Genomic DNA, 115,343 nt, shown 5'->3' on the forward strand with positions numbered 1-115,343 from the left:
AGCCGCCTCCGCGGTGGACGCCCTCATCGACGCCATCGGCACGGTGGAGCTGACCGAGGCCTGCAAGGCTGCCATCGGCGCGGCCCGCGCCGCCTACGACGCCCTGACCGACGTGCAGAAGCCGCTGGTGGAGAAGTTGGACGTGCTGGAAGCGGCCGAGCAGTCCTACGCCGACCTGGAGGCGGGCGCCGGCACGGCCGAGGGCGCCACGGTTTCCGGTCTTGCGGTGGCCCGGGGCGTTGCCCAGGTGGCCGCGATGGCTGCGGCCCTGGCCGAGGGCGACCTCGACCCGGCCGACCCGGCGCTGCCCGCCGAGCCCACCGAGGCCGACCGGGCCGTCGCCTCTGCGGTGGACGCCGTCATCGGCGCCATCGGCACGGTGGAGCTGACCGAGGGCTGCAGGGCTCGCATCGACGCGGCCCAGGCTGCTTACGCGTCGCTCACCGAGGTGCAGAAGGGCCTGGTGACCAAGCTGGCCGACCTGACGGCCGCCGAGCAGCAGTACCGTGCGCTGGAAGAGGAGGCGAAGAATCCCAAGCCCGAAGACCCCAAGCTTCCCAAGCCCGAGCAGTGGCAGGACGTGACCGATACCGTGACCGACGGCAACGGTTACTACCGCTTCGACAACCTGCCGGTGGTGGACGAGAAGGGCAAGCCCTACGAGTACCGCATCCGCATGGTGAATCCTGCCGGCGCCGAGTACATTGCTGCCGTGAACGTGGGCGGCGACGACAATGCCGACAACGACCTGCATCCGGCCGACGGCACCGCCGACAGCGCCGGCATGGGCTACACCGATCCGCTGGAGGTTCTGCTGAAGCGCGGCTCGATGCAGGCGGCCAGTTCGCGGGCTGCGGCCGACGTCAACGGCACCGAGGACGGCAATCCTGACCAGCCGCAGGCTCCGGGCGACGCGGGCGGTTCGCAGCGCCCCGGCACCTCGGTGTGGGTGTACGCGCCCACTGCCTACGGCCATGCGTTCCAGATGCTCAACGCCAACCAGTGGACCCGCGAGGCCGGCCAGGCTGTCGATCCGGCATTCTACCTGGAGCCGCCTAAGGAAGACCCCGAGCCGCCCGAGCCGGTGGTGCCCGATCCCGAAGTGCCCGAGCCTCCCGTGCCCGACGACCCGAAGAAGCCGGCCACTCCGCTGCCGAAGCCCCCACTGTCGTTCTTCCCGCAGACCGGCGACAGCATTGCGATGGTGCTGGCCATGGCCCTGGTAGCCGCAGCGGCCCTGGCGCTGCTGCTGGTAGCCTGGCGCCGCCGCAAGAAGGAGGAAGAGGAGTAGGGGGTAACCCTGGCAAAGAGAAGCGGATCCAAGCGGGTCCGCTTCTCTTTTAGTGCGATAGCGGAGTGTGCGAAGGCGATGTGAGGCGACGCGGCGGCAGGCGAAAAGGCCGCATAACGGGCTTTTCTGTCATCGGCTCTGACCTGGGGTTATGTAATGTTTTACCAGGTCATAAGCTTGCTTGATTATTAATCGAGTTGCTAGTTGTACGACGCACAACCGTCATTCTTGTCAGCTTCCGAACCCGCCTTGGGCCTTGTCTGCTTTGGGCTCTTGCCCGTTTCGGGACGGGTGGAAGGGTCCCTCGCTCGTCCTCGCTCCGCGCGCCCTCGGGGTTTCGGCCTTTCGCCGCTGCGGAATAGCTCGGGACCCTTCCGCCGGTCCCTCCGCTGCTCCGTGGCGCCCTGCCGCTGCGCTTCGCGTGCCGCTGGCCATCGCCCTCCATTGTCGCTTGCCCTGCCGCTGCCGCGATGTGGCCTCCCTACGCTGGCGTTTTTGCTTGTCCTGCTACTGGTCCGCTCCTTAAGGTTTCCTAAGCAATGTGGGGCGGAGGTGGGTCTTCGCTTGGGATGCCTGCCGGTTGTTGGCGAGGGTATAATGGCCACACGGTATCTGCGCGGGTGGTTTCGCGCGGATCGGGGAGAAGCGGAGGAACTCATGGGGACGGCAATCGGCGGTTGGTCTGTCGGTGGGGCATCGAGCGGTGACGTTGGGCGCTTCGGGCATGCGGGGCTGCGGGCGACGGCTATGGCGGCTGCGCTGGCGTTGGCCCTTGCGGGCTGCGCGAGCGACGAGCCTTCCGCCGAGGCGCAGACCGACGCTATGCCAAACGATGCGGCCATGACTCCCGCCTACAGTGCCTTCGCGGGCGTGGTTTCCACCGCAGGTGACGTGGAGGTTAACAAAAAGGCTGACGTGGCCGTGGGCGAGGTGAAGGTGTCGGCCGGCGACGTGGTTCACGCGGGCGACGTGCTGTTCACCTACGACGTGGAGTCCGCCGGCCTCGACTTGGAGAAGGCGCAGCTGGAACTCGCTCAGATGGAGAGCGAGCTTTCCATGACCCGCGCCAACAAGGAGGCCCTCGAGAAGGAGAAGGCCAAGGCCGAGGAGAGCCTGCAGCTGTCCTATTCCCTGGAGATTCAGGAGAAGGAGACGGCCATCATGGAGCAGGAGTACCGCATCCAGACGAAGCAGCGCGAGATCGAGCAGCTGGAAGCGCTGGTGGCCGACGCCGACGTGGTGAGCCCCGTCGACGGAACCGTGCGCTCCGTGAGCGACGGCAGCTCCGATTCCTCGGGCGCCTACGGCTACGACGGCAGCTCCGGCGCATCGGGCAGCGGCTCCGATGCCTTCATCGTCATCTCGAAGACCACCGACATCCTGGTCATGGGCAGCGTGGACGAGGCGAACCTGGCGGAAGTCTACGAGGGCATGGAGGTGGCCGTGCGCGCCCGGGCCGGCAGCGGCGAGTGGAGCGGCACCGTCACCTCGATCGAAACCGACAAGCCCCTGCAGCAGAACAGCTACTACTACGACCCGTCCCAGTCCAGCAAGTACCCCTTCTACGTGGCCTTGGATTCCACCGAAGGCCTGGTGGTGGGCCAGCACGTCTACATCGTGGCGGAGTGGGGCGCCTCGGGGATGATGGGCGGCGCGCCAGGCGTCGACGGGATGGGCGGCATGGAGGGCCTAGGCGACCTGGGCGGTTCCGTCGATTCCGAAATCGGCGCGGTGGACGGAGAGGGCTTCGCGGACGCGACGGATGATTCCCTGCCTGCCTCTTCGGAAGGCTCCGTCCGGGCGCTCGACACCGACGCGCTGTCCTCGGCGGGCCCTGGCCCCGCGGCCAGCGCCACGATAAACGTGCGTTAGGGGGCGCCATGCTGCTTGAGATGCACGACATCCGCAAGGAGGTGCAGCGCGGTCCCGAGCGCATCCTCATCCTGCGCGGCATCAACCTGTCCGTGGAGGAAGGCGACTACGTGGCCATCATGGGGCCTTCGGGGTCGGGGAAGACCACGCTGCTGAACCTTGTCGGCTGCCTGGACGTTCCCACCTCCGGCTCCTACACCTTCGCCGGCCGCGACATCACCGCCTGCTCGGCCAAGGAGCTCTCGCGCCTGCGCAATCGCGACATCGGCTTCGTGTTCCAGACGTTTCACCTGCTGCCGAAGCTGACCGCCCTAGACAACGTGGCCCTGCCGCTGCTCTACGGCGGCGTGCGCAAGGCCGAGCGCCGGGCGCGGGCCCAGGAGGCATTGGAGCGCGTGGGCCTGGCGGACCGGATGAGCCATCGGCCCGACCAGCTCTCCGGCGGCCAGAGCCAGCGTGTGGCCATCGCCCGGGCAGTGGCCACCAACCCCCGTCTCATCTTGGCCGACGAGCCCACTGGCGCCCTTGATTCAGCCAGCGGCCAGGCCATCATGGAACTGTTCGACGATCTGCACCGCGACGGGGCCACCATCGTCATGATCACCCACGACGCCGACGTGGCCCGCTGCGCCGATTCCGTCATCCACCTGCGTGACGGAGTGTTCGTGGACGAGCCGGCGACAAGCGCGCGGGGGCGTCGGGCGCACCATGGCACGAGCGCCCCCGGCTACGGGCACGACCCCGCAAGGAGACATCATGAGTAGGCGCCTGTCCGCGGGACGCATTTGCCTGGTGGCCGCCGTGGTGGCCGCAGCCGTGGTGGCTCTGGTGGGGGGCTTGGGCCTGGCACGCCAGCTATCGGTGAAGCCGGTGCCCGTCTACCCGGTGTCCCAGGTGTCCCAGAGCGACTTCTACTTCGGCGGCGACACGCTTATGGGCGATGTGCGCGCCGACCGCATGCAGAAGGTGTTCCTGTCCGACACCCAGATCATCGCCGAGCTGCATGTGGCCGAGGGCGACATGGTGCAGGCCGGCGACGTACTGGCCACCTTCGACACGTCGCTCACCAAGATCGACGTGGAAAAGGCGCGCATCGCCGCGGAGAAGCGCAAGCTGGAGCTGGCCGACGCGCAGCGCGAGCTGGAGCGACTGCGTAAGGCCTCGGCCAGCGAGGGGCTGGAAGGCGAGCTGGCCGCTCTGGAGGCGCGCCGCGACGAGCTGCTGGGCGCCGACGGCGAGCTGGCGGCGGAATACCCCCGGCTTCCCCTGGGCGACTTCACCCAGGAAAGCCCCCGCTACGTGGCCCTTGGCCAGGACGACGTCTCTGCGCTCGACCTGCTCGAGCAGGCCGGTGCCGATGAGGCCTACGTGGTGTTCGTCGATCAGGTCGACGGCGTGCCGCTGGCCTACACCGGCATGCGCATCGTGTGCGGCAACGACGATGCGATTGGCCGGGGAGAGCCCGATGACGGTACCGAGGCAGCCGGCAACCCGGATGGCGGCAGCGCCGAAGCGGAAGCAACTGGCGATGAGGCCGGTTCCGGATTGGCGGCCCAGGCGGACGGGGCGGCTCCCGACATCCGCTGGTCGTTCTTCGAGCCGGCGCCCCTGGAGCCAGCCGACCCCGACGAGGCGCAGCTGGCCGACGCCCAGGCTCGGGCCGAGTCCCTGGAAGCCGTGGAGCGCGATATCGCCCGCGTGCAGGAGCTGCTGGCGGCGGCCTACCCGAAGGCCCAGCTGGTGGTTATGATCGCCGACGAGGAGCGCCGCATCCAGAAGCTGCAGGCCGACGTCAACCTGGCCGATTTGGACTACCGCCGCAAGGAAGCCGAGCTGGGGGACGGCACCATCGTGGCCACGGAATCGGGTCGGGTGGTGACGGCCCAGCAGTATCCTTCGGCCGGCAACCCCGCCTTGGTGGTGTCGGCTGGCGGCGGCATGCTGGTGAACGCTTCGGTCTCCGAATTCGACCGCGACAGCCTCGCCCCCGGCGACACCGTGTCGGTCATGTCGTGGAACACGGGCCTCACCTGCGAGGGCACCGTTCAGTCCGTGGGCACCCAGCCTTCCGGCACGGAATCCTACGGTTTCGGCACCACGGAGACCTCGCTCTACACCGCGCTCATCGCGCTGCCCGACGACGCCGGCTTCCCCGAAGGCGACTTCGTGGAGGTGACGCTGAGTGCTTCCAACAGCGAAGGCGGACGCTACCTGCCCAACATGTTCATCCGCTACCAGGACGGCCAGCCCTTCGTCTACGTCGCCGACGAGAACGGCCTGCTGCAGCAGCGCTTCCTTACCATCGGCAACGATTTGTGGGGCGAGCTGACCGAGGTGAAAGCCGGCCTCGACGATAACGAGCAGATCGCGTTTCCCTACGGTTCCGACGTCTTCGAAGGCGCCCAGACGACTCCGGGCTCCTACGAGGACCTGATGACGTACTAAGGAGGCGGCACCGCTATGCTTGAGAGCATCTCGCTTGCGCTTCAGGGCCTGTGGACCCACAAGATGCGCTCGTTTCTCACCATGCTGGGCGTGATCATCGGCATCGCCTCCATCATCACCATCGTGTCCACCATCAACGGCACGAATCAGCAGATCAAGGACAATCTGGTGGGTGCCGGCAACAACGTGGTCAGCGTGCGCGTTACCCAGGACGGCAACCCGGTGGAGTTCTCCTACATGGCCATCCCCGCCTCGGTGCGCCCGTTGGATGCCGACGTTGCGGACTACCTGGGCACGCTGCCGGGGGTCGATTCGGTGGCGCTGTTCCGGTCGAACAGCGGAGGTGATGCGGTGTCCTTCGGGCGCACTCAGTTCACGGGCAACCTGTACGGCATCGACGAGCGCTACTTGGATGTGGTGGGATCGTCGGTCGCCCGCGGACGCGCCTTCACCGAAGAGGACCGGGTGAACAATCGCAAGGTGGCCCTGGTGGACCAGAAGACGGCATCCACCCTGTTCGGTGGCGAGGATGCCCTGGGCAGCATCATCGAGGTGAAGGGCGAGCCGTTCGTGGTGGTGGGCATCACGGCTAAGGACGTTACCACCGAGCCGGTCATCAACAGCGTGGAGGAGTACCGGCTCTACAGCGCCTCGGCCGCCGGCGCCATCTACATCCCGCTGGAAAGCTGGGAGGTGGCCTTCCGCTACGACGAGCCCCATTCCCTCGCGGTGCGCGCCTCGAGCGTGGACGAGATGACGGTGGCGGGCAACGGGGTGGCCGAAGCGGTGAACGCCTATGCGGTGACTTCCGACGACTACGCCTACGCCGCCGACAACCTGCTGGACAAGGCCGCCAGCCTGCAGAACCTCTCGAAGTCGGCCAACGACCAGCTGCTGTGGATCGCCGGCATCTCGCTTCTGGTGGGCGGTATAGGCGTCATGAATATCATGCTGGTGTCCGTGACCGAGCGCACCCGCGAGATCGGCCTGAAGCTGGCCATCGGCGCCAGCCGCTCCCGTATCCGCCTGCAGTTTCTTACCGAAGCGTCCGTGCTCACGCTCATCGGCGGCGTGCTGGGCGTGGCGGGCGGAATCGGCCTTGCCTACCTGCTGTCGTCGGTGATGGGCATCCCCGTGTTCGTGAGCGTGCCCGCCTGCCTGGTGGCTGTTGTGTTCTCCATGGTCATCGGCCTGGTGTTCGGTTTGGCCCCCGCCCTGAAGGCGTCGCGCCTGAACCCCATCGAGGCCCTGCGCCACGAATAGGCTGCCCGCCCCGCTGCTTCCCTCGTCCCGCGCGCACCCTCGGAGCCAGGGCCCTCCGCTGCTCTGTGGCGCCTGCCTGTTCCGTGCCGGGCCGAAGGGCTCCTCGCTTGTCCTCGCCCCGAGGGCGCCCTCGGGGCTGCGGCCCCTCGCCGCTGCGGAATCGCTCGGGACCCTTCGGCCCGGCACTCCGCTGCTCGCCTCTGTCCGCCCGCTCCGTGTCGGGCCGAAGGGCCCCTCGCTTGTCCTCGCCCCGCGTGCGCCCCGGGGCTGCGGTCCCTCGCCGCTGCGGAATCGCTCGGGACCCTTCCGCCCGACACTCCGCTGCTTTGTGGTGCTTCCTTCCCACCCGCAGGCCCGCTGCAGGTCGGTCGAATCGTGCATTTCAGGCAGGTTGGGGCGATTTTCTGCTTGAACCTGGCTGTAATGCACGATTTGGGTCGCCGCTTCGGGGGCGCAGGTGGCGTCACTGCGGTTTGCGGGGTGGTGGCGCTGCAGCTCGTGGAGTTGAGCGGGGTGGAACAGTTTGGCTGCCTAGCGGGGAATGTCCAGGTCGGCGTATTTGTCGGGGTTGCCGCTTTCGCCGATTTCGGTGGGCTCGCCATGGGCGGTGAAATCGCTGTAGCCTACGGGCATTTCGCCACCGTCGCCTTCGCCGGCATGGGCGATCTCGTCCTCGATCTCGGTCAGCGACAGCGGCTCGTCGCCCTTGAACACCGATACGTTCAGCATGCCGGCCAGCTTGCCGATGCAGGTGGTCACCACGGCGTCGCCGGTGACGTTGATGGCGGTGCGGCCCATGTCGAGGATGCGGTCGACGCCCATGATCATGGCCACGCCCTCGGCCGGCAGCCCCACGCTCTCGAACACCATGGCCAGCATGATGGTGCCCACGCCCGGAACGCCCGCCGTGCCGATGGAGGCCGACACCGCGGTCAGCACCACGGTGGCCAGCGCTGCGAACGACAGGTCGATGCCGAAGGCCTGGGCGATGAAGATGACCGCCACGCCCTGCATGATGGCGGTGCCGTCCATGTTGATGGTGGCGCCCAGGGGGATGGTGAACGACGTGATGCGCTGGTCGACGCCCACCTTTTTCTCCAGGGTGTCCATGTTCAGCGGGATGGTGGCGTTGCTGGAGCTGGTGGAGAACGCGAACAGCATCACCGGCACCATCTTCTTCAGGAAATGGAACGGGTTCAGGCGCGTGAACAGGAACAGCAGCAGCATGTACACCACCAGCAGCTGGATGAACAGGCCTAGGTACACCGTGGCGATAAACTTCACCATGGGCATGATACCGTCGAGGCCCAAGTTGCAGAACGTGCGCGCGATCAGACAGAAGATGCCGATGGGCGCCACCTTCAGGATGAGGCCGATCATGTACATCATCACGGCGTTGAACTGGGTGAAGAAGCGGTTCACGGTGGCTACCTTGCTGCCCAGGCGTCCCAGGATGAAGCCCAGCACCAGCGCGAAGAAGATGATCTGCAGCATGGTGCCGCCGTTCATGGCGGCCACGATGTTGGTGGGGACGATGTTGATGAGCATCTGGGCGATGGTCTGGTCGGTGGTGGTCGCTGTTGGGTCGACGCGCACGATCGACGCCATGTCCAGCCCCACGCCCGGCTGCATCACCTGGGCAAGGGCGATGGCGATGATGACGGCCAAAGCGGTGGTGCACAGGTACATGACGATGGTGCCGGCCCCCACCTTTCCCAGCAGCTTCGGGTTGCTCATGCTGGCGGCGCCGCAGACGATGGAGCAGAACACCAGCGGCACCACGATCATCTGCATCAGGCGGATGAACCATTGCCCCAGCACGTAGAACACGTTCTCCACCAGGATGTCGTTTACAGCCGATCCGGCGGGCGCGATGAAGCTGAGCCCCAGGCCCACCACGATGCCGGCGACCAGGGAGGCGAGGATCCAGGTGGTGAGGCCAGCGCTTTTGCGCGGCTCGTTCTTGCTGCTGCGGGACGGGGATGGTGCGGTGGTGGCTGTCATGGCGAACCTTTCGCGATGCGGTGCTGATTGCGCTGCAGCCCGGGAGCGGGGCAGCGGTTGCGTGCGTTGGGTACAGGGTAGCAGATTGCCGGCGAGGATGTCGCCTGGCTGCAGGTGCGTTGGGCGTTTGTGCGCGGTCATGCGTCTTTTCTGCGCGGTCCACCTGCGGTTCCGAATGACAGACGGCCTTGGTTCGCATGCTTGCCGTCCAACTTACGCGCGCGTCCTCCGGCTTGCCGGCACGCTTCTCGGCTTGCTGGCGCGTTTTCGGTTCGCATGCGCGTCCTCTGGTTCGCATGCGCGCCCCCTCGGCTTGCTAGCGCACCCCTTGGTTTACGTGCTAGCACCTCAGCTTAAGTCTTCGGTTCGCGCCGCCCTTCCGCATCAACCCCTCCTTTTTCAGAGATGGGTTAGTAGGGAGTTCGCGGGGGGGGCGCGGGGAACCCGCGGGGGCTCGCAGGGGGCTCGCAGGGAGTTCGCGGCCGTAATGAACGGTTTTGGCACTTGCGGCCGTCCCCGGCAGGCGGTTTCGGGCCGTAATGAACGGTTTTGGACACGTTGCCCATGGCTAACAGTACCAAAACCGTGCAATCCGGACGCGAATCGCTGGCGGGAGCCGGCTGGAGGTCCCAAAACCGTGCAATCCAGACGCAAACTGCCCACTTGGGGCGGCTAGCAGTACCAAAACCGTGCAATCCGGACGCAAACTGCCCACTTGGGGCGGCTAACAGTACCAAAACCGTGCAATCCGGCCCCGAATCGCTGGCGGGAGTCGGCTGGAGGTCCCAAAATCGTGCGATTTGGCCGCAAATTGTCGGCGGCGACTGCCGGGGTGCGAACTGCCGGTGTTGGCTGTTGAGACGCGAGCAGCGGGCTGCTCATCTTACGGTTCGGTAAGCTGGGCGATGCTGTCGGGGCCAGGCGGGTGGGGTATACTTGCGCTTACGGGAACCGGGCTGGCAACGATGCGGCGAAAGGGGGCGGCTGGTGAAGCTGCTGCTGGTTGAGGATGACGGGCTGCTGGTGGGCGCGCTTCGCGATTTGCTTGAGAGCGAAGGGTACGCCACCCGCAACGTGTCTCGGCAGGACGAGGCGCTGGCGCTGCTGGAATCGGAGCGCTTCGACCTCATGCTTCTGGACGTTTCCCTGGCCCAGGGCAACGGGTTTGCCGTCTGCCAGGGCGCCCGCACGCTGGCTCCCGATATGCCGGTCATCTTTCTCACCGCCTCCGACGATGAGTTCTCCACGGTGGCCGGGCTGGACCTGGGCGCCGCCGACTACATCGCCAAGCCGTTCCGCGCCCGCGAGCTGCTCTCCCGCATCCGCGCCGCGCTGCGCACCCGCGCTTCGGGCGTGCAGGAGCTCGTTGCCGGAAACCTGAGCTTGAACCCGTCGAGCGGGCAGGTGAGGAAAGCTGGCCGCGAGCTGTATCTTTCGGCTTTGGAATACCGCCTGCTGCTGTTTCTGCTGCAGAACAAGGGGCGCATCATCACCCGCGATCAGCTTGGCGACGCCTTGTGGGAGGCGGCGGGGGAGTACGTGAGCGACAACGCGCTCAACGTCTACATTCGCCGGCTGCGCGAGAAGATCGAAGACGACCCGGCCAACCCCGTCATCGTGACCACGGTGCGCGGCGTCGGCTACAAGGTGGCGGAGTAGGCTGCGGCATCGACTCCGCAACGGTCTGCCGGCGCAGCATCGGCAGCACGTTGCCAAGGCGAACTTGGTGGTTGTCGCCATGGTTTGTGATTCAAGCAAGGAGGAGCGCTCTCATGGGGTCGGTTGATTCCGCGGTTCGGCAGGGACTGGTCTTTTTCGCCGTCGCCCTCTGTATGGCAGCGGGCGCGTTTGTGCTGGCAGGGCGGGAGGCGGCGCTGTGCTGCCTAGCCGTGGCCTTGGCCGCCATGGTGTACTACCACGCCATCCTGTGGCTGCGTCACCGCCAGGTGCAGAAGCTTGCCCTGCGCATCGACGAGGTGCTGCACGGCTCCCGCGACGTCAGCTTCGTGAACTGTCGGGAAAGCGACATCGCCATGCTGGGCAACGAGCTTGGCAAGATGGTGGCCCGCTTGCAGCGCACGAGCAGCGACTTGGAGTGTCAGCGCCAATCACTAAGCGAGGCCCTGGCCGACGTGTCCCATCAGATCCGCACGCCGCTCACCACCATGGCGCTCATGCTGCCCGTTCTGGAAGGCGAGGCCGACCAGCGCGCCCGCAGGCGTTCCGTCCGTCAGCTGGAAGACATGCTCGAGCGGGTGTCGTGGCTGGTCACCACGTTGCTCAAGATTGCGAAGGCCGATGCGGGCGCCATCCGCATCACCAAGCGCGATACTACGCCCGCCGCTATCGCCCAGCGGGCCGTCCAGCCGCTTCTGGCCCAGCTCGACCTGCACGACGTGTCCCTGGAGATGGACTGCGATGAAGGTACGGTGCAGCTTGACGAGCTGTGGACCGCCGAGGCCCTGGAGAACATCGTGAAGAACTGCATGGAACACACGCCCGCCGGCGGCCGCATCCGGCTTGCCGCGGAAAACGATGCACTCACCTGCAGGTTCGTGATCACCGACACCGGATGCGGCATTGCGGAGGGCGAGCGGGAGCGCATCTTCGACCGCTTCTACAGCGACGGGTCCAAGCAGCCTTCCTCGGCGCTGACGGACGATGCGGCGGATGCTGGTTCGGCACGGGCTGCTCGCGGCGTGCGCGACGACGGTCGGCCGAGCGGGTTTGGCATCGGGCTTTCCCTGGCCATGTCGCTGGTGTCCATGCAGGAGGGCACCATCCGCGCCGACAACACCTCCGAAGGGGGCGCTCGGTTCACCATCACGTTCCCGAAGCTTGTCGTGTAGCTGCGAGGATGATGCTGCGGCGACCGGCTGGCGGGGGAGTGCGGCCGGCGCCGCTGCGAATCGGTGCGCTGCGAATCGTGCATGACGGGCAGGTTCTGCAGGAAAACCGTCCGAACCTGGCTGTCGTGCGTTGTTTCAGTGGCTGACTGGCGGGGGAGTGCGGCTAGAGGGGGGCGAGGCCGTGCGGGTTGGTGGAGGGGCGGGGCCGGGAGGGGGCGCCCGTGCTCAGACAGTCCTCGCTTCGCTGCGGAACTGCGCGCGGGACCCCCTCCCGGTCCCGCCCTGTGCGTTTTCCTTCGGGCCTCGCTCCGCTGGGCGTGCTGGTCGTGGGGACATTACGGTTCGGTAAGGGGGCGCGTAAGCTTTCGGTGATGCTGCTTTTCTAGACTGAGTGCAGAAGGGTAACTCTGCGCGAGAAGGAGGAAGTTGTGGATATCCTTTCCGTCAGCCATCTGACCAAGGTCTATGGGGAAGGGGAGCAGCGCACGCGGGCTTTGGACGATGTGTCGCTTTCCATTGCCGAAGGAGACTTCGTGGCCATCATCGGTGCTTCGGGGTCGGGGAAGTCGACGCTTTTGCACCTGATGGGAGGGGTTGACCGGCCCACTTCGGGGACGGTGCTCATGAACGGGCAGGACGTGTATGCCCGAAGCGACGAGGCGCTGGCGGTGTTTCGCCGTCGCGAGGTGGGGTTGATCTATCAGTTCTACAACCTGGTGCCGGTGCTCAACGTGGAGGAGAACATGACGCTGCCCGTGGCCCTTGACGGGCGGGTGGTCAACGACGAGCGCCTGCATGACCTGCTGAACCGGCTGGGGCTTGCGGGCAAGCGCGGCTGTTTGCCCAACCAGCTTTCCGGCGGTCAGCAGCAGCGCGTAGCCATCGGGCGGGCGCTCATGAACGCGCCGGCCATCGTGCTGGCCGACGAGCCCACGGGCAACCTGGACACGAAGAACAGCCGCGAGATCATGGAGCTGCTGGTGCAGTCGAACCGCGACTTCGGCCAAACGCTGGTGGTCATCACCCACGACGAGGACATCGCGCTCATGGCCGACCGCGTCATTTCCATGGAAGATGGTCGTATCGTGTCCGACGAGAGGATCCGCCGATGAGCGTGATGGGGCGCTTCACTACGCGCTCCCTGAAGAAAAACCTGGTCAGAACTATAGTTACCGTTCTGGGCGTGGCGCTTTCCGCACTGCTGGTGACGGCGGTGCTGTCCACGTTCGTCAGCTTGAACCGCTTCCTCTACGACATGGAGCTGGCGGAAAGCGGCAGCTGGGAGGCGTGCGTCGAGCTGGCCGACGGCGCGCAGGCGGCGCTTGCCCAGGAGGACGGCTCGCTGTCCGCCGCCGGTGCGCAGCTGGCGGCTACGCTGAGCGACATCGGCTTTTGCAGCTACGACGATTTGGGCGAGACCGGCGGCAACAACGACATGAGTTACCTGGCCCTCAAGGGCTTCACCGGCGACGTGTCGTCGGTGCTGGGGCTTCGCTGCACGGACGGGCGCCTGCCGCAGAGCGCTGACGAGGTGCTGCTGCCGTACAACCTTTCCGACGAGAACACCGGCTACGACAACGGCTACCGGCTGGGCGCCACCGTCACCTTGACGTTCGGTCAGCGCCAGGTCCCGGAGGGCCAGCCGAACGCGGAAGGGCGGCTGAACTCGTCTCAGGGCTTCTACGTGGTCGACGCCAACGGCGTGACGAGCGCCAACGGTGCCCGGCCGGAAGAGGTGGTCAGTGAGACGTTGGTGGACAAGCAGACCCGCAGCTTCACCGTGGTGGGCTTCTACTCCCGCTGGAACCAGGCGGTGGTTACCGGCGTGGGCTGGACTGCCTTCACCGCCGAGCCTCCCGCCCCCGGCGCCTTTACCGAAGCCTATCTGGAAGTGCCGGGCGCCCAGACGTCCGCCGAGGTGGAATCGGCCGCTACGCAGGCCTTCCCCGATGCCGAAGCGGTGCAGTTGCACAACTCTTTGCTGCGGGCGCGCGGCGTGACGTCGCAGTCGCCTTTGTGGGAGTCCTTCGGCGCCATCGTGGTGATTCTGGCCGTGGTGGTGATCGTCGCCTGCATCTCGCTGATCTACAACGCCTTCAACATCTCCGTGGTGCAGCGCATGCGCCAGTTCGGCCTGCTGGCCTCCATCGGCGCCACCAAGCGCCAGCTGCGGCGAAGTGTTGCCCTGGAAGGCGCCATTATCGCCGGCATTGGCGTGCCGCTGGGTATTTTGGCGGGTCTGGGCGCCACCGCGGCGGCTCTGGCCTGGGCAAACCCGTTGTTCATGGAGTCGATGGTGGGCGACGTCGGCCCCGGCGGGAACTATCTGGACGGGTTGTCCCTGGGACTGCACATCGACGGCGGCATCATCGCCTTCGCAGCAGTGCTTACCGTGTTCACGGTGTTCGCGAGCCTGCTCGTCCCCATGCTGCGGGCGGGCAAGGCAAGCCCCATCGAGTCAATCCGCGATACGCGTAGCGTGCGCATCGGCCGACGCGGCATGCGCAAGGCGGCTGCGGCAGCCCGCAGCAAGCGGGCCATCTGGACGCCGCGCGGCTTTGCCGGGCGCGTTATGGGCGTGGGGGGCACCATAGCTTCGCTGAACCGCTCCCGCGAGAAGTCGAAGGGCCGCACGGCCTCGGCGGCGCTGGCGGTGGCGGTGACGCTTATGATGACGGCGGGCCAGCTGGATGTGACCTTGAGCACCCTCACCCGTACCGCCGACGTCATCCCCTACGATTTCATGGTGTTCTCCTACGTCGACATCAATCGGCCGAGTGGGGACGGCGGGGAGCAGGCTGTCTCCGACGACGGCGACGCGCCCGCGACCGCCGACGACGGGGGCGCTGCGGACGCCGGCCCCTCCTACGACGAAGTCATCGACGCTTACGGTAATCTGTACCGCGACCTTTCCCAGGTTGAGGCCGTCCAGCCCCGCGGCTGGCAGGTGTCGTACGATACGGCCGGCATCGTGCCCGCTTCGGTTACAGGGGATGCGGTCGGCATGGTGAAGGCCGAGCTTCCCGACGGCGACTGCATGCCCTTGCTCACGGTGTGCCTGATGGACGACCAGCTGTTCGACGAGCTGTGCAGCCGCGTCGGCATCGATCCGCAGGAGATAACCGAGAGCGAAACGCCGAAGGCCATCGGCGCCGGCACCACCTACAGCCGCAATCCGGAAACGGGCACGTTCTCCGAGCAGAGCCTGTTCGCTTCCACGGGCGCCATCCGGGTGCTCCAGGGAAGCTCTGTGAACGGCGCGCCTCTGACCTCGTTCTACTTCGATTACGGCGATGACGGCAGCGGCGAAATCTGGGGATGCTCACGCCCCGACGCCGAGGGCAACCAGGAGCTTTCGCCGCTTGCGGAGGCGGACAACGTGCTGGCGGATGTGGACGTGGTCGCCATCGCCGGCAAGGACGCGTTCTTCAGCAGCTCCAACGAGATGACCATCGCCATGCCCCTGTCGAAGGGTGTCGAGTGGGGGTTCGGACGTTCGTTCATGAACTCCATGAGCTTCTCCGCGATGCTCGACTGCGACCACGACCGCATGATGGACACTGAGGAGGACCTGTACGCGGCGACGAACGGCTTCTCCTCCTCCTTCGTCAAAGCCTATCCGGGCACTTATGTGCACACCGGCGTGTCGAACCTGTACTCCTCCCAGGTGTCCATGACGAACCTGGTGTCTATCGTGCGCCTGTTCAGCTTGCTGTTCAGCGTCATCCTGGTGCTCATCGCCATGGCCAACGTGTTCAACACGCTCACGAACAGCCTGGCTTTGCGCCGTCGCGAGTTCGCCGTCATGCAATCCATCGGCATGGGCCGCCGCACGTTCCGCTCCATGATCGCGGCCGAGTGCGTGGGCTACGGCGCTTGGGGGCTCGTCTTCGGCGTGCTGGCGTCGCTGGTGGTGGGTTTGGCGCTGAACATGGCGCTCGGCTCGACCATCGAGAACGCCGCCTTCACCGTGCCATGGGCTTACCTGGGCCTGTCCCTTGCGCTGGTAGTGGTGGCCATGGGCCTGTCGGTGGCGTGGGGCCTGCACCTGTGTCGCAGCCGCAACATAGTGGAAGCCCTGCGCATGGAGTAGCTAAGCGCCGTCGTACCTCTGGCGTATCGGCGCGGTGATGCAGGCAGGGCCTCCTTCCGAGTTGCTTGGAAGGAGGCCCTGCTGGTTTTCGCAGTGCGCTTGGGCTTCGTCCGCCCGCCCGCGCCGGCGCTTAGCTCAGGTGCGCCTCGTAGGAGCCGCTTTGGCCGGTCACCGTGTAGGCGCGGGCCTGGCCGTCAACCTCCACGGTGACTTCGGCGTGGCCGTCGGCCATATCCTCGGTGATGTCCACCGGGTCGGCGTCGCCCACCACCAGGTGCACGGAGCCGTCATCGCCTTCCACAACCATGGCGCCACCGTCGCCGGTGCTTACGCTGAAGCTCGTGGTCTTCTCCGAAGCCACGGCCGCGTCTCCGTTCACCTCGGCTGTCGCCCCGGACGTGCTGTCGTACAGCACGACGTCGCCGTTATCGCTGTTAGCCGTCACCACAACCTCGCCGGCGTTGCCGTCCATGGTTTCCTGGCCCGTCACGGTGATGTCCACCTGCTGCCCGTCGATGGTCGTCGTGAAATGCTCGATCCACGTTTCGCCCGTCGCGGCGTAGCAGACGCCGTTGGTGACGGCGAACACGCTCAGAAGCGATGCGACGGCAACGGTGGCGTACCTGAGCGCCAGGGGTGCGCGTTTCGTTTTCTCCATGGTGATGTCCTTGGCCTTTCCCAGCACGCGCTCCGGAGCACGGACCTCGTTCATCATGGCGTGGTAGCTCGCCCGGTTACTCATCTTCCCATGCCTCCTTCAGCTGCTGTTTCAAGATTTTCCGTGCCCGCACAAGGCGGGTTCGCACCGTCGGTTCGCGAATCTGCAGAATCTCGGCGATCTGGGCGGTGCTGTAGTCTTCGAAGTAGAACAGGTGCACCACGATGCGGCATTTCTCCGGTAGGGCGGCCAGGGCGTCGTAGAGCCGCTGGTGGTTCGCGTCGCCGAAGAGGCTCGCTTCCGCGCTCGGCTCCGTCCGGGGCGCCGTGGCATCGGTGACCTCGCCCAGCGTCACGCGGCGTTTCCACAGCGTTCGCCATAGTCCCGCGCACTCGTTGACGGTCACGCGGATGAGCCAGGGTTTCACCCGCTCCGGCGAGGTGTCCTCGGGCGGCTTCGCGTACAGCTTCAGGAACGCAGTCTGCACGATGTCCTCGGCGTCGGTCAGACTGCGAGCCTGGTTGAGCGCTATGCGGTACACCATGTCGCCGTACTCGTCGACGATGCTGCGAAACTCCCGGTTGTCCACCTGTATGCCCCATGCCCTTTTCTCGTTGGTTGCGCCGGCTGCCGCGGGAGTGCGGGCCGCTCGGGCGCCTCTGCTCTGCTTCCGTTCTCGTTGAAGGCCTTCGACGGTAATACGCCCGAGCCTAGCGAAATGTGCGGTCGTATGCGAAAAAAATCGAGAAAAGCGCGGCAGGTTCGCCGCCGGCGGCCAAGGGCGCCCGAAGCGCGGGTTGCCCCCGGAGCCTTTCAGCACGGACTTCGCTGCTTCACGAACGCTTCAGTGTTGTCGGGGTTTTGCCAAGGCGGCCGACCTGCGCGGGCGCAGTGCTACAATGGCCGGATGCGATGCCCTGAAATGGGCTGATGCGGCAACAGTGCGGGGCGTGCGTGCACACGGGCATGCAGACGCGCTCGCGCCGGGATGCGCCGAAGCGTGCCTCCCGGGCGCGCAGGCGAGCCGAGAGCGTGCGGCCTCCGACATGCTGGCGCAGGCCGCTCTTGCCGTGCCGCCGCCATTGCCGCCGACACCGCAACGCGTCGGCTCTGTTCGATCGAAAGGAATTGCTGCTTATGCAGGAAAGACTGTCCGGCTTCATGACTGAGCGCCTTATCGCCCGCCACGACTGGGTGGCGGTGACCGTGCTCCTGGCCATCGGCTTCGTCACCGGTTCCTTCGTGGACTACGACCTCTCCCTTGCCCTGTACGACCCGGCAAACCTCTACGGCCAGGTGTTCGCCATGTACGGCATGTTGCCTCTGGCCATGACCTTCGCCATGGCCGGCGCCCTGTACTTCCGCTGCATCGACCGCACGCTCGGCGGCGCGCGGGTTGCGCTGCTGGCGGCCATGGGCGTCATCATGAACGTGGGGGCGCTCTACGCCTGCGCCCACGAGCCGGTGCTGGAGAGCGCCGATCCGCAGTGGGCGGCGTTTCTGGTGCACGTGGTGGCGGCCGCGGTGACCGACCTGGTGGTGCTGCGGGCGGTGCGCGGTGCGTCACGTTCGGCCATCCTGCGCTACGCCTGCCTGTGCACCTTCGTGCTGGCGTTGGAGATTCTGCTGGTCAACGTGATACTGAAGAACCTGTGGGGCCGTCCGCGCATGCGCATGATATCGGTGACCCCCGATGCCGCCTTCCAGCCGTGGTGGGTGGTAGGGTCGGACATGAAGCAGACGCTTATGGCCGCCGGCGTTGACAAGGAGGAGTTCCGGTCGTTTCCCAGCGGGCACTCCGCGTCGGCCGCCTGTGCCATGCTGTTCGCCGCGCTGCCTGCGGTGAAGTCCTGCTGGTTGGCCCGTCGCGAGCTGTTCTTCTGGATCCCCGCGGCCTTCATGCTGGTGGTATGCTTCTCGCGCATCTTCGCCGGGGCACACTTCCTCACCGACGTATGCGCCGGCGCCGGCATCACCTTCGGTAGCTTCATGTTGGGAGTGTGGTTGTTCTATCGCAACCAGGTGTCCATGGGGCAACGGGTACCCGAAGAGCGTCCGCGCGGTGCCCACGCCCGGGCTCCCAGGGGCTAGACTGGCCGAGGCTCGCGAAGCCGCGGCCGTACGGGCTGGTAGCGCGCGGGGCTGCAGCCGTGTCTGAGCCGGCCGCGGTCCACGAAGCCGTGGCTGCTGCCCCTGCGGGCGCAAGGGCAGCCGACTGCAGCGGCGCGGGCGGCTTGCTGCTTGCAGCTTGATGCGGCTTGCGGAGATTTGAATGTTTTAGGTAGGAGGCACGATGGTTGCTCTGCGGGATGAGGTTGGTCTGGGCCCGAATCGGTTTCAGGCGGTGGTGTTCGACCTGGACGGGACGCTGCTCGATACGCTGCCCGACCTGGTGCTGCTGACGAACTCTACCTTGGAGGAGTTCGGATTCCCGCCGCGCACGGCCGACGAGATTCACTCCTTCGTGGGCAATGGTGTGCGGCCCCTTGTCACGCAAGCGGTGCCCGAGGGTACGTCGGACGAGACGATCGAGGCTATCCTAGGGCGGTGGAAGTCGCTCTATTCCGTGCTGGGCAACAAGCTGACCAGGCCCTATCCCGGTGTCGTCGAGCTTGCCACCGAGCTTCGCGCTCGCCAGGTTGTCACGGGCGTGCTGTCGAACAAGTTCGAGCAGGGCGTGATCGATTGCGTGGGGGAGTACCTGCCGGGGCTGTTCGAGGTGGTCCACGGCGAGAGGGACGGCATTCCTCGCAAGCCCGATCCCGAGGGGCTGCGGCTTGTGCTCGCGGAACTGGGCTGCGATGCGTCGAAGAGCGCTTACGTGGGCGATTCTCCTACCGATATCGCCTGTGCCCATCGTGCCGGCTGCTTCGCCATCGGTGTGAGCTGGGGTTATCACGACGCCTCTGAGCTGCGCGAAGCCGGTGCTGACGCCGTAGTGGAGCACCCGCTGGACATTCTGGTGCTGAACGACTCCGCCGCCTAGCCGCCAGGGCATGCCTCCCGCGCATCCACCGTCGGCCCCCGCTTCTAGCTCTCCCCCAGCCCCCGCCCCGGCTCGCGCACGGCTTCGGCGATGCCCGCACAATCGGAAGCTTCGCGACGATTTCCTGACGAAACTGCCGATTTTGCGGGGTGCGGACAGCCCTCGGCGACCCGTTCGGCTTGTGCCCGCCCCGGCTCGCCCGCGCCCTCCGGCTCGCCCCCGCCCCGGCTCGCCCGCGGCTTCGGCTTGCGTCCGGCCTTCGGCCGCTTGGGGGCTTCCGGTTCGGAGCGGCCAAGCCCATTTTCCGTGGAGCGCGCTATTTGATGCTACAATAGGCGCCGCTGTGCGGGGGCGCGTGTCGACCGGTGCGACGCGAAGCCACGAGGCCCCCCGATTGCAGCAGTTGCCAGCGTGCCTCCGTAGCTCAGGGGATAGAGCACCGCTCTCCTAAAGCGGGTGTCGACGGTTCGAATCCGCCCGGGGGCACCATTTGGCGTCTTACCAGGTTGCATGTTGTCGCGCTTAGCAGGAAGCGCGCAGTGCGAGCGTTCTGCGGAAAGCGTCTTGTGGCGTAAGTCCCGCCATCCGGCCGCAGATTCGGGTTCGGTTGCGAGCCTGCGGCCAGGTGGCGGGGCTTACGGACTTGCGTGCGGCTGCCCGGCCCCTAGCTGGCGTACAGGGCGGCGTAGGGGCGGCTGGAGGCGGGGCGCAGGGCGACGAAGGCCTCAAGGGGAGCGGCTGCGGCTACGGTGCCGTCGGGGCGCACCTCGCCGGCGAAGCAGCGGTCGTAGCGTGCAAGCAAGCCGCCCAGCACCTTGGCGTCCTCCGCATCCAAATCGCACGCCACCAGGCCTTGGGGCAGGTTGGAGGGCACGTGCGTCCGCTGCAGGTAGACGACCCCACCGTGCATGCCGCTGGCCAGGTGCGATCCCGGGCGGCCCATGAGCACCACCACGCCGCCGGCCATGTACTCGCCCAAGAAGTCGCCGGCATCTCCGCCTATCACCACCACGGGCCTGCGGTCGCCGTACTGCTTCATGTTGATGGCTGCGCGCCAGCCGGCGTCGTCGCGGATAAGCAGCTCGCCGCCGCGCATGGCGTAGCCGGTGGCGTCGCCCGAGCGCCCGTGCACCACCACGCTGCCTGCGTTCATGGTGTTGGCCGTCTGGTCCTGGGCGCTGCCGAACACCTCCACCGAACCGCCATCCATGTAGCAGGCCAGGTCGTTGCCGGGGGTGCCGTGAATCTCAAGGCGCTTGCCCGCCTTCATGGCGCATCCCAGGTAGCGTTGGGCGAACACCTCGGTTAGCACCACGGTGTCGGCTTGCTCGAGTGCGGCGCGCACCGCGGCGTTTGCCTCGCGGAAATGCGAGGTGCCAAGCTCAACGGTGACGCTGGCAACCGACGTGGTTTCCACCGCCACCGCGCCTTCGGCTACAGCTTGTGCGGCCGCATTCTGCTCTACGGTCACGGCGGTCACTTCGGGCGCGCTCGGCAGGGGGTGTTCGGGAAGGCCGGCGCCCCCTTCACGTTCGAAGGTCGTCTGATCGCTCATGCTCATCACTCTCCCGCGTACTTCACGCCGAGGATTTCCAGTTCCTTTTCATTCAGGCCCACGCCCCGCAGCATCAGCCGGTTGCCGCGCAGGCTGTCGATGGCGTTGATGCCCATGCCGCCCATCATCTCCTGGATCTCGCGGTTCCAGCCGCGCACCAGGTTCACCACGCGTTCGGCCGCCTGGTCGGGGTTAAGGCGCGCCGTCAGGTCGGGCCGCTGGGTGGCGATACCCCAGTTGCAGCGCCCCGACGAGCAGTCGCCGCACTGGTGGCAGCCCATGGCCACCAGCGCCGCCGAGCCGATGGAAACCGCGTCGGCGCCCAGGGCTACGGCGCGCACCACGTCGGCGGAGTTGCGGATGGTGCCGCTGGCCACCAGGCTTACCGTGGAGCGGATGCCCTCCTGGCGCAGCCGCTCGTCCACGGCGGCCAAGGCCAGCTCTATAGGGATGCCCACGTTGTCGCGGATGCGCTTGGGGGCGGCGCCCGTGCCCCCGCGGAAGCCGTCGATGACGATGATGTCGGCGCCGGCCCGGGCCATGCCGCTGGCAATGGCGGCCACGTTATGCACGGCGGCCACTTTCACGGCCACGGGCTTGCGGTAGCCGGTGGCCTCCTTCAGCGAGAACACCAGCTGGCGCAGGTCCTCGATGGAGTAGATGTCGTGATGGGGCGCCGGCGAGATGGCGTCGGTGCCTTCGGGGATCATGCGGGTGCGCGACACTTCGGCGTTTATCTTCTCGCCGGGCAGGTGACCGCCGATGCCGGGCTTGGCTCCCTGGCCGATCTTGATCTCGATGGCGGCTCCGGCGTTCAGGTAGTGCGGGTCCACGCCGAAGCGGCCGCTGGCCACCTGCACGATGGCATGTTCGCCGAAGGGCTCAAGGTCGCGGTGCAGGCCGCCTTCTCCGCAGTTGAAGTAGGTGCCCAGCTCGCGCGCGGCCAGGGCCAGGGCCTTCTGGGTGTTAAGCGACACCGAGCCGAAGCTCATGGCGGCGAACAGGATGGGCACGTCCAGCTTCAGCTGGGGCGGCAGCGGCTCGGCCAGGGTGCGGGCGCGCTCGTTCACGCGCAGATGAGCCGGGCGGCTTCCCAGCAGCACGCGGGTTTCCATGGGCTCACGCAGCGGGTCGATGGAGGGGTTCGTCACCTGGCTGGCGTTCAGCAGCAGATGCTCCCAGTAGATATGGTAGGGCTTGGGGTTGCCCATGGACGCCAGCAGCACGCCGCCGGTCTGCGACTGCGTGGCGATGTCGGCCATGGTGGGCAGGTTCCACGCGGCCGACCCGCAGTCAACCTGGGGCCAGTTCCCTATGGCCAGCGCCCGGGCGGGGCACAGGACGGTGCAGCGCTGGCAGTTCACGCACTTCATGGAGTCGGCCTTCAGCGCGCCGGTCTTCTTGCTCAGGTAATGAACCTCGTTGGCGCATTCGCGGACGCACAGGTTGCAGTGGATGCACTCGTCGGCGTCGCGCAGCACTTTGTAGCGGGGGATTCGGCAGTCCAGCATGACGCTTAGGCCTCCTTCCGAAGCAGATGGCGGTCGGGCAGTACGCCCACCTCGTGGCGAAGAGGGGCGTTGCGGGGCTCGTTGACCTGGCCCGCCGCCGTAGCCTTGGCCTTCGCGACGGAATCAAGCTGCACGACGAAGGGCTCTCCGCCGCCCACGGCCCGCATGCGCTCGGCGTCGGGGCACACCACCTCGATGGCCGCCTGCTCGCTGGCCAGGTACACCATGCTGCCCTTCTCCGCCGCCATGAGCGCCCGCAGCTTCAGCCGGTCGTTGAGGGCAAGCAGCCCCTCCTCGGACCCGACGATGATGGAGAACGGCCCGTTGACGAGCGCGCTTCCGTAGGTAGCGCGCAGGGCGGTCTCGAAGGCGGCGTCGCGCGGGTCCATGGCGTCGATGGCCTCCCACGACGGCGCGGTCATGATGTGGGCCGCCAGCTCCTGGGAAAGCCCGTGGCGGCGGGCCAGCAGGTCTACAAGGTAGGTGATGACCTCGGTGTCGGTCTGCAGGGTGCAGTCGTAGCCGAACTGCTCCACGTAGCGGCGGTTCGCGTCGTAGCTGGATATCTCGCCGTTGTGGACCACCGACCAGTTCAGCAGCGTGAACGGATGGGCGCCGCCCCACCAGCCAGGGGTGTTGGTGGGGAAGCGGCCGTGGGCGGTCCAGGCCCAGCCCGCATAGTCGGTGATGCGGTAGAACTCGCCGATGTCCTCCGGGTAGCCCACGCCCTTGAACACGCCCATATTCTTGCCCGACGACGCCACGAAGGCCCCGTCGATGGCGCTGTTGATGTGGAAGACGTGCTCCATGGCGTACTCGGCCTCGTCAAGCCCGCTGGCCGCCAGGCGCATGGGGTGGGGTGCTGCGAAGTAGCGCCAGATGTCCGGCGGGTTCTTGATGGATGCCACCGGCTGGGTGGGGATGCGCTCCTGCTTCTCGCTCATGAAGAAGGTGTCCAGGTAGGCTTCCGTTTCGCGGCGGGCCTGGTCGTGCTCGTACATGATGTGGAAGGCGTAGAGGCTTGCGTACTCCGGGTAGATGCCGTAGGCGGCGAAACCCCCGCCCAGACCGTTGGAGCGGTCGTGCATGAGCGCGATGGACCTCAGAATGTCGCTGCCGTCGTGGCGTTTGCCGCTTCGGTCCATGATGGCGGCGATAGCGCAACCGGAGGGGATGCGCACGTCCCCCTCGCGAGGTGCGCGCGGGTGTTGCCCGGTGCTTCGGCGCGACGCGATGTGGGGCCGGGAGCTTGCTCCTCGGTGCGCGCATGCGTGGCCGGGCGTGCAATTCGGGATGCCCCCGGTGTTGCTCGGCGATGGGTCGGGATGGTTCATGGCGGGTCCTCTGCTCGTGCTGGCACATTGAAGCTTGCGAGCTTGCACAAACTCAACCCTAAGATAGCCCGTCAATGTTTCGCACGACGCACGGGCATGTTTCCGCCGCGTTTCGCAGGGGCTGCCCCGGCGCGCAAGGCTTTACAACTGGTCGGTGTCGAGCACGATGGTGAAGGGCCCGTCGTTGACCAAGGCCACGTCCATGTAGGCGCCGAAGCGGCCGGTCTGCACTACCGGCACGTCCGCGCGGGCCCGGTTGACGAACCATTCGTACAGGCGGTTGGCTTCGTCGGGGGTGCCGGCGTCGGTGAAGGAGGGGCGGTTGCCCTTCTTGCAGGAGGCGTACAGCGTGAACTGCGACACCACCAGCAGCTGACCGCCCACGTCGGCCAAGGACAGGTTCGTCTTGCCCGCCTCGTCCTCGAAGATGCGCAGGCGGGCAAGCTTCGACCAGAGCTTCTCGGCGGTCTGCTCGCTGTCGCCGTGACCTACCCCCAGCAGCACCAGCAGTCCTTGGCCGATGGCGCCCACCACCTGGCCGTCGACAGTCACCGAAGCCTCCGAAACCCGCTGAATCACCGCTCGCATAATCGCATCCTTCCTCGTAAGGCCACGTCGCCCGCATCCCCGGGGCCACCCACCGGCTTTCGGGCCGTCCATCAGCTTGCAGGTCGCCCTTGTTCCCAGGCTCGCCTGCGCCCCGCCGCGTCGTTCGCATCCCCGGGGCTGCCACGGCCACGCCGCCTGCATCTCTAGGGCCGTCCGCGCCCCGTCGCGTCGTCCGCGTCCCATCGCGTCGTCCGCGTCCCTCGCCCGCTCCGAGCGCGCGCAGACCTCGTTTGGTTTCCCCGGAACGCCTGCATTCTCCGGCCGGCGGAGTCGCTCGTTCGTATCTTCAGCCGCTTCCACCTTCTGTCAATCGGCTGCTCCGATGCAATTATGGCTGAAAACTCCGCTTTTGCATGCGACCGGAGCCTGTCGCCTATGCAAAACCGGAATAATAAGCCAAAAGGGCATGTAAAACCGCTTTTTTCAGCCATGCCGAATGCAAAGCCGGAGATTTCAGCCATTTTTTGCCGCCGCCAGTGCCTTCGCGCGCCGCCTGCGCCCACTCTCGCTGCTGGCTCCTAGGCGGGCGGGAAGCGTAGGACCAGGTAGGCGCCGGCAATCAGTACGGTGAGCAGCATGAGGGGAAAGCCGCGCTTGAGGTAAGCGGCGAAGGTGAGCTCGTGGCCGTTCTTGCGCGAGATATCGGAGAGCACCACGTTGGCGCTGGCGCCGATGATGGTGCCGTTGCCGCCCAGGCAGGCGCCCAGCGACACGGCCCACCACAGCGGCGTGACGTCCATGCCGTCGGCCTGCATGACCAGCAGGATGGGGATCATCGTGGCCACGAAGGGGATGTTGTCCAGGAAGCTGGATACGATGGCCGATCCGAACAGTAGCACCAGCATGGTGACGAACACGTTGCCGCCCGTGGCGTTCACCAGGGTGTTCGCCAGCATGGCGATGACGCCGGTCTCGGCCATGGCCCCCACCACCACGAACAGCCCCGCAAAGAACGTGAGCGTGGTCCACTCCACGCCGGCCAGCGCATCGTCGATGTTGGCGCGAGAGAGCACTAAGATCAGCGCAGCGGCAGCCAGGGCGATCACGCACGATTCCACGCCCAGCACGCCGTGCAGCATGAACCCTGCCACCACCAGCGCGATCATGACCACGCTCAGGCGCATGAGCGAGCGGCTCTTGATGTAGGAGCGCTCGTCGAGGGCCATCACGCTTTGGCGGTGCGCCTGGTCGGCGGGCATCTTCCGGCCGTACATCAGGTAGAACACGCCCAGCAGCACCACCAAGATTACCAGAACTGCGGGCGTGTCCACCGCCACGAAATCCAAGAACGAGAAGCTCGCGGCCGAGCCGATCATGATGTTGGGCGGGTCGCCGATGAGGGTGGCCGTGCCCCCGATGTTCGAGGCCATGATCTCGGTGAAGAAGAACGGCACTGGGTCTACGTCCAGCATGCGGCAGACGGTGATGGTCATGGGCCCCACCAGAAGCACCGTGGTCACGTTGTCCAGGAAGGCGGAAAGGCCCGCGGTCAGCAGCACGAACAGCAGCATGATGCGCCATGGGTCGCCTTTGGCCAGACGGGCGCACTTCACTGCCAGGTACTCGAACAGCCCCGACAGCTTCACCACCGACACGAACAGCATCATGCCGAACAGCACGCCCAGGGTGTTGAAGTCTACATGGGTCATGGCGGCATTAAGGGGCATCACTCCCAGCGCCAGCACCAGCACCGCCCCCAGGATGGCGGCCAGGGATCGGTGCATCTTCTCGGTCACCACGGCAAGCATCACCGCTGCGAAGATGCAGATAGACAGGATCTGGGGGGCGGTCATGGCTTCCCACCGCCTTTCCTCTTGCGCCGCCCGCGGCGGGCGGCATCGCGGTCTCCGTCGTTTCTTGGCCGACTCCGTGAAGCAGCTGCGAAGTGGCCCGATATTGTACTAGAATAGGCGCAGCCTATGGCAGTTGGTGCATACAATGGCGTAAAAGATGAGGTCATGCGGAATAAATTGGACATCCGTCAACGGATTGCAACCCCCCTGCACGGTTTGGGGGTAGTGCTGCTGTCCATCATCTGCTTGCTGCTGCTTCTGTGGGCGCTCATCATCGTGGTACGCGTGGTTCTCGGGTAGCGGGCGGCTATGTGGCAGCGCTTCACGCTCTACGATCTGCGGGTTATCGGCCATTACCTGGGCGTTTTGGTGCTTTTCTCGTCTCTGGCGCTGCTGGTGCCCTTCATCACCGGCGTTCTGTGCGGCGAATGGGTGCCTGCTAGCCACTACCTGCTCACTATCGGCATCTCGCTGTGCCTGGGCTCGCTGCTGCGCTTCCTGTGCATCGACCCGGCGGGGCTCAACCGCCAGCAGGCCATGGTGGTCACCGGCTTCGCCTGGATCGTGCTCGCCTTCGTGGCCAGCATCCCGCTGTACCTGTCCGGCCAGTACGTAAGCTACCTCGACGCGCTGTTCGACGGCGTTTCCGGCATCACCACCACCGGCGCCAGCATCATCACCGACCTTGACCACCTCTCCAATGCCGACAACATGTGGCGCTTCATGATGCACCTGGTGGGAGGCTTGGGACTGATCGTGGTGGCGCTGTCCTTCGGTCTGTTCGGGAAGCGCTCGGGAGCCAGCCTGTACATGTCCGAAGGCCGCAGCGAGCACATCGTGCCCAACATCGTGCAGACCACCCAGTTCATCGCGAAGCTGTCCGTGGGCATCATCTTCGTGGCCACCTTCGTGCTCACGCTGCTGTGCCTGTTCGCCGGCATGGAACTGCCGCGCGCCGGGCTGCAGTCGCTGTGGCTAGCTATCTCCGGCTTTATGACCGGCGGTTTCACCCCTATGAGCACGAGCGTTCTGTACTACCATTCGTTCGCTATCGAGGCTGTGCTCATGGTGCTCATGATCGGCGGCTCGGTGAACTTCGTGCTGTACGCCGAGATCTGGCGCGGGCGGCTGGATTCGTTCTTCCGGGATATTGAGATTCGCACCATGCTCATCTGGCTTGCCATCATGACTATCGTGTTCGCGGCGTCGCTGACGGCCACCGCCGAGTTCGACAGCCTGCCCGCCATGATGCGACGCGGCTTGTTCATGCTTATTTCCGCGTTCTCCACCACGGGGTTTCAGAACATCACGTCGAACCAGTTGGTGACGGCGTTTTCGTCGGGCGCCTTCCTGGTGGTGGCGCTGCTCATGGCCGTTGGCGGCAGCGCTGGGTCCACCACCGGCGGCATCAAGTTCGCGCGTATCGGGTTCATTTTCAAGTCCATCGCGGCCACTATCAAGGAGAATATTGCGCCGGATTCGGCCCGCGTGGTGGTGGATTACAATCATGTGGGCCGGCGCGTGCTCACGCCCGAGACCGTGAAGGCCGCCACCACCATCTTCGTGCTGTACGTGGTCACCTACCTGATCGGGGCCGTGGTGGGCATCGCGCACGGCTACGACGCCATTCAGTCCATCTTCGAATCGGTGGCTATGGCCAGCAACGGCGGCCTGTCCGCTGGGCTTACGGCTCCGGGTATGCCGCCTACCTTGGAGGTGTTCTACATCTTCGAGATGTGGGCAGGCCGTCTGGAATTCGTGACGTTTCTGGCCCTGATCGTGCAGATCGCGGTGTCGCTTGATCCGCGGCGCTGGAGGAGGCGCTGATGGCTGCGCGATGCGACGGGACGAGTTTGGCGCGGGCGGCTTGCGCACCGCGGGCAGGCATCGGACGCGCGATACCGGCGTCGGCGCCGTGCGACGGTGCGCTGGCGGGTGCGCGGGATCGTGCGCTTGCGGGACGTGCCGCCGCGCGTTTCGTTGCGGTGCTGGTGCTGGCCTGCTTGTTGGCATGCGCTGGCGGTCTCGCCCTTACGTATCCTGAGCCCGCGCTGGCCGTCGCGCCGTCTGCTGCTGATGACCTGCCGCTTCGCGACGACGGCGCGGCGGCGGAGGGCGATGCCGGCGGGGAAAGCGGGCAGGCTGAGGGCGCTGACGGCGCGGATGCGCCCGGCGACGGCGAACCCTCGCCCCAGGACGAGGACACCGAAGGCGCGGGTAGCACGGGCGATGCGGCTGATGGCGCAGCCGAGGGAGCCGGTGGCGAAGCGGGCGGGGAGAGCACCCAGGGCGAGGGCGGCATTGAGGCGGACCCGGTCCAGAGCCCGTCGGCGGACATTCTGGAGCTCGACCCCGAACTGGCCGAAGACAACCGCGTGAACCCCCAGCAGCTGCCGGACAGCTCGTTTATCTACGACACTTCCATCGCTGACCTGAGCACGGCCGACGCCTACATCGACGGCCAGACGGTGCAGGTGGTGGGCGAGGCCATCGGCGACAACCTGCGTGCTACCTTCGGCGGCCGCCAGCGCTGGATCACCCTTTCCTCCAGCGACGACTCCTCCACCATCGCGGTGATCATGAGCGCCGAATCCGCATCGCGCATCGACACCTTCGGGGCTTACAACGTGCGCGGCACCATCGTGCAGGTGCGTGGCATCTTCCATCTGGTGTGCGCCGAGCACGAGGGCGTGTCCGACCTGCATGCCGAAGTGGTGAACATCGTGGAGAAGGGCGTGCGTACCGAAGACCCCTTCGACCTGGAGAGCTTCCTGCCGGGCGCTGCAGCGGTGGCGGTAGGTCTGCTGATGATGGGCCTGTTCTACTTTCTTCGCGAAAGGCGGCGCTAGATGGGCAAGGCGCAGGAGGCCCAGGCGGCCGAGAAGCGCGCGGGGCGGCAGGAGCCCAGGGTAGCGCAGGGGGAAGGTGCCGCCGATGGGCGCAAGATGTCTGGCTTGGTAGGCGAGTCGGCTTCGTTTGTGGCTGACGACGCTGTGCTGCCGGCGTCTTCCGAATGCGACGGTGCCGAAGAGGGCGAGCGCTTCGTCGGGCAGGTGATTAAGCTCGACCGCGGGTTTCCCCTGGTGCGCCTTCTGGGGGCGGGCGCCGACCGGGCGCCGTTGCGTTGCGAGCATGCCATTTCGCTGGTCAAGGGCAAGGACTACCGCGCCGTGGTGGGCGATTTCGTGGATGTGCTCGTTCCCTTCGGACATGACAAAGGCATCATTGAATCGGTGCGCCCGCGCACGCGCGCCTTCGTGCGCAAGGACCCCACCGAGCGGGCCATCCCCCAGGTACTGGCCGCGAACTTCGACCGGGTGATCGTGGCCCAGCCGCTTTCCGACGTGAACGTGCGCCGGCTTGAGCGCGAGCTGGTGCTGGCCTACGAGACCGGCGCCGAAGTGACCGTGGTGCTGACCAAGGCCGACTTGGCCGAAAGCGAACGGCAGGTGCAGCAGGTGCGCCAGCGGGTGCAGCAGCTGGCGGGTCCCGACGTGCGCACGCTGGTGGTGTCGTCCCATGACCCCGAAAGCGTGCAGGCCGTGCGCGAGCTTGTGGGGGAGGGAACCACTGCCGTGCTGATCGGCAAGAGCGGGGTGGGCAAGTCGAGCCTGGTGAACATGCTGGTGGGCAGCAACATTCAGGAGACCACCCCCGTGCGCGAAGACGGCAAGGGGCGCCATACCACGGTAAGCCGCGAGATGGTGCGCGTGCCCGGCGGCGGCTACGTGGTGGACATGCCCGGCGTGCGGGGGCTGGGGCTGTGGAACGCCGACGAGGGCATCGGCGCTGCGTTCGCCGACGTGGAGGCCCTGGCCGAGCAGTGCCGGTTCCGCGACTGCAAGCACGAGAACGAACCTGGGTGCACTGTGCGGGCTGCTGTGGAATCCGGCGAGCTTTCGGCGGAGCGGTTCGCTTCCTACCGGGCGCTTCGCCAGGAAACCGCTGCCTTGGCCAATCGTCGCGAACAGGCGCGGCGCGCCCGCGGCGAAAAAGTGAGCGACAAGAAGACCAACGCCGCCGCCCGAACCAGTCGCAAGCGCCGCCGCTAAGGCCCTTGCTCCCTTGGGCCGCTGGTGGCGTGGCGGTTGGCTGATACTCCCTTAGGCCGCAGACGGCGGGTCGACAGGGCTTTCGCTTGTCCTCGCCTCGCGCTTTCTTCGCGGCTGCGAAACGATGCTGCTGCGGAATCGCTCAAGCCCCGCCGACCCGCCGCCTGCGGCGTGCGCGTCTCCTTGACACCTCGCTGCGGGAAGGCGAAATCGCGCATAATGGGCTCTTCGCCCTGTGCTTTCTTCGCGCTTTCTCCGCGCCTGCGGAACGATGCTGCTGCGGAATCGCTCAAGCCCCGCCGCTCCGCCGCCAGCGGCGTGCGCCCCCTAACACATCCTCGGCACCCCTGGCGCACCCGGCATGGAGAGCCCGCAAAATCGGCAGCTTCGCTACCGAAAGCTGCCGAAGCTGTCGATTTTGCGGGGTTCCCGCTTGCCGTGCGCCGGGGGCGCGCCCCTGCTGCCACCCTTGCGGCTTCGTGCCCTTTGCCTGGCTTCCGGAGCAATTTGCGGAAAGGGGCTGCCTTTTCTTCCGGGATGGGGTATTATCCTGAAGCACATACCTTCCAAGCATGACGGGGGCGGCATACGAGGAAGATAAACGTTTCCTAGGGAAAGGGACTTCAATGACGTTTATCATCGTATTGGCGGTCACCACCGTCGTTTGCTTCGCGCTCCGCAATCCGCTTCACAAATGGCCGCTTGCGTTCTACGGACTTGCTATCGCCGTGGACGTGCTGTTCGCGTGCGGCTCGTTCGGCATGCTGCCGCGTAGCATCTGGATGCCGCTTCTGGTGCTGGTGCAGAAATGCATGGTGGCGCTGGCCATGTTCGTGGTGGTCATGTTCATCGGTTGCTTCAGCACCGAGTCGAAAGTGGGGCGCTGGCTGCGCCCGGTGCGCGCCGAGCTTTCCATTGTCGCGTGCATTCTGGCGTGCGGCCATATGGCGGTTTACCTGGCATCTTACATTCCGCGTCTGCTTGGCGGCGGCCTGAGCGGCAACGTGCTGGCGTCGCTGACGCTGGCGCTGGTGCTGCTGGTGCTGCTGCTGGTGCTGGGCGTGACGTCGTTCCAGACGGTGAAGAAGCGCATGCGCACCGACTCGTGGAAGCGCCTGCAGAAGTTGGCCTACCTGTTTTTCGGCTTGGTGTACGTGCACCTGATTCTGATGCTGCTGCCTTCGGCGCTGGCCGGCGGCGCGGCGGCCCAGACCACGGTGGGCGTGTACACGGTGCTGTTCGGCGTGTATGCGGTGGCCCGCGTGGCTCGCGCCGTGGTCGACAGGCGCGCGGCGACGGCGACCGAGGGCGCTCCGGTGGCGGCTTTCGACGAAGAGACGGCCGTTTCCGCGTAGGGGGGTGATGGCCGCTGGTTCACAGGGCGTCGCCTTGCAAGTTGGCGTCGGCGTCCTGCCGCGTCTCCGGCAGCAGTTTGCGGCGTGCCCTTGGCGCCGTCGCCGCGTGCTGCTCATTGCGCCTCTGCGTGTCGCCAGCATTGTGTTCTGGCGGATGCCCCTGCCTGTTGCTTGCAGCATCCGCGCCGATGCCCCGTCTGTCGCTTGCAGCGCGCCCCTGCCCGCCACTTTCGTCGGCCACTTGCCTGCATCCTTTGCGGGCAACCTTCTACTCGGAGATTAAACGCCCTTCGCGGGCAAAGGCCGTCCGGAGTTTCGGTCCCAAATGCACGGTTTTGGGACTTCCTGACCCCTTTATCGGTCCCGATTGAACGGTTTTGGGACTTATTTCGCGTTGCAAGGTCCCAAAACCGTGCATTTGGGACCGAAACTATCCCGAGCGACGTCTAGCGCTGCTTCACCACCAGCACGTCGCAGTCCATGGTGCGGATGAGGAACGTCGACACGCTTCCCACGAACGCGTACTTGATGTTGGACAGGCCGCGCTCGCCGCAGACGATGAGGTCGGGGCTTGCCGGCTCGATGAGCTGGGACGCAAGGGTTTCGGTGATGCGTCCGGCTGCTACCCGGAAATCCACCGAGGGTATGTTGGGGTTGTTGCGGGCTTCGTTGAACACGCCCGCCAGCTCCTCCTCGATGCGTCGCTTGCAGTCGCTGCACAGCGCTTCGAAGTTCACGCCGGAAGCTTCGTAAGGGACGGAGTCGACCACATGGCCGAACACCAGGTTGGCGCGGTTGTTGGCCGCAATGGCGACGGCGCGCTGGGCCACGGCCTTCTGGGCGGACGTGCCGTCAAGGGCGGCGAAGACGGTGCGGTAGCGTTGGGCCATAGTCGTTCCTTTCCTCGGACGATGCTGGGGCTATTGTAGCACTGCGCTTGCGGGCCGATGCAGTCTGCTGTTCGCGTCGTTGCCGAAGCGATTGGCGAAGAAGGGGCGGCGGATTGAGGGCTTGTCGGGCGGCCTGGTGCTGCGGATGCTTCGGTTCTGTCGCGCTGAGCGCATTCGCTAACAGCGCGTTTTCTTCCGGGTGCTCGGATTTCCGCCGACGGGCGCGGGCGTCTGCGCTACCATGGACGGACCCGCGTCGGTCGCAAGCGTCGGCGCGAAGAACCGCCGACGAGCAAGGAGCCGCACCATGGTCAATGAGCGCATGTACAACCTGGGCAACGAGCCGAGCGCCATTCGCGAGCTGTTCGCCTACGGCTTGGCGCGCAAGGCCGAAATCGGCGACGACAAGGTGTTCGATTTCAGCATCGGGAACCCCAGTGTGCCCGCTCCGCCCCAGGTGAAGGAGTCGGTTCTGCGCTGGATGGAAGCCGACCCGGTGGCTCTGCACGGCTACACTCCCGCCGCAGGCGACCCGTCCGTGCGCCAGGCGGTGGCCGACCATATCGCGCGCGCCCACGGCGTGCCGGCCACGGCGGCCAACGTGTACGTGACGGCTGGAGCTGCGGCGGCTCTGGCCATTGCCATCTCCGCGGTGACCGAGCCGGGCGACGAGGTCATCGTGGTCAGCCCCTACTTCCCCGAATACGCCGTGTGGGTGGCTACGGCGGGCTGCACTCTGGTGGAGGTTCCCGCAACCCAGCCCGACTTCCAGCTGGACCTGGATGCCCTCGCTGCGGCCATCACGCCGCGCACGAGCGCCATCATCATCAACTCGCCGAACAACCCCACGGGCTCGGTGTACAGCCGGCAACGCCTTGAGGCCCTGGCCGCCCTGCTGGCCGAGAAGGAGGCCGAGCTGGGACGCAAGATCTACCTGATCGCCGACGAGCCCTACCGCCTGATCACCTACGGCGCCGACGTGCCCTACGTGCCCGCTCTCTGGCCGCGCACCATCGTGTGCTACTCCTTCAGCAAGTGCCTGAGCCTGCCCGGCGAGCGCATCGGCTACGTGTACGTGTCCGACCTTGCCGACGACGCCGCAGAGGTGTCCACGGCTGTGGCCGGCGCGGGCCGCGCCCTGGGGTTCGTCTGCGCCCCTGCGCTGTTCCAGCACGTGATGGCCGACTGCCTTGATGTGCCGGCCGACGTGCGCGCCTACGCCGAGAACCGCGCGCTCTTGACCGCGGGCCTTTCCGAGCTGGGTTACGAGTTCGTTGAGCCCGAAGGGGCCTTCTACCTGTGGGTTCGCGCTTTGGAAGAGGATGCCCAGGCGTTCAGCGAGCGCGCCAAGGGGTTCGAGCTGCTGCTGGTTCCGTCGAACAGCTTCGGCGTGGACGGCTGGGTGCGGGTGAGCTACTGCGTCGGGCGCGACGTTATCGAGAACGCTATGCCGGCGTTTGCGGCCCTGAAGGGGAGTTACGCATGATGCGGGGCGCGCTGTCGGCGCGGGGCGTGGGATGCGGCCCGGCGCCTTCGCTTGTCCTCGCCTCGCGTGTTTATCGCGCCTGCTGAACGCTGCTGCTGCGGAATCGCTCAGGCGCCAGACCGCATCCCACGCCCCGCGCCCCACATCTACGAGGGGTGCGGGGAGGGTAGGCTCGCTCTCGCTTCGCTCGTTCTCGCTCTTATGGGCGGGTAGGCTTGCCCTTGCTTCGCTCGGGCTCGCTCTTGCGGGATCGGGCTTGCCCTTGCTTCGCTCGGGCTCGCTCTTGTTGTCCGACCTTGCTTCGCGCGCGGTCCTCGGCTGTGCCAGCAAAATCGTCAGCTTCGTCACGAAATCCTGATGAACCTTCCGATTGTGCGGGATTCCCGCTGCCCGGCCCTTGCTTGCCGCCCCGCCCTTGCTTCGCTCGGGGTTGCCTTACTCCTCTTCGGCGTAGGAGAACAGCAGGTCTATGAGCTCTTGGCGGCTGTGGACCGAGGTCTTGCCGTAGATGTTGCGCAGATGGGTGCGCAGGGTGCTTTCGGTGATGCACAGCTGATTTTGGATGACGGCGTTGTTCTTGCTCTCCATGACCAGCAGCGCGATCTCTTCCTCGCGCTTGGACAGACCGAACTCGGCGGCTGCCTTCTCCACGCAGGTTGCCGGCGAGATCTCGTCGTCCATGCGGCGGCGTGGGGTGGTGGTGCGGCGGCGGAAGAAGCGCAGCACGTCGCTTTCACTCATGACGAAGATGGAGTTCAAAATGGCCACCAGCAGTACCGCGGCAACCATGACCGTGAACGAGGCGTGGATGTTGGGCAGCACGCCGTCGCAGAACAGGTAGGCCAGGGTGGCGAACACCGAAAGCGTCGCCTGGCCCACGGCGAACACGAAGGCCGACGGCGAATGGGTGCGCGAAGCGATGGAGCACCACAGCGTCCATGAGAAGATGCGGAAGAACGACCAGCTGACGCCAATGGCGAAGGCCTCGTACTGCTGGTGCCCGCTTTCCAGTACCAGCACGATGATAACGCTACCCACGATAAGCGGCGTGGTCAGGCGGTAGAGCATGCCGAAGTCGAACTTTTCCACTCGCCGCGCCGCCACCAGGGCCGTTACCGTGGACACCGCGAGGCCTGCGTAAAGGGTGTAGAGCTCGGCGGATGAGGACTTCGACTCGGACAGCACGTTGATGACCGATATGATGGCGCCGAAAATGCCGATGCCCACGAACAGGCGCAGGGGGAGGCGCTCGGACTTGACGCTTTCGGGGACGAAGGCCTGCGGCGGCGCGGCCAGGAACGATCGGTCGCGCAGGAGCGTGAGCAGCGCCGCGCCGGACAGAAGGGGCATGAGTGCGTGCACGGTAAGGGCCGCGAGGGGCTCTAGCACTGTCACCAGTAGGCACAGGGCAAAGGTGACTGCGTAGGCCAGGGCCACGCACAGAAGCGAGCTGCGGAAGCGCACCCGACCCAGGCATTCGGCCCACAGCAGGAACAGGATTGCCTTCGTGCCCTCGAGGGCGATGCCGGCCAGGGTGCCCAGCGGCTCGTCGTAGATCCATCCGCATGTATAGGTGACTGTTGTAGCGGCGAACAAGAGCAGTGGCGCGGCGATGGCGAGCGGTTTGCAGCCTACAAGGCTCATGCCCTTCTTCGCTTTCCAGCCCAGAAGCGCCAGAAGCGTCAGGAACACAGCGGTCTCCAGGTTGTTGCCCACGTCAAGCACGGCGGTGCTTGCGGGGTTGGCGGCGGGGAACAGGGTGGGGGAGATGCCCACGGTCTGCCAGCCGATGTAGCAGCCCAGGCCTGCGACGAGCACGGCGTAGGCGGACGACGTGAGCCCGTCTCTGCGCCCTTCGGATTCCCCGGCGATGTTGTCGTGCATGAGCTTCCCCTTGGATGCTGGTGGCTGGATGCTAGTGCTGGCGGACAGGGCTACCTCATGAGGTAAAGGCGGTTTTGCGTCGCTGGAACAGGGTAGGTAGCGGTTTTGCAACGGATTCATTTTAGCAGAGAGGTTTCCGGCGCGCCTTCGGTTGGCTTTAGCATATCTCCTGTTCAATGTAGGTGTTTCAAACTTTACCTCACCGCTACCTAACGGCTACCACACTATTTTGCGCTTTACCTCATAGCGCCGATTGACGTTAGGAAGAGCCGCTGGCTTTAATGCGCCCTGTCGCGATGCGGCGCAGGGAGCGCTGCCGCGAGCGTCGGTTTCGACGTGGGACGGACGGGCCGGCAAGGCTGGTGAGGCGAGCTGATCGAACGCGGCCGCAAGGCAGGCGGGACGAGCAGAGTTCGCAGCACGGCTCAGGCCGGCGCAAGAAAGGGAGAGAGGTCCAATGAGGAAGAGAACCGCACTTACGGCATGTGCTCTGGCGCTGTCGGTCAGCCCGCTTCTGGGCGGATGCGCATCCAACACCGGTTCCGGATCTGCAGACGCGGAGAAAGGCGGCGCCCCTGCGGAAAGCTCGCAGCCGGCGGCTGACGTCGAAGGCGAGGAGGGTGCGGAGAGCCAGCAGGAGGCCCAGGCGAAACCGAAGGTCGACTACAAGGACGGCACCTACACCGGCGAGGGCAAGGGAGCTCACGGCACCGTGTCCGTCACGCTGACCGTGGCCGACGGCGTCATCACCGTGGACGAGGTGATGGCCGACGCCGAGACCGAGGGCATCGGCGGCAAGGAGGCGGCCGAGGACGGCACCTTCAAGGCCCAGATCGAAGCTGCTCAGGGCTCCGACATCGACGGCGTGACCGGCGCCACGCTTACGAGCGGCGGCGTCAGCAAGGCTGTCGACGCGGCGCTGGCCCAGGCGAAGTAGCCCCGCTGAGCCACCCCGACCAAGGGATCTGCGGCCCACCTTAAGGGAAGGGACCACGGGCCGTATCCGATAGTCCTTACAAGGAGAAGGAGAGACAACATGAAGATGGATCGTCGTCAGTTCTGCGCGCTGGGTACCGCTGGCGCCTTCGCCGCCATCGCGGGCGGCATGCTGGGCTGCTCTTCCGGCGAGAAAACCCCGGCCGCAGACGACAAGGCCGCCGATGCGGCAGCCAACACTCAGGCCGACGCAGCTCCTGCCAAGGCCGCTGCCATAGCCATGGGCGATGCCGACGTGAACTTCGCCCAGGAGGTGGATATCCTGATCGTGGGCGCCGGCATCTCCGGCATGTTCGCCGCCATCGACCCGGCTGCAGCCGGCAAGAACGTGCTCATCTGCGAGCAGAACGGCACCTTCGGCGGCGACGCCATTTACTCGGCCGCCTGCCAGATGTGCTCCACGGCCAAGCTTACTCAGGAGGAGCGTCCCGAAAAGTACAGCACTCCCGAAGAGATTCGCGAGAAGTTCGCTCCCTACTACGAAGAGGGCGACCCGGCGCTCGACTTCACCGTGCTGCTGCAGACGTGGTCTGGCAAGTTCATCGACCGTATGCACTACGATTGGGGCTACGAGTTCCAGCCGCTGCGCGAATCCCCCTATCATCAGGCGTTCTTCCCGAAGGACGGTCTGTGCACCATGAACTCCGAGTTCCAGCTGATCAATCAGAAGCTGGAGGAGGCCGGCGCGAAGTATTCCTTCGAGACCACCTTCAAGACCCTGATCACCGACGAGAACGGTGAAATCTGCGGCGCCCGCTTCACGAAGAAGGACGGAAGCATCTTCGACGTGAAGGCCAAGGCCGTGGTCCTGGCTGCTGGCGGCTACGTGTCCAACCAGGAGTGGATGACCCGCTACGCTCCCGAGTATGCCGATCTGGGCAACATCGTGTCTGGCCGTAAGGGCGACGCTATTGCCGCTGGTCTGGCTGCGGGCGGCCAGCTGTGGAAGATGGGCCCCACCTCCAACCTGAATCCCCGCTACGAGGCCGGCCACATGCTGGGCACGTTCTACCCGATCATCTGCGTGCTGCCCAACGGCAAGCGCTTCTACTGTGAGACCGCCGTGCACAACGCCGCTACGGGCGCCATCGCCGCCGGTTACCATGAGTGGTACACCATTTGGGACAACGTTGCCCAGAACGGCCAGGACCAGGAGCTGCTCAAGCATGCCGGCGAGGCTATTCAGTCCGCGAACTCCGTGGATGAGCTGGCCGAGAAGATGGGCCTGCACATCGAGACCGTGCAGGGTATCTTCGACAACTGGCACGACATCTGCGAGGCCCAGGAAGATGCCGAATTCGGCCGTACCCTGTTCCTGCAGGAGCTGCAGCCGCCGTTCTACTTCATCCGCAACGTGCCCGTCCGCTACAAGAGCTTGGGCGGCCTGAAGGTTGACGAGCAGATGCACGTGCTCGACGCCAACGATCAGCCTATCAAGAACCTCTATGCTGCGGGCTGCACCGCCGGCACCGAGGACATCGTTCCTGCGGCTGCTTCTGGCCTGATCGTGGCCGAGACGCTGGTCGCCGAGGTGTAGTCGCTCGTCCGCACCGTCCCGCCGCCGCGGCTCTCCCTTCCGCGGCGGCGCTTGCAAGAGCATCCCTCCTGCATGCAAGCGCCCGATCGGTGGCGGGATGTGCGAGCGTCGCGACCGGTGGCGGGATGTGCGGACCGAGATTGTTCGAGAGGCCGAGCCCTTCGGGGTTCGGCCTCTTCTTGTTGGCGGTTGCGCTTCCCGTTGGGCTTTAGGCCAGCGGCTGACGCTCCACCAGGTCGAGCAGCTCCTGCTTGCTGTGCACGTCCAGCTTCGCGTAAAGGGTCTTGCTGTGGGTGCGGATGGTGTTGGGGGACAGCACCAGGGTTTCAGCCAGGTAGCTGACGTTGCGGCCGTGGGCGAAGGCCACCAGCACCTCCGATTCGCGCGGGCTCAGCTCGAATCGGTCGATGAGCACCTGGCAGCGCTGGGAGATGGGGTCGGCGGTGCTCTCGGGGGCCGTAGCGCCGGTGTTGTCGGAGGTGGCGGGAAGGTGCTCGCCGGCGGTGCGGCTTGCGACAGCGCCAGGCGCGGCCGACTTGTCTCTGGGGGCGATCGGTTCCGGTGCGGCATGGGCGCGCGTGCTGTCCGCTTCGGCGGCTTCCTCGCGTCCCGGGCGGGCGCCGACCTTTCGCTCTTCGGCGGCAGACGAGCGTCTGACCAGGGCGTAGGCCATGGCAAGCACGTAGAGTACCAGCAGTCCCGCCAGAAGCGGCGCTGTGGAGGACAAGGTGCCGTCCATGCCGAACAGGAAGATTCCCAACGCGGTGGCCAGGGCGAACACCAGGTAGACGCAGCCGGCGAACAGGCCGTACACCGCCATCATGGGAAGTCTCTCCTGCACCGCGGCGGCTAGCGAGGCGCCCACCATGAGCGACTGCATGATCATGTAGAAGGCGAAGGTGAGGGCGCTTACGGGCAGCGCCAGCTCGCTTCCGAACAGCGACAGCGCCAGCAGCAGCGTGGCCACTATGGGGAAGGCGATGCCGAACAGACCGGGGATGGAGAACCCGCTTGCCCCCTCATCGCTGCCTCGTCGGGCCGAAAGCACCAGGTAGGCCAGCAGCCCCGCCGACAGCAGCAGCACGCAGGCCACGCCCGCGTCGCCCACCAGCGCAGTGTGTATCTGCAGCGTCATGGTGCGGGTGACGGCCACGGCGAAGGCGGTGGCGGCGGCGCAGAAGAGCGGCCGGCTGACGCTGCGGGCTATCAGGCGCCAGGAGGGACGGTCGTCGACGGCGGCTGCAGGCTGGCTTCGGGTGACGGCTGCGGCTGCCCCGTGTTTTCGGGCATCCGCGGCCCTTGGGCGGCAGACGGGTGCAGGGTTCTTCCGCAACGCCGCGCCCAGCGCTGCCACCGAGCCGACGACGCAGGCGAAGTAGGTGAGCTCGCGCAGCGGCAGGCTGGCGAAGGACAGCGCCAGGAACAGTATCGCGTACAGAACGAGGGCGCCAAGCACCCGCATGGTGGTGTCGCGGACCGAAAGCCGGCTGAACACCCACGTCCAGGCGGCCAGCAAACATCCGGTGCCGGCCCCGATGGCTGCGGCGTCGACGGTTATGGACAGCGGCGTGCTCAGGGTGGATGTCGCCATCCACAGCACGCCTGCCACCATAAGGCCGCCCCCGGCGCTACCTAGCGCCAGCGGCCGGCAAGCGCGCTTTCCGCGCGAGAGCGCAGCGGCGGCCAGCAGCATTGCTCCCATGGCTACCAGCAGCGGCACCGTCCAGTACTGCAAGATGGGCACAAGGGCCAGCGAGGTGCGCTCCGAAAGCCCCAGGCCGCCCCATTCCGTCAGCTGGCAAGCTACCAGCAGCAGCGCGTAGCCAACGATCGAGGGCGCCGAATCCCGCACGGGCAGCGGGCGATGCGCTTCGTTGGCTTTCCTGCGGTTCATGCACTCCTGGCTTTCCGGTGCGAAAGCGCGCCCAAGGCGGCTTCTGCGGGGTCCGATGCTTCGCGCCTGCTCCCGGGCTGGAGGGGTTGGGCGCGTTATCGGAAAGTATACAGGTTGCGGGGGCTAACCCTCACACCGATTAGGTGGAAACAGCTCGTGGAAGGCGATTTCACCAAAACGGTGTGAGGTGGAAACGCTGCCGAACCCGTTACCATTTCGCCATCTTCGCCGCCCTCGGGCACCTGCGCGGGACAGACGTTGCCGTTGCGGGTTCCATGGAGAAGGGAAGGCGTGGCGAGGGCCGCCGATCGGCGGCATCAATCGACCATACGAGGAAGGGAGTAGCGGGATGACGCTATCGAGAAGGCAGTTTCTGGCAGGGTTGGGCATGGCTGGTGCGGCTGCGGCGGGCGCGGGCCTTGCCGGTTGCGCGTCGGCGCCGAAGCCGGCGGCTGACGCAGGTACGGACGGCGGCTCGTCTGCCGTGACGGCCTCCGCCGAGACCGGCGCGCCCCAAGCCCCGGCAACCGAGCTTATTCCCCAGGCCTACGTGAACCCGCAGGACTACGACTACCGCCAGGATTCCGGCAAGCTGGACACGCTGTTCTCGGCCTGGAAGATCGGTCCCCACGAGATCGGGCACCGCATGGTGAAGTCCGCCGCTGGTTCAGCCACGTTCCTGGGCGGCCTTACCGACGAGTTCGCCGAGTACTACAAGAACTTCGCTCGCGGCGGCGTGGAGCTCATCTGGATCGAGGGCGAGATGTTCGCCCCGAACCCCGAGACCCTGGAGGTGGATTCCTCGGTCATCGAGTTCGGCCAGAGGCTGTCGGCCGACTGCGGCGAGCTGGGCGCGAAGATGGGCTACCAGTGGGCCTATTCCGACTTCGTGAACAGCGTGAACGACTTCACCGCCGAGCAGATCGCCCACATGCAGGACATCGGCGTCGCGGCGGCGAAGGCCTGCAAGGACATGGGGCTCATCGGCATGGAGATCAACGCCGCCGGCTTCAACATGGGCGAGCAGTTCCTGTCGCGCTTCCACAACCAGCGCACCGACGAGTACGGCTGCACCAGCCTTGAGAACCGCGCCCGCTTCGTGGTGGAGACCATCCAGAAGATCAAGCAGGCCTGCGGCGACGACTTCGTCGTGCAGGTGCTCATCGACGCCGTGGAGGAGAACGACAACCTTACCAACAACGGCACGCTCATGAACCTGGACCACACCCTTACCCAGCCGCGCAACCGCGCCACCACCGTGGAGGAGGGCATCGAGTTCGCGAAGATGTTCGAAGCGGCCGGCGCCGACTCCATGCACCTGCGTCTGGGGCCCCTGGGCAACCATCCCTGCCAGTTCGGCAGCGACCTGTACTTCCTGCTCAACGGCCTTGAGGGGGCCTCGGGCTACGGCACCCAGTGGGATTTCAGCCGCCATTTCCAGGGCCAGCTCATCGCCGACCACAGCGGCGCGGGCATGCTGCTGGACATCGTGGCGCGCTACAAGAAGGAGCTGTCCATCCCCTGCGGCACCGTCACCTACATGGACCCGGCCCACGCCCCCGACTTCTTCGAGGCGGCGCTGGCCGAGGGGAAGGCGGACTTCTACCTGATGACGCGCCCGCTGACCGTGGATCCGGAGTACGTGAACAAGCTGCGCGAGGGCCGCGGCGACGAAATCGCCCCCTGCACTCGCTGCCTGCACTGCCACATTGGCTCCAACGAGCTGAACCGCATGATGGGCTACTGCCGCGTGAACGCGCTCACCCAGCGCGTCATGACCGAGAACGGCCCGGCCACCTACGAGCTGCCCCCGGCCGACACGAAGAAGAAGGTCATGGTGGTGGGCGGCGGTCCTGCCGGTATGGAGGCGGCCCGCATCGCGGCGCTGCGCGGCCATGACGTGACCCTGTACGAGAAGAAGTCGTCCCTGGGTGGGCTTCTGGATTTCGCCCACAACGTGAAGGGCCCCCACGAGAACCTGGCCGACCTCAAGGACTACCTGATCCGTCAGTGCGAGCTGGCCGGCGTGTCCGTGGTGACCGGCACCGAGGTGGACGCCGATCTGGTGAACTCCGAAGCGCCCGATGCGCTCATCCTGGCCACCGGCGGCCTGCGCGACACTGCGGCGGTGAGCGGCAGCGGCGTGCCCGTCATCGACTTCGAGTCGTTCCAGATGGCCGACATGGGCGATGACGTGGTGGTCTACGGCAGCAACGCCCAGGCCTTCGACGCGGCTCTGTGGCTGACGGTGCACAAGAAGAACGTCACCATGGTCACTCCCAGCACCATCGAGGAGCTGGACATGCAGCAGTCCCAGCACGCGCACCGCTTCATGACCACGGCTCTGTACGCACTGGGCATGCCGGTGTGGACCGAGTCGAAGATCGAGTCCATGAACAGCGACGGCATTACCGTGGCCACCGGCTTCGGCACGAAGGTTGAGGTGCCTTGCAGCGCGGTGGTAAACGCCGCCGACATGCTGCCGAACAAGGGCCTGCTGGACGGCGTGAAGGTTGCCGAGACCTACGCCATCGGCGACTGCGAGGCGCCCTTCAACATCGCGCTCGCCATCCGCGGCGGCAACGACGCCGGTCGCGCGGTGTAGCAAGCGGCAAGCGCTGACGAGCTGGTTGCGAGCGCAAGCGGCCGACGCGCGCGAGGTGGCGCGCCCGTGCGAGCTGCTAGGCGCTGGCGAGCGCCAGCATGACCAGCCACTTTGGCGGTCGGGTTCCCAGTCGGGCCCGGCCGCTTTTTTGTGTGAACGATCAAATCCCGCAGAATCGTCAGTTTCGTCACGCTTTTCTGATGAAACTGACGATTCTGCGGGATTGTCAGTCGGCTGTAGCGGCTGTCCGGATAGGGCTGCCGGTTGGTCGCGGACGGCCGGATGGAGCGGGCGCCGGCCGGGGTGCAGGCGGATTGCTTACAGCAGCGCGATGAGGGCGTCCACGTCTTCGGGGCGGGTGGCCCAGCTGCAGGCGAAGCGGGTGACGGTGCGGCCGTCGGGCGTGCGTTCCCAGAAGCCGTAGGTGACATGGGGCGCCAGCCGCTGGCGGTCGGCATCGGTAAAGATGGGGAACACCTGGTTGGTGGGGGATTCCATGGCCAGCTCGTAGCCGGCGTCGACGAAGGCCCGCTGCAGCTTCTGGGCTTGCTGCACGCCATGGCGCCCGCAGGCAAGGTAGCGCGTCTCGTCGGATGCGTTCGCTGCTGCACCCGCATCCCCGACGGCCTCTACTACGCTCACGCTTTCGCCGCCTTCTGCCGCATCGGCGCCCTCTGCTCCGTTCGGCTTGAACAGCTCGTCGAACTGGATGCCCAGCATGCGGCCCTTGGCCAAAAGCGCCCCGCGCTTCTTCACGATGGTGAAGAAATGGCTGTCCAGCGGCTCGCAGGTGCGAAGCGCAAGGGCGCGAATGCGGTCTGCTTCGGGCAGGCGGCAGCCGAACGAGGTGGAGGCGAGGTTGGCGGGCGCTGCGGGGTGCGGGAACACTACTGCCTCGCCGAAGAGCGCCCCCACCTTCGTGCCGCCGATGTAGAAGCCGTCGGCCAGGCGGGCCAGGCCGGGCAGGGCGGGCACGGCGACGCCTTCGGGCAGCTGGGCAGCCAGGCCGTAGCCCAGGCGCGCGCCATCCACGAACAGACGCAGGGCGAAATCGCGGCAGACCTGGGACAGGGCTTCCAGCTCGGGCAGGGAGTAGACGGTGCCGTACTCCGTGGGCTGGCTGATGTAGACCACGCCGGGCGCCACCATGTGGTCGCGGTTCTCGTCGCCCCAGTAGGCCTCGGCCAGAGCGCGCACCTCTTCGGCATCGAGCTTTCCCTGATGGTGCGGCAGCGGCAAGATCTTGTGCCCCAGTCCTTCCAGCGCGCCGGCTTCGTGGCCGTTGATATGGCCGGTGTTCGCCGCGACGACGCCTTCCCAGGGACGCAGCAGCTGGTCTAGGGCTACGATGTTGGCCTGGGTGCCCCCCACCAGGAAGTAGACGGCGGCTTCGGGGGCTGTGCACGCGGTTCGGATGCGGTCCCGGGCGCTCTCGCAGACCTCGTCGGTGCCGTAGCCGCTGGTCTGGTCCAAGTTGGTGGCGGCCAGCCGCTCGATGACGGCCGGGTGGGCGCCTTCCATGTAGTCGCTGTCGAAATGAAGCATGCTTCCTCCTGGGATGGGCCGCGCTGTCTGTCTGTGGGCTGCGGGCGCAACCGGACCGCCGTCCTGTTCAGCCGCAGGCGCAAGTCGAGTCGTCTGCCTGACGAGCTGCGGAAGGCGTTTGGCCGCGGGCGCACGCCGGGTCGTCTGCCTGATGAGCTGCAGTAGCCGAGCGGTTGCGTCGCCAAGCCGCAAGCGGCGTACGGCCGGTGACGTGCGCCTGCGCTGCCAAGCCGCAAGCAACATGCAGCCGGTGGCGTGCGCCTGCGCTGCCAAGCCGCAAGCAGCGCGCAGCTGGTGGCGTGCGCCCGCGACGCCAAGCCGCAAGCAGTGTGCAACCGGCTGTGCGCCGATTACGGGTGGATGATAGCGCATTCGGGCGCTCCTTGCTGCCTCTTGTCTTCCGAGCCGTCCCTTTCCGGCAGGAAATGGCCGATTTCCAAATTCCAGACGGTCGTCCGTTCGCTTTTCCGGCCTCACGTCGGGGTTAGCCGGGGGCAGCGCGGCGACCCGGCCCGCTGAGCAGCCCGTTTACCAGCGCATCTGGAAAGGGCTCTTTCGCCGCTCGACTCGAATTTGGATTTCGCAGAATTCGCGCCACAAATCAAGGGCGTGGAGAACAAGGGCGGTCCGGTATCCCGATAGCGCGTGCTCGGGGGTCGAGCACATGCCGCGAAGGGATACGCTTGCCAGACGTGTGCGGCGAAGCGGGTGGTGCTGGGCTTTTCGCTCCGGTCTAGTTCGGAGGTATGGCCGTAGCGAACGGCGTTTGTGCGCGAGCTCGTGCAACGAGTCACGTTTGCGCTGAGAAGCGGCTGTAACGAATCACGTTTGTGGCGGAAAACCGCTGTAACGGACTGCGATTGTGCCCTATCTCGTGTAACGGATGACGTTTATGGCAGAAATCGCTGTAACGAACTTCGATTATGTGCGATTTTCTGTAACCGATGACGTTTATGGCGGATTTCGGCTGCCACAAACGTCATCCGTTACATCGGAGTCAACGCAAACGCCATCCGTTACAGGGAGGCTGCCGCAAACGTCATCCGTTACATCAGGGCGGCTGCAGACGTCATCCGTCGCGAGGGGGTCTACCGTATGCGTCGCTTGCCGTAACGGGAACGGGTTTCGGTCGGGTGCGGGGCGGCGGAACGGGAGGCATCGAGCGTGGGGAGGCCGCCGGGTGCGAGGTGGCGGAACGGGGAGAGCCGTCCAGCGTGTGAGAGGGCTGCTGGGCGCTGGGTGATCGAGCTGAACGGTACCGAGCGTGGGGTGGCTGTCGAGGGGAGCGGCCTAGCCGAATCGGGGGGGATGCTGGGCGCGGGAGGAGCCGCTGGCGAACGAGGTGACCAGACTGAAAGGACGTCGTGCGTGAAGGAGCGCTGGCTGCGGGGCGGAAGCGGCTTGGGGCTCGGCGGTCTGACCACCGGTGGCAGGCATCGGCGCGCCCCATCCGTTCGGTAAGCTCTTCGCTCTTTTTACGGTGTCGGGGCGCGGCGGGGTGGGGTGCGCGTCGAAGCGGTACAATAAGCAGCTACCTTACCGTCCGATCGCAGGCTTGTCTCTGCGAATGCCGAGGATGCCATGACCGAACCTGCTGAAACCAAAAGCTCCCCCGCCGAAGCTGCTGCAACCGATCGCGCTTCCGCCGATACGGCTGCGATCGGTTGCGCCTCTGCCAAAGCCGCCGGCACTAGCTGCGCTGTTGAAGCCTCTGACGCTCGCTGCGACGCCGAAGCCGCCGGCGCCAACTGCGCACCCGCCGAAGCCGCCGGTGCCAACTGCGCACCCGCTGAAGCAGCTGCAACCGCCTGCACTTCCGCCGAAGCTGCCGCAGCCAACCACCCTGTCGCCGAACTTCGTCCCAACCAGCGCACCCGCCGGGTCATGGTGGGCGGCGTGCCCGTGGGCGGCGGGGCCCCGGTGGCGGTGCAGTCCATGCTCAACGCCCCGGCCGACGACGTGGCGGCCAATTTGGCCCAGATAGATGCGTTGGCCCAGGCCGGCTGCGAGATCGTTCGCATGGCCATCCCGCGCCGCGCCTGCCTGGACGCCTTCGCGGCGGTGTGCGAGGCGTCGCCCCTGCCCGTGGTGGCCGACGTGCACTTCGACCCGGTCATCGCCATCGAGGCTGCCCGGCGCGGTGCCGCGAAGTTGCGCATCAACCCGGGCAACATCGGCGGTCTGGCCGCGACCGATGCCGTGCTGGATGCGGCGGGCGAGGCGGGCATCCCCATTCGCATCGGGGTGAACGCCGGCTCGCTCGACCAGGAGCTGGCCTCCCGCACCGACCTCACGCTGCCCCAGAAGCTGGCGGCCTCGGCGGCCCAGTACGTGGCCTATTGCGAAAGCCGCGGCTTTTCCGACCTGGTGGTTTCCGCGAAGGCCCACGACGTCATGACCACGGTTCGCACCTACCGGCAGCTGGCCACCGACATCCCGCACGTGCCGCTGCACATCGGCGTCACCGAGGCGGGCACGGCCTTCCAAGGTACCATCAAATCCGCCGCCGGCCTGGGCATCCTTCTGGAAGAGGGCATCGGCGACACCATGCGCATCTCGCTCACCGACGACCCGGCGGTGGAAGTGCGCGCTTGCTGGACGCTGCTTTCCGCCCTTGACCTGCGTCGTCGTAACCCCGAGCTCATCAGCTGCCCCACCTGCGGCCGCTGCCAGGTGAACCTCATCGACCTGGCGAAGCAGGTGGAAGCGAGGTTGTCCGGTGTGGCCAGCCCGGTGAAGGTGGCGGTGATGGGGTGCGTGGTGAACGGCCCGGGAGAAGCGGCCGACGCCGACATCGGCGTGGCATGCGGTGCGGGGTCGGGCATCGTGTTCCGAAACGGAGAAACTATCCGCAAAGTGGCGGAAGACCAGATAGTGGACGCATTGATGGAGGAGATTGAGAGCCTATGACGAATTCCAACACCAACCTTTCCCAGGTTCGCGCATCCAGGCAGCAGACCGTGCTGCGCATGAGCCAGCTGTATGTGCCCACGCTGAAGGAGGATCCCTCCGACGCCGACATCGCCAGCCACCGCCTGCTTCTGCGCGCGGGCTTCCTGCGCAAGACCGCTTCGGGCGTGTACACGTTTCTGCCCCTGGGCAAGCGGGTGCTGGACAAGGTGGAGGCCATCATCCGCGAGGAGATGAACGCCATCGGCGCTCAGGAGATCATGATGCCCGCGCTGCAGCCGGCCGAGCTGTGGCACGAGTCGGGCCGCTGGGACGACTACGGCCCGGAGCTCATGCGCCTGGTGGACCGCCACGACCACGGCTTCTGCCTGGGACCCACCCACGAGGAGCTCATCACGGCGCTCGTGCGCAACGAGCTGCGCTCCTACAAGCAGCTGCCGCTGTCGCTGTACCAGATCCAGGTGAAGTTCCGCGACGAGATCCGCCCGCGCTTCGGGCTTCTGCGCAGCCGCGAGTTCATCATGAAGGACGCCTACAGCTTCCACGCCACGCAGGAATCGCTGCAGCAGACCTACGACGCCATGGCCGAGGCCTATGGGCGCATCTGCGACCGCATGGGGCTTAAATGGGTGAGCGTGGAGGCCGATGGAGGCCAGATCGGCGGCAAGGTGACCCGCGAGTTCATGGCCCTGGCCGAGTCGGGCGAGGCCGAGATCGTGCACTGCAGCTGCGGTTATGCGGCCGATGCGGAAGTGGCCGAGTGCAAGGCGTTCCCCACGCTCTACGACGTGGACTTCCAGAAGGTGGCCACCCCGGGCGTGCACACTATCGCCGAGCTGGCGGCGTTTCTGGACATCCCCGAGACCTCCACGGTGAAGGCGCTTTCCGGCCGCTCCGACGACGGGCGCCTGGTGGTGCTGTTCGTGCCCGGCGACCACGAGGTCAACGAGCTGAAGGCGTCGCGCGCGGCCGGCGGGTTCACGCTGCTTACCGACGAGGAGATGGAGGCCTTCGGGCTGCACAAGGGCTCCATGGGCCCGGTGGGGCTGCCCGAGAGCGCCTACGTCATTGCCGATACGTCGCTGCAGTCGGTGCCGAAGTGGGTTGTGGGCGCCAACGAGGACGGCTTCCATTACGTGGGCGCGCGCCTGGGCGAGGACTTCACGGTGAACGAGTGGGCCGACCTGTCCGTGGCCAAGCCGGGGGATGCGTGCCCGGTGTGCAACCTGCCGCTTCAGGGCGCGCGCGGCATCGAGGTGTCCCAGGTGTTCCAGCTGGGCACGAAGTACTCCCAGGCCATGGGCGCCACCTTCATGGACGAGGACGGTTCGGAGAAGCCCTTCGTCATGGGCTGCTACGGCGTGGGCGTGACCCGTTCCATGGCGGCCATCGTGGAGCAGTACAACGACGAGCTGGGCATGTCCTGGCCGCTGTCCGTGGCCCCGGCCGAGGTGTGCATCCTGCCGCTCACGGTGGGCGACGACGCGGTGCAGCCGGCGGCGGAGAGCCTGGCGCGCAAGCTGGCCGAGATGGGCGTCGAAGTGGTCATCGACGATCGCAACGAGCGTGCCGGTGTGAAGTTCGCCGAAGCCGACCTCATCGGCTGGCCGCTGCAGATCATCGTGGGTAAGCGCGGGCTGGCCGAAGGCAAGGTGGAGATCAAGCGCCGTCGCACCGGCGAGCGCCGCGACATCTCGCTGGACGCCCTGGGAGACGCCTTCGCCTTCGCCAAGCGCAACGGCATGTACCTGGTGACCAGCCTGTTCGAGTAGGACAGGCGAGACGCTGGGACGACGGATGCGGCTCCGCGAGCGATTGGCGGAGCCGCCTTTGCATTCGGTGCGGGAAGATTGCGTCGCGGTTGGGCGCGCGGCGGTTTAAGAGGGAAATGCGAGCGAAAGGACTCATGTGGCTGTGGAAGCTGTGCTCTTCGATTTGGACGGAACGTTGCTGGACACCCACGACGCGCTGCTGGCGAGCTTTCGCCATGCCACGCGCGAGGTGCTGGGGCCGGCGGCCGACGGGCTCACCGAGGCCCAGCTCATGGCCAAGGTGGGCCAGCCGCTGGACACCCAGATGTGGGACTTCACCGACGACCAGCAAACCCATGACCGTTTGCTGGAAGTGTACCGCGAGCACAACAACCAGGTGCACGACTCGCTGGTGAAGGTTTTTCCGGGCATCCCCGAACTGCTGGATGCGCTGCGGGCAGCCGGCGTGCCTATGGGCGTGGTCACCTCTAAGCGCCACGACATGGCCCTGCGGGGGCTGAACCTGTTTGGGCTGGCGGACTACTTCGATTTCGTCGTAGGTTCCGACGACTTCCCCGAGCACAAGCCCTCGCCCGGTCCGGTGGCCTACGGCTGCAAGCTGCTGGGGCTGGCGCCGAAGACGGTGCTCTACGTGGGCGATAGCCCCTTCGACATGATGGCCGGCAATGGAGCTGGTTGCCCCACTGCGGCAGTGACCTGGGGAATGTTTCCCGAAGAGGTGCTGCGTGCGGAAACCCCCACCTACGTGTGCAGCGACCCCGCCCAGCTGGCGCAGATAGCAGGGGTGTAGGGTTCGCAACCGCGGCCGGCGATGCCCCTCCCGTGCCTCGAAGGCTGCAACCACGATCGGTGCCGGGACCTGCGCCCCGGAGGCCGCACAACTGGCTTTTCCTGCCATTTTTCTGACCTGGTGTTATGCTGAATAATACCAGGTCAATCCATACTTTTTCGAAATACACGACATGCCGGTTGTGCGATGCATATCCGGCATGTCGTGCAACGTGGCCCTCTGTGGCGTATTCGAGCGGGCGGCGGCGTCGGCTGCTGCCCGCTTTGCGGTGGGGGCGAGGGGGCCTGCAAGTTCGGTCCTTACGTACACCCTGCTTTGCAGCCTGCGTATTCGGCTCGCACGCTCAGCCCGCAGAATCGGCAGGTTCGTGCAGAAAAACTCGTGAACCTGCCGATTCTGCGGGCTTTTGGATGGTGGAAGAAAGCTGTGGGCAGCGGGAGGGCGACAGAGGGCGGCGGGAGGGCGGCGACAGAGGGCGGCAGGGTGACTCTCTCTCCGGTCATCAGCTCGGCTGGCTGCCGGCTTCATCGCGCAGCTCGCGGACCCGAGCTACCAGCTCTTGGCGCGAATGGACGTCGAGCTTCGCGTAGATGTTGTGGGTGTGGGTGCGCACGGTGTTCGTGGATATGAACAGCGTCGAGGCGATCTGCTCAGCACCCATGTTCTTGGACAGGAGCTCTAGGATCTGGGCTTCGCGGGCGGAAAGGCCTGCCTGTTGCGCCAGTTTGGAGCAAGCGGCTTTCCAGGGCTGCTCGCCGCGGCGGCCCTCCGGCGCTTGGGACGCTCCATCCCGCTGCCCTTGGCGGGTCAGGTGGGCAATCATCTTCTTGAGGTTGAATTCCGTGCCATTGTCGGTGCTGAACAGGGCCGAGAAGTCGCGCGCGTTGAAGACCACCGCCAGAAACACCAGCACTACGATGGCCAGGCCAAGTGAAGCCAGCCCCACGTTCACCGTTTCCCGCAGGGCGAACAGCATGCGCGAGCAGTCCCATCCCGCCGCCTTTCCGAGGGCGATGCATCCGTAGCCTAGACCGAACACGGCCAGCGGGGACAGCGAGCGCTTGAAGGCGATGTAGGACAGCAGGCACCACACCGTCAGATTGAAGATGCAGGCAAGGAACTCTACCACCAGCGACGGAGCTGCTTCGTTGAGGCCGAGCATAGGGTACAGGGCCAGGGCAAGGGCCGTGCTCACCATGGTGAACAGGTATATCTTGTCGAAGGCAATGCGGGTAAGGAAGCGGATGGCCGTCAGCAGAAGCGCTACGTCGAACAGCATCTCAACGAGAGCCAGTAGCCGCGAGTCGGTTTGGATGCGCTGCAGGCTCTGCAATTCGGTGGACCATCCGGAGGCGAAGCTGGTTGCCAGGGAGAACACGGCGAGGGTCGCCAGCAGCTTCCAGAATCCTCCCGGAAGCTTTGGAAAGCCCCGATCGGGGGAGGCAGCGCTGTCGTCGGAGGGCTTCTGCGATGCCGCCGCGGGCCTAAGGCCGGTTCCCAGCACCAGGGCCGACAGCACGGGAAGCGCGAACAGCCCCACGATTCCGCTCAAAGGAGGGCTTCCCTCGAAGGGCGCGTAGAAGTCGTTGCACATGATGACGGAATACAGAAGCCCGGCCGCGAGGTCGGCTATGAGGTAGTACACAAGCACCTTCGCAGGCTCCATGCGGCTGAACAGCTGGGCGCTGCGCAGGATGAGCAGCCCGTAGGCGGCCCCGCACGCCCATCCGCCGAAGCTGAACAGCCCCCGAATGTCCAGCATGTTAGGTCCTGCGAAGAAGTAGGGGCCCGAGAAGATGACGGAGGCCGCGCCCAGCACGCCAAGGAATCCGGCTATGAAGGTGTAGTACTTCGAATCGAGCAGCTTGCGGAAGTGCCCTTGCAGCAGCGCCGCCGTCAGCAGCACAAGGGCGGCCACGGTGAACAGGTTTTTCTGCAGCCCCACGAGCAATGAGCCGGTCACCAGGGCGAAGCCCTTCTCGTCTATGTTCGAAATCCAGGTGGATGTGTCCGAGAGCAGCATCTGCCATGCCAGCAGCATGGCGAAGCCGAGGAAGGGAAAGCCGGGCCATAGCGCTGTCAGCTGCTGTCCGAGGGACGGCGTGCGCGGGGTCTGCGTATCGCAGGAGGCACCAGGGTTGTCCATGGGTACGCAAGCCTTTCCTCGTGGTTGTCCTGGCAAGGCGACGGCGCGCCATCGTGTCGGACTGTGGGTCCGGCCGCTCAAGCGCGCTGCGTCAATTATGGCCCAAGGCGGGCGATTTGAGAACTACATAAAAATGCATTAGTTCGGAATGAACCACTTCTACCAGCGCAAATGCTGTTTTTCATGCCCCGCGTCGTATTGTTGCTCCCAATGTTTCGTGGTGAACTCGAAAGCGCGTTTCAAGAGCGGCGAACGGGAAGGAGCTCACCTATGGACGAGGCCCGAAACGGCGGTGCGCAGGCTTTGGCGGCCGAAGAGGCCATGCAGCCCGCAACCTTCGAGGAGCAGGTGCGGCGCGGCTGCGACCTGCTGCAGCAAAACCCTGCGAAGCGCCCGCTTCTGTACAAGACCCTTGCCCGCATCGCGCAAGGACCGGTGGACCTTGCGGTGCTCGAAGATGAGCTGGCGCGCGACGTGCGGTGCGCGAAAGGATCCATGGCTCCGTACTTCTACGCCCAATGGCTTGCCGATGCGGGCATGGCGCGACGGTTGGATACCGACGGGTCGGGCCGGCCGGTGAACCGAGACGACTATCCCGAGCTTGACGACGACGCCTTCGACGACATGCTTGCGGGCTTCGCTTACGAGATCACCGACGCCGGGCGCGAGGTGCTGGTTCGGTTCAGCCCGGATTCGCGCTTGAGGGCGCTCTACGAATCTCAGCCGCAGCGTGTTGCCGTCTACGAGGATCTGCTGGCGTTTCTCCGTGAAAAGCATCATCTCGGGCAGATCGACTCCTACGTGCGGGGGCTTGCGAGCTACCAGGCCTACGCTGCCGAGCACCAAGAGCTTTCGCCGAGCGTGTTCGTGGACAAACTCTCCGACGCGGGCGTCATCGCCTTCGACGGCGGATGGGTCGTGCAAGAGGGGAAGGGGGAGCAGGCGTTGTCGTAGCGGGAATCGAAACGAGAGACGGGAAACGAGAGAGGAGCATTTATGAAAGATACGCTGAGCAGGCGAACCTTCGTGCAGGCCATGGCCGTTGGCGCCGCCGCCGTGGCTGCGGCAGGGGCGCTTTCGGGTTGCATGGAGCCGAAGAAGGCCGACGTCGGCAAGCCTTCCACCGAAGCCGACGCCCAGGCTTCCGCCCCAAGTGATGGGAAGGTGCCGGGCACTACGGCGACCCATGTCGACCTGACCGGAGCTGACGTGTACAACACCATGTGCCATGGCTGCATCGCCGCATGCCCGGTGCGCGCCTACGTGAAGGACGGCGTGGTGGTGAAGCTGGAGGGCCATCCCGAGGCCCCGCTTTCTGCGGGTTCGCTGTGCCTGAAGGGCATGAACCAGCTGCATACGCTCTACAGCCCGCGGCGGGTGCTGTACCCCATGCGCCGCACGGGGGCCAAAGGCGCCGACAACGCCGCTTTCGAGCGCATCAGCTGGGAGGAAGCCATCGACGAGTGCGCCGAGCGCATCGCCGACATCATGGAGCAGCACGGCACCTACTCCTTCTTCAGCTCTGCGGGCGGCGGCGGATCCTACGTGGGCGCTATGCTGCCGCCGCTGCTGTCGGGCATGTTCATGGCCCCGACGGGTTTCGAGCCCGGTGCCGCCCAATGCTGGATGCCCCGAAATGCCACGGCGGCGTTCATGTACGGCGGCGCCGATCAGTCCACCGCCGACAGCTCGGTATTGGAGACCTTCAAGGGCCTTTCGAAGGCCGACAAGGAAGCCGGCATCAAAAACGATATGAACTGCCTGGTCATCTGGGGCACGCAGCCTTCCGCCAGCCAGACGTCCCAGGCTGGGCGCGGGTTGGCCGAGGTGCGCGCCTTGGGCTGCAAGACCATCGTCGTGGACCCGAACTTCTCGCCCGACGCCGCTCATGCCACCATCCACTTGCCCGTGCGCCCCGGCTCCGACGCGGCGCTCATTTTGGCGTGGTACCGCATGATCTTCGAGGAAGAGCTCTACGACAAGGAGTTCACGAAGTACTTCACGAACCTGCCGTGCCTGATCAATCCCGACACCAAGCTTCCGTGGCTTGCCACCGAGGTGTTCGACGACTACGAGCCGGTCACCCCCGAGGACACGCCGGTGTACGTGTGCGTGAACGAGATGACCGGCGAGGTGGAGCCGCTGCCCTTCGGAGACCCGGCCGAGCTGTCGGCTGCACTTGACCCGCAGGTGTTCGCCACGGCTACGGTCAACGGCAAGGAGTCGAAGTCCGCGGGCCAGATCTACAAGGACGAGGCCGAGCCCTGGACGCTCCAACGTGCCGAGGAGTTCTGCTGGGTTCCTGCCGAGCGCATCCGCGAGGCGGTGGGGCTCTATACCGCGCCCGCCAAGGAGGGCAAGTGCGCAGGCATCACCCACGGCGTGGCCACCGACCAGATGGAGATTGCCTCCCAGGCGCCGCTGGGGCTCCTGGGCCTGGACATGATCATGGGCTACGTGAACAAGCCCGGTGCGGCGCTTACGCAGTCGACAATGGGTGGTCCCATGGGCCCGCAGCTTGACGGCACCAACCAGTGGGGCAAGTGCGCCGCCGACGGAACGCAGCCGCGGCCGACCAAGGGCTACCTCGCCCAGCTGCAGTACGGCTACACCGTGGGCGCCACCGAGGCGGCCAACCAGGAGCGCGTGGCGCAGTCCGACCCCTCGGCGCTGGCGGTGTACGGCAAGCTGTGGACCGACCGCCTGGGTCTTTCCAACCATCGCGGCCTGTCCGCCTGGGGGCACTCGCATATCCCCGCGGTCCGCGAGGCCATCGAGACCGGCGAGCCCTACCGTCCGCGCATCTGGGTCGAGCTGTCGGGCAACAAGCTGGCCATGCTCGCAAGCTCCGGCGCCTGGTACAAGGCCGCTATGGAGAACGTCGACTACGTGGTGGGGCAGCAGCCCATCTTCACCAGCTTCCATATCGAGCTGGCAGACATCTTCTTCCCGACCGAGGAATGGCTGGAGCATCCCCATTCCCGTACGGGGCAGCTGAACTACACCTTCGCCAATCCCGGCATCGTCCATTTGGGCGAGAGCGTCAATCCCATGCATCCTTGGATGCTTCTGGCCGACGCGGTGAGCGCGAAGCTCAACGAGCGCCTGGACTCGGTGGTGTTCACGGGCACGGGCCAGACCATTTCTGAGCTGGGGCTGACCTTCCCGCTGTTCAAGCTGGGCGACCGCGGCAACTCCGACACCACCTGCTGGAAGATGGAGCTGACCGGCGTGGGCGCACAGCTGGGCCTGGGCGAGGATGCCACCATAGACGACTACATGGCCAAGCTGAGGAACAACTCCGACGCCTACTACGTGTCCACGCCCTCCGAGGACTACTGGACCTACGGGCAGCACCTGGTGAAGGCCACCGACGGGCTGCCGCTGGGCTTCGCCACAGAAAGCCGCAAATGCGAGGTGTACTGCACCACCATGCTCAAGCTGGGTCGCACCGGATGGCCCTACTGCTATCCCACTGCGTTCGAGGAGCCGGTGGACAGCCGCATCGGCACGTTCGACGGCGATTACTCGCCCATCTGCCGCGTGCCGCTGCAGACCGAGGCGCCCGAGGTGAAGGGCGCGGACGGCTACACCCTGCCCTTCGACAAGGACTTCCCTCTGGCCATCACGTCCGGGCGCGTGCCCTACTTCCATCACGGCACCATGCGCCACGCCCCCTATGCCCGCGAGCTGTTCCCGGTGCCGTTCATCCGCATCAACCCGGAAACCGCGGCCAAGTACGGCATCTCCGACGGCGACTGGGTGGAGGTGTCCTCGCGGCGTACCCAGGGCAGCGACTACGACGTGTCCAAGCGCGGCACCGAGCGCTCCTACGCCGGAGAGAAGACCCAGACCACGAAGGTCTCCGACCCCATCCGCACCATCGCCTACGTTTCCGAGGTGGTTGCCCCCAACGTGGTGTGGATGGAGCGGTTCTGGAATCCCGAGTGCTTCGACAAGAGCCAGAAGACCAAGACCGGCGGCTGGCAGGAATGCAGCGTCAACGTGCTGACAAACGGCATAGACGCCCAGTTCAACGAGGTGTTCGGCAGCTACAACTACCGCGCATTCGCTGTGAACATCAAGAAGTCCGAGCGCCCCGATCGCGTGTGGGTGACGCCTAAGGAGTTCGAGCCGTTCATGCCCACGTCCGAAAACCAGGTTCACGACGAAATCGGTGTGCTGATGGGCAACAAGGACCTTGTGACGGACTACTACCAGTTCGCGACGGCCGACGCTCCGGCCCAGGGCTAGCGTTGCCGACAGCGCGAAGGCCGCGGGGTGCATCGGGCGCCCCCTCCCGCATCCGACGCACCCGCCTGCCTTCGCGAGCCATTCGAGAGAGGAGAGACTATGAAGCGAGCCATGGTCATGGACCTGGACCGTTGCACGGGATGCCAAAGCTGCATCGTGGCGTGCAAGTTCGAGAACAACTCCGGATTGGGAAACTATCGCTGCGACATCGTCGACGTGGGACCCTACGGCACCCATCCCGACATTCAGATGTACTGGCTGCCGTTTCAGTGCCAGCAGTGCGAGAACGCCCCCTGCATCGAGGTGTGCCCAACCGGCGCGAGCTATCGCGACCCGGACAACGGGGTGGTGCTCATAGGCGATCAGGAGTGCATAGGATGCATGACCTGTCTGGCAGCCTGCCCCTTTTCGGACAACGCCGGAGCAGCTCGCCCCAGCGCCCGCTGGTTCAACGAGGAGCGCAACGTGGTGGAGAAGTGCACGCTGTGCAACCACCTGACGGCGAAGAGCGACGGCGTGGAGAACCCTGCCGATTCGCTGGATGAGGCCCATGCGGTTCCCCCCTGCGTGCACAACTGCCCGACGAAGTGCCGCCACTTCGGCGATTTGGACGACGCGGCGTCGGAGGCGTCCCAGATGCTGGCCCAGGCGAAGGCCGAAGGGCGTCCCACGTACACCCTGGCCAGCGACGAGGCACAGGCGACGTTCGTTTACATCCTGTCGGAGTCCACGGCTCCGTGGAACGGAATGGGCGAGTGGCGCTCGCTGGTGGCGAAGGGTTAGCGCCCGGTGAGTCGGTGCGTCAGGGCGGGGCGTCCGCGCGATCGGATGCGGCGCCCTGCTCTGGCGCTCATGGTGCAGGACGAAGGTTGGAAGGAGCGGCTCTATGGCTGATGAGACGATCGATTACGATGGGCTTGCAAGGCTCATGGAATCTCGGGCGAGTTCGTACCGCCTGTTTGCGCGGCTGTTCCTGAAGCCGTTGTCCGAAGGGGACGTTGCCGTGCTGGCGGGCGCCGACTACGTGGCCTACGCGCAGGAGCTCGGGCGCGAGAGCCCCCTGTTCCGCGGCTTCAACGACATGGGACGCGGGCTGCGCCGGCGTCACACGGGTACGAAGTCGGTGCTGGCCAGCGACTACTCCATGTGCTTCGACGGCTTGGCAAGCGCCGACGGCAAGGTGGCGGTTCCCTATGCGAGCGTGTTCCGCTCGGAAAAGGGGCTGCTCTACGGGCCGCCCCGCGCCGAGGCCCTCGCGGCTTTCCGCGCCCAGGGGGTGGGCCTTAAGGAGGGAATCGACCTGCCGGAGGACCATCTGTCCTTCGAGCTGGAGTTTCTTGGCTACCTTGCGCAGAAGACGGCCGAGGCTCTGCGGCAGCACGACGGCCAGGGCGCGCGCAGGCTGGTGGCTGACGCCCAGGCCTTCTTGGGCGATCAGGTGCTTTCCTGGTCCGACGCGCTGTTCGACGTAGCCCGCCGGCTGCTTGCTACGCGCTTCTACCAAGGAGTCGTCGAGGCGACCCAGGCGTACTTGTCGCTGGATGAGCAGGTGCTTGCCGACGTGGCCGAAACGTTGTCCGAAGAGGGCGCCTGCAATCCGGGCTGCCTTTCCGATTGCGCCTAGGGGGCGAAGGCTATGGACTTCCTCGCCGTCCTTGCCGTGGTGGTGGCGGCCTGCTTAGCATTGCGGAATCCGATCCAACGTTATCCTGCAGCTTTCTACGTGCTGGCCATCACCGTAGACGTGGTGTTCCTGGCGGGACTTTCCGGATTGCTGCCTCGGGAGCTGTGGACGGCCCTGCTGTTGCCCGTGCAGAAGTGCTACCTTGCCCTGGCGCTGTTCGTTGTGGTCATGTTCATCGGCGTGCTGCCCCGTGCGGGGCGGGTCTCGTCGTGGCTTCGGCCCGTTCGCGCTCAGCTGTCCATTCTGGCGTGCCTGCTTGCGGCGGGGCACATGGCCGCCTACCTTACGTCCTACGTTCCCCGCCTGGCGAAGGGGCTTGCCAACGGGAGCCTGAACGACAACGTGGTTGCCTCGCTTTTCGTGGCGCTGGTGCTGCTTGCTCTTGTCGTCGTGCTGGGGGCGACCTCGCTGTCCTTCGTGAAGCAGCGCATGCGCACTGCAACCTGGAAGCGCATCCAGCAGCTGTCCTACTTGTTTTTTGCCCTGGTGTACGCGCACCTGGCCATGATGCTGGGTCCGGCGGCCTCCAACGGACGCGAGTCGGCTTTGGGAAGTGTGGCGGTGTATTCGGCGATCTTTGCTGCCTACGTCGTGCTGCGCGTGGTTCGAGCCGTGTTGGACAGAAGGGCTGCTCGACGGGAGCTTTCGGCTCGGACCGTGGACGTCGACGACGAGGATGCAGAGCCGCAGATGCTCGTCTCGGCGTAGTCGAGTCCGTGCTCGATTCTCAGGCGTTCGAAGAACTCGTCACCTTCCGTCCAGCGTGCATGAGGGCGGGGTTCTGCGTGAAATTCTGCAGAACCCCGCCCTTGTGCACTGTGTTCGCCCTGGCGCCTTCTGCCGCCCCTGCTGCCCCTTGAGACTTTGCGCTTGGCTGTGCTGGTACAATGCCGGGGAGTGCGAGACGCGGCGAGTGGATTGGAGGAACCGGGAAGGTGAAGAGCCGAAAGATGTTTTGGGCTGGTTTTGCCATGGCGCTGGTCGGCGCGGCGCTTTGGGGCGTGTCCGGAGCCGGAGCGCAGTTCCTCTTCGACGGCTACGGCGCGTCTCCGGCGTTCGTGACGGCGTTTCGCATGGTGGTAGCCGGGGCGTTGTTCCTAATCGTCATCGGTGTGCGCTATCGTGCTGCGCTGCGACGGCTGCTCGGCTGCCGGAGGGACTGGCTGTTTTTGGCGCTGTTCGGCCTGGGGCTTTTCGGCAGCCAGCTCACATTCGCCTGCTCCGTCGCCGCCACCAACGCCGGCACGGCATGCGTGCTGCAGATGCTCAACGCGGTGTTCGTGCTGGCTTTCGTTTGCATGGCTGGCCGCGCATTGCCCACCCTTCGCGAGGGGCTCGGGTTACTGTTGGCGCTGGGTGCTACGGTCGTCATCGCCACTCAAGGTGATTTGGGCGTTATCCGACTGCCCGCCGCTGGCCTGTTCTGGGGGTTACTGAACGCCCTGTCCGTGGCCGTGTACATTCTGGTGCCGCGCTATTCTGGGCTTTTCGACCGCTACGGAAGCTTCACGGTGACTGGTTTGGGCATGTCCCTCGATGCTATCGCGGCTGTTGCCGTGCTGCTGGCCGGGGGCGCAGCGGCGGCTGTGGGCGCCGGGACGGCGGGGGCGGCAAGTACGGGCGATGCGGCGCTTGCGGGTGCTCCGCTCGTTTCCGCGATTCCCTTCGACGGTGCGGCATGGGCGGTCCTGATCGCCGCCGTGGCGCTGCTGGGCACCTTCGCGGCGTTTGCGCTGTACATCGGCGGCGTAGCGAAGGTGGGCTCGGTCACCGGCAGCTTGCTGGGCGTCATGGAGCCGGCCTCGGCCACCGCGCTTTCGGCCTTGCTGCTGGGAACGGCCTTCTCGGGCGCCGACTGGGTGGGCTTCGCCCTTATGTCTGCCATGCTGGTATGCATGACCCTGCCGGGAAGGCGGCAAGGCGTGACTGGCAGCAGCTAAACCAGCTTGGCGAACATGCGATTAGTGCCGGGAAGGGGCGCGAAGCCGTACTTTTCGTAGAACGCGCGGGCTTTGTCGTCGGCGGGATCGACAACGAGCGCCCGGGCGCCCAGAGTTCCAGCAATGGCGAGAGAGCGGTGGACGGCGTCCAGAAGCAGGTCGTGCCCAAGTCCGTGTCCTTGGAAGCGTTTATCAACCCCTAGCATTCCAAGCAGAATGACTGGAATCTGCAAAGGGGCGTTCCGTGAAAGCCAGCCCGACACGCTGTCGCGGGCGATGGATTGCGAGCTCAGGCTGTAGAAGCCGGCAACGCACGCACCGCAGAACGATGCGTAGACGACGGCTGTTCCGTTTCGCCGTGCGGAAGCGGCGTAGCGATTCGCCCAAGAGTCCACGGTCTCGATGCCGCAGCAGAAGCTCTCAATGTCGTCGCCCTCCTCCAACTGTCGTGGAGGGGCAAACTCTAGCCCTCCCATCGTGTCTTCCCCTGAGCGAATTCTGTGAATACGAGGTTGGCTTGTTGATCCAAAGCGCGTGCGAACTCGTCGAAGCTTTCCTCCGAAAGACGGACGGTGGCCTGGTCGGTGATGGTTTGTTGGGCTGACTCCAGTAGATGGGAAAGGGACCACTGGGAGATGCTGGCTCCCGCGAGGCTGGCTGCGGTTTCGATCTGTCGCTTCTGCTCGTCGGTCATGCGTAGGTCAATCCTGCTCGTTTTTCGGTCGAGCGCTGCGGTTGCCATGGCTTCTCCAATCTGTACGGTGTACTGCCGTACATCATAGCACGGAAAACAATGCATGTCTTGGCGAATGGTCAGCCGCGTCGAAGCTTGCTGTAACGGGCACACGAGGCGATGGGACTGTTGGGGCTTAGGATTGGCCTATCGGCGAGATTGTTGGCGGTTGTGCTTGAGGTCGCTGCGCATCCGGGCGAACTCCTGCGGGGACAGCTTCACGCGGTCGCTGGCGCTGCGGCTGGCCGTGCGGGCGCTGATGGCTCGGGCGACGACGCTGCGCTGGTAGACCCGACGCACGCGCCGCTGCGGCTGCCGTGCGGGCAGCGTGGCGAAGCGGCCGGTGAGCGAGGGGTTCTCGCGCGGGTCGTCTTCGGCGAAGGTGCCGTGGGGCTCGTCGACGGCGAACTCGTGCGCATCGTCGAAGGAGGGTGAATCGGGGGCGGGGTGGAAGGAGGGCAGCAGGTTCGCCGGCTTGGCCCGCGGGGTCTCTTCGCTGGCGAGCGCAGCGGGTGCATCGGCGGTCCAGGTCTTCGCGGCGTCTTCGAAGGTGCCGCCTGCCGAGCTGGTTACCTGCGTGCGGCTGGGAACGGTCTTGCGGGGGTGCGCGGGCGCCTTGGCGGTGCGGGCGGCCTGCCCGCCGCCGGCTTCGGCACCGTGCGCGTCGGCGCGGCCGCGATTGCCGGCCGCCGGCGAGCTGGACGGCTCCCAGGGGTCCCGCGCCTGCGCCCGTCCGCCGTCGGCGCCGCCTCCGACCGGTTCCAGCTTGCCCGTTTGCCCCGGCATGGGCACGTACTCGCCGTTTATGCGCAGCCACAGCCGATGCAACCGCTCGGCCTGGCGGCTACGCTCCTTGTCGCGGGCCACCTTGCCCTTCGGCGCGCGCACCACCTTGCTGGCCACGGCCTTCGCCGGCCGTGCGATCACGTCGGTGTAGTCGCGCGGGGGCTTGGTGTGCCAGCCGAACAGCAGCGACCCGTAGCGGATGCCCAGCACCAGCACCACGCAGGCCAGCGGCGCGTAGTCTGCCAGCACATGGTTCTGGTTCATGAGCGCGTACACGAGCGCCCCAATGAAGGCGGCGGTGCCGTACAAGGCGCCGGCCTGGAACGATATGGGCTCGCGGTTCATGCATACGTCGCGGCAGATGCCGCCGCCCACAGCGGTGATGGTGCCCAGGATGGCGGCGGGGATGATGTCCATGCCCGCCGACATGGACTTGCCCACGCTGATGATGGCCCACAGCGCCACCGACAGGTTGTCCAGCAGGTTCACCACCGGGTCCAGGTAGGTGGTCAGGCGGCTGAAGTAGAACACGATGATGCCCGCCACCACGCAGGCCACGATCAGCGACGGTTTCTGGAAGGCGTAGATGCCGTAGTTCTGCAGCAAGATGTCGCGGGTGATGCCCCCGGCCAGACCCGTCACGATGGCGATGCAGCACACGCCGAACAGGTCGTAGCGGGCGCGCACGGCGCTCATGGCCCCGGAGATGCCGCCGGTAAGCGATGCGGCCAGCTCCAGCCAGAACGGGATGGTAAGGACGACTTCCAGCATGGCCGGCGGTTAGCGAGCGGTTGGGGTATCGGTGCCGGAAGCGGTTGCGGGCGCGCTGGGGGAGTCGTCGGCGGTCGCGCTGCCGGAGGGGGCGCCCTCGGCGGCAGCGGTTGCGTTGCCGGCCGATTCGTGCTCCACGGTCTCGACGGCTATGAGCCGGGCCACCACGGACTCGCCGGAGAAGTTGCGGTGCTCGGTGATGAGCGCCGCGCCGTCCTTGTCGAAGCTGGCGTCGGCAAACAGCTCGATAGCCTCTGCAGCTGCCGAAAGCGCGCGCTCGTACAGGTCCCAGAAGCTCTCCCGGCGCTCCACCCCGGTGAACGGATCGGTCCATACGTTGCGCTCGCGATTGTCGAACTGGCTGGTCAGCGCCTTCTTCGGCCGATGGCTCATGGCGGCGTAGAACGAATAGGGCCGTACCCGCTGCTCGATGGCGCCCAGGATCGCCCGCTTGGCGCCCGTGGGGGAGTAGAAGCCCTTCTGCACGGTGCGGAAGCTGTGCAGCGCCGCGGCGAACAGGTCGGAGGGCACGTTGATGCCGTACACCTCAAGTGCCACGTAGGCGTAGAGCTTCGACACCGCAGCCAGCACCGCGGTGCTCCCTCGTAGGATGCGGGCCGAGGGGTTGAAGGTGGACACGTCCTCGCCGGTCTTGGTGGTGAGCACCATCTCGTCCAGCTCGCTTTCGATGACCGCGTGCACCTCGCGCCCGTCCTTGCGCGAAAGCCCTGGCTCGCCGGCGTCGCACAAGGCGAACTCCTGGGCGAAGATGAGCGGGTGCGCCGTGGAATCCAGCAGGTAGTGGCACAGAAAGCCCAGCACGTAGGCGCGTCCTATGGCCTGCTGGTCGGCGGGCAGGCGATCCACCGCGTCGTGGAAGGCCAGCAGCAGCTCGTCGGGCTTCTGGTCGTGCATGATGCTGCCCAGCTTGCGCCAGGGCAAAAGACGCGGCACTGCCACCATGTAGAACAGCGGGTCGGGGCCCTGGTTGCCCAGCAGGAAGGCGTCGGCTTCGTCCTTCGAGCCGCCGATGGTTTGGAACAGGCGATCGTAGACGTCGCGGCCGAAGAAGTCGTGGGTGATGATGGCGGGCATTGTCTACCTCGGTTTCTCGTGGTGATGCGAACGCTGTGCGATGAGAATACTGGCTATCATATACAATGAGCGAATCGTTTGTAACAGCGGGTGCCCAAACGCGACAAACGCGACAAAAACCAGGTGAGCGAAGGAGAGCGCATGTCCGAGCAGAGGGTAGGCGGCGGCCGGCCGGCCGAGGGGTCGGCGGGTGCCGGACGCCGCGACGAGGCGTCGGCCCCCAGGAAGGCCCGCGCCGGCAAGCTCACGCGCCAGGAACGCAGCTGGGTGCTCTACGACGTGGGCAACTCCGCCTTCGTGCTGCTGTCCACGGCGCTCGTCCCCGTGTACTTCGCGAGCCTTGCCGAGCCCGGTTCGTCGGTGGTGGTTGCCTGGGGCTACGCCGAAACGGTGGCTTCGTTGATTTTGGCCCTGCTCATGCCGGTGCTGGGGAGCCTGGCCGATCTGCAGGGCAACAAGAAGCGCTTCTACATCGGGTTCGTGGGCACCGGGGCCGTGGCCTGCGCGGCGCTGGGCGTTCCGCAGACGGCGCTGCCGTTTCTGATCGTGTACGTGGTCTCGTCCGTCATGCTCAACGGCTCCATGGTGTTCTACGACGCGTTTCTGGTGGACGCCACCACCGAGGACCGCTACGACGAGGTTTCCAGCCAGGGCTACGCCTGGGGCTACATCGGCTCCTGCGTGCCCTTCATCGCGTGCCTGGCCGTGGTGTTGGGCGGGCCTTCCGTGGGCATCCCCATGGACGTGGGCATGAAGGTGGCCTTCCTCATCACCGCCGTGTGGTGGCTGCTGTTCAGCGTGCCCTTGCTGCGAAACGTCACCCAGACGCACTTCAAGGCGCCCGAAAAGCACCTGGTGCGCGACACCGTGGTGGGCCTTGGCCGCACCTGCAAGAAGATCGTGGCCGACCGGCGCATCCGCTACTTCATGATTGCCTACTTCTTCTACATCGACGGCGTGCACACCATCATCCGCATGTCCACCAGCTACGGCACCGAGCTGGGCATCGATGCAGTGCAGTTGGTGCTGGCGTTGCTGGTCACGCAGTTCGTGGCGTTTCCCGCGGCCATCGCCTACGGGCGCCTGTCAACCCGCTTCGGCACCAAGCGCATGCTGCTGGTGGCGGTGTTCGCCTACTTCTGCATCACGCTGTTTGCGGCGTTCTTCCTGGTGAGCGCCGTGCAGTTCTGGATGCTGGCCGTGTGCGTGGGCCTGTTCCAGGGCGGCATTCAGGCGCTCTCGCGCAGCGAGCTGTCCAAGCTCGTCCCCAAGGAGCACGCCAACGAGTACTACGGCTTCTTCGATATCTTCGGGAAGTACGCCGCCGTCATGGGCACCTTCCTGGTGAGCGTGTTCACCCAGCTCACCGGCAATCCGTCCGTGGGCGTGCTGTCCATCGCGGTGCTGTTCATCGTGGGTTTCTTCTTCCTGTGGAAGATGCCGGTGCCCGCAAGCGGCGAACCGGCGGACGGGCTGGCGGTCGAGTAGCGCGGCGGCGCGGGGCGCAGGCGACAGGCGGATAGGAGCCGGATGGAGGTAGACGCGGAATTGGAAGCGGAGGCGGCGCCGACGGTGCGCGCGGGTGCGGGTGCTCGCGCTAGTGCGGACGTGGAGGGGCGGTTCTCGCGGGCGTTGTCGCTCGTCATCATGGGCGGGCATATCTGCGTCGACACCGTGCAGGGAGGCTTGGCGGCCATCCTGCCGTTTCTGGTGATGTACGGGGGCTACTCCTACTTCGAGGTGTCCACGTTGGTGCTGGCGTCGAACTTCGCGTCGGCCATTATCCAGCCGCTGTTCGGATGGTTGGGGGACCGTAAGGCGCGGCCGTGGCTCATGGCTGCAGGCGTGGTGCTGGCCGGCGCGGGCATGGCGGCCATCGGCGTGGTGCCGACCTACGGCATGGTGGTGGCTGCTGCGGTGGTGTCCGGCGTGGGCATTGCCATGCTTCATCCCGAAGGCGGTCGCATCGCGAATTTGGCAGGCGGGGCCGACCCGGTGCAGAAGGCCCAGTCCATGAGCCTGTTTTCCGTAGGCGGTCAGGTGGGGTTCTGCGTGGGGCCCATTGTCACCGTGGCCGCCGTGCAGGCCTTCGGGCTGGCGGGCACCCTGGTGTATTTGGTGTTTAGCCTGCCCTATGCCGCGTTCATGCTGCGCTACAACGGCCGGTTCGCGGCCTTGGGCGTAGGCTCGCCGGCGGGGGGTGCGCCTGTGGCGGGCGCGAGTTCGGGTGCAGGCGACGGGGCGGCGGTAGCAGATGCAAGCGCCTCCTCCGCCGCCGCCCCCGAGCGGTGGGGCGCGTTCTCCCTGGTGCTGGGTGCGCTTTCCGTGCGCTCGATCGTCTACTACGGCATCACCAGCTTCGCGCCGCTGTTCGTGGTGGGGGTGCTGGGGCAGCCGGAGAACGTGGGCAGCTCCACCATCACGCTGTTCGCCTTCGTGGGGGCTCTGGCCACCCTGGCGGCGGGAAAGGTGGCGGCTTTCGTGCGCACGTCGGTGCTCATGGCGGGCTGCTTTGCCGTCATGGCGGCATGCTTGCTGGCGTTTGCACAGGTAGCGAGCTTGCCGTTGGCCATGGTTCTGCTGGTCTTGCTGGCGGTGGGCGTGAACCTGTTTAACCCGCCCGCCATCACTCTGGGCCAGGACTTCGTGCCTGCGCATCTGGGCATGGCCTCGGGGCTGTCTTTCGGCGTGGCGGTGTGCGTGGGCGGCTGCGTGTCCCCGGCCTTGGGCGCCTTGGGCGACGCCGCTGGGCTGTCGGCGGTGATGGCGGCCCTGTTCGCGCTCTGCTTGGTTGGGCTTGCTTTGTCCCTTGCCGTGGGCGCGGCAAAAAGGCGCCCTGCAGCCTCGTCCTCTTCGCTGCTTGCCGAAGACGGCCCGGGCGAGTAGCCGGCCTAAACCTTTCCGCCGCCTGGCTGCTTCCTCGATTGTGCCGTGTAGGCGCAGCTCATTCTCTCGTTGGCGGCGTCTGGTCGCTTTTCCTGTTGCTTCTGCATGAATATTGCCCCGATGGGCGGGTGCGTCCCTCGGCGCGCTGTGCTCGTTTGCTATAGTGAAGCGTGCTTGTGAGCAACTGCGCTGGGCGGATGCAGCTGGCTGTGGCCTGCCGCGGCTCGACAGAGGGTGTATGGACGCATAAGAGGCAGGTTCCGCATAGTTTCCTGCAGAACCCCTTCCTCGTGCACTCCTCGAGGGTCGTGCGCTGGGCGGATGCAGCTGTCGGCTGCGGCTGTCGGCTGCTGCTGTCGGCTGCTGCTGTCGGCTGCAGGCTCGCGCGATTTCGGCATGACTAGAGGAAGAAGGCTATGGCGCTCATTGTTGCGAAGTTCGGGGGCACCTCCGTTGCCTCACCCGAGCGCATCCAGATGGTGGCGAAGCGGCTGATCGCGAAGCGGCAGGCGGGCCATCAGGTGGTGGCGGTGGTGTCCGCCATGGGCAAGACCACCGACGAGCTGGTGGGCTTGGCGGCCGCCCTCAACGACAACCCTCCCGCCCGCGAGATGGACCGGCTGCTGTCCACCGGCGAGCAGGTGTCCATGACGCTTCTGGCCATGGCCATCGAGGCCCGCGGCTACAAGGCCATGAGCTTCACCGGCCGCCAAGCGGGTATCGAGACCGACGGTACCCATGCCAAGGCCAAGATCGTCAAGGTGCACAACGAGCGCATCATGGACGCGCTTGGCCGGGGCTACATCCCCGTGGTGGCCGGCTTCCAGGGCATCGACGCCAACGGCGACATCACCACGCTGGGCCGCGGAGGTTCCGACACCACGGCGGTGGCGGTGGCCTGGGGCATCGGGGCGGACGTGTGCGAGATCTACTCCGACGTGGACGGCGTGTACTCGGCCGACCCGCGCGTAGCCCCGCGCGCCCGCAAACTCTCCCAGGTGTCCTACGACGACATGTTGGAGCTTTCCGGCGCCGGAGCAGGCGTTTTGCAGATGCGCGCCGTGGAGTTCGCGCGCAAATGGTCCGTGGTCATTCATTCGCGCTCGGCGTTCTCCGACGCCGAAGGCACCTACATCAAGGAGGATCTTGACATGGAGGAAGCCGTCATCACCGGCATCGCCCACGACACGTCCGAAATCAAGTTCACCGTCCGCGGCGTGCCCGATGTCACCGGCGTGGCAGCGAAGGTGTTCTCCACCCTGGCGGCCAACAACGTCAACGTGGACATGATCATCCAGAACACCTCGCAGGACGGCCTGGCCGACATCAGCTTCACCTGCCCCGGCGCCGACAAGCGCCGCGCCTGCGAGACCTTGGATCGCCTGCTTCCCCAGATAGCGGCCAAGGAATACCTGCTTGACGAGTCCATCGCGAAGGTGTCGCTGGTGGGCACGGGCATGAAGTCGTCGCCGGGCGTGGCCGCGCAGGCCTTCCAGACCCTGGGCGAGAACAAGATCAACATCATCGCCATCTCCACAAGCCCCATCCGCCTGTCGGTGGTGGTCGACGGCGCCCAGGCAACTGCCGCCGTGCGCTGCCTGCATACCGCCTTCGGACTGGATAGCGACAGCGTGTTCGAGGAAACCCAGCTCTCGGCCGAGGAGATTGCCGCCAAGATGAACAAGGGCCGCTAGGCGGCTGGTCGCTGCCTGCCCGCTGCGGGTGCCTCGGTCGTGCGCGGCCATCGGATCCGCCCGCCCGTCCATCCGCCCGTGTCCGCCCGTTTCGCCCGCCCGACTCCGCCCTTTGCGCCTCGCGTTCGTGCGGTAGCCCGTTTCGAAAGGAAGCATCCCATGACCTGGAACAAGCCCATGCCCGCCAACCCCGTCGTCGCTGTCTGCGGAGCCACCGGCGCCGTGGGGCGCGAGTTTCTGCAGGTGCTGCACGACGTGGATTTCCCCGCCTCCGAGGTGCGCGCCCTGGCCTCGGCCCGCAGCGCCGGCAAGACGCTTCCCTTCGAGGGGTGCGGCCAGGTTCCCGCAGGCGATCTGGTGGTGCAGGAGATGACGCCCGAGAGCTTCCAGGGCGTTGACATCGCGCTCTTCTCCGCGGGGGCGGGCGTGTCGAAGGCCATGCGTCAGGCCGTGGTGGAGGCCGGCGCGGTCATGATCGACAACTCCAGCGCCTTCCGCATGGACGAGGACGTGCCGCTGGTGGTGCCCGAAGTGAACCCGGGCGACGTGGCGTGGCATTCCGGCGTCATCGCCAACCCCAACTGCTCCACCATCCAGATGGTGGTGACCCTAAAGCCGCTCTACGACATCTCGCCCATCAAGCGCGTGGTGGTGGCCACCTACCAGGCCGCGTCCGGCGCCGGAGCCCCCGCCATGGCCGAGCTCTACGACCAGACCCGCGAGTTTCTGGGCGGCACCCCCGAGGACGAGCTGACCGTGAGCGCCTTCGCGCACCGCATCGCCTTCAATTGCATTCCCCACATCGACGTCTTCATGGACGACGGCTCCACCAAGGAGGAATGGAAGATGGTGGTGGAGACCAAGAAGATCATGGGCGACCCGAACATCCAGGTGAGCGCCACCTGCGTGCGCGTGCCCGTGCTGCGCTGCCACGGCGAGGCCATCAACGTGGAGTTCGAAGGCGACGTGTCGGTGGAGGCGGCCCGTGCGGCGCTGGAGGCGGCCCCCGGCGTCACGCTCATGGACGACCCCGAGGCCAAGAGCTACCCCATGCCCGGTCTTCTGGCCGGCACCGACGGCTCCTACGTGGGTCGTTTGCGCAAGGACCCCACCGTGCCCCACGGCCTGGCCTTCTGGAACGTAGCCGACCAGATTCGCAAAGGAGCGGCCCTGAACGCCGTCCAAATAGCCCAGCTGCTGCTGCCGTAAGATCGCGTTCGGCGCCGGATGTTCACCTAGCGTTCGGTGCGGTATACTGGCGCTATGGTTACGATTGAAGACATAGCGAAAGCGCTCGAAGAGGTTGTCGCTCCTTACGACGTATCTGCGGTGTACCTGTTCGGGTCCTACGCTCGCGGCGAGCAGGGCCCGATGAGCGATGTGGATATACGGCTCGAATGCGGGGATGGGGTCGATTTTGGCGATCTGCTCGATATCCAAGAGCAGCTGGAAGCGCGGCTCGGTCGTTCGGTGGAGCTGATTTCCAATCCCCTCGAGTTCTTGCGCCCGGCGTTCCGGGAGCGCGTTCTGCGCGACGAGGTGCTTCTGTATGCAGCAGCTTGAGAGGGACCTCGACCTCATCGAGGTGATTTTGCGCGACGCCTCGGTGCTCTCGGCTCGCGTCGAGAGATTCGGCTTGGATAAGGAGAAGTTTGTCTGCGACCGGTCCGAGGGTGGCGAGCTCGCCTACGATGCCGTCATGAGCCCTCTGTATCGGATAGCCGAAGACGCTTTGCACCTCTCGGACGAGGTGGTCGGGGCATTTCCCGATTACCCTTGGCGTCAGATCAGGGGCTTCAGAAACTTCGTGGCTCACGGCTACCGAGAGGTCGATCGAAGCATCGCATGGGGCGTGATCGTCGAAGACGTCCCTTTGCTAGCCTCCTGCCTGGAGCAATACCGTGCCGAGCAAGAGGGCTGAAGCTTCTGCCCTCTTGCTCGATTTTTCCTGCGTTTGCGGGCCCTTACAGCTCCACCAGGTCGTAGTCGCGGGTGCCGTAGCCTAGGCGGGCGGCGTCTTCGATGGTTTTGATGCCGTGGCGGGAGTTCACGCGCTCCAGGAAGTGGTCTCGGCCGGGGTCGTCGGAATTCGCCACGGCGTAGATGCAGGCCTGGTCGATGGCCACCGGGTCAAGGCTTGCGAAGATGCCGATGTCGCTCATGCAGGGGTCCTCGGCCACGGCGCAGCAGTCGCAGTCCACCGACAGGTTGCAGGCGATGCTTATGTAGGCAAGGTTGCTCCCGAAGTGGTTCACCACTGTTTCGGCGGCTTCGGCCATGGCTTCCAGGAAGTCGTCCTGCTCGGCCACCTTGTCCCAGCATTCGCTCTGCTCGGCAGTGGCGCCGCCGCTGTGGATGTAGGCCTTGCCTGCGCTGGAGGCGCATCCGATGGACAGCTGCTTGAGCGCGCCGCCGAAGCCGCCCATGGGGTGTCCCTTGAAGTGCGAGATCACCAGCATGCTGGCATAGTCGGCCACGTGCGCGCCCACGTAGTTGCGCTTCAGCACGCGGCCGTTCTCGATGGGAAGCACCAGGTCGGGCCCGTCGGCGTCCATGATGTCCACGCTGAACAGCTCTGACCAGCCGTGCTCGGCCATCAGCCGCTCGTGCTTGCGGGTATGGTTGCGCTCGCCTTCGTAGGCGGTGTTGCATTCCACCACGGTGCCGCCCACGTGGTCGATCACGGGCTTCAGGAACGCCGGGCGCAGGTAGTTCTGGTTGCCCTTCTCGCCGGAATGAACCTTTACGGCCACGGGTCCGGGCAGCTGCACGCCCAGGGCCTCGTACAGGCGCACGACGTTTCCCGGGCTGATTTCACGGGTGAAGTACACGATAGGCTTCGCCATGGGACTTCCTTTCAGGTAAGGGCGGGGGACCGTAGACGCAGCCGAAACTGCCGCTAGGGCACCTGCCTGACTGTTATGCCCAGCATAGCGCCTCGACTGCGCTTGATGTCAATCGCAATCGCCGGTTCGTGGGCAAACTTTCACAGGGAGACTGTGAGATTGGTTAGGCTAGGCAGTGCGGCAGGGAGGAACGGCTGGGCGTCCAAGGGACTGGTTGTGTGGCGCTGCGCTGCCGAAACGGCCGTTGGTTCGGCCCATGGGTCGTAAAGCTATGACACCGTGTCATATACATTTGCGCTGGGATGTGGCATACTGGCCTTCGTCTGGAGACAGGGCGCTCGCGGTTAGACGCGGGTCGTTTGGGGAAGGCGCTGTCCGAGGGGGTCGGATGCTGGGGGAGCTTTCGGTGCTCTACCTGTTCCTTGGGGGGACGGGTGCGGGTTGCTTGGCCGTATGCAGCCTGGCCGACCTGCTGTGGCTGCGCGAGCCCTTCGGCCGGGCTTCGTGCGAGGATGGCGCGGCGTCCGTGCCCGAGCGACGGGTTCTGGCCTTGGGGTTTCTGTCCGGAACGGCACTGGTGGTGTTCGGCGTACTGTGCCTGCTGCTTGACCTGGGGAAGGGCGACCGTGCGTTGGAGATGCTGTTCTCCGGTACGTTCAACCTAATGACTGCCGGCGTGTACGGGCTGTGCCTGACGGTGGCGCTTGCCCTGGCGGCCACGGCGGTGCGCTGGCTGTACGTGCCGACGGTTGCTACCCTGGTTGTTCGCGCGGTGGAAGTGACCTTGGTTCCCGCTGCCCTGTTCGTAATGGCCTACACGGGCTTCCTGTTGCAGATGCTGGGCGGCTTCGCGTTGTGGAAGAGCCCGTTGCTGCCGGCGCTGTTCGTGCTGTCGTCGGCGTCGTGCGGCATGGCGACGGTGTCGCTTGCCTGCCTGTTCGTCCGCCGCAGCGCTGGAGTGCAGCGGCTGGGGCGGGTGTTAGCCGCCGCCGACGGCATCGCGATCGTTCTGGAAGCGGCCGCGGCCGGGGCCTTCCTGGCGTTGGCGGGCGGTTCGGGCCATGGGGCCACCCAGGCGGCCTGCGCCAACCTTGTTTCCGGCGAGCAGGCGCTTCTGTGGTGGGGCGGCTTTGCGCTCTGCGGCATGGCGGCGCCGCTTGCGCTTGAGGCCGCGGGCGCCGTCGGTCGTTTGAGGGCGGCTTGCCATCGTCGGCCGGCCCCGGTGTCGTCCTCGCCCGCGCCGTCGCCGCCCGCCAGGGGCCGTACTGCAACGGCTGCTTTTGACGAAGTCGTCGCGGGCTTGTCTCCTGCGCTGGTGGCGGCTGCGGTGTTGGTGCTGGTAGGAGGCGTGTGCCTACGGTTCGCGGTGACCGGCGCCGCCGAGCAGCCGTCGCTGGAATTGCAGGACGCCATCCTGTCCCAGGGGCTTTCCTTATGAGAGAATGGGGCATCGCAAAGGCAAGCAGCGGCACGGCGGCGAGCGAGGGGGCGGCTCGCGAGCGGCTGCTTCGGGTTTTCGGTGGGGAAGAGGAGCCGACGACTATGAAGGCACGCAAAACGCGCACGGCGAAGGACCTGTTCGAGCTCGACTCGGAGAGCAGCGTGCCCATCTGGCTGCAGCTGAAGAACCGCTTCATCTACCTCATCACCTCGGGCTACTACCTGCCGGGCGACCAGCTGCCCACGGTGCGCGGCTTGGCGGCTGACGTGGAAATCAACTACAACACCGTGAGCAAGGTGTACCAGAGCCTGGAGGAGGATGGCTTCATCCAATCGAAGCACCGCCAGGGGGCCTTCGTCTGCGACGTGAGCGAGAAGCCCGGCGTGTCCATCGCCGTTACCGTGGAGATCGTCACGGCGGAGTACCTGCAGCGCTGCCAGGAGCTGGGCATGACGCTGGAAGACATAGAAGCCCAGTTCGCGCACAGCATCAGGAAAGAGAAGCTCAAGCGCCACAAGAACCAAGGAGCCGACCATGAGCAGAAGGAAGCAACCGGCCGCGGCCTCGTCGTCAAGTTCCCCGGAGCCGAGCCTGAGCCGCAACGCCACGTCAGCGGACTCGGGGCGTAGGAAGACCTCGCGCAACGGCGCCATCCTGTTCACCGTGGCTGTGTTCGCGGCGGCGGTGGCCGTGGTGCTGGCGCTGTTTGGCGTCATCGGGGGCCGTGTGGGGGTGACAGCCGTGGTAGTGGCGGCCCTTGCCGGCTGGCTGGCGGCGTCGTCGATCCACGTGGTTATGGAGTGGGAGAAGGCCGTGGTCATGCGCTTCGGCAAGTTCAACCGCGTGGCGGGGCCGGGCATCGTGTTCACCTGGCCGCTTGTGGAGTTCTACACTCTGCGGGTGGACCAGCGCGTCATCGCCACCTACTTCGGCGCCGAGGAAACCCTCACCAGCGATTTGGTGCCCATCAACGTGGACGCGGTGATCTTCTGGATGGTGTTCTCGGCGAAGAAGGCCACCATGGAGGTGGAGGACTACGCAAGCGCCGTGTCGTGGATGTCCCAGGCCATGCTGCGAAAGGCTATCGGGCGGGCGTCGCTTTCGGAGGTGGCCACGCGCCGCGACCAGCTGGACGCCGAGCTGAAGGACGTGCTCGAGGGCAAGCTTGCGGAATGGGGCATCACCGTCATCGACGTGGAGGTGCGCGACATCGTGGTTCCCAAGGAGCTGCAGAGCGCCATGGCGGCCGAGGCCATAGCTGCCCGCGAGCGCAACGCGCGCATGATCCTGGCCGAGGCCGAGGGCGACATCTCCGCCATGCTCAAGGACGCCTCCGCCAACTACGAGGGCGATGCCGAGGCCATGCGATTGCGCACCATGCACCTGGCCTACGAGTCGGTGAAGCACTCCGGCGGCACCCTGGTCATCCCCAGCGCGTTCAGCGAAGGGTTCACCGAAGGCCCCGACGGCGCCGACAAGGTTGCCCGCGCAGTGCAGCAGGCGGCTCGGTAGCGGCCCGATGCGCTCGATACCACGGCGGCGAGCGGTGCTCGCTGTCGGGTAGACGGAAAGCCCTTCGACGGTTGATTGAAGGGCTTTTCCGATGCGTTCGATTATGTTTCTACTGGTAAACTAAAAAATCCCCTTTGTCATAGATTGTCATAGAATTTGTCTTGACGGCGCCTACGTGCGTATGACAGACTGTGACAAGATAGAATCCGGCCGATTCTCAAACATCAGGTTCGGCGAACGCGCATCGGAGAGGGGGACGCCTCGGCTGTCCGGGATGCGCCGCCACGGAGGGGACGAGGGACCAGGCCTGCGGCTTTGGTTCATGCTTGCCAGGGGTTGTTCGCTTACTCCCTCCGTCATCAAAGGAAGAAGGGGGCATTGCATGAGTGGTACCACGATTACGCGCCGCTCGTTCCTCAAGACGACAGGGATCCTTGCGGGAGCCGGCTGCCTTGCCGGCGGCTCCTACGGCGCCCTGTCCGCCTTCGCCGAGTCCCAGGAGGGGGAGGGCGATGGCGGCGAGCAGCTGTTCAACTGCAACTGCCGGTCGAACTGCATGGGATCGTGTCGGTTGATCGCCCACGTGCGCGACGGCAAGCTGGTGAAGCTGGCCCCGGGCGACTACCCGGAGCCCGGCTATACCGGCTGCTGCCTGAAGGGCTTGTCCTACGTCGAGCGCATCTACAGTCCCACGCGCATCCAGTACCCCATGCGCCGCGTGGCGGGAACCGAGCGCGGTGCGGGCGAATGGGAGCGCGTGAGCTGGGACGAGGCTATCACCGAGATTGCCGGCAAGATGCAGGAGACCATTGATGCCTACGGTGCCTCGGCCATCGCCTTCGACGCCGCTTCGGGCAACTACGGCTACATCAACGGCGTCTACGGCCTGTTCCCGCGCTTGTGCGCCTGCCTGGGCGCCGTGAAGACGGCCGCCTGCTACGACTACGCCGCAGGCCACGGCATCGACCGCGTGCTGGGCACAGGCGACTGGCAGTACTGCAACGAGCCCAACAGCGTCATGGACTCGTCTATGGTGGTGGTGTGGGGCACGAACCCCGTGTTCACCCATCCCCACAGCTGGCGCTGGATTCAGTGGGCCCGCGAGAACGGCACGAAGGTGGTCACCATCGACCCCATCAAGTCCGCCACCGCCCATCGCTCCGACGAGTACATCCGCGTGAACCCGGGCCACGACGGCTACCTGGCCCTGGCCATGGCGAACTACGTCATCAAGCACGACTTGGTGGACTGGGACTTCATCAAGGACCGCTCCAACGCCGCCTTCCTGGTGCGCAAGGACACGAAGAACCACCTGGCCACCACGAACTGGCCGCCCGAGGCCGCCCAGGCCTACGGCGCCGCCGTGGAGCAGCTGACCGAGCAGTACAGCCCCATGGGCCCCACCGCCGTGGCCGCAGCCGTGGCCGCCATCCCCGTGGACTACTACGTGTGGGATAACGCCACGAACAGCATCGCGCTTATAGACGAGGCCCAGGACCCGGCGCTCGAGGGCACCTTCACCACGCCCGACGGCATAGAGCTGGAGACCTCCTACTCGCTGCTGAAGAAGCAGCTGGAGCAGTACACCACTGCCGAAGCGGCGCGCCTGACCGGCCTCGACGAGCAGTTCGTCGTGGACTTCACCGAGCGCTTCGCCGCTGAGGACGCGGTGTCGGTCAACATCACCTACGGCCTGGACCACTACCTCAACGGCTACCAGAACACCTGGTCCATCGCCATCCTCATGGCGCTTACGGGCAACCTGGCCAAGCCGGGCGCAGGATTTACCGGCGTGTTCACCACCCGCTGGTCGCCGGAGACGCTGGGGCTGTGGGTGACGCCGGAGTACAAGGTGCTCAACGCCGTCATCCCCTTCGGCATCATGCCCGAGATCGTGGCCACCCAGACGCTCAACGGTCAGCCCTTCCCCATGAAGGTGATGATCTCGCACTGCTCGAACCCCGTGAGCAACCTGGGCGGGCAGCGGGAGTTCCTGGACCGGCTGCTGCCGAATCTGGACTACTACGTGGTCATCGACATGGAGATGACCGACTCGGCCCGCTACGCCGACATGGTGCTGCCCGCGTCGTCCTGGTACGAGGTGGAGGACATCCGCGCCGGCTACAACAACCCCTACAGCATCTACCAGGAGAAGGCCATCGAGCCCATGTACGAGAGCAAGTGCGACTCCGAGATCGCCGGGCTTCTGGGCCGCGCGCTGGGCTTCGAGGCGTCGTTCCCCGAAGGCGAGGACATCAACACCTGGGCGCCCATCCTGTTCTCCAACGAGGCGTCCAAGGCCCAGAACCTGTCGCTGGAGCGCTTCCGCGAGGAGAAGGTCATCCAGACCACCGGCACGCCAGGAGAGTCGTTCATCACCGGCATGACCAAGCCGTTCACCACCGAGAAGGGCCGCGTGCGCCTGTATACCGACAAGCCCAAGCCGCGCCTGAACTACGGCCAGGACCTGTCGGCCCGCGTGGACAACGAGCATCTGGTGTACTACCGCGAACCGGAAGAGGCCGGCATCGACAACCCGTTGGCCGAGAAGTATCCGCTGGTGTATTTGCAGGAGCATTCGCGCTTCCGCGTGCACACCCAGTGGGGCGTGGTGCCGCTTCTGCGCGAGCTCGACCCCGAGCCGGTGGCCAAGGTCAACGGCCGCGATGCTGCCGAGCGCGGAGTGACCACGGGCGACATCGTGGAAGTGTACAACGACCGCGGACACTGCGTGGTGAAGTGCCTGGTGGACGAGTCCATCGCGCCGGGCGTGCTGTCCATCCCCAAGGGCTGGCAGCGCGAGCAGTTCATCGAAGGCGGTTACCAGGAGATGTCCCAGCCGGGCATGGACCCCTATCCCTCGGCTGCGTCCTTCTACGACGCCCGCGTCAACTTCAGGAAATGGGAGGGCTAAATCATGCGCTACGGATTTGCGATAGATACGAAGCGGTGCATCGGGTGCCATACCTGCTCGGTAGCCTGCCGCATTGAGAACAACCTGCCCACGGGCGTGTGGTGGAACCGGGCCCTGACCGATGGCGGCGAGCATATGGACACGCCGGCGGGCGAGTTCCCCAACGTGTCCATGAGCTACGTGACCGTGGCCTGCCAGCACTGCGAGAACCCGGCCTGCGTGAAGGTGTGCCCGGTGGGCGCCACCTACAAGGATCCGGAGACCGGCGTGGTGCGCCAGGACTACGACAAGTGCATCGGCTGCCGCATGTGCATGGGCGCCTGCCCCTACACCGGCGTGCGCTCCTTCAACTGGGAGGAGCCGCAGCATGTGATCGACTTCCCCGTGGGAGATGCCGAGGTGCCCGAGCACCAGAAGCACGTTGTGGAGAAGTGCACCATGTGCTGGCACAGGCTGGCCAAGGGCGAGCAGCCCATGTGCGTGACCACGTGCCTGGCCCGCGCCCGCTTCTGGGGCGACCTGGACGACCCCTCCTCCGAGGTGGCGACGCTGGTGCGCGAGCGGTCCTCCAAGCAGCTGCTGGCCGAGGAGGGCACCAACCCCTCCGTCTACTACCTCGTATAGGAGGGCCGATCGATGACGAATATGCAGTTTTCCGACGTTGCGGTGTCCGACGAGATGGACTTCAACGAAGGGGGGCGCGAGGCTGCCAGCGCTGCCGGCCGCAGCGCCGAACGCGCCAAGGAGAAGGCCCAGGCCTGGGGTGGTGCGGCCTTGAACGCCGCCATCGGCGTGTCGGGCGTGCTCACCGTGGCCGGCGTGGCGCTGTGGGGCATCCAGCTTTCCGGCGGCATGGTGCAGACCGCCATGCGCAACCTGGACTCCTGGGGCCTCTATATCACCATGTTCATGTTCTTCGTGGGCCTGTCCGCCGGCGGCCTGATCATCTCCTCGGTGCCGAAGGCCTTCGGGATCAAGGGCTTCGGCGGCATCTCGAAGGTGGCGGTGTACTCATCTATCGCCTGCACCGTGGCTGCCATCGGCTTCGTGGTGGTCGACCTGGGCCAGCCCATTCGGCTGTGGGAGCTGTTCGCCTATTCGAACCTGGGCTCCCCGCTCATGTGGGACATCGTGGTGCTGGGCACCTACCTTATCCTGTCCTGCGTGTACCTGTGGGCTCAGGTGCAGTCCGAGAAGGGCAAGGTGTCCGCTGCCGCCCTGCGCGTGATCAGCGTGATCGCCCTGGTGTGCGCGGTGCTGGTGCATTCCGTGACCGCGTGGATCTTCGGGCTGCAGGTGGGGCGCGAGATGTGGCATACGGCGCTTCTGGCCCCCTGGTTCGTGTCGTCGGCTCTGGTGTGCGGCACGGGGCTGGTCATGCTGGTGTGCATGGGGCTTTCCAAGGCCGGCTACCTGGAGTTCAGTCGCGAGAACCTGGTGAAGCTGGCGAAGCTTCTGGGCGCCTTCGTGTGCGTAGACCTGTACTTCTTCGGCTGCGATTTGCTGACCGAGGCCTTCCCGGCCGCCGGCGGCATGGAGGTTGTGACCATGCTGGTGTCGGGCCCGTTGGCTCCGTTCTTCTGGGTGGAGATCATCGGGTGCATCCTGTGCGCGGCGGTGTGCTTCGTGCCTTCGCTGCGCAAGCCCGGCCTGCTGGCGGTGGGCGCCGTGCTGGCCATCGCGGGCATCTTCTGCAAGCGCGTGCAGCTGCTGGTGGGCGGTTTCCAGCTGACCAACCTCGACATGCCCGGTCCGGTGACCTCGCTTTCGGTGACCAACTGGGAATCCGGTTTCAGCGGGGCCTACAGCGGCCTGGTGTACTGGCCGACGCCTCTGGAGTTCGGCGTGGCCCTGGGCGTGGTGGCGCTGGCCGTGCTCATCTTCTGCCTGGGCGTGAAGTTCCTGCCCCTGCGTCCGAAAGAGGACTAAGGCCCAGCGCGGGAGCTCGATGATTGCGCGACGTTGCCGGTGCCGTGCCTGTACGAGGGGTGCGGCACCGGCTGGTTAAGGTGATGGTGCGTGCGGCGCTGCCGCCTGCGGGCGGGTCGTCGGGTCGGCTGCGGGCTTGGCGGCCTTGGCAAGTTAGGTGGCTGCCTGGCATGCGGAAGAGGGGAGAGGCGATGGCGAAAGGGAAGGCGGCGGGCATCGTGCTGGCGTTCGCCCTGTTCGCGGCTGTGTGCGCGGGTCTTGCGCTGGGTGCTTCGGCCCTTGTGCCCGAAGCTGGGCTGCCCCAGCCTATCGCCGCGGATTCCCCCTGCCCGGCCACCGGGTGCGCCGACGGGCGCTGCCACGACTACGAGTCCGTCCCCGAGCCCGACGGCGCAACGCTTATGACCTGCCCGGAATCCCCCTGCACGAGTGAGGAATGCCACGGGTGGGACGTGCTGGCCGATCGGTACCACAAGGCCTCCGACGCCAGCCTGAACCTGTGGGTGGTGCTGCCGGTGCTGCTGGTCATGGGGCTGGTGGTTGTCGTGAAGCGGGTGAGGTAGCATGGCTGTGACCGGTGAGAATCGCAGGTCGGGCGCCGAGGCGTCCGGACGGAAACCGCGCCTGGGAGCCTTCGTGCGCAGGCGCTGGGCCGTGGTCGTGCTGGCGGTGCTGGCGGGCGCGGCCATGCTGCCCGTGCTCACGGGGGTGCCGGCCCACGAATGGTTGGGCCTGGCGGCAACCGTGGCGCTGCTGGTCCATTGCGGGGCGCACGCCTGGCGGCTCCCCGCGCTCGCACGCCGCGGCGGGCGGCTGCGGCTGGGGGCGGCGGTCGACTGCCTGGTGTTCGCCTCCCTTGCCTTGTGCGCCGTGTCGGGCCTCATGGTGTCGGCCACGGTGCTGCCGGCGATGGGCCTCTTCTCGCCGGGCTACTTCTTCTGGGACCCGCTGCACTCCTTCTCGGCCAAGCTTTTGCTAGCGGCCCTGCTGGTCCACGCCTTCCTGCACTGGCGGGGCCTGCGGGCGAAATAGCGCCAGCGGGCGAAAGCGCTGGCGTGAGACGGACTCGGTGACCTTGTCTTTCGTGCTCGAGTGCACGAAATCCCGAACTTCGGGGCTTTGGGGAATGATTGCCGTGTTTAGCGCCAAGGACTGGGCGCTGTGTCTGTCGGTGTCGCAAGGTGCAGGTATATCCGATGTCGCAACATGGCCCCATGCGCCTTCCTGCTATGCAAGATAGAAGGCAGCCATGGGAAAGGACGCATGCAAGCATATCGGTGCTTCCGTTGTCGCAGTTGCGCTTGCCTCAACAATCAACCCTCTCGTGCCGTCCGCTCTCTCGATCAATCTTGTTTCGGCAAGGGTTGCACCGCGATGATGTCTCTCAGGAATGCGCCAGCGTACAGGGGCAACGTGATTTTCTTCCCTGAGACTCCGATGTTGCCTGCCGACAGCTTGTACCCTCTGCTGATATCGTCGCGTTCCAAAAACGTGTTGAGCGAAGCGGTTGCCCCCTTCTTCGCTTTGACTTCGACGGGCACTACGCTCGCATCGTGCTCAAGCAGGAACTCGATTTCGATGTTCCCCTTGTCGTTCATCCAGTAATGCAGGTCAAACCCCGCTTTTGCCAGCATGTCAGCGACAAGGTTCTCGTAGAGGCCTCCTTTCATGGGCCCTTGAAGTTTGTCTTCGACGATGGCTGCCATCATGTCGAACCCGTACATGGCGCACAGCAGTCCTGGATCGCTCAGATAAACCCGGAACCTCTGCTCGTCCTCGTAGGCCCGAAGGGGGAAGCTTGCGGTGGTGACGGAGCGGCAATAGCGAATGAGGTTCGCGTCCCGCAGCCAGTCGAGCGCCGTCTCGAACTTGCGAGCCGAGCCTTTTTTCTCGACAACGCCGTATCTGAACTTGGTGTTCTCCTTCGCCAGCTGGCGCGGAATCGACAGGTAGCAGTCTCTGGCCTTGTTCCTATCCCGCGGCGTGGCGTACTTCGCGATGTCGTCAAGGTATGCGTTCAGGATCATTTCCTGCTCTGTGAAAGCGGTAGCGAAGCTGTTCTCTCTCACGAAGGCCGAGACGACGGCGGGCATTCCTCCCACGGCCAGGTACTCCCGAAGCTTGCCGAGAAGCGTCTCGTGGATATCGGCGGGGAAGGGCTCGAAGTTCGCAAGGTGGCCACGAATGGCGCGAACGGCTTCCTCGGAGTAGCCGACCGCCCAGAGGAACTCTTCGAAGTCCAGTCCCGACATCTCTATTTGGCGCTCGTAGCCCACGGGAATGGACGACACTTCGGAGTAGGAGATGCCCAGAAGCGATCCTGATGCGACAACGTCCACCGAGCTGTCCTCGGCAAGGAATTTGAGGGCTGTTCGCGCGTTGGGGCACTCCTGAATCTCGTCAAGAAAGAGCAGGGTTCTCCCTGGAACGAACGAGGCACCGGGGAGGAGCAGCGTTATGCGTTTCCGTATTTCCTGGGGTGATAGCTCCTCGTCGAAAGCGGACTTTAGCCTTGGGCTCTCGATGAAGTTGAGCTCAACGACGCTCTCGTAGGATTCCTGCCCGAACTGCCTGATGGCGAACGTTTTTCCCACCTGGCGCGCTCCTTTTACCAAGAGGCATTCGGACGTTTTCTCCTCTTTCCATTGGCGGAAGGTGTTGAGTATCTTTCTCTGAAGCATCATTTCACCTGTTCAAGTATATAATTGCATCAATTCCAGAGTAGATTAGCCAAAAAGTACATCGTTTCCAAGGCATTTTCTTCGACAAATGCATATTTTCCAGACGCAATGCCCTGGAACAACCGCAGTTCCTGGTGCCAAGTACTGGGCGCTAGGTCCGTTATGGGCTTCCTTTCGCGACAGGGGCGTAGGCGGCGAAACAGCCCGCTTGAGAGGGTGTGCCGGCAAGGCCTGTTCTGGAATCGAACGGGTAACGGCTGCTTCCTGTTGGCGGCTGCGGGCGCTATGCTTGACGGAGCGCCCGGTCGGCAAGGCGCTGCGCTTGGTAGCGCGCCGGGCTGGCGAGGCGCCTGCTTGGCGGTGTCGAGTTTCCGCCGCGGACGAAGGCTCGCGTTTAGGGCGAAGGGAAGGTAGACCATGCTTCGGAGAATCATTCGCATCGACGAGGATGTGTGCAACGGCTGCGGCTTGTGCGCCAGCGCCTGCCACGAGGGCGCCATCGCCATGGTGGACGGCAAGGCGCGTTTGACGAGGGAGGATTTCTGCGACGGCCTGGGCGACTGCCTGCCTGCATGCCCGACGGGCGCCATCACCTTCGTCGAGCGCGACGCGCCTGCCTACGACGAGGCGGCGGTGCTGGCGGCCCAGATGGCCAAAGCCGCCGAAGAGGCTCGCGAGGACGGTCGGTTTGCGGGCGGCTGCCCCGGCTCGGCGCCTACGAGCCTGCGCGAGACGTCGGCGTTCGGCGCAGGCGTCGCACCTGCGGGCTGTCCCGGCTCGGCTGCCACGTCGCTGCGGCCCGACCCCGCTGCTGCACCGGTTGTTGCGGGCGCGGTGCCAGCTGCGGGGGTGCCGTCAGCCGCGAACGTTCCGGTGCCTGCCGCGCCTTCTGTCGCCCCCATCCCGTCCCAGCTGGCCCAGTGGCCTTGCCAGATCAAGCTGGTCCCGGTGACGGCCCCCTTCTTCCAGAATGCCAAGCTGCTTATCGCCGCCGACTGCACAGCTTTTGCCTACGGGGCGTTCCATCGCGACTTCATGGCGGGGCGCGTGACCATTGTCGGCTGCCCGAAGCTCGACAACATCGATTACAGCGAGAAGCTGGCGGCCATTATCGCGAACAACCCCATCCAAAGCGTCGAGGTGCTGCGGATGGACGTGCCTTGCTGCGGCGGCCTGGAAAACGCCGCCATCAGGGCGCTGCAGCAAAGCGGCAAGTTCATCCCCTGGTCCGTGGTGACCATCGGCCGCGACGGCACCGTGCTGGATACACGCCCCTAGCCGGCCTCGTGCGCCGTCGAAGCATCTTTCGGCGCTGCGCGAATCGCACTGCTGCCATCCCGGGGCCGATCGAGGCTCTGTCTGTTGCCAACGCTGCTCTACGATGTGCAGCCGTGCGTGTATAATGAGCCTGTTCGGCAAGGGAAGGAAACCTCCATGCTCGCCTTCAGGGATATCGAATCGTGCGTTCGCGACGTGGCGTCGTCTTACGACATCGATCGCGTGTACCTGTTCGGGTCCTATGCACGCGGGAGCGCCGGCGACGATAGCGACATCGACCTGTGTTTGGAGACGGGGCCAACGTTTTCCCTTTTCAGCGCGGGAGGCTTCCAGCAAGATCTGAGCGGGTTGTTTCAGAGACCCGTCGACGTGGTGACTGAACGCGCGCTCTATGATTTCGTGAGCTCCTCATACCTTCGCGATCGGGTATTGCTGTATGAACGATAGCGACCGGCTTGTCCTTCGCCAGATCTGCGTCCACTGCAAAAGCATTGAACGGCGCATAGATGATTTCGCAATTGACGGCCAGTCGTTCGTTGACAATGACGCCTTCTTCGACATGTTGCTCATGCCCGTTTCCAGATTGGCGAACTGGCCGGTGCTCTGAGCCAAGAGTTCGTGGAAGAAGATGAGATGCCGTGGCATGCAATTCGGGGGTTCCGCAGCATTATCGCCCACGATTACGGCGTTGTTGACCCGCTGTGGGCGTGGAACACCATCCAAGCCGATATTCCTGCCCTTTATGACCACTTGAAGAAGGTCGTAGAATAATGTTCGGCATACCCGGTAGTGTCCCAGGCTGGCGAGGTGCTTGCTTGGCGGACCGCCGCCCCTAAAGACAAGCGGCGCAGCTCCAGGGCTTGATGCCCTCCAGCTCTCCGCCGATTCTCTGTCGCGCCATCTCCAGGTCGTAGGCATCCTGCGCGCGTAGCCAGTATCCGTCGGTGAGCCCGAAGAAACGGCAGAGGCGCAAATCGGTTTCGGCGGTGATCGACCGGCGTCCCAGAACGATTTGGCCGATGCGCTGTGCGGGCATGCCGGTTTCCTTGGCGAGACGGTACTGCGAAATGCCCATGGGCTTCAGAAATTCCTCGTTCAGCAATTCGCCCGGCGTTACGGGCGCGAGATGCTTTGCCATGTTCGACCCCCTAATGATAGTCGACGATAGTTACGCCCGCGGGCCCGGCGCTCGTCCATTCGAAACAGATGCGGAACTGGTCGTTTATGCGAATGCTCCAGAACCCTTCCAGGTTGCCCGAGAGTTTCTCCAGGTGATTGCCGGGCGGAATGCGTAAATCCTGCAGATCCCCTGCGATCTGCAGCTGCCGCAGTTTTCGCAGAGCAACTCGCTCGAAAGAGGCGAATCGATTCACGCGGTTTCTCCCGAACAGCCGCTCCGTATCCTTGTCTCCGAACGATACGATCATAGTAACCCCTTGCGTTATTAACGTCAACCGTTCCTAATCGCCCCATGCCACATTTTGAAAACAAATGTTTTATATACAGATACATAATATCATATTAATGTTCTATTTTATATGGTAGAGACGATTTGCAGTTGTTTGTTTGTTTGCAGCCATGGCGGCAACGTATCCGACGCGGAGAAGGGCAGTACCAGGTGCAGGATGCCTTCGAGATAGACGAGAGCAGCTCCACGCCTATCTGGCTGCAGCTGAAGAACCGCATCGTGTACCTGATCGCTTCGGGCTACTACAAGCCCGGCGACAAGCTGCCCACGGTGCGCGAGCTGGCCATCGCCCTGAAAATCAACTACAACACGGTGAACAAGGTGTACCTCAGCCTGCTGCACGACGGCTACCTCATGTCGCGGCGGGGCAAGGGCACCTTCGTCAACGAGCTGGCGCGCCCGGCCGAAGCGGTGGAGGACTCGCCGGCCGACACCGTCATCGACATGATGATCAACCAATGCCTGGAGTTGGGGGTCCCCCTGGATGACGTGGTGAACCAGGTCACCAGGAGGGTTGCAAGGCGTCGGGAGAGTTAGCGGACGGCACGGAGGGATTTATGGCTCGGAGCAAGCGGTCATCATGCGCTTCGGGCGCTTCTACCGCCTGGCGGGGCCGGGCATCTACTTCACCATCCCCATCGTGGAGTCCGAGGCCGCCAAGGTGGACCAGCGCGTGCGCACCATGAACCTGGTCTACGACAGCGTGCGGGAGAACGGGTCCATGGTGGTGGTGCCCTCTGCCTACAGCGAGGGCTTCACCGAAACCGCCGCTAACGCCGCCCAAGCCGCTCGCGACCTGGGGCGGTAGGGGACGGCCCGCCGGGTTGCGCGCGGGCTGTTTGTAGAATTGGCGAGATGCGTTTTAGCGGCGCCCGGTAGCGGTATGCTCGTCAGGGGACGGTCGCAATCGGGCAGGGGGCTTTCATGAACACCGTGGTTTTGGGCAAGTCGGGCATCGCATCGCCGCAGAACGCTTTCGGGGCGCTGCCTATCCAGCGTTGCACCGAGGAGCAGGCGGTGGCGCTGGTGCGTCGGGCCTTCGAGGGCGGTATGACCTTCTTCGACACGGCGAGGGCCTACACCACCAGCGAGGAGCGCGTGGGCAAGGCGCTGGCCGACGTGCGCGACCAGGTGGCTATCGCCAGCAAGACCATGGCCGAGACGCCGGAGGGCTTCTGGCGCGACCTGGAGACGTCGCTTCGCACCTTGGGCACTGACTACCTGGACCTCTACCAGCTGCACTGCGTGCCCCGCTGCTACCGGCCCGGCGACGGCACCGGCATGTACGAGTGCCTGCTGGAGGCGCGCGAGCGCGGGCTTATCCGCCACATCGGCATCACGGCGCACCTGATCGCGGTGGCCGAGGAGATTGCGGAAAGCGGCCTGTACGAGACGCTGCAGTTCCCCTTCAGCTACCTGGCCAGCGACCGCGAGGTCGCCCTGGTGGAAACCTGCGCCCGCAACGACGTGGGCTTCATCGCCATGAAAGGCCTGGCCGGCGGTCTCATCACCAACGCCGAAGCCGCCATGGCCTTCATGACCCGCTACCCCAACGTGCTTCCTATCTGGGGTGTGCAGCGGGCGTGCGAGCTGGAGCAGTGGCTGGCGTTCATGGGCGACACCCCGCAGGTCACACCCCAGATGGAGGCGTTCTTCGCGTCCGAGCGCACCCAGCTTGCCGGCGGTTTCTGCCGCGGCTGCGGCTACTGCGCACCGTGCACCGCGGGCATCCCCGTCAGCATGGACGCGCGCATGTCGCTCATGATCCGTCGCGCGCCCTCGCAGGCGTGGCTCTCGCCCGAATGGCAGGAGAAGATGAATCTGGTGGAGGACTGCACCGAGTGCGGCGTGTGCATGACACGCTGCCCCTACCAGCTGGACATCCCCAGCCTGCTTCGTCAGAACCTGGACGACTACCGCGCCGTGCTGGCAGGAAAGGTGCAGGTGTAGGGCCTGCACCGCACGCCGTTATTTTTGCCGAACGGAAATTCTGGTCCTTGCCAACGCCTGCATGGGCTAAACTGTTTCGTTGCGCCTTCGAGCGCGCATGCCCGCTATTTCTGCAAAGGAAGTGATACGGAAAGGGGTGGTTTACCTTGTCTGTCGACGAGCAGCCTCCCGATGGAGCAGTCCTACCTCATCGCGAGGTGCAAGCAAGCCCCCAGGGTGTCGCGGCCGTGCAATCCGGCGCACCCGATCCGTTTCCCCCGAACCCTCCCCATGGTTCCATCGCAAACCTGCGTAAGAGCAATATCAGCGCACTCGGCATTGCCTTTATGCTGTTTTGCCTTGTCTCAGCCGGTGCTTTCGGCATAGAGGAGATTATTCCCTCGGCAGGCCCCGGCCTTACCCTTATCATCTTGATCGTGCTGCCCTTCCTGTGGGCGCGCCCCATCAGCTCCCTTGTGGCCGAGGCGAACTCCATCCTGCCGCGCGAGGGCGGCATCTACGCCTGGGCTAAGGAGACCTTCGGCGAGTTTTGGGGATTTCAGGCCGGCTGGTGGACCTCCATGGACACCTACATCGCTTCCGGCGCCTACATTGCCATGGCTGGCGGCTACACGGCGCAGCTGCTCTCGCTGGACGACGCGGGCACGTTTGTGTTCAAGCTGTTCGTCATCGCGTTCTTCACGGTGATCAACCTGGTGGGGCTTATCGAGGTGGAGCGCATCAGCACGTTCTTCTCGGTGCTGATCCTCATCGTGTTCGGCATGGCGGTGGTCTTCGGCTTCATGAACTGGCAGGCCAACCCCTTCGACCCCGTGTTCGCCAATCCTGAAAACCCCATGAGCTGCCTGGTGGAGGCGCTCAGCCTGGGTATATGGATGTACTGTGGTTACGAGTGCATCGCCGCCATGTCCGGCGAGTACGAGGACTCGCGCAACGTGGCCAAGGGCTTCCGCATAGCGCTGCCGCTGATCGCGCTGTCCTACATTCTGCCCACGCTGGCGTGCCTGGGCGCGTACCCGGAGGGCACGTGGACCGAATGGGGCATCGAGGGCGGCTTCTCCGAGAACGTGCTCGGCTACGGCACCATCTTCTCCATGGTGCTGGGGCATACCGGCGTGGTCATATTCCTGATCATCGCCATCATGAGCCAGTGCACCATCTACAACACCTACCTTGCCAGCGGCTCGCGCAGCTTCTGGGTGCTTTCCGAGGACAACCTGTTCCCGCGGTTCATCCGCAAGGTGGATAAGTCCGGGCGCAGCCCCTACGTGGGCGTGCTCACCATTTCGCTGTCGTCGCTGGTGTTCTCGCAGTTCGATTTCGTGTCGATTATCGAGATGGACATCGTGTTCATCCTAGCGCGCTACATGCTGCTGGGATTCATCGTGATGAAGCTGCGCAAGATGTACCCGGTTGCCGAGCGGTCCGCCGACATGTACGTGATCAAGGGGCGGGTGCGGCCGTGGTCGTTCGCGGTGCTGGCCTGCGGCATCGCCACGTTCGCGCTGTGCCTGACGCCCATCGGCGACTTTCCGGCAACGGTTCTGTTCCTGGCGTCGGGCGTGGTGGCCTACGTGGTGTTCAAGCGCATCTACGGCGGCTTGACCTGCGTCGATCCCGAAGCGCATCCTGTCGACCCCAAGACGGGCCTGGCTGTGGGAGACACCCGGCGCATCGGCCTGTTCGCGCTCGTGACGGCGGGGCTGTTCCTGCTCACGTTGGCGCTGAACCTAGCTTTCGGGCTGTAGGGGGGCGCCGCCGGCTGCAGCGCGCGGGCGACCTTCGCCGGCTGCAGGCTCCTGCGGCGCCCCGCCGGTCAGCCTGCGTAGTTCTCGGCCACCCAGCGTTCGGCGGTTTCTATGAAGGCTCGGGTGGCGGCGCTGGCGGAGGTGCGGGAGCGCGCGATCAGGTGGATGTCGCGGGCGGCTGCGGCCTTCGTTCTTATGGTCACCAGCGGAAACGGCGGCTCGCGCAGGATGAGGTCCGGCAGCACGGAAAAGCCCAGGTTGGCGCTGACCATGCTCATGACCGCGTAGTCGCTGTCCACGGTGAAGCGCACGTTGGGCTCTACGCCGTTGGCTTTGAACAGGGCCTCCATCTCGGATGGACGCCCGTTGCTCATGAGCTGCACGTAGGGCTGTTCGGCCAGGTCGGTGGCGGTGAAGAAGCGCTGCGTCGCCTTCGGGTTATCCGGCGATACCGCCACCAGCAGCGGGTCGCGGCGCAGCATCACGGCGTCGAAGTCGTAGCGCAGGGGCGACACGCAGAAGCCGCAGTCTGCGTCGCCGTTCCACACTGCGTCGGCCAGGGCCTGCTCGTCGTCGATGCACAGCAGCTTCAGGTCGATGAGCGGGTAGGCCTCGAGGAAGGCCTTCGCGATGTGGGGGAACCACTGGATGGCCGTGCTGGTGAACGCCGCCACGCGCACAAGGCCGCCTTCCAGATGCTTCAGTTCGGCTACATGGGTTTCCAGCTGGTGCTCCGCGGCGTGGGCGGCCTGGACGAGCGGGTAGAGCTCGCGGCCGTCGGCGGTGAGGCGCGTGTCGCCGTAGTCGCGCACGAACAGAGGCAGCCCCAGGTCGCGTTCGAGGGAATTCACCAGGTAGCTGATGCCGGCCTGGGTGTATCCCATGCGGGCAGCGGCCTCTTTGAAGCTGTGGGTCTGGGCGACGGTGAGGAACGCCTCGTACTTCTGGTTCGCCATGGGCATCCTTTCTGCGCGACGACTTGGTGGGGGGCGGACACGTGGTCGCCTACCGGCAGCATCTTCCCTGATGGTAGGATGCGCGGTAGAATATAACAAGAGATTCTTTAAGATATATCAATAAATACTCGTTTTACTTGTTTCAGCTGGTTTCGTACAATGAGCAACGTTTCCGTAACAGATTGAAACGACCCCAGGCAGGGTAAGGGGCCTTGCTCTTTGTGCACCTTGCATCCCTGGCGGGACGTGGCGTCGGCGCACAGAAGGCTGATGACGACACGAGCGCGGCGTCCGGAACGGATTGGGGCGCTGCGAGGAGGATGAACCATGGCGCGGCTTATGCAATCGAATCTGAAGTGGCCCTTCGTGGCCTTTATCGTGCTGGAGACGCTCATTTTCGGCTCGGGTAACGCCATTACGAAGATGGCTTACGACTCCATCACGCCGCTGTGGTGCCTCGCCATTCGCTTTGGGCTGGCCAGCGCCGTGTTCGCGCTGTTCTTCGGCAAGCGCATGGTTCGGTCGCTGCGCGCGGCGAAGGTGCGTTCGTGGCTGCCTGCCGCCGTTTGCATGGCGCTGTCGTACCTGTGCTGCAACGTGGCGCTGGACTTCACCACGGCCACTAACGTGGGCTTTCTGGTGGCGCTTCCGGTGGTGTTCGCGCCCATCCTGTCCAGCCTGGTGAACCGCACCCGCTACCCGCTGGCGTTTCTGCCGTTTCAGGTGGTCGTGGTGGCGGGGCTTCTGCTGCTGTGCGGCAACGGCGGCAGCCTGGTCTTCGGCGTCGGCGAGGTGCTAGCGCTGGTGTCGTCGGTGGCATTGGCCGGCGCGCTCGTGTTCGGAAAGAAGGGGCTTGCGCAGCTGGACGCTATCACCGTCGCGGGAACCCAGATTGGCATGGCATTCGCGCTGTGCCTGGCGTGCGCCGTGGCCTTCGAGCCCATGGTGGACGTGGCCCAGGTAAGCCCCATGGCCTGGGGGACCATCGCGTTTCTGGCGCTGCTGTCCACGTGCCTGACGTTCTTTTTGCAGAACGTCTCGCTGGAGAAGCTGCCGTCTACCACGGTGTCGCTGCTGCTCACGGGCGAGCCGGTGTTCACGGCGCTGTTCTCGTTCCTACTGCTGGGGGAGACGCTGTCTTTTGTGGGGCTGGCAGGCGCCGCGCTGATCGTGGGCGCCGTGGTGGCCGCCACTTACGTGGAAGGCCGCCAAGACGCGAAGGCAGCCGGCGCAGCCCCCACATCGACCGCGCCAGCCTCGGCGTAGAGCGGCCCGAGCACGCCGCTTTCGCACGGGCGTCGCCTTTGCACAGACGCCGCTCCCGCCCGAACGCCGCCTTTGTCCGAGCGTCGCCCTGCCCTCCCCCCCCGGGAGGGGGTAGCTGGCGTGCATACGGGGCAGGTTCGTGCATAAAAACGTCCCAACCTGCCCGGTATGCGCGGTTCCGCCCGCCCCCCGCGATGAGGTTCCGTCCGTCCCGCCTGCGGTGCGGCTCCGGCCGCAATGCACTCCGAAGCGGCGTTCCAAAATGTTGTGCAACAAAATGTTTTTTTTTCCGTGAAAATAAGCCGGACGTATTACCCATCGAAAGGAGTGTTCGGCTTATGTACGGTTATCAAGACGCAATGGTGACGACGATCCTGCTTGTCGCTGTTATGGCAATCGTAGTTTGGCTGGTGGCGACCGCCCTGTTCGTTTCGGCGGCCAAGAAGAAAGGTCACTACACGCAGGGGGCCGCTGTGCCGTGGCTCGTCGGCATCTTCCTGTCTCCGCTGACGCTCGCGCTGTACGTATGCGCGCTGCCCGACCGCGGTGCCCCGGCGGCTACCCCGACCACTTCCGCCCCCGCGCAGCTCGAGGACGAGCTGCCGGCTCTGTAAGGGGTACGCATGGCCGATTACAAAGTAGTATTTCGCGCAGACGCGAGCACTCGGGGCGCGAGAGTTTCGGGCTGGGAAGCTTGCTGCCCGCTCGAACTGGAGGTGGTGCAGGTTTCTCGCGACGTCGTCACCGGTAAGGCCTACCTGCAGGCGAAGGTTCGCAACGTCTCCCGCGAGATGGTGGGGTCGTTCAAGGCAGCCTTCGACGTGGCCTGTGCGACCGGTTCGGCGGAGCATGTAGAGGTTGAGCAGCTTGACGCCGATATTGCGGCAGGCTCGTGCGGCTCTTTCGCGCAGGCGCTTAGTCGCGGAGACGTGGAGGCGGTGAGCGGGCGCATCCTGTCCGCGCGTACGGCGAAGGGCGTCTGGTCCGCCCCGATCGATCGGCAGCTGGAGCTGGCGAACCCCGAGCTGGGCTTATCCGAGAAAGCAAGGCGCGAGCGCTATGATCGCCTATGGGCGCCCCGCGTTGCATTCGGTACCGATGCGCATTTGGCGGCCGCTGCTGATAAAGGCCTGGTTAAGGGAGAGGGCTGGTGGGTGTGTCCTTGCGGTCGGCCGAACGTGGGTCGCGAAGAATGCATCGGTTGCCACGCTTCCTACGGCGTCTTGACCTCCGAAGGAGCCGAGGAAGAGACTGTTCTCGAGCGTGCAGCTGACGAGCGCGCGGCTGCAGCAGCGGAGGCGGCCCGCAAGGTCAAGCGTAGGAACATAACGATTGCGGTAGCCGCGATTGCTGTAGTCGCGCTGGCGGTTGTGGGCGTGTTCGTATCGAGCTACCTCACAAAGCTCTCCGACTACGACAAGGCCATGGAGCTATTCGAGCGGGGCGAGTATGCCAAGGCGAAAATGGCGTTTTATGAGCTCGGTGACTTCTCCAATGCGGAAGAGATGGCGAAGGAGGCGAGCGATGCCCAGGAGAACGAGCGCCGAGCCGAAAGAGAGGCAGAGCGTACGGCGGCGATGGAGGCCTACGCGCGAGGCGACTATCAGCAGGCGATGGTCGATTTCAATCGCTTAATGTCTGATGCCGAAGGCGATGAGCTTGAAGAGCTGCAGAAGCTGAGCGAGGCTGCCGAGTTCGGCGCGACGGTGTCCGCGTATTTCGGAGATGACCGGGAGGCATGGTATTTCGACGGCAAGGTAGGAAGCAGTAACGTAGGTCGCGAGTGCTCCTTTAGCTTGCATGCCGATGGGACTTGTGCGGTTACCTTCTCTGCTCCAAAGGACCTTGCCGGAACATGGGAGGGCTCCTGGGATCCGGAGACGCGGCAGCTGAGTCTGCCAGGATTCCCTGGTGGCGAGATGTGGGATATCGTCGGCGTCGAGGAGAGCAGTGCGGGCAGATCTTACCTGAATGTCGAGCTTCCGGACCTGGACTATTCCGACCCGTCTTCGCGCTACGCCGGATTCAGCATTTACTAATCACTGGCTGATAACGTAAATCCGGCCGCTCTCCTTGGGGCGGCCGGGCGTTTTGTTGATGGGTTGTTCGGGGCTTGATGTTCCCTATGCCAGCAGATCCTCGCGGACGAAGTGGGTCCAGGGCTTGTTGGGCTCCAGTTCGGGGGCGGGGATGCCGGCGGCTTCGCCCGCTTCGATGCATTTCAGCAGCCAGGCCATGTTCGTGCCCAGGGTGCGCATGGTGTACATGCCCTCGGCGTCGGCGTGGACCTGCCCCGGCTCGCGGCCGTGGGCGACCAGCCAGTAGGTGGACGACACCAGCGGCATGCAGTTGATCTGGAAGTACTTGTCAATCTGATCGGCGGTGAGGGTGGTTCCGGCCCGTCGCGCCACGGCAATGCCCGCCGCCGGCTTGAAGCGGAAGAGCGACCCGCCCGCGTAGAACATGCGGTCGAGCAGGCTCACCAGCGATCCGTTCATACCGGCGTAGTACACCGGCGACCCGATGACCAGGCCGTCCGCCTCGCCGGCCTTCTGGATGAGCTCGTTGCACACGTCGTCGGCGAACACGCACTTGTTATCGCCGCGCCGCCCGCAGGTGCCGCAGGCGGTACAACCGTGGATGGCCTTGGCGCCGATCCAGGCGATCTCGGTCTCCACGCCGGCGGCGTTCAGCGCCCCGGCTACTTCCTCCAGCGCGCGCTGGGTGTTGCCTTTGGGCCGTGCGCTTCCGTTGATGAGCAGAACCTTCATGGGCTTCCTCCTGGTCTCGTCTTGTATGGAATGGGGAAATTCTAACACGGTTGCGTGGGGTTACGGCGCGCGGCAAGAGCGGCGCGGCGGGGTCGCATTGGGCGGCGCGCAAAGACCGACGTTCCGCGATGACAGAGGGTCGCACCAAATGTCATCGCAAAAGAGCGCCATCTGGTGTGCCCTCTGTCAGCCGCCCTCTGTCAGCCCCATCATTCTTATGCGTTCGTAAGGTTGGTGGGGTTTGGAAACTCTTTTGCAACGACGCCTGGGTGCGCGCCCATCGTTCGCGAACTTGTTGCATCATGGTTGCAGCGACGGAATCGGATGCAAGGAGGCCTCTCATGGCGAACGCGAACGACGGCATCAACACCATAGCGGCAGGTTTCAAGAACGTCTTTCTGGCGGGTGTGGGGGCCATGGCGCTCACGGGCGAGAAGACCAAGGAGCTGGTGGACCAGCTGGTGGCCAAAGGCGAGATCACCGTGGAGCAGGGCAAGCAGGTCACGACCGAGCTGCAGCAGAAGGCGGCCGAAGCTGCCAAAGACACGCGCGAGGACGTGCTGCGCGCCATCATGAGCACCATGACGCCCGAAGAGCGAGCTGACTTCGCGAAGAAGGCGACGGCTTACGCCGAGGAGACCGCCCAGGCGGTGCAGCAGGCCGCCGACGCTGCGGAGGCATCTGCGCCGGCTGCCGGCCAGGCCCAGGTAGTTGACGTGGAGGACGTTGTCGAGGAAGATAGCGCCGAAACCGAAGGCAAGTAATTCCCGAACGAAGGAGGGCCGCCCGTGTTCGTGCTGCTGCATGGGTTCGCCCAAACGCCCGCTACCTGGAAGCCCGTGGCCGACAAGCTGCGGGCTTCAGGCTATTCGGTGGAAGTTCCCAACCTGTACGCCCGGCTGCCCGAATGCGGCACGCTCGAGGGTTTGTGCGATCAGGTTGCGGAGCTGGTGACGTCTTGCGCGCAAAATGCTTCGGTGGTGCTGGCGGGCTATTCCATGGGCGGGCGCGTGGCGGCGCAGACGCTCGTGCGCCATCCCGACCTGCCCGTGGCGGCCGTGGTGCTGGAAAGCGCGGGATTTGGGCCGCAAGACGATGCCGGGCGCGCGGCCTTGGCGGCTCGTAGCGCCCAGTGGGCGGAACGTTTGCGCCACGAGGGCGTAGAGCCGTTCATGGACTGGTGGGAGACACTGCCGCTGTTCGCCACACAGCAGTCGCTGCCGCCACAGGTTCGCCGGGCCGTAAGGCGCGAGCGTACGAGCTTCGATGCGGAAGCGCTGGCCCGAAGTTTGGAAGGCTGGGGCCAGCAGCACCAGTCGCTGCAGTCGGAGACGTTGGCGGCGCTGGGGCGTGCGCGGGACATGGGTGTTTCGCTGACCTACGTGGCAGGGTCGCTCGATAGGAAGTACTGCGCCCTGGCCGACCGCGCACGCGATGCGGGACTGTCGACGGTCGCGGTCTCCGGCGCGGGGCACAACGCGCACCTGGAAAAGCCCGACCGGTTCGCGGAGCTGCTCGTGCAGGTGGCGAATGAGGCCGAAGTTCGGGCTTGATGGCCGGAAGACGGGCAGGGCGGCGTTCAGGAGTCGCGCTTTTCCCGAGATCGCTGAAGGCTTAAGCCCCCAGCCACGCCCCCGAGCCCGAGAACCGGTTCCACGCGCCGTCAACCCAGCGGCTGCCTGTAGCCATGGCACCCGACGACTCCATCCAGTACCACGTGCCGCCCAGGTTCAGCCAACCCGTGACCATGGCGCCGCTGCCGGGGCGCAGGTAGTACCACGTGCCGCCCACCTGCTGCCACCCCTCGGCCATGGCGCCGCTGCCGGGGCGCAGGTAGTACCAGGCGCCTCCCACGGGCGCCCATCCCTCGGCCATGGCGCCCCCGGCCTTCAGGTAGTACCACGTGCTGCCCACCTGCTGCCACCCTTCGGCCATAGCGCCGCTACCGGGCTTGAGGTAGTACCAGGCGCCTCCTACGGACGCCCACCCCTCGGCCATGGCGCCGCTGCCGGGCTTGAGGTAGTACCACGTGCCGCCCACCTGCTGCCACCCTTCGGCCATGGCGCCGCTCGCTTTCAGGTAGTACCACGTGCCGTTCACCTTCTGCCAGCCGGTGAGCATGCCGCCGTTGCGGTCGAACAGGTACCACGTGCCGCTGATGCGCTCCCAGCCGCCCTTGGCCAGGCTGCCGTCGCTGTGGCGATATTGCCAAACGCCCGAGTCGAGCGACCACCCAGGTTTGACGGTTGGAGTGGCCGGGGTGGTGGGAGCGGGCAGCTTGGCCACGGGCCGCGTCTCCTTGGCCCCGCAGCGCGAGCAGGTCCGTGCGTCCTGACCTTGCGCCTGAGTGGTCGGCTCCTTCACGCGCACCCAGGCGCCGAAGCCGTGTCCAAGCGCCGCCAGGGTTCGCGTTTCGCTAGCGCCGCAGGTGCTGCAGGTGCGCTTCTGCTGCCCGGCTGCGGTGCAGGTGGCGTCCGTCGTCGTGGACCAGGCGCCCCATCGGTGCGTATGGGTCGCATCCGCGTAAGTAGCAGTGAAGGCGAAGGTGCCACCGCTCTTCCCTGTTGCGACGTTGCTCTTGTTCGTGTAGGTCACTTTCAGCGCGACGCTCTTCCGCACACCGCCCAGCGTAGCGGTCCACGAACGTTGCCCCAGCTCGTAGGCAATCAGGTTGCCCAGGATGCTCTTGGTGGCGCCGTCGTAGGCGCTCAGCCAGCCTGCGTGGTTCTGAATCTTCTCCTCGATAGAGAACGAGGAGGCGCCTTTGGCCAGGTGCTCGTTGATCTCGGCTTCGAATTCGTCTGCGAAGGGGTCGATGGCGCCGGTGCGAATGAAGTAGTTGTCGTCAAGCGATGTGGACTCGTAGCCGGCTACCGCCTGGGTGTGCCCAGGGTGGGCTAGGGCCATCAGTTCGTCGGTGAGGCCGAAATAGATGTGGCGCAAGTCTACCGGTAACCCCTTGACGTTTTCATCGTCCCAGGTGACGTCTACTTGGTACCATTTTCCATCCAGCCTCACGGCGGTCCATACGTGGTTGTCGGGCACCGAGGCGATGCGGCCGGTCTCTATGCCCACCGCCTTCAGCAGGTTGCAGTAAGCGGCATGGTAGCTTTCGCAATTGCCCAGACCGCGGGCCAGAACCCCTTCGGCGTTGACGAACCGCAGGTCGTACTCGGCATTGTCTATGAGATAGTCGTGCAGCCACAGCGCCCGATCGAAATCGGTGGCGTTCGCCCCCAGGTTGGCGTTGCATTGAGCGGCGATGGCGGCGCAGCGGTTCGCGACCGAAGGCGCTTCGGCGCTGTTCAGCGTTAAGACAAGGTTGGACGAGGCCGTTTTCACCGGACGGTCGCCGTACAGGTTGTCCTGCACCGTGATGCGCAGCCGATACGTTCCCGATACTGTGAACTCGAAGGGGAAAGAGCCTGCGTCCTGCATGGTATAGGCGTTGTTGAAGGTGGCGTTCGTGGGGTCCACCAGGTTGGGGTAGTCGGACAGGCCGTCCGTAAGCATGGGTGACTGGAACGAATACAGGTAGTCGCCTTTGCCGCCCCAGCCCTGGGCGAAGAAATCGGTGTCTTCGCCGGCTTTAAGGGCGTCGTACTTCACCACCAGCGCCAGATCTCCCGCGGTGCTGCTCTTCACGAAATCGCACAGTCTGTTACCCTGCGGGGCGTAGCGTTTCCACTGGTAGCCGTCCAAGTTGCGGTTGTCGTCGGTGAAGGAGGAATCCCAGCCGTAGGTGGTGGCGCTGTCGGTCCAGCCGCTGTGGGGGTGGTAGCCGGCAGCGGGCGAAGCGAACCAGGTGCCGCTTTTCAGGAAGTAGCTGTAGTCCGGATTTCCGGCGGCGCCCGGGTCGTCGTTGTCGTCCCAGGTGGCATCCACGTGATACCACGATCCGTCCAGATTGACGGCGTTCCATGCGTGGTTTTCGGAGGTAACCAGCAAAGGCGCGTTCTCCACTCCCGCCTGGTCTAGCAGGTAGGCCAGGGCGAACATGTACGACTGGCATACGCCCAAACCGTCCACCATGCACCCGTAGGCGGTGAACGACGGGTAGGAGGCCTTCGCCGCATCGCTGTCCTCGGCTTCCGGGTCGTTCGGGTCGGCGTCGGGCGCCACGGCGCCGCGGTTGTAGGTGGCGTGGTTGCACAGCCAGTCGTGCAGGGCGTACACCTTCGACTCGTCGGTCATGGAGTCGTCCACGCAGGCCAGCGCCCGCTGAACGTTCAGGTCGAAGTCGGCCTGCATCTGGGCCAAGGTGTCAGCATCGGTGGTGATGTAGGAGGGCAGGAGCGCCACGATCTGCGTGCGGTCGGCGCTCAGCGCCGCGTTTAGGTAGGTGCGCACGTTGAAGAGGCCAGGGCGGTCCAGCATGTGGTCGATGTAGCTGCGGAACAGTGCGTTGAACTGCTCGTTGGTGGCGGGCAGCGCCCCCAGGGAGGTGACGTCGATGGTTGGGGCCGCGCTTTCCCAGCCGGCATCCAGAAGGGCGCCCAGCGTGGTCGACTCGGCAGCGATGCCCAGCGAATAGGCGCTTGCCGGCTCGTCTGGGCTGTCGGCGCCGTCAAGGCTGCTTGCGGCCGCGTCGGGCGAGATGCTTACGGTGTAGCCGTCTTCGGGGAACAGCGGGTCGAACCCCACGAGGACGGTCGTGGCGCCGTCGGTCTCAAGGGACTGCGCGGCCCGAATCGCCTCTTCGGCCGTCGCGAAACCGCCGGCAGATGCCGCAGATGCTGCAGGTGTCGCGGATGCATCGCCAGCCGCCTGGTTCGCCGCCAGCGGCTCAAGTCCTGATGGCGCGGCATCGGTTGCGAAAGCGGGAAGCGGGCAGAGGGTGGCGGCTAGGGCCGCAGCCAGGAGGACGGAGAGTGCCCGGGCGCCGGTTGTCTTCTGCATGGAAGCCCTTTCTGCTGGTCAGCTTCGTGCAATACGCAGATGCGCCGCTCGCGTAACCCGATGTCGGCGCAAGCGACGCATCCGTCTGGCGAAGCGCTTATTCTAGCGGAAAAGGCAGCTTTTTTCTACGGTCGGCCCAAGCTACTTCGCGAACTTGGAGTAGTCGTAGCCGCCGTGGGCTCCGTGGCGCTGGTGCGCCTTGCCCGGCCCCTCGGTTCCGTGCTCGGCGGCGCCTGCGGCCTTCTTCTTGGCTGCTTTGCGCAGGCGCTGCTCGGCGTTGCGCGCGTTGCGGGACCGCTCGTCGTCGGCGCCGTGCTTGTTGCGGCCGCCGTCGCGTTTCGGCCCGCTGCCTCCGCGACCGCCCCGAGCCTCGTCGCGCCCGCCGAAGCCGCCCTTAGCCTTACGCCCTTTGCCCTCGCCGAAGGCTTTCGCCCGCCGTTCGGCGCGGTTGCCCTGTCCCGGCCTGGACCCGCGCTCGCCCCGCTCCTCCATGCCGCGACGTGCCTGGCCCTTCGCGCCCTTGAGGCCCTTCGACCCCTTCGGGCCCTTGCGTACCGGCCGTTCGCTCATGCCCGCCGCGCCCTTCGCGCCGCGCCCCTTGCCCTTGCCGCCCTTCTTCTCCAGGTCGGCCATGTCGGTGGGGTAGTTCTCCAGCTCGGTGAAGTCCACTTCCTTCTGGATGAGCTTCTCGATGGCCTTCAGCGTCTTGGCCGACTCGCGGGTGACGAAGGAGATGGCGAAGCCCTCCTCGCCGGCGCGTCCGGTGCGGCCGATGCGGTGCACGTAGTCCTCGGCCATGTCGGGCAGGTCGAAGTTCACCACGTAGTCCACTTCGGGCACGTCGATACCGCGGGCTAGCACGTCGGTGGCCACCAGGATGTCCGCCTTGCCGCGCCGGAACGCCTCAAGGGCGCGCCGCCGCTGGGCCTGGGATTTGTCGGAGTGGATGGATTCCGCCTGGTAGCCAGCCTTCTTCAGGGCCTCGGCGCAGTCTTCCGTGCGGCCCTTCGTGCGAGCGAACACGATGACGCGCTCGTGGCCCTTTTCTGCCAGCACCGCTTCCAGCAGCTCCTGTTTCTTGTGATTGGGGATGGGCAGCGCGTACTGGGCCACGGTCGCGGCGGTCTCGCCGTTGCGGGCGATCTCCACCATGGCCGGGTTAGAAAGCAGCGTGCCCAGGTTCTTCTGAATGGACTCGTCGATGGTGGCCGAGAACAGCAGGGTTTGGCGCTCTTTCGGCGTAGCTTCTACAATGGTGGTGACGTCCGGCAGAAAGCCCATGTCAAGCATGCGGTCGGCTTCGTCGAGCACCAGCACCTGAATCTCCGACAGGTCCACCACGCCGCGGGCCATGAGGTCCTTCAGGCGCCCGGGGGTGGCGATGAGCACGTCGGTGCCGCGGCGCAGCTCTTGGATCTGGGGGCTGTAGGAGCTGCCGCCGTAGACCGTGGTGACGAAGTGGCCGGTCTTGCGCGATACCTGCATGGCCGTGCGCGAGATCTGCATGGCCAGCTCGCGGGTGGGGCTCACCACCAGCACACGCGGCGCTCGCTTCCCGCGCTTGACCTTGGGAAGCTTGCCCAGCACGGGCAGCAGGAAGGCGGCGGTCTTGCCGGTGCCCGTGCTGGCGGCGGCGATGACGTCGCGCCCTTCCAGCACCAGCGGGATGGATTGCTCCTGCACGGGGGTGGGCTCCAGGTAGCCCAGCTTGTCGACGGCTGCCAGAGCGCTTTCGGGCAGTCCGAGTTCGTTGAACGTGGTCATGGTTTTCCTTCTGTAGGGCTAGGGCGACGGCGTTGCGATCGGTTACAGCGGGCGCCTTCGCGAAAAGCGAATGAACGTGAACAAGCTATTATGCCCCGTTTCGGTGACCGATTGGGTCGGGATGCCGGAACCGCGCAGAACAAGCATGTTAGGCGGTTCAACTGCGTAGGGCGGTGCGTCTGCCCCCCAATCGCCAAGAGCAGCGCCCCTTTCCCAGCCGCATGGGGCCGTGCCCCTTCCTCTAACCGCATGGGGCCGCGTTCCTTCCCCAACCGCGCGGTTCGGAATCGTGCATAGCGGGCAGGTTCGCGCGAAAAAGCGTACCAACCTGCTCGGTATGCACGATTCCGGGCGCTCGTGTGCCCGGGGCGTCCGTGGCTCCGGGGACGGGCGGGAGTCGGCGCCTGCCCTGCGCTAAATCTCGTCGATATTGTAGGGCGTGGTCTGGTAGACGTAGTAGTTCAACCAGTTGGTGTAGAGCAGCTGGGCGTGGCTGCGCCAGTTGGCCACGGGCTGGCGGGTGGGGTCGTCGTCGGGGAAGTAGTGGGCGGGCACGGCCGGATTCAGGCCGCGGGCCAGGTCGCGCTCGTATTCGCCGGCCAGCGTCGCGCGGTCGTACTCGGGGTGGCCGAACACGAAGAAGTGCTTCGAGTCGCGCGATTTCGCGATGTAGACCCCGGCCTCTTCCGAGACGGCGATCAATTCCAGGTCCGGGTGGGCCTCGATGTCGCAGGCCAGCACCTCGGTGTAGCGGGAATGCGGCGCCCAGAACGCGTCGTCGAACCCGCGCACCAGCGGGGAAGTGCGCTTCACCACCTCGTGCCGAAACACGCCCGACAGCTTCTGCGGCAGCTCGTGCTTGCTCACGCCGTAATGGTAGTAGATGCCGGCCTGCGCGCCCCAGCAGATGTGCAGCGTGGAGTGGACGTTCGTGCGCGACCACTCCATGATCTCGGCCAGCTCGTTCCAGTAGTCCACCGACTCGAAGTCGAGCAGCTCCACGGGCGCGCCGGTGATGATGAGCCCGTCGAAGCGCCGGCTGCGCACCTCTTCGAAGGTGGTGTAGAAGGTCTCGAGGTGCTCGGCGGCCACGTTCTTCGCGTCGTGGCTGATGGTTTGCAGGAACTCAACCTCTACCTGCAGCGGCGTGTTCGAGAGTTTCCGCAAGAGCTGCGTCTCAGTGGTGATCTTGGTGGGCATGAGGTTCAAGATGAGCAGCCGCAGCGGACGGATGTCCTGGTGGATGGCGCGCATCTCCGTCATGACGAAGATGTTCTCGGCCTCAAGCTCGGTGGTGGCGGGCAGCTGGTTGGGGATGCGGATGGGCACGGGTTCTCCTTACGGCAGGCGGCGCGGGGCTAGATGGCGGCCAGGGCCTGGTCCAGGTCGGCGATGATGTCCCGGGCGTTCTCGATGCCGCAGGACAGGCGCACCAGGTCGGCTCCGATGCCCGCGGCCGCCAGCTCGTCGTCGGTCATCTGCCTGTGGGTGGACGCCGCCGGATGCAGCACGCAGGTGCGCGCGTCGGCCACATGGGTGGCGATCTGGGCCAGCTGCAGCTTCGCCATGAACGCCTCGGCCGCCGCGCGACCCCCGGCCACGCCGAAGCTCACCACGCCGCAGCTGCCGTCGGGCAGGTACTCCTGGGCCAGCGCGAACTCCGCGTCGCCGGGCAGCGAGGGGTGCCGCACCCAGGCAACCTTCGGGTGCTCGGACAAAAACTGCGCCACGGCCAGGCCGTTTTCCGCGTGACGAGCCATGCGCAGGTGCAGGCTCTCAAGCCCCAGGTTCACAAGGAAGGCGTTCTGCGGTGATTGGATGGAACCCAGATCGCGCATGAGCTGGGCCGTCGCCTTGGTGATGTAGGCGCCTTCCTTGCCGAAGCGCTCCACGTAGTTCACGCCGTGGTAGGTGGCGTCGGGGGTGGTGAGCCCCGGGAACTTGTCGGCGTGGGCTGCCCAGTCGAAGCGGCCCGAATCCACGATGGCGCCGCCCACGGATGCGCCGTGGCCGTCCATGTACTTGGTGGTGGAGTGGGTGACGATGTCGGCGCCGAACTCGATGGGGCGGCACAGCACCGGCGTGGGGAACGTGTTGTCCACGATGAGCGGAACCCCGTGGCCGTGGGCAGCATCGGCGAACTTCCGGATGTCGAGCACCGCTAGCGCCGGGTTGGCGATGGTCTCGCCGAAGACGCATTTCGTGTTGGGCTGGAAGGCGGCGTCCAACTGCTCGCGGGTGCAGTGCGGGTCGACGAAGGTGACGGCGATGCCCATGCGGCGAAGGGTGTGGGCCAGCAGGTTGAAGGTGCCGCCGTAGATGGCCGAGCTTGCCACCACGTGGTCTCCGCAGCCGGCGATGTTGAACACCGCGAAGAAGTTCGCCGCCTGGCCGGAGCTGGTGAGCATGGCCGCGGTGCCTCCTTCGAGCGCGGCGATCTTGGCGGCCACGGCGTCGTTGGTGGGATTCTGCAGCCGCGTGTAGAAGTAGCCGGACTCCTCTAGGTCGAACAGGCGGCCCATGTGCTCGGACGAATCGTACTTCCAGGTGGTGTTCTGGTAGATGGGCACCTGGCGCGGGTCTCCGTCGCCGGGGCGCCATCCGCCTTGGACGCACGTGGTGTCGATGGTGCTGCACTGAAGCTCGGCCATGGGGCATGCCTTTCTGTTTCGCCTTGTCATGCTGCTTGCAGGCCGGCGGCTGCCGAATCCGGAGGCTGGCTCCTGCAAACGTCCGCCTATTATAGCGGCAATGGCGGCGGAGGCAGCGCTGCCCGCGAGAATCCCGACGCGTTGCAGCCGCACCGCACGTCGCGCCTCACCTGTGCCAGAAGTCGGCTGTCCGAATGCTTGGGCGCGGGCATCCTTTTGTGAACATATGGGGGCGTTTGGTTGACAGCCACCCGCAGACTACTACAATCACGGATTAGCACTCTCAAGGCGAGACTGCTAATCGGCGCGCTCTGCATTGTGCACTCCGTACGCTCCTGCGCGTAAGGCCGTGCTGATGACGTGCTGCGGACCGCCAGGGTTGCGCTGTTGCCTGCGGCGATTGGTGGCGTGACGCTGCGACCTGCGGCGAGGCTCGACGTGGCCCGTCGCAGCTTGCGGGGCGGCACGCAAGGAGCGCCCGAGCGGCAGCGTCTCGCCGAAGCGTCACCGAGCGAAAGGACAGAAGCGCCCATGAAGAAGTTCAAAACCGAGAGCAAGAAGTTGCTCGACCTCATGATCAACTCCATCTACACCAACCGCGAGATCTTCCTGCGCGAGCTCATCTCCAACGCGTCGGACGCGGTGGACAAGCTGTACTTCGCCAGCCTCACCGACAAGGACATCCAGCTCAACCGCGCCGATTTGCGCATCGTGGTGTCCTCGGACCAGGACAGCCGCACGGTCACCGTCTCCGACAACGGCATCGGCATGACCAAAGAGCAGCTGGACCTGAACCTGGGCACCATCGCCCATTCCGACTCGCTGGCCTTCAAGTCGGACAACTCCGAGGCCCAGGGCGGCGATGTGGACATCATCGGCCAGTTCGGCGTAGGCTTCTACTCCGCGTTCATGGTGGCGAGCAAGGTGCGCGTAGTCTCCCGCGCCTACGGGCACGACGAGACTTGGGCCTGGGAGAGCAACGGTGTCGACGGCTACACCATCACGGCCGCCGAGCGCAGCGAGCACGGCACCGACGTTATCCTCACGCTGAAGGACAACACCGATGAGGAGAGCTACGACGAGTTCGCCACGGAATACGGCCTGCGCAACCTCATCAAACGCTACAGCAACTACGTGCGCTACCCGGTCATGATGGAAGTCACCAAGACTCGCGAGGTGGCCCGTCCCGCCGACGACGCCGAAGCCGCCGAGGGCGACGCCGTGGAGCTGCAGCCGGAGTACGAGACCTACACCGAGTTTGACACCATCAACTCCATGATCCCCATCTGGAAGCGCCGCGGAACCGACGTGTCGCAAGAGGAGTACAACGAGTTCTACAAGTCCGACTTCCACGACTTCTCCGACCCGGCCTGCACCTTCACCGTGCACGCGGAAGGCGCGCTGTCCTACGATGCGCTGCTGTTCATCCCCAGCCGCGCCCCCTACGACCTGTACAGCAAGGACTACAAAAAAGGCCTGGCCCTGTACAGCTCGAACGTGCTGATCATGGAGAAGTGCGAGGAACTGCTGCCCGACTACTATAACTTCGTGCGCGGCGTGGTGGATTCCCAGGACCTGACGCTGAACATCTCCCGCGAGACGCTGCAGCACAACAGCCAGCTGCGCGCCATCGCCCGTCGCATCGAGAAGAAGGTGACCGCCGAGCTGAAGAAGATGCTGGAAAACGACCGCGAGGAGTACGAGCGCTTCTTCGACAACTTCGGGCGTGGGCTGGAGTTCGGCATCTACAACAGCTACGGCATGCTGAAAGGCGAGCTGGCCGATCTGCTCATGTTCTACTCGGCCAAGCAGGAGAAGCTGGTGACCTTCGCCGAGTACGTGGAAGCGGCGCCCGCCGATCCGAAGGTCATCTACTATGCTTGCGGCGACAGCGTGGAGCGGTTGCGGAAGCTGCCCGTGGTGCAAAGCGTGCTGTCCCGCGGCTACGACGTGCTGCTGTGCACCAAGGACGTGGACGAGTTCTGCTTCCAGGCCATGATGACCTACGGCGAGGGCGACGATGCCCGCGAGCTGAAGAACGTGGCATCGGGAGATTTGGCCCTGGCCAGCGACGATGAGAAGGCTGCGGCGGCCGAGACGGCCAAGGCTCACGAGAGCCTGTTCGCCGCCATGAAGGACGACTTGGGCGGGGAAGTGGAGCGCGTGACCGTGAGCGCGCGTTTGACCCAGCCCGACGAGGCGCCCGCCTGCATCACCGCCGAGGGGCCGCTGTCGCTGGAGATGGAGCGCATCATGGCGCAGATGCCCGATGCGGCCGGCATGAGAAGCCAGCGGGTGCTGGAGCTCAACGCGGCGCATCCGGTGTTCGCCAAGCTGGCCGCCGCCCAGGAGGCGGGCGATGCCGACAAGGTGCGCCTGTACGCCGATCTGCTGTACAACCAGGCGCTGCTCATCGAGGGCATGCCCATCGACGACCCGGTGGCCTTCGCCAATGCGGTGACGCAGCTGATGTAGCAGTGCGCCGGCCGCCGCGGCAGACGGCGCGGGCCGGGGGAAACACCGCACAACCGTCAACTTGTGCTAAAGCTTCTGACCTGGTGTTATGCAATAAAATACCAGGTCAGAGCTGTGTGTGGGGCATGCACGACATGCCGGTTGTGCAGCGCACAACCGTCTACTTGCGTCAATCCTCGTGCGCCGCCTGCGGGTACGGCGGCCGTTCCGCTATAATGCTTCGGGAAGTGGGCATGCTGGCCGGGCGACGTCGCCAAGGCGGGCCTGCCTTAAGGAGAAGGGAACTACTATGGCCGAACTCGGTAAAGTGAAATTGGCGCTGGTGCAGTTCGGCGGCGAGCTGTGCGAGTCGGTGGAACCCATCGAGCGCAACGTGGCCCATGCTTGCGAGCTTATCGCCGAGGCAGGGGCGAAGGGCGCCGATTTGGTGGTGTTCCCCGAGCTGTTCAACACCGGCTACCAGCTCAACGTCATCGGCCCGCACATCAACGAGCTCACCGAGCCGGAGGACGGCCCGTCGGTCACGGCGCTGCGCAAGGCGGCGGCGGAAGCGGGCGTGTACGTGGTGGCGGGCATCGCGCTGTTCCACGGGCTTACGGGCGTGCCGTTCAACAGCAGCGTGGTCATCGACCGCCAAGGCAACCTCATCGCCACCTACGACAAGCAGCACCTGTGGGCCCTCGAACGCTTCTACTTCCGCGGCGGCGACGATTCGCTGGTGTTCCAGACCGACTTCGGCAAGGTGGGGGTCATGATCTGCTACGACATGGGATTTCCGGAGGTGGCGCGCACCCTCACGCTTCGCGGGGCCGACCTCATCGTGTGCCCGAGCGCCTGGTGCGCCGAGGACATGGACGTGTGGCATATCAACGCGCCGTGCCGTGCGCTGGAGAACTCGGTGTTTCTGGCGGCGGTGAATCGCTACGGCGAGGAGCAGGGCCTGGTCATGCCGGGGCACACGCTGGTATGTAATCCTCGCGGCGGCATCATCGACGAGCTGCAGGAGCCCGGCGAGGCCATCCTGTATGCCGAAATCGACCTGGGCGACGTGGAGAAGAACCGCGTGACCAGCCCCTACCTGCGCGACCGTCGTCCCGAGCTCTACGAGGACGTGCTGCTGTAGGCCCCTAGCCTTCCAGCAGCTCCTTCAGCTCGCGGCGGTTGGCCACGCCGCATTTCTCGTAGATGTGGCTCATGTGGGCTTTCAGGGTGCCCTCGGCTATGAACAGCTCGGCCATGATGGCGGGGCCGTTTCTGCCTTGGGCCACCAGCGCCACGATTTCGGTTTCGCGCGGGGTGAGGCGGGCGCGGCTTGCCAGGGCTTCCACCATCTCGTCGCGGCGTTCCTCCTCGGGTGTCCTCTCCACCAGGCCGCCCACGTCCAAGATGCGCACGCCCCATTTGCTGGCCAGCTCGCGCTCGGACAGCAGGATGAGCGTGGCCACCAGCATCATGACCGCCACCAGCACCGCGATGACTATGTCCTGGGCCCCCGAGGTGAGTCCCACCGAATCCAGGGCGTTGGAGGCGCCTTTGCCCATGACGACGAAGATCTGCTCGGCGTTCTTGATGCCCGAGAACACGACGATGGTAACCCCCAGCCGCTTCGAGATGTCGTAGAACAGCAGCGCTACCAGCAGGCTCGTGAGGGAGTAGCTCATGGCGATGAGATAGCTGGAGACAACGTTGCCGAAGACCCCCTCGGCGGGGATGAGCAGAAAGCCGCAGATGATAAGCACAAGCGGCGACCGGTACAGCGTGCCTATGTTGAACCGGTTCGAGAAGAAGTAGGCGCTCAGGAACAGGACGCCCATCATGATGGCGGTGGATGCGCCCGTGTGCTGCCCGGCACCCGCAACCAGCTGGCTTTGCCGCAGCCCGTAGGCGAAGGAGTACAGCGCCATCAGCACGAAAATCTTCCAGGGGTAGGTGAACTTCGTGCAGGGGCGCGCAACCTTGTCCTGGTCGGGAAGGCCCGCGTAGGCCCGCGCCACGGCGATGCGGGCGGCTACGGGAAGCAGCAGTACGGCGACGAGCATCCGAGGCTCGTCCAGGCCGGACAGGAAGAAAGTGAGCCCGGCAGCAGCTAGTTGGGAGAGCGTGGAGAACAGAAAGATGCGCAGCAGGGGCAGCGCCGAGATGACCTCGGCGGCCAGCAGCAGGAACAGCGCGAAGCCGAAGCCGCCCAGGGCAGAGCCTGTCACGGCCAGAGGGGTTGACGAGCCCAGACCGAAAACGTGGGCCGTCACGAAGCACAGCGAGCTGCCCGCGAACCCCGCGAAGGATAGGTTGCGAAATCGCGCGGTGCCGTTGAGCGGTACGAACCGCCGTGCCGCCAGGGCCACTACCAGCGCCGTGAGGCAGAAGGCGTAGTCGAACACGTTGTGGAAGTCGATCATGCTGGCGGGCGATTCGTAGGGCCCGGCCACCGGTGCGGCCACGGTGAGCGCCACCCAGCAGCGGGCGCAGCCCATGGCCAGGAAGGGCAGCACGCCGTGCAGCCGCGCGATGCGCTCGTCGCGGCCGGCACGCATGCTGTTCGGTAGTTTCCCCATAAGGTGCAGTATAGCAGGCGAAAGCCCCGTTCGGCAGCTTGGCCGGACAGGGCTTTCGTAAAGGCGCCGAGGGTCGGGAGGGACGAACCCTCGGCCGTGCGGGGTCGTTCGCAGCGGAGCCTAGAGGCTGGCCACCAGCTTGCCGGCGTAGTAGCCGCCGGTGATGGCGCGGCCGATGGACAGGCCCTCGATGTCCATGGGGTAGTCCACGCCGCCGAAGAACTGGCCGGAGGCGTTGCCTACCGCGTACAGGCCCTTGATAGGCTGGAACTCGGCGTTGAGGCACTGGTGGTTCTTGTCCACCACCAGGCCGCCCAGGATGGCGGGCAGCATGTTGGCACCGCGGGGGATGGCGTAGTAGGGACCGCCCTCGATGGGCACCAGGTACTTCGCAGCCTTGCCGAAGTCGTCGTCGGCTCCCTTGGCGCACAGCTCGTTGTAGCGCTCAACCGTGGCCTGCAGCGTGGCGGCGTCAACGCTCACCCCGGCCCACTTCGACTCCTGGCCGTAGGCGTTGATGGCCTCGGCCAAATCCTCCAGGGTGTCGGCCTGGATCCAGCGCTCGGGGTTTACCGGGGTGGGGCCGTTGAACATGGAGATGTCGTAGGGGGATTCGGCCTTCCAGTCCTCGTAGAAGTCCTGCCAGTTGGCCGGCGCCAGCATGAAGAACTTGGCCATGCTGGGATCGGAGAATCCGCCCTCGGCCAGGTTCTTGCGCGCGAAGTTGTTCAGGTAGCCCTGACGGCAGCAGGTCTCGTCCATGAAGCGCTCGCCCTGCTGGGTGATGAACAGGAAGGGCATCTCAAGACGGGTGGGGGCCGGCTCGCCATGGATCATCTTGGTGTGGGTGTGAGGGGTCATGATGGCGCCTGCGTTCATGCCGGCCACCATGCCGGTGCCGTCGCGGAAGTCGGTGGCCAGGCGGAAGCCCTTGCAGTCGGGGGCGTAGTAGTCCAGCATCTCGGCGTTGCTGGAGTAGTCGCCCGTGGCCAGGATGACGCCCTTCGACGCGGTGAACAGGTGGTACTCGTCACCGCTCTTGCAGATGACGCCGGTGACGGAGCCGTCCTCGGCCGTCTGCAGCTGCACGCAGGGCATCAGGTAGAAGAAGTCGGCGCCGTCGGCCTCCAGCTGCTCGGCGATGGCCACCACCGAGGCGTTGTGCCCTTCGGTGTGGAAGTAGGTGTTGGCGTGCAGGTAGATGTCGTAGCCGTTGTAGGGCAGCACCGCATCGTGGTACTTGGCCTCCACGCCGCCCTTGGCCGCGGTCTCGGCCCACCAGGCGATGGCCTCCTGGGAGTTGCGGGCCCAGATCTCCACCAGGTCGCGGTCGGAGCGATAGTCGCTTTTCCAGTTGATGAAGCTGATGCATGCCTGGATGGCAGCCTCGCTGGTCTTGTCCAGGTCGATGCAGGCGGCCATGTTGCCGGTGGACTGGGCGGCAGCGGCGTTCTGCACGCAGGCCACGCGGGCCCCGGCGGCAAGGGCGCTGTGCACCGCCGACACGCCCGATTCGCCCGCGCCTACCACTACCACCTCGTAATCGTGGGTCTCGGCGAATTCGGTGATGGGCTCGGGGGCTACCAGAAACGACGGGCCGCTCACGGCGGTAGCGGCGCTGGCCTGCGTCTCCTCGCTGCGCACGGCAGGCTGGCCGCATCCGGCCAGGGCGCTGGTGGCGGCCACGGATGCGGCAGCGATGCCGCCCAGCTTGAACAGGTCGCGACGGCTGAAGTTTGCGTTGCTCATGGTTGTCTCCCTCTCTTTTCCGGGGGCGCCTACGGACGCTTCCCGACTCCCAGATGCCCTCTTCGGCATCCCCTTCATGGCTTCCGGACGCTTGCTTGGTGCCTTTCGGGCTTCCGGCGTTCGCTTCGGTGCTTCGTAGCAGCGGTCGCCTTCGCTTCGGCGTCTCGGTGGCACCCACTATGGCCCGCCGCTGCTCCCAGCGCATCGGACGATGGGAAAGATTGGGATTATTCTTGTAATCCTTCTCGTAATCCTTAGCGATGAGCTGGTGAAACGTTCTTCGGCGCCGCTTGGCTCCAAAGATTGGGACGTGGTGAGGAATCGGCTTGGCCGCCGTTCGCCTGATGCGTCGGCGCTTGAGCAACGAACCGGTGTTGGCGCTGGAACGGATCGAAGGAAAGGTTCCCGTATGCTTGCGTGCTGGCAACGGTTGGGTGGAAGCGGCTTGCGGATGAGCGGCCTTGGCGCTCAGCGTTCTAGCATGGAGTCATCGAAAGGCAGAAGAAGGCGCGACACCTTCGACCGACCGCTTGTCGGTACGGCCGGCTGGTGTCCCGCGCGGGCGCGCGTACCGGTCCTGTCCCATGCGAAGCCTGTCTGCACGGTACCGGTGACCTAAGGAGGGTCGTCATGAAGGGCTTATCTCGTAGGCAGTTCCTGGCTGGCGGAGCGATGGCGGCGTTGGGCGGAACCATGGCGCTGGCCGGGTGCGCTCCGCAAACCCACGGGGAGTCGCAGTCAAGCGGTCAGCAGAGCTCGACGAGGACGGAAGGTGCTGCCGGTACGGCAACGGCCATAGGCACGGGCATGGGCAAGCACGGCAACTTCGACGTAGAAGTGTCCGTGACCGACGGCGCCATCGACCGCATCACGGTGCTGGATTCGCTGGAGACGCCGGGCTTGGGCGACGTGGCTATGGAGAAGATGACCAAGGCCATCATCGACGGGCAGACGCTCAACGTCGACACGGTCAGCGGTGCCACGCTGTCGTCCATGGCGTTCATGAACGCCGTTTCGAGCGCGCTCGACACCCTGGGCGAAGACTCCGACGAATGGAAGGATCGCGCCTACCAGGTGTGGGAGTCCGACGTGGTGATCCCCACCACCGCCGACGTGGTGGTGGTAGGCGCTGGCGGCGCCGGGTTCGCGGCGGCAATCACGGCGGCCAACGAGGGCAAGAGCGTGGTGCTCATGGACAAGATGGGCGTCTTCGGCGGCGACACGGCGCTCTCCGGCGGCGAGATGGCAGTGCCCGGCAACTGGATCCAGGTGACCCAGGGCGTCGAGGATACCCCGGACAAGCTGGTGGAGGACATGCTGGTGGGCGGCGACAACAAGGGCGATCCGGAGCTGGTGGCCATCATCGCCAACGGCGCGCTTGATTCCGCGAACTGGCTGACCTACGAGGGCGGCATCTCCTGGAAGCACGACCTCATGCAGTTCGGCGGCCATAAGACCAAGCGCTCCATCATCCCCATCACTCACTCCGGCTCCGAAATGACCACGAAGCTCACGAACCGTGCGGAAGGCATCGACAACCTGGTCCTGGTGGGCGATACCAAGGCAACGGAGCTTCTGACCAACTCCGACGGTGCCGTGACGGGCGTGAAGTACCAGAACACCGTGACCGGCGAAGAAGGCCAGATCGACTGCAAGGCCGTGGTGCTGACCACCGGCGGCTTCGGCTCCAACGTGGAGATGCGCGTGCAGTACAACCCCGAGATGGACGAGGGCATCCTGTCCACCGACTCCGTGGCCGCCCAAGGCGACGGCCTGGTCATGGCCCAGAACATCGGCGCAGACCTCATCGACATGGAGTACATCCAGACCTACCCGGTGTGCGACCCCGAAACCGGCGCGCTGCTGTACGTGGGCGACGTGCGCCTGGAAAACTACGGCATCCTGGTGAACGAGGAGGGCGACCGCTTCGTTGAGGAGCTGGGACGCCGCGACGTCATCTCCAACGCCATCAAGAGCCAAGCCGACGGCGTGGCCTACCTGCTGTTCGATCAGAAGGCCGCCGACAACACCGGCCTGCTGGAGACCCACGCCGACGAGTACGAGAACAGCGAGGCCCGCGGCGTGATCGTGAAGGGCGACACCATCGAGGAAGTGGCGAAGGCCCAGGGCGTCGATCCCGCCGAGCTGCGGGCCACCGTGGAGCAGTGGAACGGCTACTGCGCCGAGGGAAGCGACCCCGATTTCAGCTACAGCGGTACCGAGATGAACACCATCGAGGAAGGCCCCTTCTACCTGATGGCCTGCAAGCCTGCCGTGCACTACACCATGGGCGGCCTGCACATCACCCCCGAAGCCGAGGTGCTTACCGTGGACGAGGAGGTCATCCCGGGCCTGTACGCCGCCGGCGAGGTGGCGGGACACAAGATGGGCACGAACCGCCTGGGCTCCTGCTCGATGACCGACATCTACACCTTCGGCCGCATCGCCGGCAAGAACGCCAGCGACTACGCGGCCTAAGGGCAGCCTGAGGGTTGCGGTCGGCTTAGCGAACGGGCCGGTTGTGCCCGGATTCTGCGAAGCGAGGGCCCGAGCCTTGCGACGAGGCTCGGGCCCTTTCGCGTTTCGGAGCGATTCGATGACGGTTGGGGGGTGCTGGTTCGGGGTGCCGCATAATCTGGCATAGTGAAGCTGCTATGCAGCATGCGGCAAATCGCTTGAAGGAGGTTTCCCGTGGAAGGTTCTGTGCTCGTCGGCGTGGTGGTGGCGCTGCTGGTGCCCTTTGCGGGCAACACCTTGGGCGCGGCGCTGGTGTTTTTGCTGCGCCGGGGAATGTCCGAGCGCCTGTCGAAGGCGCTTGCGGGGTTCGCGGCGGGCGTCATGATGGCGGCGAGCGTGTGGAGCCTCATCATTCCCGCGCTCGAGGCCTCCGAGGGCCTGCCCGTGCCCGGCTGGCTGCCTGCGGCTGCGGGCTTTCTGGCCGGCATGTTGCTGCTTCTGGCCGTCGATCACCTCACGCCGCACCTGCACGCGGGTGCAACCGAACCCGAAGGCCCGGCCTCGGCGCTGAAGAAGTCCACCATGATGCTGTTCGCCCTGGCCATCCACAACCTGCCCGAGGGCATGGCCGTGGGCGTGGTGCTGGCGGGCTTTCTGGCGGGCGACCCCATGATATCGCTGGCGTCGGTGGTGGCGCTTTCCGTAGGCATCGCCATCCAGAACGTGCCGGAGGGCGCCATCGTGTCGCTGCCGCTGGTGAGCAACGGTCTGTCGCGGCCGCGCGCCTTCGCAGCGGGCACCCTGTGCGGTGCGGTGGAGCCGGCAGGCGCGATGCTCATGGTGGCGATCACGGGCCTGGCCACCCCCATCCTGCCCTACGTGCTGGCCTTTGCGGCCGGCGCCATGGTGTACGTGGTGGTGGAGGAGCTCATTCCCCAGACCCAGCAGGGGCGCCATACCAATATCGGCACCATAGGCGTTGCCGCAGGCTTCGTGCTCATGATGGTGCTCGACGTAGCCCTGGGCTAGCGCAGGGGCAGGGCGGATGCGAGTGGCCGGTAGCTGCGACTGCAATCGAGTGCAGCTTGCGCCCGCTTGCCCGTTGGGTGCCGAGCCGTTGGCGAATCGTTAGGTGGGGAATTATTCTCGAAGGACTATCATAAGGGCATGAGCCAAACGGACGACATCCTCAAAGAATCCCATGCCCAGGTGTCCGCCTGGCGCGTATGGTCGCGTTTCATCAGCTACTACGGCCCCTACAAGGGGCTTTTCTTCGGCGATCTGCTGGCGGCCACGGTGCTGGCCCTCATCGACTTGGCGTTTCCGCAGTTTCTGAACTTCTTCACCAAGGAGTTCTTCCTGGAAAGCCCCTCCATCATCCTGTCCAGCCTGGGGCTTATCGCCCTTATGTTCGCGGCGCTGTACCTGCTGCGTACGGGCTGCCAGTTCTTCATCACCTACCAAGGGCATGTCATGGGGGCCTACATGGAGGCCGACATGCGCCGCGACCTGTTCCGCCAGTACCAGCGGCTCTCGTTCAGCTATTACGACCGCCACAACACCGGCGCCATGATGGCGAAGGTGACCTCCGATTTGTTCGACATCTCCGAGCTGGCCCACCACGGCCCGGAGAACCTGTTCATCTGCACGCTTAAAATCGTGGGCTCGTTCGTGTTGCTGTTCGCCATCAACGTGCCGCTTACCGCCATCATGCTGCTGGCCACGGTGGTCATGGCGGCGGCGTCGTTCTATCTGAACTACCGCCGGCGCACGGTGTTCCGCGAGAACCGCGAGCGCATGGCTGGCATCAATGCCACGGTGCAGGACTCCCTGGGCGGCATCCGCGTGGTGAAATCGTTCGGCGGCGAGGCGGCCGAGGAGGAGAAGTTCCGCGTTGCCAACGAGGCGTTCTTGGATACCAAGAAGCGTTCCTACCGGTTCATGGGGGCCTTCCACGGCATGAGTTCGCTGTTCATGGGCATGCTGTACACGGTCACCATCGTGGGCGGCGGCTACTTCGTGGCCCAGGGAACGCTGCAGGTGAACGACCTGGCCATCTACGCCCTCTACATCGGCATCTTCTTCGCGCCGTTGGAGCAGCTCATCAACTTCACCGAGACGCTGCAGAAGGGCTACGCGGGATTTCGCCGGTTCATGGAGGTGCTGGAGGAGCATCCCGACGTGTCCAACGGGCCCGGGGCCGCCCCTTTGGCGGCGGCCGATCCGGGCGAGCGCGGGCACGTGGAATACCGCGACGTGGTGTTTTCCTACGGCGAGGAGCCGGTGCTGCGCGGGCTTTCGCTGGACGTTCCGGCGGGCACCACCGTGGCCTTGGTGGGCCCCTCCGGCGGCGGCAAGACCACCACGTGCTCGCTTCTGCCGCGCTTCTACGACGTGGACGGGGGAGCGGTGCTCATCGACGGCGTGGACGTGCGCGACGTGACCGTGGAATCGTTGCGGGAGGCCATCGGCATCGTGCAGCAGGACGTGTACCTGTTCGGTGGCACGGTGCGCGACAACATCGCCTACGGGCGGGCAGGCGCCACCCAGGCCCAGATCGAGGAGGCAGCCCGCAAGGCCAACGCCTACGACTTCATCATGGCGCTGCCGAACGGCTTCGACACGCTGGTGGGCGAGCGCGGCGCGCGGCTTTCCGGCGGTCAGAAGCAGCGCATCGCCATCGCCCGCGTGTTCCTGCGAAACCCCAGCATCCTCATTCTGGACGAGGCCACGAGCGCCCTTGACAACGAGAGCGAGGGCGCCATCCAGCGGTCCCTGGCCGACCTGTCCCGCGGGCGCACCACGCTCATCATCGCTCATCGCCTGTCCACCATCCGCGGGGCCCAGCTCATAGCCGTGGTCGAGAACGGGCGCGTGGTGGAGCAGGGCACCCACGACCAGTTGCTGGCCCGAAACGGCACCTACGCCCGCTACTACCGCATGCAGTTCGGGGAATAGGCGGCGTGCGATGGACGGAAAGGGCGACGTTGGCGACGGGGCCTTCCTGGCGTTTGCCGAACCTCTGCGCGAGGGTGTGATCTTGGCGCGGCCGAACCGCTTCATTATGGACGTGGATTTCGGCGACGCAGATCCGGTGCGCTGCCATTGCCCGGCGGTTTCGCGCATCGGCGGGCTCGACCTGGCGGGCCGGCCGTGCCTGGTCTCCGACAGCCGCAACCCGAAGCGCAAGATGCCGCTGACCGTGGAGGCATTCTCGCTGCAGCGCCCGGGCGAGCGCGACAAGCGCTGGATCGGCATCAACCAGAACGCCTCGAACCGCTACGTCGAGCATTTTCTGCGCGCGGGCGCCTTCCGATCTATGCTGGGTCCGGTGGCGCTGGTGCGCCGCGAAGTGCCCCTGGGCGGCTCGCGGCTGGACTTCCTGGTGAACGACGACGTATACCTTGAGGTCAAGACGCCGCTCGTGCAGATCCAGACCGAGGTGCCCGCCTACGTGCCGCGTCTGCCCGAGGTTCCGTTCAATTCGACGGAGCGGGCCATGCGCCACCTGCGGGAGCTGGCGGCCTCCCTGGCCGACCACGAGCGGGCCGTCATCCTCTACTGCCTGTACTACGACAACTTCGGCTTTCGCTACTACCACGGCACCACCTACGACGAGGTGCTGGCCACGGTGGAAGCGTGCCGGGCTGCCGGCGTGGAGCTGTGGCAGGCCGACTTCGAGGTCTGCCCGCAGGGCGTGGCACTCAAGCGCTGCTACGAGCTCGAACGGTGGTGAGGGGCGGGGCGGCTTCTGCGGCGGTGCAGTCTTCGCGGTTTGCTGGATAAGTGGTGGCGCGCTCGTGGAGGGACGGGCAACGGCGCCTGGCGGTGCTATGGTGTGGTTGTTGTGCCAGCGCGATTGCGATCGCCCGTCCCGAAACAAAGGCCCATGCTCAAGGTTCGCTCGAAGTACCTGCTGCTCATTGCCGGCGTCGTGTGGTTGCTGGCCGGGCTTTCGGTAACCCGCCTGGGCGTGCTGGCCATCATGGGCGGTGTCAACCCGTGGTTCTATGCGGGCATCCCCGTGGTCTTCGTGCTGTTCGGAGCCATGTTCTTCAAGCTGGT

At 65.5% G+C, this 115,343-nt stretch carries 90 protein-coding genes, 1 tRNA gene and 1 pseudogene (1 of these 92 running past the window's edge); 63 read left to right on the forward strand and 29 right to left on the reverse strand.

The genetic code is table 11. From position 1 onward, the window contains the following. The 5 genes from NFR41_RS02130 to NFR41_RS02150 all read left to right on the forward strand — a co-directional run. Positions 1-1,291: LPXTG cell wall anchor domain-containing protein (locus tag NFR41_RS02130; protein ID WP_251230531.1), on the forward strand; the 1,291-nt coding region annotated here is incomplete at its 5' end. A 657-nt stretch (positions 1,292-1,948) separates the two neighbouring features. Continuing rightward, the gene (locus NFR41_RS02135) at positions 1,949-3,163 is read left to right on the forward strand and encodes an efflux RND transporter periplasmic adaptor subunit (protein WP_251230532.1); all 1,215 of its coding nucleotides are present in this window, start codon (positions 1,949-1,951) and stop codon (positions 3,161-3,163) included. An 8-nt stretch (positions 3,164-3,171) separates the two neighbouring features. Next, positions 3,172-3,927, forward strand: a complete 756-nt coding sequence (locus NFR41_RS02140) for an ABC transporter ATP-binding protein (RefSeq protein ID WP_251230533.1) — start codon at positions 3,172-3,174, stop codon at positions 3,925-3,927. Continuing rightward, a complete protein-coding gene (locus NFR41_RS02145) occupies positions 3,920-5,608 on the forward strand; it encodes an RND family efflux transporter (protein ID WP_251230534.1) in 1,689 nt (562 codons plus the stop codon). The genes NFR41_RS02140 and NFR41_RS02145 overlap by 8 nt, the downstream gene beginning before the upstream one ends. A 15-nt stretch (positions 5,609-5,623) precedes the next feature. After that, positions 5,624-6,871, forward strand: a complete 1,248-nt coding sequence (locus tag NFR41_RS02150) for an ABC transporter permease (RefSeq protein WP_251230535.1) — start codon at positions 5,624-5,626, stop codon at positions 6,869-6,871. 531 nt (positions 6,872-7,402) lie between these two features. On the opposite strand, the gene NFR41_RS02155 is transcribed toward NFR41_RS02150, so the two are convergent. Beyond that, on the reverse strand, positions 7,403-8,875 hold the full coding sequence (locus NFR41_RS02155; RefSeq protein ID WP_251230536.1) for a dicarboxylate/amino acid:cation symporter: 1,473 nt from the start codon (positions 8,873-8,875) through the stop codon (positions 7,403-7,405). Between the two features lie 987 nt (positions 8,876-9,862). Between NFR41_RS02155 and NFR41_RS02160 the strand changes: the two genes are divergently transcribed. From NFR41_RS02160 to NFR41_RS02175, 4 genes are all read left to right on the forward strand, one after another. Then, positions 9,863-10,534 (forward strand): response regulator transcription factor, encoded by a 672-nt coding sequence (locus NFR41_RS02160; protein ID WP_251230537.1) that lies wholly within the window; start codon positions 9,863-9,865, stop codon positions 10,532-10,534. Between the two features lie 113 nt (positions 10,535-10,647). Continuing rightward, positions 10,648-11,724: a sensor histidine kinase gene (locus NFR41_RS02165; RefSeq protein ID WP_160214337.1), complete on the forward strand. Its 1,077-nt coding sequence runs from the start codon at positions 10,648-10,650 to the stop codon at positions 11,722-11,724. Between the two features lie 428 nt (positions 11,725-12,152). Next, positions 12,153-12,836: an ABC transporter ATP-binding protein gene (locus NFR41_RS02170; protein WP_160212586.1), complete on the forward strand. Its 684-nt coding sequence runs from the start codon at positions 12,153-12,155 to the stop codon at positions 12,834-12,836. Continuing rightward, a complete protein-coding gene (locus NFR41_RS02175) occupies positions 12,833-15,817 on the forward strand; it encodes an ABC transporter permease (protein ID WP_251230538.1) in 2,985 nt (994 codons plus the stop codon). The genes NFR41_RS02170 and NFR41_RS02175 overlap by 4 nt, the downstream gene beginning before the upstream one ends. 130 nt (positions 15,818-15,947) lie before the next feature. On the opposite strand, the gene NFR41_RS02180 is transcribed toward NFR41_RS02175, so the two are convergent. Both NFR41_RS02180 and NFR41_RS02185 read right to left on the reverse strand, forming a co-directional pair. Continuing rightward, a complete protein-coding gene (locus NFR41_RS02180) occupies positions 15,948-16,559 on the reverse strand; it encodes a hypothetical protein (protein WP_251230539.1) in 612 nt (203 codons plus the stop codon). After that, positions 16,552-17,064 (reverse strand): RNA polymerase sigma factor, encoded by a 513-nt coding sequence (locus NFR41_RS02185; protein ID WP_251230540.1) that lies wholly within the window; start codon positions 17,062-17,064, stop codon positions 16,552-16,554. The genes NFR41_RS02180 and NFR41_RS02185 overlap by 8 nt, the downstream gene beginning before the upstream one ends. 548 nt (positions 17,065-17,612) lie before the next feature. On the opposite strand from NFR41_RS02185, the gene NFR41_RS02190 reads away from it, so the two are divergent. The 3 genes from NFR41_RS02190 to NFR41_RS02200 all read left to right on the forward strand — a co-directional run bounded on the left by NFR41_RS02190 (position 17,613) and on the right by NFR41_RS02200 (position 19,950). After that, complete coding sequence (locus NFR41_RS02190) at positions 17,613-18,566, forward strand: phosphatase PAP2 family protein (RefSeq protein ID WP_251230541.1); 954 nt, start codon at positions 17,613-17,615, stop codon at positions 18,564-18,566. A gap of 202 nt (positions 18,567-18,768) precedes the next feature. After that, on the forward strand, positions 18,769-19,461 hold the full coding sequence (locus NFR41_RS02195) for an HAD family hydrolase (RefSeq protein WP_251230542.1): 693 nt from the start codon (positions 18,769-18,771) through the stop codon (positions 19,459-19,461). 413 nt (positions 19,462-19,874) lie between these two features. Then, positions 19,875-19,950: transfer RNA gene (locus NFR41_RS02200), tRNA-Arg, on the forward strand. Between the two features lie 175 nt (positions 19,951-20,125). Here NFR41_RS02200 and NFR41_RS02205 read toward each other — a convergent pair. The 5 genes from NFR41_RS02205 to NFR41_RS02225 form a co-directional block, all read right to left on the reverse strand. Continuing rightward, complete coding sequence (locus tag NFR41_RS02205) at positions 20,126-21,016, reverse strand: GltB/FmdC/FwdC-like GXGXG domain-containing protein (RefSeq protein ID WP_251230543.1); 891 nt, start codon at positions 21,014-21,016, stop codon at positions 20,126-20,128. Between the two features lie 5 nt (positions 21,017-21,021). Further along, a complete protein-coding gene (locus NFR41_RS02210) occupies positions 21,022-22,527 on the reverse strand; it encodes a glutamate synthase-related protein (protein WP_251230544.1) in 1,506 nt (501 codons plus the stop codon). 5 nt (positions 22,528-22,532) lie between these two features. Next, a complete protein-coding gene (locus NFR41_RS02215) occupies positions 22,533-23,708 on the reverse strand; it encodes a class II glutamine amidotransferase (protein ID WP_251230545.1) in 1,176 nt (391 codons plus the stop codon). A 294-nt stretch (positions 23,709-24,002) separates the two neighbouring features. Next, a complete protein-coding gene (dtd, locus tag NFR41_RS02220) occupies positions 24,003-24,449 on the reverse strand; it encodes a D-aminoacyl-tRNA deacylase (RefSeq protein ID WP_251230546.1) in 447 nt (148 codons plus the stop codon). Positions 24,450-24,988: 539 nt separating this feature from the next. Beyond that, positions 24,989-26,263: an ArsB/NhaD family transporter gene (locus NFR41_RS02225; RefSeq protein ID WP_251230547.1), complete on the reverse strand. Its 1,275-nt coding sequence runs from the start codon at positions 26,261-26,263 to the stop codon at positions 24,989-24,991. Between the two features lie 165 nt (positions 26,264-26,428). On the opposite strand from NFR41_RS02225, the gene NFR41_RS10480 reads away from it, so the two are divergent. The 5 genes from NFR41_RS10480 (at position 26,429) to NFR41_RS02245 (ending at position 31,670) form a co-directional block, all read left to right on the forward strand. Then, positions 26,429-26,563: a hypothetical protein gene (locus NFR41_RS10480; RefSeq protein WP_285833841.1), complete on the forward strand. Its 135-nt coding sequence runs from the start codon at positions 26,429-26,431 to the stop codon at positions 26,561-26,563. Positions 26,564-26,572: 9 nt separating this feature from the next. Next, complete coding sequence (locus tag NFR41_RS02230) at positions 26,573-28,090, forward strand: TrkH family potassium uptake protein (protein WP_251230548.1); 1,518 nt, start codon at positions 26,573-26,575, stop codon at positions 28,088-28,090. Further along, a complete protein-coding gene (locus tag NFR41_RS02235; protein ID WP_251230549.1) occupies positions 28,090-29,112 on the forward strand; it encodes a hypothetical protein in 1,023 nt (340 codons plus the stop codon). The genes NFR41_RS02230 and NFR41_RS02235 overlap by 1 nt, the downstream gene beginning before the upstream one ends. Continuing rightward, a complete protein-coding gene (rsgA, locus tag NFR41_RS02240) occupies positions 29,113-30,315 on the forward strand; it encodes a ribosome small subunit-dependent GTPase A (protein ID WP_251230550.1) in 1,203 nt (400 codons plus the stop codon). Between the two features lie 626 nt (positions 30,316-30,941). Next, positions 30,942-31,670: a ferric reductase-like transmembrane domain-containing protein gene (locus NFR41_RS02245; RefSeq protein WP_160212598.1), complete on the forward strand. Its 729-nt coding sequence runs from the start codon at positions 30,942-30,944 to the stop codon at positions 31,668-31,670. A gap of 446 nt (positions 31,671-32,116) precedes the next feature. Here the strand turns inward: NFR41_RS02245 and NFR41_RS02250 are convergent, their stop codons facing one another. Then, positions 32,117-32,560, reverse strand: coding sequence for a universal stress protein (locus NFR41_RS02250; RefSeq protein ID WP_251230551.1), 444 nt, complete (start codon positions 32,558-32,560; stop codon positions 32,117-32,119). Between the two features lie 307 nt (positions 32,561-32,867). Between NFR41_RS02250 and NFR41_RS02255 the strand changes: the two genes are divergently transcribed. Further along, entirely contained in the window at positions 32,868-34,046 is a 1,179-nt protein-coding gene (locus tag NFR41_RS02255; RefSeq protein WP_251230552.1) for a pyridoxal phosphate-dependent aminotransferase, read from the forward strand. Positions 34,047-34,481: 435 nt separating this feature from the next. Here the strand turns inward: NFR41_RS02255 and NFR41_RS02260 are convergent, their stop codons facing one another. Then, complete coding sequence (locus NFR41_RS02260; protein ID WP_251230553.1) at positions 34,482-35,930, reverse strand: helix-turn-helix transcriptional regulator; 1,449 nt, start codon at positions 35,928-35,930, stop codon at positions 34,482-34,484. A 457-nt stretch (positions 35,931-36,387) separates the two neighbouring features. Here NFR41_RS02260 and NFR41_RS02265 point away from each other — a divergent pair, with 457 nt between their 5' ends. Both NFR41_RS02265 and NFR41_RS02270 read left to right on the forward strand, forming a co-directional pair. Then, positions 36,388-36,867 carry an FMN-binding protein gene (locus tag NFR41_RS02265; protein ID WP_251230554.1) on the forward strand — a complete coding sequence of 160 codons (480 nt, stop codon included), beginning with the start codon at positions 36,388-36,390 and terminating at the stop codon, positions 36,865-36,867. A 99-nt stretch (positions 36,868-36,966) separates the two neighbouring features. Then, the gene (locus NFR41_RS02270; RefSeq protein WP_251230555.1) at positions 36,967-38,463 is read left to right on the forward strand and encodes an FAD-dependent oxidoreductase; all 1,497 of its coding nucleotides are present in this window, start codon (positions 36,967-36,969) and stop codon (positions 38,461-38,463) included. Between the two features lie 208 nt (positions 38,464-38,671). On the opposite strand, the gene NFR41_RS02275 is transcribed toward NFR41_RS02270, so the two are convergent. Continuing rightward, positions 38,672-40,357: a helix-turn-helix transcriptional regulator gene (locus tag NFR41_RS02275; RefSeq protein ID WP_251230556.1), complete on the reverse strand. Its 1,686-nt coding sequence runs from the start codon at positions 40,355-40,357 to the stop codon at positions 38,672-38,674. A gap of 349 nt (positions 40,358-40,706) precedes the next feature. Here NFR41_RS02275 and NFR41_RS02280 point away from each other — a divergent pair, with 349 nt between their 5' ends. After that, on the forward strand, positions 40,707-42,962 hold the full coding sequence (locus NFR41_RS02280; RefSeq protein ID WP_160212605.1) for an oxidoreductase: 2,256 nt from the start codon (positions 40,707-40,709) through the stop codon (positions 42,960-42,962). 318 nt (positions 42,963-43,280) lie between these two features. Here the strand turns inward: NFR41_RS02280 and NFR41_RS02285 are convergent, their stop codons facing one another. After that, a complete protein-coding gene (locus NFR41_RS02285) occupies positions 43,281-44,507 on the reverse strand; it encodes a threonine aldolase family protein (protein ID WP_251230557.1) in 1,227 nt (408 codons plus the stop codon). Positions 44,508-46,088: 1,581 nt separating this feature from the next. Between NFR41_RS02285 and ispG the strand changes: the two genes are divergently transcribed. The 3 genes from ispG (at position 46,089) to NFR41_RS02300 (ending at position 49,979) form a co-directional block, all read left to right on the forward strand. After that, positions 46,089-47,417, forward strand: a complete 1,329-nt coding sequence (ispG, locus tag NFR41_RS02290; protein WP_285833842.1) for a flavodoxin-dependent (E)-4-hydroxy-3-methylbut-2-enyl-diphosphate synthase — start codon at positions 46,089-46,091, stop codon at positions 47,415-47,417. Then, the gene (locus NFR41_RS02295) at positions 47,414-49,189 is read left to right on the forward strand and encodes a proline--tRNA ligase (protein WP_285833843.1); all 1,776 of its coding nucleotides are present in this window, start codon (positions 47,414-47,416) and stop codon (positions 49,187-49,189) included. Before ispG ends, NFR41_RS02295 begins: the two co-directional genes overlap by 4 nt. 136 nt (positions 49,190-49,325) lie before the next feature. Continuing rightward, positions 49,326-49,979: an HAD family hydrolase gene (locus NFR41_RS02300; RefSeq protein ID WP_251230558.1), complete on the forward strand. Its 654-nt coding sequence runs from the start codon at positions 49,326-49,328 to the stop codon at positions 49,977-49,979. A gap of 502 nt (positions 49,980-50,481) precedes the next feature. On the opposite strand, the gene NFR41_RS02305 is transcribed toward NFR41_RS02300, so the two are convergent. Continuing rightward, entirely contained in the window at positions 50,482-52,125 is a 1,644-nt protein-coding gene (locus NFR41_RS02305) for a helix-turn-helix transcriptional regulator (protein WP_160212610.1), read from the reverse strand. 270 nt (positions 52,126-52,395) lie between these two features. On the opposite strand from NFR41_RS02305, the gene NFR41_RS02310 reads away from it, so the two are divergent. From NFR41_RS02310 to NFR41_RS02335, 6 genes are all read left to right on the forward strand, one after another. After that, a complete protein-coding gene (locus NFR41_RS02310) occupies positions 52,396-53,079 on the forward strand; it encodes a hypothetical protein (protein ID WP_251230559.1) in 684 nt (227 codons plus the stop codon). A gap of 42 nt (positions 53,080-53,121) precedes the next feature. Continuing rightward, complete coding sequence (locus NFR41_RS02315) at positions 53,122-56,379, forward strand: molybdopterin-containing oxidoreductase family protein (protein WP_251230560.1); 3,258 nt, start codon at positions 53,122-53,124, stop codon at positions 56,377-56,379. A gap of 99 nt (positions 56,380-56,478) precedes the next feature. Then, on the forward strand, positions 56,479-57,162 hold the full coding sequence (locus tag NFR41_RS02320; RefSeq protein WP_251230561.1) for a 4Fe-4S dicluster domain-containing protein: 684 nt from the start codon (positions 56,479-56,481) through the stop codon (positions 57,160-57,162). 103 nt (positions 57,163-57,265) lie between these two features. Next, the gene (locus NFR41_RS02325; RefSeq protein ID WP_251230562.1) at positions 57,266-58,003 is read left to right on the forward strand and encodes a TorD/DmsD family molecular chaperone; all 738 of its coding nucleotides are present in this window, start codon (positions 57,266-57,268) and stop codon (positions 58,001-58,003) included. A 12-nt stretch (positions 58,004-58,015) separates the two neighbouring features. Then, positions 58,016-58,771, forward strand: a complete 756-nt coding sequence (locus NFR41_RS02330; RefSeq protein ID WP_251230563.1) for a ferric reductase-like transmembrane domain-containing protein — start codon at positions 58,016-58,018, stop codon at positions 58,769-58,771. A gap of 227 nt (positions 58,772-58,998) precedes the next feature. Next, positions 58,999-60,003 (forward strand): EamA family transporter, encoded by a 1,005-nt coding sequence (locus NFR41_RS02335; RefSeq protein ID WP_251230564.1) that lies wholly within the window; start codon positions 58,999-59,001, stop codon positions 60,001-60,003. Here the strand turns inward: NFR41_RS02335 and NFR41_RS02340 are convergent. The 4 genes from NFR41_RS02340 to NFR41_RS02355 all read right to left on the reverse strand — a co-directional run bounded on the left by NFR41_RS02340 (position 60,000) and on the right by NFR41_RS02355 (position 63,388). After that, positions 60,000-60,479, reverse strand: coding sequence for a GNAT family N-acetyltransferase (locus NFR41_RS02340; RefSeq protein WP_251230565.1), 480 nt, complete (start codon positions 60,477-60,479; stop codon positions 60,000-60,002). The genes NFR41_RS02335 and NFR41_RS02340 overlap by 4 nt on opposite strands. Continuing rightward, entirely contained in the window at positions 60,467-60,802 is a 336-nt protein-coding gene (locus tag NFR41_RS02345) for a type II toxin-antitoxin system TacA family antitoxin (protein WP_349665465.1), read from the reverse strand. The genes NFR41_RS02340 and NFR41_RS02345 overlap by 13 nt, the downstream gene beginning before the upstream one ends. Positions 60,803-60,883: 81 nt before the next feature. Then, positions 60,884-62,293 carry a trimeric intracellular cation channel family protein gene (locus tag NFR41_RS02350; RefSeq protein ID WP_251230566.1) on the reverse strand — a complete coding sequence of 470 codons (1,410 nt, stop codon included), beginning with the start codon at positions 62,291-62,293 and terminating at the stop codon, positions 60,884-60,886. Between the two features lie 9 nt (positions 62,294-62,302). Beyond that, positions 62,303-63,388, reverse strand: coding sequence for a zinc dependent phospholipase C family protein (locus NFR41_RS02355; protein ID WP_251230567.1), 1,086 nt, complete (start codon positions 63,386-63,388; stop codon positions 62,303-62,305). 141 nt (positions 63,389-63,529) lie between these two features. Between NFR41_RS02355 and NFR41_RS02360 the strand changes: the two genes are divergently transcribed. The 6 genes from NFR41_RS02360 to NFR41_RS02385 all read left to right on the forward strand — a co-directional run bounded on the left by NFR41_RS02360 (position 63,530) and on the right by NFR41_RS02385 (position 69,889). Beyond that, a complete protein-coding gene (locus tag NFR41_RS02360) occupies positions 63,530-64,876 on the forward strand; it encodes an MFS transporter (RefSeq protein WP_251230568.1) in 1,347 nt (448 codons plus the stop codon). Between the two features lie 42 nt (positions 64,877-64,918). Further along, positions 64,919-66,274 (forward strand): MFS transporter, encoded by a 1,356-nt coding sequence (locus tag NFR41_RS02365; protein ID WP_251230569.1) that lies wholly within the window; start codon positions 64,919-64,921, stop codon positions 66,272-66,274. A gap of 416 nt (positions 66,275-66,690) precedes the next feature. Beyond that, positions 66,691-67,968, forward strand: coding sequence for an aspartate kinase (locus NFR41_RS02370; protein ID WP_160212621.1), 1,278 nt, complete (start codon positions 66,691-66,693; stop codon positions 67,966-67,968). A gap of 159 nt (positions 67,969-68,127) precedes the next feature. Next, positions 68,128-69,177 carry an aspartate-semialdehyde dehydrogenase gene (locus tag NFR41_RS02375; RefSeq protein WP_251230570.1) on the forward strand — a complete coding sequence of 350 codons (1,050 nt, stop codon included), beginning with the start codon at positions 68,128-68,130 and terminating at the stop codon, positions 69,175-69,177. A 54-nt stretch (positions 69,178-69,231) separates the two neighbouring features. After that, positions 69,232-69,531 carry a nucleotidyltransferase family protein gene (locus NFR41_RS02380; protein ID WP_251230571.1) on the forward strand — a complete coding sequence of 100 codons (300 nt, stop codon included), beginning with the start codon at positions 69,232-69,234 and terminating at the stop codon, positions 69,529-69,531. Further along, positions 69,518-69,889 (forward strand): HepT-like ribonuclease domain-containing protein, encoded by a 372-nt coding sequence (locus tag NFR41_RS02385; protein WP_251230572.1) that lies wholly within the window; start codon positions 69,518-69,520, stop codon positions 69,887-69,889. The genes NFR41_RS02380 and NFR41_RS02385 overlap by 14 nt, the downstream gene beginning before the upstream one ends. 43 nt (positions 69,890-69,932) lie before the next feature. Here the strand turns inward: NFR41_RS02385 and NFR41_RS02390 are convergent, their stop codons facing one another. Beyond that, entirely contained in the window at positions 69,933-70,814 is an 882-nt protein-coding gene (locus tag NFR41_RS02390; RefSeq protein ID WP_251230573.1) for a DUF362 domain-containing protein, read from the reverse strand. Between the two features lie 388 nt (positions 70,815-71,202). Between NFR41_RS02390 and nrfD (NFR41_RS02395) the strand changes: the two genes are divergently transcribed. The 8 genes from nrfD (NFR41_RS02395) (at position 71,203) to NFR41_RS02430 (ending at position 79,642) form a co-directional block, all read left to right on the forward strand. Further along, positions 71,203-72,252 carry an NrfD/PsrC family molybdoenzyme membrane anchor subunit gene (gene nrfD, locus NFR41_RS02395; protein ID WP_251230574.1) on the forward strand — a complete coding sequence of 350 codons (1,050 nt, stop codon included), beginning with the start codon at positions 71,203-71,205 and terminating at the stop codon, positions 72,250-72,252. Positions 72,253-72,356: 104 nt separating this feature from the next. Next, positions 72,357-72,884: a GntR family transcriptional regulator gene (locus NFR41_RS02400; RefSeq protein ID WP_160212625.1), complete on the forward strand. Its 528-nt coding sequence runs from the start codon at positions 72,357-72,359 to the stop codon at positions 72,882-72,884. Next, positions 72,790-73,767 carry an SPFH domain-containing protein gene (locus NFR41_RS02405; RefSeq protein WP_251230575.1) on the forward strand — a complete coding sequence of 326 codons (978 nt, stop codon included), beginning with the start codon at positions 72,790-72,792 and terminating at the stop codon, positions 73,765-73,767. Before NFR41_RS02400 ends, NFR41_RS02405 begins: the two co-directional genes overlap by 95 nt. 382 nt (positions 73,768-74,149) lie before the next feature. Then, positions 74,150-76,681 carry a molybdopterin-containing oxidoreductase family protein gene (locus tag NFR41_RS02410; RefSeq protein ID WP_251230576.1) on the forward strand — a complete coding sequence of 844 codons (2,532 nt, stop codon included), beginning with the start codon at positions 74,150-74,152 and terminating at the stop codon, positions 76,679-76,681. After that, on the forward strand, positions 76,682-77,305 hold the full coding sequence (locus tag NFR41_RS02415; RefSeq protein WP_432762682.1) for a 4Fe-4S dicluster domain-containing protein: 624 nt from the start codon (positions 76,682-76,684) through the stop codon (positions 77,303-77,305). A gap of 12 nt (positions 77,306-77,317) precedes the next feature. Beyond that, positions 77,318-78,610, forward strand: a complete 1,293-nt coding sequence (gene nrfD, locus NFR41_RS02420) for an NrfD/PsrC family molybdoenzyme membrane anchor subunit (protein WP_251230578.1) — start codon at positions 77,318-77,320, stop codon at positions 78,608-78,610. A gap of 191 nt (positions 78,611-78,801) precedes the next feature. Beyond that, complete coding sequence (locus NFR41_RS02425) at positions 78,802-79,173, forward strand: hypothetical protein (RefSeq protein WP_251230579.1); 372 nt, start codon at positions 78,802-78,804, stop codon at positions 79,171-79,173. Positions 79,174-79,180: 7 nt separating this feature from the next. Further along, entirely contained in the window at positions 79,181-79,642 is a 462-nt protein-coding gene (locus NFR41_RS02430) for a DUF4405 domain-containing protein (RefSeq protein ID WP_251230580.1), read from the forward strand. A gap of 311 nt (positions 79,643-79,953) precedes the next feature. Here NFR41_RS02430 and NFR41_RS02435 read toward each other — a convergent pair whose 3' ends face one another. Beyond that, positions 79,954-81,294 carry an ATP-binding protein gene (locus NFR41_RS02435; protein WP_349665466.1) on the reverse strand — a complete coding sequence of 447 codons (1,341 nt, stop codon included), beginning with the start codon at positions 81,292-81,294 and terminating at the stop codon, positions 79,954-79,956. A gap of 414 nt (positions 81,295-81,708) precedes the next feature. On the opposite strand from NFR41_RS02435, the gene NFR41_RS02440 reads away from it, so the two are divergent. The 3 genes and pseudogenes from NFR41_RS02440 to NFR41_RS02450 all read left to right on the forward strand — a co-directional run. Further along, positions 81,709-82,569, forward strand: coding sequence for an ATP-binding protein (locus tag NFR41_RS02440; RefSeq protein ID WP_251230582.1), 861 nt, complete (start codon positions 81,709-81,711; stop codon positions 82,567-82,569). A 156-nt stretch (positions 82,570-82,725) separates the two neighbouring features. Continuing rightward, positions 82,726-83,016: a nucleotidyltransferase family protein gene (locus NFR41_RS02445; RefSeq protein ID WP_251230583.1), complete on the forward strand. Its 291-nt coding sequence runs from the start codon at positions 82,726-82,728 to the stop codon at positions 83,014-83,016. A gap of 126 nt (positions 83,017-83,142) precedes the next feature. Further along, a pseudogene (locus NFR41_RS02450) lies at positions 83,143-83,340 on the forward strand (HepT-like ribonuclease domain-containing protein); the annotation flags it as partial. 61 nt (positions 83,341-83,401) lie between these two features. Here NFR41_RS02450 and NFR41_RS02455 read toward each other — a convergent pair. After that, positions 83,402-83,707: a HigA family addiction module antitoxin gene (locus NFR41_RS02455; protein ID WP_251230585.1), complete on the reverse strand. Its 306-nt coding sequence runs from the start codon at positions 83,705-83,707 to the stop codon at positions 83,402-83,404. A 10-nt stretch (positions 83,708-83,717) separates the two neighbouring features. Continuing rightward, positions 83,718-83,996: a type II toxin-antitoxin system RelE/ParE family toxin gene (locus NFR41_RS02460; RefSeq protein ID WP_251230586.1), complete on the reverse strand. Its 279-nt coding sequence runs from the start codon at positions 83,994-83,996 to the stop codon at positions 83,718-83,720. Between the two features lie 191 nt (positions 83,997-84,187). Between NFR41_RS02460 and NFR41_RS02465 the strand changes: the two genes are divergently transcribed. The 4 genes from NFR41_RS02465 to NFR41_RS02480 all read left to right on the forward strand — a co-directional run bounded on the left by NFR41_RS02465 (position 84,188) and on the right by NFR41_RS02480 (position 87,735). Then, positions 84,188-84,574, forward strand: a complete 387-nt coding sequence (locus NFR41_RS02465) for a GntR family transcriptional regulator (protein WP_160212633.1) — start codon at positions 84,188-84,190, stop codon at positions 84,572-84,574. A gap of 43 nt (positions 84,575-84,617) precedes the next feature. Beyond that, positions 84,618-84,845, forward strand: coding sequence for an SPFH domain-containing protein (locus NFR41_RS02470; protein ID WP_160212634.1), 228 nt, complete (start codon positions 84,618-84,620; stop codon positions 84,843-84,845). 116 nt (positions 84,846-84,961) lie between these two features. After that, entirely contained in the window at positions 84,962-85,987 is a 1,026-nt protein-coding gene (locus NFR41_RS02475) for an aldo/keto reductase (RefSeq protein WP_251230587.1), read from the forward strand. Between the two features lie 326 nt (positions 85,988-86,313). Next, positions 86,314-87,735: an APC family permease gene (locus tag NFR41_RS02480; RefSeq protein ID WP_251230588.1), complete on the forward strand. Its 1,422-nt coding sequence runs from the start codon at positions 86,314-86,316 to the stop codon at positions 87,733-87,735. A 68-nt stretch (positions 87,736-87,803) separates the two neighbouring features. Here the strand turns inward: NFR41_RS02480 and NFR41_RS02485 are convergent, their stop codons facing one another. Continuing rightward, positions 87,804-88,691, reverse strand: a complete 888-nt coding sequence (locus NFR41_RS02485) for a LysR family transcriptional regulator (RefSeq protein ID WP_251230589.1) — start codon at positions 88,689-88,691, stop codon at positions 87,804-87,806. A 327-nt stretch (positions 88,692-89,018) separates the two neighbouring features. On the opposite strand from NFR41_RS02485, the gene NFR41_RS02490 reads away from it, so the two are divergent. The 3 genes from NFR41_RS02490 (at position 89,019) to NFR41_RS02500 (ending at position 91,996) form a co-directional block, all read left to right on the forward strand. Beyond that, entirely contained in the window at positions 89,019-89,957 is a 939-nt protein-coding gene (locus NFR41_RS02490) for a DMT family transporter (protein WP_251230590.1), read from the forward strand. 338 nt (positions 89,958-90,295) lie between these two features. Further along, positions 90,296-90,571 (forward strand): hypothetical protein, encoded by a 276-nt coding sequence (locus NFR41_RS02495; protein WP_251230591.1) that lies wholly within the window; start codon positions 90,296-90,298, stop codon positions 90,569-90,571. A gap of 207 nt (positions 90,572-90,778) precedes the next feature. Further along, the gene (locus tag NFR41_RS02500) at positions 90,779-91,996 is read left to right on the forward strand and encodes a hypothetical protein (protein ID WP_251230592.1); all 1,218 of its coding nucleotides are present in this window, start codon (positions 90,779-90,781) and stop codon (positions 91,994-91,996) included. An 84-nt stretch (positions 91,997-92,080) separates the two neighbouring features. Here the strand turns inward: NFR41_RS02500 and NFR41_RS02505 are convergent, their stop codons facing one another. Then, complete coding sequence (locus NFR41_RS02505) at positions 92,081-92,728, reverse strand: flavodoxin family protein (protein WP_251230593.1); 648 nt, start codon at positions 92,726-92,728, stop codon at positions 92,081-92,083. Between the two features lie 341 nt (positions 92,729-93,069). Between NFR41_RS02505 and NFR41_RS02510 the strand changes: the two genes are divergently transcribed. Both NFR41_RS02510 and NFR41_RS02515 read left to right on the forward strand, forming a co-directional pair. Beyond that, positions 93,070-93,492, forward strand: a complete 423-nt coding sequence (locus NFR41_RS02510; RefSeq protein ID WP_251230594.1) for a phasin family protein — start codon at positions 93,070-93,072, stop codon at positions 93,490-93,492. A gap of 24 nt (positions 93,493-93,516) precedes the next feature. Then, the gene (locus NFR41_RS02515; RefSeq protein WP_251230595.1) at positions 93,517-94,281 is read left to right on the forward strand and encodes an alpha/beta fold hydrolase; all 765 of its coding nucleotides are present in this window, start codon (positions 93,517-93,519) and stop codon (positions 94,279-94,281) included. Between the two features lie 61 nt (positions 94,282-94,342). On the opposite strand, the gene NFR41_RS10485 is transcribed toward NFR41_RS02515, so the two are convergent. The 4 genes from NFR41_RS10485 to NFR41_RS02545 all read right to left on the reverse strand — a co-directional run bounded on the left by NFR41_RS10485 (position 94,343) and on the right by NFR41_RS02545 (position 102,042). Then, positions 94,343-97,627, reverse strand: a complete 3,285-nt coding sequence (locus NFR41_RS10485; protein WP_285833845.1) for a transglutaminase domain-containing protein — start codon at positions 97,625-97,627, stop codon at positions 94,343-94,345. Between the two features lie 141 nt (positions 97,628-97,768). Further along, complete coding sequence (locus NFR41_RS02535) at positions 97,769-99,391, reverse strand: DEAD/DEAH box helicase (RefSeq protein ID WP_251230596.1); 1,623 nt, start codon at positions 99,389-99,391, stop codon at positions 97,769-97,771. A 414-nt stretch (positions 99,392-99,805) separates the two neighbouring features. Further along, complete coding sequence (gene metA, locus NFR41_RS02540) at positions 99,806-100,720, reverse strand: homoserine O-acetyltransferase MetA (protein WP_251230597.1); 915 nt, start codon at positions 100,718-100,720, stop codon at positions 99,806-99,808. Positions 100,721-100,749: 29 nt separating this feature from the next. Continuing rightward, on the reverse strand, positions 100,750-102,042 hold the full coding sequence (locus tag NFR41_RS02545; protein ID WP_160212646.1) for an O-acetylhomoserine aminocarboxypropyltransferase/cysteine synthase family protein: 1,293 nt from the start codon (positions 102,040-102,042) through the stop codon (positions 100,750-100,752). Positions 102,043-102,573: 531 nt separating this feature from the next. Here NFR41_RS02545 and htpG point away from each other — a divergent pair. Continuing rightward, complete coding sequence (gene htpG / locus NFR41_RS02550) at positions 102,574-104,517, forward strand: molecular chaperone HtpG (protein ID WP_251230598.1); 1,944 nt, start codon at positions 102,574-102,576, stop codon at positions 104,515-104,517. Positions 104,518-104,806: 289 nt separating this feature from the next. Further along, entirely contained in the window at positions 104,807-105,640 is an 834-nt protein-coding gene (locus NFR41_RS02555) for a nitrilase-related carbon-nitrogen hydrolase (RefSeq protein WP_160212648.1), read from the forward strand. A 4-nt stretch (positions 105,641-105,644) separates the two neighbouring features. Here NFR41_RS02555 and NFR41_RS02560 read toward each other — a convergent pair whose 3' ends face one another. Continuing rightward, positions 105,645-107,051 carry a helix-turn-helix transcriptional regulator gene (locus tag NFR41_RS02560; protein ID WP_251230599.1) on the reverse strand — a complete coding sequence of 469 codons (1,407 nt, stop codon included), beginning with the start codon at positions 107,049-107,051 and terminating at the stop codon, positions 105,645-105,647. A gap of 141 nt (positions 107,052-107,192) precedes the next feature. After that, positions 107,193-108,821, reverse strand: a complete 1,629-nt coding sequence (locus NFR41_RS02565) for an FAD-dependent oxidoreductase (protein ID WP_251230600.1) — start codon at positions 108,819-108,821, stop codon at positions 107,193-107,195. A 630-nt stretch (positions 108,822-109,451) separates the two neighbouring features. Between NFR41_RS02565 and NFR41_RS02570 the strand changes: the two genes are divergently transcribed. The 5 genes from NFR41_RS02570 to NFR41_RS02590 all read left to right on the forward strand — a co-directional run. Beyond that, a complete protein-coding gene (locus NFR41_RS02570; RefSeq protein ID WP_251230601.1) occupies positions 109,452-111,299 on the forward strand; it encodes a flavocytochrome c in 1,848 nt (615 codons plus the stop codon). A 213-nt stretch (positions 111,300-111,512) separates the two neighbouring features. Further along, positions 111,513-112,307, forward strand: coding sequence for a ZIP family metal transporter (locus NFR41_RS02575; RefSeq protein WP_251230602.1), 795 nt, complete (start codon positions 111,513-111,515; stop codon positions 112,305-112,307). 138 nt (positions 112,308-112,445) lie between these two features. Next, positions 112,446-114,236 (forward strand): ABC transporter ATP-binding protein, encoded by a 1,791-nt coding sequence (locus NFR41_RS02580; RefSeq protein ID WP_251230603.1) that lies wholly within the window; start codon positions 112,446-112,448, stop codon positions 114,234-114,236. 10 nt (positions 114,237-114,246) lie between these two features. Next, entirely contained in the window at positions 114,247-115,014 is a 768-nt protein-coding gene (locus NFR41_RS02585) for a DNA/RNA nuclease SfsA (protein ID WP_251230604.1), read from the forward strand. A gap of 153 nt (positions 115,015-115,167) precedes the next feature. Continuing rightward, on the forward strand, positions 115,168-115,343 hold the 5' portion of the coding sequence (locus NFR41_RS02590) for a hypothetical protein (protein ID WP_251230605.1). It continues 259 nt past the right edge of the window; the window shows 176 of its 435 coding nt (coding positions 1-176); it begins with the start codon at positions 115,168-115,170; its stop codon lies off the right edge, out of view.

This window comes from Adlercreutzia aquisgranensis, from assembly GCF_943193145.1.
GTDB classification, from domain to species: Bacteria; Actinomycetota; Coriobacteriia; order Coriobacteriales; family Eggerthellaceae; genus Xiamenia; species Xiamenia aquisgranensis.

Excerpts from the sequence above, each read along its gene's own strand:
- NFR41_RS02135 (WP_251230532.1), top strand. The coding sequence starts at position 1,949 with ATGGGGACGGCAATCGGCGGTTGGTCTGTCGGTGGGGCATCGAGCGGT.
- NFR41_RS02140 (WP_251230533.1), top strand. The coding sequence starts at position 3,172 with ATGCTGCTTGAGATGCACGACATCCGCAAGGAGGTGCAGCGCGGTCCC.
- NFR41_RS02145 (WP_251230534.1), top strand. The coding sequence starts at position 3,920 with ATGAGTAGGCGCCTGTCCGCGGGACGCATTTGCCTGGTGGCCGCCGTG.
- NFR41_RS02150 (WP_251230535.1), top strand. The coding sequence starts at position 5,624 with ATGCTTGAGAGCATCTCGCTTGCGCTTCAGGGCCTGTGGACCCACAAG.
- NFR41_RS02155 (WP_251230536.1), bottom strand. The coding sequence starts at position 8,875 with ATGACAGCCACCACCGCACCATCCCCGTCCCGCAGCAGCAAGAACGAG.
- NFR41_RS02165 (WP_160214337.1), top strand. The coding sequence starts at position 10,648 with ATGGGGTCGGTTGATTCCGCGGTTCGGCAGGGACTGGTCTTTTTCGCC.
- NFR41_RS02175 (WP_251230538.1), top strand. The coding sequence starts at position 12,833 with ATGAGCGTGATGGGGCGCTTCACTACGCGCTCCCTGAAGAAAAACCTG.
- NFR41_RS02180 (WP_251230539.1), bottom strand. The coding sequence starts at position 16,559 with ATGAGTAACCGGGCGAGCTACCACGCCATGATGAACGAGGTCCGTGCT.
- NFR41_RS02190 (WP_251230541.1), top strand. The coding sequence starts at position 17,613 with ATGCAGGAAAGACTGTCCGGCTTCATGACTGAGCGCCTTATCGCCCGC.
- NFR41_RS02195 (WP_251230542.1), top strand. The coding sequence starts at position 18,769 with ATGGTTGCTCTGCGGGATGAGGTTGGTCTGGGCCCGAATCGGTTTCAG.
- NFR41_RS02205 (WP_251230543.1), bottom strand. The coding sequence starts at position 21,016 with ATGAGCGATCAGACGACCTTCGAACGTGAAGGGGGCGCCGGCCTTCCC.
- NFR41_RS02210 (WP_251230544.1), bottom strand. The coding sequence starts at position 22,527 with ATGCTGGACTGCCGAATCCCCCGCTACAAAGTGCTGCGCGACGCCGAC.
- dtd (WP_251230546.1), bottom strand. The coding sequence starts at position 24,449 with ATGCGAGCGGTGATTCAGCGGGTTTCGGAGGCTTCGGTGACTGTCGAC.
- NFR41_RS02225 (WP_251230547.1), bottom strand. The coding sequence starts at position 26,263 with ATGACCGCCCCCCAGATCCTGTCTATCTGCATCTTCGCAGCGGTGATG.
- NFR41_RS10480 (WP_285833841.1), top strand. The coding sequence starts at position 26,429 with ATGCGGAATAAATTGGACATCCGTCAACGGATTGCAACCCCCCTGCAC.
- NFR41_RS02230 (WP_251230548.1), top strand. The coding sequence starts at position 26,573 with ATGTGGCAGCGCTTCACGCTCTACGATCTGCGGGTTATCGGCCATTAC.
- NFR41_RS02235 (WP_251230549.1), top strand. The coding sequence starts at position 28,090 with ATGGCTGCGCGATGCGACGGGACGAGTTTGGCGCGGGCGGCTTGCGCA.
- rsgA (WP_251230550.1), top strand. The coding sequence starts at position 29,113 with ATGGGCAAGGCGCAGGAGGCCCAGGCGGCCGAGAAGCGCGCGGGGCGG.
- NFR41_RS02245 (WP_160212598.1), top strand. The coding sequence starts at position 30,942 with ATGACGTTTATCATCGTATTGGCGGTCACCACCGTCGTTTGCTTCGCG.
- NFR41_RS02250 (WP_251230551.1), bottom strand. The coding sequence starts at position 32,560 with ATGGCCCAACGCTACCGCACCGTCTTCGCCGCCCTTGACGGCACGTCC.
- NFR41_RS02255 (WP_251230552.1), top strand. The coding sequence starts at position 32,868 with ATGGTCAATGAGCGCATGTACAACCTGGGCAACGAGCCGAGCGCCATT.
- NFR41_RS02260 (WP_251230553.1), bottom strand. The coding sequence starts at position 35,930 with ATGCACGACAACATCGCCGGGGAATCCGAAGGGCGCAGAGACGGGCTC.
- NFR41_RS02265 (WP_251230554.1), top strand. The coding sequence starts at position 36,388 with ATGAGGAAGAGAACCGCACTTACGGCATGTGCTCTGGCGCTGTCGGTC.
- NFR41_RS02270 (WP_251230555.1), top strand. The coding sequence starts at position 36,967 with ATGAAGATGGATCGTCGTCAGTTCTGCGCGCTGGGTACCGCTGGCGCC.
- NFR41_RS02275 (WP_251230556.1), bottom strand. The coding sequence starts at position 40,357 with ATGAACCGCAGGAAAGCCAACGAAGCGCATCGCCCGCTGCCCGTGCGG.
- NFR41_RS02280 (WP_160212605.1), top strand. The coding sequence starts at position 40,707 with ATGACGCTATCGAGAAGGCAGTTTCTGGCAGGGTTGGGCATGGCTGGT.
- NFR41_RS02285 (WP_251230557.1), bottom strand. The coding sequence starts at position 44,507 with ATGCTTCATTTCGACAGCGACTACATGGAAGGCGCCCACCCGGCCGTC.
- ispG (WP_285833842.1), top strand. The coding sequence starts at position 46,089 with ATGACCGAACCTGCTGAAACCAAAAGCTCCCCCGCCGAAGCTGCTGCA.
- NFR41_RS02295 (WP_285833843.1), top strand. The coding sequence starts at position 47,414 with ATGACGAATTCCAACACCAACCTTTCCCAGGTTCGCGCATCCAGGCAG.
- NFR41_RS02305 (WP_160212610.1), bottom strand. The coding sequence starts at position 52,125 with ATGGACAACCCTGGTGCCTCCTGCGATACGCAGACCCCGCGCACGCCG.
- NFR41_RS02310 (WP_251230559.1), top strand. The coding sequence starts at position 52,396 with ATGGACGAGGCCCGAAACGGCGGTGCGCAGGCTTTGGCGGCCGAAGAG.
- NFR41_RS02315 (WP_251230560.1), top strand. The coding sequence starts at position 53,122 with ATGAAAGATACGCTGAGCAGGCGAACCTTCGTGCAGGCCATGGCCGTT.
- NFR41_RS02320 (WP_251230561.1), top strand. The coding sequence starts at position 56,479 with ATGAAGCGAGCCATGGTCATGGACCTGGACCGTTGCACGGGATGCCAA.
- NFR41_RS02325 (WP_251230562.1), top strand. The coding sequence starts at position 57,266 with ATGGCTGATGAGACGATCGATTACGATGGGCTTGCAAGGCTCATGGAA.
- NFR41_RS02330 (WP_251230563.1), top strand. The coding sequence starts at position 58,016 with ATGGACTTCCTCGCCGTCCTTGCCGTGGTGGTGGCGGCCTGCTTAGCA.
- NFR41_RS02340 (WP_251230565.1), bottom strand. The coding sequence starts at position 60,479 with ATGGGAGGGCTAGAGTTTGCCCCTCCACGACAGTTGGAGGAGGGCGAC.
- NFR41_RS02345 (WP_349665465.1), bottom strand. The coding sequence starts at position 60,802 with ATGCATTGTTTTCCGTGCTATGATGTACGGCAGTACACCGTACAGATT.
- NFR41_RS02350 (WP_251230566.1), bottom strand. The coding sequence starts at position 62,293 with ATGCTGGAAGTCGTCCTTACCATCCCGTTCTGGCTGGAGCTGGCCGCA.
- NFR41_RS02355 (WP_251230567.1), bottom strand. The coding sequence starts at position 63,388 with ATGCCCGCCATCATCACCCACGACTTCTTCGGCCGCGACGTCTACGAT.
- NFR41_RS02360 (WP_251230568.1), top strand. The coding sequence starts at position 63,530 with ATGTCCGAGCAGAGGGTAGGCGGCGGCCGGCCGGCCGAGGGGTCGGCG.
- NFR41_RS02365 (WP_251230569.1), top strand. The coding sequence starts at position 64,919 with ATGGAGGTAGACGCGGAATTGGAAGCGGAGGCGGCGCCGACGGTGCGC.
- NFR41_RS02370 (WP_160212621.1), top strand. The coding sequence starts at position 66,691 with ATGGCGCTCATTGTTGCGAAGTTCGGGGGCACCTCCGTTGCCTCACCC.
- NFR41_RS02375 (WP_251230570.1), top strand. The coding sequence starts at position 68,128 with ATGACCTGGAACAAGCCCATGCCCGCCAACCCCGTCGTCGCTGTCTGC.
- NFR41_RS02380 (WP_251230571.1), top strand. The coding sequence starts at position 69,232 with ATGGTTACGATTGAAGACATAGCGAAAGCGCTCGAAGAGGTTGTCGCT.
- NFR41_RS02385 (WP_251230572.1), top strand. The coding sequence starts at position 69,518 with ATGCAGCAGCTTGAGAGGGACCTCGACCTCATCGAGGTGATTTTGCGC.
- NFR41_RS02390 (WP_251230573.1), bottom strand. The coding sequence starts at position 70,814 with ATGGCGAAGCCTATCGTGTACTTCACCCGTGAAATCAGCCCGGGAAAC.
- nrfD (WP_251230574.1), top strand. The coding sequence starts at position 71,203 with ATGCTGGGGGAGCTTTCGGTGCTCTACCTGTTCCTTGGGGGGACGGGT.
- NFR41_RS02400 (WP_160212625.1), top strand. The coding sequence starts at position 72,357 with ATGAAGGCACGCAAAACGCGCACGGCGAAGGACCTGTTCGAGCTCGAC.
- NFR41_RS02405 (WP_251230575.1), top strand. The coding sequence starts at position 72,790 with ATGAGCAGAAGGAAGCAACCGGCCGCGGCCTCGTCGTCAAGTTCCCCG.
- NFR41_RS02410 (WP_251230576.1), top strand. The coding sequence starts at position 74,150 with ATGAGTGGTACCACGATTACGCGCCGCTCGTTCCTCAAGACGACAGGG.
- nrfD (WP_251230578.1), top strand. The coding sequence starts at position 77,318 with ATGACGAATATGCAGTTTTCCGACGTTGCGGTGTCCGACGAGATGGAC.
- NFR41_RS02425 (WP_251230579.1), top strand. The coding sequence starts at position 78,802 with ATGGCGAAAGGGAAGGCGGCGGGCATCGTGCTGGCGTTCGCCCTGTTC.
- NFR41_RS02435 (WP_349665466.1), bottom strand. The coding sequence starts at position 81,294 with ATGATGCTTCAGAGAAAGATACTCAACACCTTCCGCCAATGGAAAGAG.
- NFR41_RS02440 (WP_251230582.1), top strand. The coding sequence starts at position 81,709 with ATGCTTCGGAGAATCATTCGCATCGACGAGGATGTGTGCAACGGCTGC.
- NFR41_RS02445 (WP_251230583.1), top strand. The coding sequence starts at position 82,726 with ATGCTCGCCTTCAGGGATATCGAATCGTGCGTTCGCGACGTGGCGTCG.
- NFR41_RS02455 (WP_251230585.1), bottom strand. The coding sequence starts at position 83,707 with ATGGCAAAGCATCTCGCGCCCGTAACGCCGGGCGAATTGCTGAACGAG.
- NFR41_RS02460 (WP_251230586.1), bottom strand. The coding sequence starts at position 83,996 with ATGATCGTATCGTTCGGAGACAAGGATACGGAGCGGCTGTTCGGGAGA.
- NFR41_RS02470 (WP_160212634.1), top strand. The coding sequence starts at position 84,618 with ATGCGCTTCGGGCGCTTCTACCGCCTGGCGGGGCCGGGCATCTACTTC.
- NFR41_RS02475 (WP_251230587.1), top strand. The coding sequence starts at position 84,962 with ATGAACACCGTGGTTTTGGGCAAGTCGGGCATCGCATCGCCGCAGAAC.
- NFR41_RS02480 (WP_251230588.1), top strand. The coding sequence starts at position 86,314 with ATGCTGTTTTGCCTTGTCTCAGCCGGTGCTTTCGGCATAGAGGAGATT.
- NFR41_RS02485 (WP_251230589.1), bottom strand. The coding sequence starts at position 88,691 with ATGGCGAACCAGAAGTACGAGGCGTTCCTCACCGTCGCCCAGACCCAC.
- NFR41_RS02490 (WP_251230590.1), top strand. The coding sequence starts at position 89,019 with ATGGCGCGGCTTATGCAATCGAATCTGAAGTGGCCCTTCGTGGCCTTT.
- NFR41_RS02495 (WP_251230591.1), top strand. The coding sequence starts at position 90,296 with ATGTACGGTTATCAAGACGCAATGGTGACGACGATCCTGCTTGTCGCT.
- NFR41_RS02505 (WP_251230593.1), bottom strand. The coding sequence starts at position 92,728 with ATGAAGGTTCTGCTCATCAACGGAAGCGCACGGCCCAAAGGCAACACC.
- NFR41_RS02510 (WP_251230594.1), top strand. The coding sequence starts at position 93,070 with ATGGCGAACGCGAACGACGGCATCAACACCATAGCGGCAGGTTTCAAG.
- NFR41_RS10485 (WP_285833845.1), bottom strand. The coding sequence starts at position 97,627 with ATGCAGAAGACAACCGGCGCCCGGGCACTCTCCGTCCTCCTGGCTGCG.
- NFR41_RS02535 (WP_251230596.1), bottom strand. The coding sequence starts at position 99,391 with ATGACCACGTTCAACGAACTCGGACTGCCCGAAAGCGCTCTGGCAGCC.
- NFR41_RS02545 (WP_160212646.1), bottom strand. The coding sequence starts at position 102,042 with ATGGCCGAGCTTCAGTGCAGCACCATCGACACCACGTGCGTCCAAGGC.
- htpG (WP_251230598.1), top strand. The coding sequence starts at position 102,574 with ATGAAGAAGTTCAAAACCGAGAGCAAGAAGTTGCTCGACCTCATGATC.
- NFR41_RS02555 (WP_160212648.1), top strand. The coding sequence starts at position 104,807 with ATGGCCGAACTCGGTAAAGTGAAATTGGCGCTGGTGCAGTTCGGCGGC.
- NFR41_RS02560 (WP_251230599.1), bottom strand. The coding sequence starts at position 107,051 with ATGCGTGCCGGCCGCGACGAGCGCATCGCGCGGCTGCACGGCGTGCTG.
- NFR41_RS02565 (WP_251230600.1), bottom strand. The coding sequence starts at position 108,821 with ATGAGCAACGCAAACTTCAGCCGTCGCGACCTGTTCAAGCTGGGCGGC.
- NFR41_RS02570 (WP_251230601.1), top strand. The coding sequence starts at position 109,452 with ATGAAGGGCTTATCTCGTAGGCAGTTCCTGGCTGGCGGAGCGATGGCG.
- NFR41_RS02580 (WP_251230603.1), top strand. The coding sequence starts at position 112,446 with ATGAGCCAAACGGACGACATCCTCAAAGAATCCCATGCCCAGGTGTCC.
- NFR41_RS02585 (WP_251230604.1), top strand. The coding sequence starts at position 114,247 with ATGGACGGAAAGGGCGACGTTGGCGACGGGGCCTTCCTGGCGTTTGCC.